Source organism: Streptomyces sp. JN8 (assembly GCF_055808075.1).
This window is the reverse complement of sequence record NZ_CM147852.1, coordinates 3588157-3700972: the sequence shown is the minus strand read 5'-3', so window position 1 is coordinate 3700972 and position 112816 is coordinate 3588157. Positions and strand designations below refer to the sequence as shown.

Genomic DNA, 112816 nt, shown 5'->3' with positions numbered 1-112816 from the left:
TCCTCGCCCGCTACGGGGAGCTGGCCGCCCGCTACCCCGGCGACACGCAGGTTCCGGTCCCGCCGGAGTGGGGAGGCATCCGGGTCGTCCCGGACGCGGTCGAGTTCTGGCAGGGGCACGAGAACCGGCTCCACGACCGGCTGCGGTACGTCCGCGAGGGAGACCACGGCGGCGGCCCGGGCGCCGAGGGGGCCCCGGACGGCGGTACGTGGCGGGTGGAGCGGCTCGCGCCCTGAGCGGTGCGCCGGCGCCCTGACCGGCGCACATGCCTCTGGCGTACCCCGCCGCGGTCTCCGTGTGCGCCCGCGTTTCCGCGGTGCAACGATTTCCGTGAAGGTGCTGTGCTCTGCGTCACGTTCCAGTTGAATGGCGGAAGTATGGGGGGTGCCGGGATGAGTGCTTTCACGGGGTCCGCGAGCGCGACCGCCTCCGTTCCCGGAGCGGGGGCCGATCTGCTGGCCGCACTGCTCGACGGGATGGACGCGGCGCTCTGCGCGTTCGACGCCGACGGGACGGTCACGCACTGGAACCGCGAGGCCGAGCGGATCCTCGGCTGGTCCGCCGCGGAGGCGGTCGGGCGGCGCGGGTTCGAGGGCTGGGCGGCGCGCAGCGCCGACGCCGAGGACATCCTGCGGCGGCTGATGGGGGTCATGAAGGGCCCCGGCCGGCAGGTCCACGAGCTGGCGCTGCTCCGCAAGGACGGCGGCCGGGTGCTCGTGCGCAGCCAGGCCGCCGGCGTCCGCGGCGCGGACGGCGGTCCCGCCGGGGTGTACTGCGCGTTCAGCGAGGTCCACGTCCAGCTCGACCTGGAGCGGTCGGTCGCCCTCAGCGAGGCGCTGTTCGAGGACGCGTCCTGGGGGGTCGTCCTGGTCGACGCCGATCTGCGCCCCGCCATGGTCAACGGCCACGCGGCCCGCGCCTTCGGCACCGGGCGCACGGCCCTGCTCGGACGGCCGCTGGGCGATGTCGTCGTGCACGGAGCGGAGGAGCTGGAGGCGGCGATCCAGCACGTCCTCGCGGAGGGCACGCCGCCCGCGCCGGCCGAGGTCTGGGTGACGCTGCGGGCCTCCGGGGAGGAGCGGCGGCGGTGCTGGCGCAGCGGCTTCCTGCTGCTGTCCTCGCCGATGGCGGAGGAGCCGGTGCCGCTGGGCGTGGCCTGGCTGTTCCAGGACGTGACGGAGGAGCGGCTCGCGGCGCGCGAGGCGGACCGGCTGCGGTTCCGGTGGAGCCAGCTGCACCGGGCGGGTGCGGCGGCCGCGGAGTGCGAGGACCCGGAGGAGGCGATCGCGGTGCTGCTCGACTTCGCGCTCGCCGGGTTCGCGGACCACGCGCTGGTCGACCGGGTCGCGGGCGAGCGGCGGCTGACCCGGGCGCTCGCGACCCCCGCGGCCGCGGCCGGTCCGTCCTCGCCGGTGGTGGGCGGCGGCATACCCCTGCGGTACGGGCCGAGGCATCCGGCGCTCCAGGCGTGGGACCGGGTGGGCACGGTCCGCGCGAGCGCCGGGCGCACGGCGGAGGTGTGGGCGGAGGCCCACCAGTGGCCGTCGGACGCGGCGCACGCGGTCTGCGTGACCCTGCGCTCCCGGGGCCGCACGCTCGGCGTGGTCACCTTCCTGCGCGCCGCGTGCCGCCGGCCGTTCGAGCGCGAGGACGCGGTCTTCGCGGAGGCCGTGGCCACGCGGGTGGCGGCCTCGCTCGACCTGCGGGAACGGGCTTAGGCAGGGCCCGGAGGGCTTGTATACGACCCGGGCCCCGCGCTCCGCGCCGTCGCCGGTCAGTGCCGGTAGAAGATCCGGTCGCCGTACTCCGTCATCACGCGGCCGTTCCACTCGTGTCCGCCGTCGACGTTCCCGGAGCGGAGCAGCGGCGGCTCGATGCCGCGGCGGACGAGCTCCTCGGCCGCGGCCGCGAGGGTGGCCTGCATGAGGGCGCTGGTGACGACGGTGGAGGCGGGCGCGAAGGGGGCCTCGATGCCCTCGTGGGTGAGCTCCGCGTCGCCGACGGCGATCCGGGAGTCGAGGACGATGTCGCAGTGGTCCTTGAGGTACGTCCCCGAGACGTGCCGGGACCTGGTCTCCGTCGCGTACGCCACCGAGGTGACGCCGATGACGGTGAGGCCGAGCGCGCGGGCGTTCATGGCCATCTCCACGGGCAGGGCGTTGCGCCCGGAGAGGGAGATGATGATCAGGACGTCCCCGGCGGTGGCGGGTGAGGAGTCCAGTACGGCCCCGGCGAGGCCGTCGACGCGTTCGAGGGCGGAGCCGAGGGTCGCCGGCATGACGTCGACGCCGACGACGCCGGGGACGACGAGCAGGTTCATCAGGGCGAGGCCGCCGGCCCGGTAGACGACGTCCTGGGCGGCGAGGGAGGAGTGGCCCGCGCCGAAGGCGAAGAGCCGGTTGCCGTTCGCGACGGCCTCGGCGATCGCGGCGCCGGCCGCGGAGATCTCGGCCGAGTCGCCGTCGCGGACCTGCTGGAGCAGGCCGATCGCGGCGTCGAAGAACTGTCCGGCCAGCTTGCTCTCGCCCGCGCTGTCGCCCATTCCAGAAGCTCCTTCTCGTCGCCGTCGTGTCGTGGTCGTGCCTTGGTCGCCGATCACGGTGCGGTCTGGACCATTGCTCTGTCAATACCGCCTGGGGCCGGTGCGGTCCGGTTGTCGGCGCGATGCGTCAGAATTGGTGCAGGGCCAGCGCACGACTCATCGAGGGGCACGTATGTCCGGACTGATCGACACAACGGAGATGTATCTCCGCACCATCCTCGAGCTTGAGGAGGAAGGTGTGGTCCCCATGCGTGCCCGGATCGCCGAGCGGCTCGACCAGAGCGGCCCCACGGTGAGCCAGACGGTGGCCCGGATGGAGCGCGACGGGCTGGTGGCCGTCGCCAGCGACCGGCACCTGGAGCTGACCGACGAGGGCCGCCGCCTCGCCACCCGCGTCATGCGCAAGCACCGCCTCGCGGAGTGTCTGCTCGTCGACGTGATCGGCCTGGAGTGGGAGCAGGTGCACGCCGAGGCCTGCCGCTGGGAGCACGTGATGAGCGAGGCCGTGGAGCGGCGCGTCCTGGAGCTGCTGCGGCACCCGACGGAGTCGCCGTACGGGAACCCGATTCCCGGTCTGGAGGAGCTCGGCGAGAAGGCCGAGGCCGAGGCCTTCCTCGACGACTCGATGGTGTCGCTCGCCGAGCTGGACGCGAGCGAGGGCAAGACGGTGATCGTCCGCCGGATCGGCGAGCCGATCCAGACCGACGCCCAGCTGATGTACACGCTGCGGCGCGCGGGCGTGCAGCCCGGCTCCGTGGTGTCGGTGACGGAGTCCGCGGGCGGCATCCTGGTCGGCAGCAGCGGCGAGGCGGCCGAGCTGGACGCCGAGGTCGCGTCCCACGTCTTCGTGGCCAAGCGCTGACGCGCTGACGCCGGCCCCGGCCGGCGGAGCCTTCCGCGGGGTGTCCCGCCGTTCGTCGTGTCCGACGTCCGGCGGGGCACCCTTCGTCGTGTCGGCCCGCCCCCGCCCGATGCCGCAAGGGGCGGGTTCCGGGCCCGACGGCCCTCGTGCGCCCCGGTTTACGCCGGAATGGCTACGCCCGCGCCCTGGTCGTGCCACGCTGGAGCGAACGTGGTGCGATACCGGGGAGGGGTGGGGGCCGTGCAGCAGACCGCCGTACGCCCGGCGCCGTCCGCCCCGGCGGCCCGCGCGACCCGGATCGGGGAGGACGCCCGGACGCCCCGGGCGGCGGCGGGCGCCCGCCCGCACCGGACAGCAGAGGGCCCCGGCGCCTCGCGGCGCCGGGGCCTGTCCTCCCCTGAGCTGACCTGGAGCCCCGAGCTCTCAAGGTCAATCCCCTCGGACCGTTTTCCCCGAGCGGTCCGCCTCCCGTTCAAGATCTCCCCTCGGCAGCGGCCGTCAATCCTTGAGCCCTGTCACTCGAACGAGGGGTGTTGCGCGGCAGGAGCGCATTTTCGAATGCGAGTTCGATAGTCTGGCGTGGTTCGACGGCAAGAAGAGGGGGTGCCAGGGATGGCGCGACGACTCGACGTCTCCGGGGCCGACGGCGTACGGCTGGCGGCCTGGGACTTCACGCCCGGGGCCGCCCCGCAGGCCGGACCCGGCGTCTTACTCCTCCACGGCCTGATGGGCCACGCGGCCCACTGGTCCCCGGCGGTCGAGCGCCTCGCCGCGGCGGCGCACTCCGACGCGGCCGCGGGCCCGCCGCACCGCCCCCGCACCGTCGCCCTCGACCAGCGGGGCCACGGGCACAGCGACAAGCCGCCCACCGCCTCCTTCACCCGCGAGGCCTACGTGGCGGACGCGGCCGCGGCGGTGGAGCAGCTCGGGCTCGGCCCGGTCACCCTCATCGGCCACTCCATGGGCGCCCTCACCGCCTGGCAGCTCGCGGCCGAGCGCCCCGACCTCGTCCACGCCCTCGTCATCTGCGACATGCGCGCCTCGGCGCTCGGCGCGGCCTCGCAGCGCGAGTGGCGGGACTGGTTCCGCCGCTGGCCGACCCCGTTCCCCTCGCTCGACGCCGTCCGCCGCTGGTTCGGCGAGGACGACCCGTGGGTCGAGCGCCCGAACCCGGCCCGGGGCGCCTTCTTCGCCGAGGTGATGGCCGAGCACCCGGACGGCTGGCGGCCGGTCTTCGACCCGGAGCAGATGCTGACCTCCCGGGAAACCTGGGTGCACGACGCCCACTGGGAGTCCCTGGCCCAGGTCCGCTGCCCCACGCTGGTCGTCCGCGGCCTCGACGGCGAGCTGGGCCGCGCCGAGGCACAGGAGATGGTCCGGGTGCTGCCCCACGGGGCGTACGCGGAGATCCCCGACGCCGGCCACCTCCTCCACTACGAGCACGCGGACGCCTGGCGCGAGGCCGTCGGCCCCTTCCTGAACGGCGTCCTGACCTCGTAGGACGGGGTCCGGGCGGGCGCGGGGGAGGGCGGTGGAACGGTCCTCCCCGGGGAGCTCGGACCAGGCCCGTACACCCGGCGGCCGGCACCCGGACACCCCCCGGACGCCCGCCGTCCGCCGGCCGGCGCCGGGACGGGACCCTCCTGTCGAGGGCGCGCGCACGGCACGGTACGTTCCCTGTCTGCGGCGCGTTCGAGGCCTTCTCCGCGCCGCCTCAGGGAGGAAACTGCATGCGCACTTCTATGCTGCGGCGCCTGGCCACGGTGGCCACGGCTCTGGGGCTCAGCTCGGCCGGGCTGCTCGGCGCCGGCGTGGCGCCCGCACAGGCCGCGATCGCCGACTGCCCGTCGGGCTACTTCTGTGCCTGGAAGACCGACAACGGCTCCGGCACGATGTACAAGACGAACACGAGCGTGGCGACGCTCGGGACCTGGGACAACACGTTCCGGTCCGTCATGAACCGCACCAGCAGGTTCGCCTGCCTCTACGACGACGCGAACCACGGCCTCGACGGCGAGGTCGGCGTCATGGACCCGAACCCCTCGGGCAGCGAGTGGGGCGGCCCCGGCAGCAACTCCGTCAGCTCGGTGAAGCTCGTCGTCACCGAGCGCGAGTGCACCATGGACGCGTACCCGGAGTGGTACGCGACCCAGGCGCCCAAGGCCGGCGGCTTCGGCGACCTGAACGGCGACCGCACCTCGGACGTCCTGGTCCGCGACAAGGCCGGCCGCCTCTGGTTCCTGGCCGGAAACGGCACCGGCACGATGGTCGGCGCCGGCGGCTGGAACGCCATGAACGCGCTGACCCGGCACGGCGACCTCACCGGCGACGGCCGCGAGGACGTCGTGGCCCGCGAGGCGTCCACCGGCAAGCTGTGGCTGTACCCCGGCACCGGCACCGGCGCGCTCGGCGCCCGGAAGCTGATCGGCGCGGGCGGCTGGAACGCCATGAACGGCATCACCGCCTTCGGCGACCTGTCCGGCGACGGCCGCTCCGACCTCCTCGCGATCGAGAAGTCCACGGGCAAGCTGTGGCTGTACCCGGGCACGTCCACGGGGACGCTCGGCGCGCGGAAGATGATCGGCGCGGGCGGCTGGAACGTCATGAACACCCTGGCCGCGCCCGGCGACCTGAACGGCGACGGCCGGGCGGACCTGCTGGCCCGCGAGGCGTCGACGGGCAAGCTGTGGCTGTACCCGGGTACGTCCACGGGCACGCTCGGCGCCCGGACGCTCGTGGGCAGCGGCTGGAACGTCATGGCGTCGTTCCTGGCCGTGGGCGACCACACCGGCGATGGCAAGGCCGACCTGGCCGCGATCACGAACAGCGGCTACGTCTCTCCGGAGATCCGCGGCGACGGCGCCCTGGTCCTCTACCCGGGCACGGGTACGGGCAAGTTCGGCGCCGGCTCCCCGGAGACCGACACCTGGTGGAACCTGAACGGCGCGTTCTGACCCACCGCGGCCCGCAGGCCGAGGGCCCCCGTCCCGGATCCCCGGGGCGGGGGCCTTCCCCGTCCCCGCCGCCGCTGAACGGTCCCCGGCGCGGCGGGAGCCGGCGCGTCTCCCCGGGGCGGGTCAGTCCCACTGCTCGTCGGCGAGCGAGGCGACCGGCTTCGGCTTGCCGATGACGGCCAGGGCGATGAAGAAGTTGATCTGGCCGATGGCGATGGTCAGGGTGGCCAGCGCCTTGTCGTCGTAGTGCTTCGCCACCTCGGCGTACAGCGCGTCCGAGACGCGCTCCCGGCCGTGCGGGGCGGGCTGGAGGGTGGCCTCCACCAGGGCGAGGGCCGCGCGCTCGGCCTCGGTGAAGTAGGGGGCGTCCTGCCAGGAGGCGACCGCGGTGATGCGCTCCTCCGACTCCCCGGCCTTGCGGAGGAAACCGGTGTTCAGGATCGTCAGATAGGTGTTGCCGACGATCTGCCCGGCCCGCAGGTGGACCAGGCTCATGGTGGCGCGCGGTACCGAGCGGTTGCCGGTGGCCCGGAAGAGGGCGGCGCTGACCTCGCCCAACTCCGGTACGAGGGAACCGGGGTCGGGCATCCGGGAGATCGGGCCGGCGGTGGCGGCGGTCGTGGTGGCGGAGTCCGGGTGCGTCATGGCTGCTCTCCTTCGCGGCGCCCGGTGCGGCGCCTTCACAGCACTGACGGAGCTGCCCGCGAAGGTGTGACAGGAATCGGCGGACGGGTTTCCGTACGGCCTTGCCCGCCAGCCGGTCCGCCGGTCCGCCGGTCCGCCGGCCCGCGCCGGGCGGGACGGCGGCGCGTCGACGGGAGCCCGCACAGTACCCCCGTCGGACCGCCGCCGGATCACTCCGCCGCGGGCCGCCACACATAGCGGACGTCCGGCTCGCGTTCCTCGTTGCGCAGCCCGTCGGTCCGCTCCGCCTCGACGAAGCCGTGCCGCTCGTAGAACCTCCGGGCCGGCGCGTTCACCTGGAACGTCCAGAGCGCCAGCCCCTCCGGGCACTGCCGCTTGGCCAGCTCCACGAAGCGGTCGCCGAGCCCCCGGCCGCGCCACGCCGGGTCGAGGTACAGCTGCTCCAGCTCCCCGCCGTCGAGGACGAGCAGCCCCACCACGCCGGCCTCCCCGGCCACCGCCACCCAGGTCTCGTACTCCGGCACGACGACGTGGGTGAACCAGCCGCGCACCGCCTCGTCGTCGTGCGCGCGGCGGACGGTGGGCAGCGCGGTCCCGAAGGACCGCAGCCACACCTCGGCCGCCGCGGTCGCGTCGGATGCGCCTGCGCGCCGTATGTCGATGTCGTCGGAGGTCACAGTGCGCGAGGATCGCAGACCGCGGGTCGCCCCGCATCCGAATTGCGCGCCGGTGGGAGGCGCCCCGCCGCCGGGCGCCCCCCGCCGGGCCGGGGTCACCGGCGGAAGACCTCGAACAGCCGGGTCAGGCTGTCGTCCTGGTGGCCCGCCTCCGCTGCCTGCCGGAAGGCGGCGAGCACGGCGGACGGCAGGGCCGGGTCCACGCCCGAGTCCCGCGTGGTGTGGACGACGTGGTCGAGGCTGGCCACGGCCATCGAGATCCGGTCGACGTCGCCGCCGTGGTCCCCGGCCTCGATCCTCGGCGTGTAGAAGTCGAGGAACTGGCCCATCCCCGTCAGCGTCGCGGTCGCGAGCGGCTTGAGCTCGGACAGGCCGATGCCGTTCGCGTGCGCCAGCGAGGCGGTGTGCAGCCAGGCGGTCAGCGTGGTCCAGAAGAGGTCCATCTGGAGCTGGTAGTACAGCGCGGCCAGGCCCGGGTCCTCGCCGCGGTAGTCGGTGTCCGTCAGTACCTTCAGTGCGTCCTCGTGCTCCTCGAAGAGGTCGCGGGGGCCGCTGTAGAAGGTGCCGAACTCGTGCGTGCCGATGCCGGACGGCGGTGTCTGGACGCCGCCGGTGAGGTGCCGCGCCCCGTGCTTCGCCGCCCAGGCGGCGCCCTGGCGGGCCTGCTCCGGGGTGTCGGAGCTGAGGTTGACCAGGACGCGGCCGTCGAGCGCCGAGGCGGCGGGTTCGAGGATCGCGTACATGGCGGCGTAGTCGGTGAGGCTCAGGACCACCAGTTCGTTGGCGCGCAGGGCCTCCTCGACGCCGGCGGCGAGGAGGGCGCCCCGGGCGACCAGCTCGTCGGCGCGGCTCGCGGTGCGGTTCCAGACGGTGACGCGGTAGCCGGCGTCGAGGTAGGCGCCGGCCATGGCGCGGCCCATGGGGCCGAGTCCGACGACGGTCACGGACAGGTCGTCGACGGCAGGGGTGGTGACGGCAGACGTGTTCACGGAATTCTCCCCGAGATGACTAGAACGAACGCTCTATCTAGAGAGGAACCTAGCACAGCTCTAGAGCGATCGCTCTAGTTCGGTACTGTGGAGGGGTGAAAACCAAGGACCCGCACGACCCCGAGACCGCCGGAACCCGCGAGCGGATCGTCCGCACGGCCTCGCGCCTCATGCAGCGACAGGGCTACGAGGGCACCGGCATCAAGCAGATCTCCGTCGAGGCCGGAGCCACCCTCGGCTCCGTCTACCACTTCTTCCCCGGCGGCAAGCAGGAGCTCGGCACGGCGGCCGTCCGGCTGGGCGACGAGGAGTTCGCCGAGATCCTCGCCGAGGCGCTCGACGCGGAACCGGACCCCGCCGAGGCCCTTCTCGCCCTCACCGCCTCCCTCGCCGACGGCCTGCGCGACTCCGACTGGCTCGACGGCTGCCCCGTCACGTCCACGGTCGTCGGCACGGCGCACAGCGCGCCCGGCGTCCAGACGGCGGCGGCCGAGGCGTTCGCCCGCTGGCGGGCGGTGGTCGCCCGCAGGCTGCTCGCGGCGGGCTACCCGGAGACGGACGCCGAGGAGCTGGCGCACACGGTGATCGCCACCCTGGAGGGCGCGGAACTGGCGGCCCAGGTCGCCCGCAGCACCACTCCCCTGGACACCGCGGGCCGCCACCTGGCCCGCCTGCTCTCCTCGTACCGCTGACGGGGGCGGGAAACGGGCGACGGCCCGCCCGGTTCGCCCGGGCGGGCCGTCGACGTGCAGGTCCGGAGTCGCCGGCGGTCAGCCCTTGCTGACCGCCGCGAGGATCTCCGGCAGCCGCCGCGCCGTCCGCGGCGCCGCGACCTTGAGACCGAGCAGGACCAGGAGCGCGCCGTAGAGCGTGCCGGCCGGGAGCAGCAGCCAGAGCAGGGACTGCTGGTCGGAGACGTGCAGGTAGATCGTCGCGCCGATCAGGGGCGCGCACAGCAGCGGGGCCGCGAGCATCCCGCCCAGGATCGACATCCACGCCAGGGCGCCCTGCCCCGGGGCGACGTTCTTGTAGCCGCTGTCCTGCGGAATCGAGTACGGGAAGACGGCCGAGACCACCGAACCCGTCGCCAGCATCGCGCCCAGCAGGCCGAGCGCCAGGCCGACGGCGTCCGGGAGCCGGTTCCACTCGCCGAGGACGGCGACCGTGAGGACCGTGACGAAGACCGCGTACGGCAGGGTGACCAGGAGCAGGGCCAGCGTCCGCGCCCGGAGCTCGGCGTACGCGTCGGCCGTCGTCGAGATGGTCTGGGCGACCATCCAGAACGCCGAGGTGTCCTGCCCGAACTGGTTGTACATCAGCATGCCGAGCATGCCGGACGCGAAGCACGCCCAGTAGATGGAGCCGGTGCCCTGGAGCGCGTTCACGAGCGGGACGATCAGGCCGAGCGCCAGCGAGGTCACGGCCCCGGCCTTGGTCTTCGGGTCGCGCCACAGGTAGCGCAGGCTGCGCTCCATGACCGCTCCGGTGCGCCCGTCGGGCAGGATGCGGGCGAGCAGCCCCCCGCCGGACCTCTCCCGGACGGCCGCGTCGGACGCCGCGCCGATCGTGGACCCGTCCGGCTCGACCATCAGCCGTACGAGGCTCCGCTGCCACCAGTACGCGAGCGCCGCGAGCGCGCCCGCGGTGAGCAGCAGCCGGGCCGCGGCCACCGCGTGGTCGCCCCGGCTCGCGGAGTCGACCGCGGCGATCGCGGCGGCCGGCGGCAGCCAGCCGACGACGGCCGTCGCCGGCTTCAGCGACTCCAGTCCGCCCGCCTCGCCCAGGCGCTGGGCGCCGAAGTTCACCACCTGGATGCCGACGGCGATGACGAGACCGCTGAGCAGGGCCAGGTCCCGGCCCTTGCGGGAGGTGAGCAGCCGGACGTTGGCGGCGGCCACGGCCCGGGACAGGGCCACGCACGTCACCGCCGTCAGCGGTACGGCGAGGACGGCGACGACGGTGCCGGCCGCGCCGTGCGCGACGGACAGCGCGGCGCCCAGGGCCAGGACGAAGGTGAGGGCGGGGCCGACGGCCACGAGCGAGGCCACGAGCAGCGCCCGGACCAGCGGCCGGGGCCGCAGCGGCAGCATGACGAGCCGCGACGGGTCGAGGGTCTCGTCGCCGCTCGGGATGAACAGCGGCATCACCGCCCAGGAGAGCGCGAGGGCCCCCGTGAGCAGGATCGCGACGGCGGCGGCGTCCGCGTTGCCCCGCAGGAGCACGAAGCCCAGCACGAGGGCCGCGGCGAAGAACGCGCCGAAGACGATGGAGACGATGTACGCCGCCGTGCGGCTGCCGGACTGCCGCAGGCTGTTGCGCAGCAGGCTCAGCTTGAGCCGGACGAAGACGGAGGTGAGGGAGGGGACGGGGCCGGCCGGGCTCGCGGTGCCGGGGGCCGTCGCGGTGGGGAGGGCGCTCATCGCCGGGCCCCGCCCGGAGCACCCGCGCCACCGGTGTCACCCGTGCCGCCGGGCGTTCCCGTCCCGCCGCCCAGCCAGTCCAGCGAGTCCCCGGCGGCCGCGCGCCCGTTGGCGCCGACCAGTTCCAGGAACGCCGCCTGCAGCGACGGCGCGTCGCCCCGTACCTCCGCGAGGGTGCCCTGGGCGCGGATCCGGCCCGCGGCCATCACGGCGACCCAGTCGCAGAGCGACTCGACGAGCTCCATGACGTGGCTGGAGAAGACGACGGTGGCGCCGGAGGCGGTGTACCGCTCCAGGACGCCGCGGATGGTCTGCGCGGAGACCGGGTCGACGCCCTCGAAGGGTTCGTCGAGGAACAGCACCTCCGGGTTGTGGAGGAGGGCCGCCGCGAGCCCGATCTTCTTCCGCATGCCGGTCGAGTAGTCGACGACCAGCTTGTTCTGCGAGCCGGTGAGGTCGAGGACGTCGAGGAGCTGGGCGGCGCGCTTGTCGACCTCGGCGCCGGGCAGCCCGCGCAGCCGGCCGCTGTACGCGAGGAGTTCACGGCCGGACAGCCGCTCGAAGAGCCGCAGGCCCTCGGGCAGGATGCCGATGCGGGCCTTGACCCGGGCGACCGACTCGGGGTCGGCCCACACGTCGTGCCCGGCGACCTGGATGCGTCCCTGGTCGGGACGGAGCAGGCCGGTGATCATCGAGAGCGTGGTGGTCTTGCCGGCGCCGTTGGGGCCCACGAGCCCGATGAACCTGCCGGCGGGCAGCACCAGGTCGATGCCGTTCACCGCGATCTGCTGGCCGAATCGTTTCCACAGGCCCTCGATGCGCACGGCGGGAGCCGCACCGTCCCCCGGTGCGGCTCCCGCCGTGTCGAACGCTCCGTCAAATGCCTGGTCAGGCATGGTCTGTCTGCCCCTCGTCCGTCCCCGTGCGTCTTACCGGCCCCACCCTACGGGCGGGACTCGCGGGGACCCAGGGTCATGACGTCCGGCTTCGCGCCTCCGCGGCCTCCCGGCCGCACGCGTAGGCGAGGGCGCTGATCAGCTCCTCGGCGTCGGGGAGCCAGCGGTTCGCCGGGGTGGGGCGCCGGGCCCACTGGACGGCGCCGCTGCCGCCGATGCGGGTGGGCGGGGCCGCGACGTAGTGGCCCTCGCCGCGGGTGGTGAGGTCGATGGAGGCCGGGACCCAGCCCAGCTTGCGGACGAGGTCCGGGACCTTGGCCGCGGCGCCGGGGAGGACGAAGAAGAACATCCGGCGGTCCGGGGTGCAGGTGACCGGGCCGAGCGTCAGCTCCATCCGCTCCATCCGGGCCAGCGCCAGGAAGCCGGCGGACTCGGGCACCTCGATCGCGTCGAACGTGCGGCCCGTCGGCAGCAGGATCGAGGCCTTCGGCTGCTTCGACCACATGCGCCGGGCCCCGACGCCGCTGCCGGTCGCGAGGGTGGACCAGTCGGGCTTGACCGCGTGGGCGCCGGGCAGGGCGCACGCCTCCGCCCCGCAGGAGCAGCGCTCCCGGCCCTCGACGGCTTCCAGCCAGGTCCCGGGAAACACGTCCCAGTGCCGCTCTTCCGCGTACCGCACGGCACTGTCCAGCAGCTGCTCGCCGCGCTGCTGGGGGATCTGTGCGGCTTCCGTGACTCCGATGGTCTCTTCCACGTGGAACACAACTTCCCCCGCCACCTGGGGTTACGGCCAGGGCGCGGAGCGGTGTGAGGCATCGATCCTGCACGCGGGGCGCATCGGTGCACGAGCGGGGGCGCGCGGAGGGCCGGGGAGCCGGGGTGGGTACGGAGAGGTGGGGGCGCCGGTGGCGAAGCCGCAACCGACGTGTCCGGTTTCGCGTGTTCACATCGGCATTGACCGGATATCCACCGGGCAGTGATCTGTTCTCCGATGATCACCGCACGGCCTCAGGGGGTACTCATGGCAGCCAGGCCACTCGTTCCGCGTCAGCTCAACGAACGGCTCCAGGCGCTCATCCAGGAGGCCGGCTGCTCCAACGCCGGTCTCGCCCGCAGGGTCAACATGGTCGGCGCGGAGCGCGGCCTCGACCTGCGGTACGACAAGACGTCGGTGGCGCGCTGGCTGCGCGGCCAGCAGCCGCGCGGGCGGGCGCCGGGGGTCATCGCCGAGGCCCTCGGGCGCAAGCTGGGCCGCACGGTGACCATCGACGAGGTCGGCATGGCCAACGGCCGCAACCTCGCGGCCGGGGTGGGCCTCCAGTTCGCGCCGACCGTGCCCGGCGCGATCGAGCAGGTCTGCGAGCTGTGGCGGAGCGACGTGGGCCGCCGGGACTTCCTCTCCGGCTCCGCGGTGGCGGCCTCCGCGCTCGTCGAGCCCAGCCGGGACTGGCTGATCACGGGCCCGGACGCGCACGTGGCCCGGATGGCGGGCGCGCGCGTCGGGGGCGCGGACGTCGCGGCCGTACGGGAGATGACGGCGGCGCTGGTCGACCTCGACCGGCGGTTCGGCAGCGGGCACGTGCGTCCGGTGGTCGTCCACTACCTCAACAGCGTGGTGTCGGGCATGCTGTCCGGCTCATACCGGGAGGCGGTCGGACGGCAGCTGTTCGCCGCGGTCGCCCGACTGACCGAACTCGCGGGGTACATGGCGGTCGACACGGGCGAACCGGGGCTGGCCCAGCGGTACTACATCCAGGCGCTGCGGCTCGCGCAGGCCGCGGGGGACCGGGGGTACGGCGGGTACGTCCTCGCCGCCTCCATGAGTCATCTCGCCGCCCAGCTCGGAAACCCGCGGGAGATCGCCCAGTTGGCGCGGGCCGCGCAGGAGGGCGCGCGGGGGAAGGTGCCGCCGCGGGCGGAGGCGATGTTCCTCGCGGCCGAGGCGCGGGGGCACGCCCTGCTCGGGGACCTCAGCGCCTTCGAGACGGCGGCGGGCCGTGCCGTACGGGCGCTGGAGCAGGCCGATCCGGAGGCGGGCGACGACCCGGTGTGGATCGCCCACTTCGACGCGGCGTACCTGGCGGACGAACTGGCGCACTGCTACCGGGACCTGGGGCAGGCGGAGGCCGCGGCGCGGGCGGCGGAGGAGTCGATCGCCGGGCATCCGGAGACGCGCGCGCGGCGCCGGGCCATCGGCCTGGCGCTGCTGGCCTCGGCCCAGGTGCAGCAGCGCGAGGTCGAGGAGGCCTGCCGCACGGGCACGCGGGCGCTCGAACTGCTGGGCACGCTGCGGTCGTCGAGGGGCGCGGAGTACCTGGACGACCTGCGGGAGCGCCTGGAGCCGTACGCGGGGGAGGCGGTGGTGCGGGAGTTCGGGGCGCGGGTGGAGCTCTACGCCGCGTAGTCCCCGGTGGGGGCGGTGCCGTCCGAGAAGGTTGTGTAACCGGGCTCACACGTGTGTGCGGAGCCCCGGGCGCACCCGGTAGCGTGAGCCGACGATTCCGTAGGTCCATCAGTAGGAGTCCCGGTGACGCAGAACGGACAGGGTCCGGAGCCGCAGTACCCGGCGGTGCCCCCGGCGCAGAACGCCCCAGGGGGAGCACAGCCGTACGGTGGCGCCTGGGGTCCCGCCGGCGCAGCGCCGGGCGGGCAGCCCCTGCCGCCCGCACAGCCCCTGCCCCCGGAGGCGGCTCCGGGCGCCGCCGCCGACATGCAGTCCACCCAGTACCTGCCGCCGGTCGCGCCGCAGCCCGGCTACGGCTACCCGGGGCCGGGCGCCCCCGGCGGCGCGGACCTGCAGGCGACCCAGCACATCGCGCCGGTCCCGGGCGGGATGCCGCCCGCGCAGGGCGGGATACCCCAGGCGCCGGGTCCGCAGCCGGGCTACGGCTACCCGCAGCAGGCGCCCGGCGCGATGCCGCAGGCCGGGCAGGGGCCCGGGTACGGCTATCCGCACCCGGCCGCCGACCTCCAGGCCACCCAGCACATCGCGCCGGTGCCGCCGCAGCAGCAGGGCGGCGGCGCCCAGACCCAGTTCCTCGGCACCGGCCCGCTCCAGGCGCAGGGCCCCGGGCCCGCGGGCGCCTCCGACGCGACCCAGTACATCGCCCCCGTGCCGGCGCAGGAGCCCGGCGAGCGGCAGCCGCCCGCCGAGTTCGACAACCTCTTCCGCACGGAGTCCCCGCGGACGCCGCAGCCCCCGCAGCAGCCGCACGCGCAGGCCTACCGGCAGCCCTCCCCGGCCCCGTACCAGCAGCAGCACCAGCAGCACCAGCAGCCGCCGGCGCCCCCGCAGCAGTACGCGTACCAGGGCGCCTACTACGACGACGGCGGCGACCCCGAGCCGCCGCGCCGCAAGTCCCCGGTCGCCCTGATCGCCGCCGTCGTCGTCGGCTGCGCGGTCGTCGGCCTCGGCGCCGGCGCGCTGCTCAGCGGCGGTGACGACGACAAGGACCCGAAGAAGGGCGCCGAGACCGTGGCGGGGAGCTCCGCCGCCCCGTCCGGCGAGGCCACGACCGCGCCGGCCGAGAAGCCGGCCGACCCGGCCGAGCCGCAGGCGCAGGAGCTGAGCAAGCTCCTCGCGACCAGCAGCAGCAGCCGGGACACGGTGATCAGCTCGGTCGAGTCCATCAAGCAGTGCAAGAACCTGGACAAGGCCGCGAGCGACCTGCGGGGCGCCGCCGAGCAGCGCCGGGGTCTGGTCACCAGGCTCCGTTCGCTGTCGGTCGACAAGATCCCGGACAACCCGGCGCTGACGTCCGCGCTCACCAAGGCCTGGGAGGCCTCGGCGGCGGCGGACGACCACTACGCGGCCTGGGGCGACCAGATGAAGGCCAAGAAGGCCTGCAAGGGCGGCAAGGCCCGCTCGACCCCGCAGCTGGCCGCGGCGAACACCAAGAGCGGCGAGGCCACCGCCGCCAAGAAGCAGGCGGCCTCGCTGTGGAACCCGACGGCCGCCAAGTACGGCCTGGAGAAGCGGGCCTACACCCAGCTGTAGCCCGCGGGGTCCCCGCCGCGCGATCCGCGGCGGGGAGGGCCTCAGGGGGCGCTCAGCACGGTGTCGCCGACGTCGACGAAGCCGGGCCGCTGCGCCACCAGCCGCCCCTCGCGCACCACCTGGAAGGTCACCTCGCGGTTGATGATCCGGGGGAAGCCCGGGGCGCCGAGCAGGTCCTCGTACTTCCAGCGGAGGGCCGGGGTCAGGCCGCCGGTGTCGATGCGCGCGCCCCGGTCGAGGGCGTACGCGATCCGGGTGGCCGTGACCTCGTCGCTGTCGAGGGACTCCACGACCTCCTTGAGCACCGTGTAGGCGATCCAGGTGGTCTGGACGCCCGCGTCGGTCGGGTCGACCCGGTTGTCGGCGAAGGCGTGCTCCTGGACGACCTTGCGCATCGGGGCCCAGCTCCCGTCGGACGCCTCCGGGTACCAGCCGGTGACGAAGGCGCCCTCGAAGGGGCTGTGGGCGCCGCCGGTGCGGTCGATCACGGGCTGGCCGACGCTGCCGAGGACGGACGAGATCCGCACGCCGTCCGTCCGCTCGCCGTCCCCGCCGCCGTCCCCGCCGCTTCCGCCGTCCTCCTGCTCCGGGAGGCGGCGGAAGGAGTCGAAGAAGGTCTGGGTGCGCTCGCCGAGGACGGCGGTGACGCAGCCGTTCTCGTCGCCGGCCTTCTCCCTGGCCCGGGAGGCGGACTCGGTGTACTCGGCGGCGTCCTCGACGGCGGGGATGTCGACGGCGCCGCGGTGGCTCGCCTTGCGGAGGCCCGAGTTCAGGAGCTCGGGGAGCTTGTCGCCGGCCAGGGTGTCGGGGCGGACGAGGGAGACCGTGCGGCAGGCCGCGGCGAGCTGCATGCCGTGCCCGGCGATGAGGGAGGCCTGGCCGCCGTTGACGGGGTAGGAGAGCGGGCTGGTGAACTCGTCCTCCGATATCCCGTAGCCGCCGATGTACGGGATGCCGGCGGCCTCCAGGGGGGCCATGAAGGCGCGGCCGTTCTGGCTGTACGAGCCGACGACGGCCACCGCCCCCTCCCGGACGGCGCGGCGCGCGCACGCGGCGGCGCCGGTGGTGGTGTTGTGCTCGTTGCAGGTGAGGACGCGCAGCTCGTGGCCGTCGATGCCGCCCTGGGAGTTGACCCAGCGGGCGAAGGTCTGGGCCATGGCGGGCATTCCGGGCATGTTGGTGGCACGGGTCTGGTCGGGAGCCCACGTCATGACGGTGATGGGCTCCCTGGAACCCCCCGTGGTTCCAGGGAGCACGCCACACCCGGTGAGCAGCGAGGCTCCGGCCGTCGCGGTCGTGACGTACGCGAGGAGTGAGGTCAGTCGCCGTCCGGTCATGGACACGCACATTTCCGCCCCACGGGTAACGCGGGAGTGAGCACGGATCAACGCGGGGTGACGTGACGGTGAATTGCGGGGGCGACGAGGGGGCGGGTCCGGCCGCCGGACAGGGGAACGTACGATCGAAAGGTGTCCAGTCCAGTCTCCGGTTCGGTGAACTCTTCCCGTCGCGGCCGTCGCTCCTCCACCATGGGCGGCATGCCGCTCAACGACATGCCGTGGTGGCGCTGGCGCAGCAACGTGCGCTCGGCGCTGCACATGCTCTCCGACCCCGGGTTCCACGAGACCACCTGGCTGGCCGGCCTCGACGGGTACGGCGACGTCACCGACGCCGTCTACCGCCTCGTCGAGGACACCTGGCTCGACAACTGGTCCGCCGAGAAGTACGTCGGCGCGATCTTCCGCGACACCGGCGAGGCCGCCCTCGTCGACGTCGCCGTCCTCCGGGTGCTGCGCATCATGCACCAGGTGGGCCCCGACGCCCCCGTCTCCGCCTACCTCGGGCACCCCGGGTGGCCGGAGGCCGTGCGGGCCGCCCGCGAGGCCCACGTACGCCTCGCGCAGGCGGACGGGGAGGACCCGGACACGCCGCCGCGCTCCCTCGACGTGCTGCACATCATGACGGGGTCCGTATGACGGGGTCCGCCTGACGGACGGCGGGTCACCGCCCGGCTCCGGATGTGGCAGGCTGACGGGATGACCGACCAGTACGTCCTCACCCTCTCGTGCCCCGACAAGCAGGGCATCGTGCACGCCGTGTCGAGCTACCTCTTCATCACCGGCTGCAACATCGAGGACAGTCAGCAGTTCGGAGACCGCGACACCGGGCTCTTCTTCATGCGGGTCCACTTCTCGGCCGAGGCCCCGGTGAACGTCGACAAGCTGCGGGCCAGCTTCGTCGCGGTCGGCGACTCCTTCGAGATGGACTGGCAGATCCACCGCGCCGACCAGCGCATGCGGGTCGTCCTCATGGTGTCGAAGTTCGGCCACTGCCTGAACGACCTGCTGTTCCGGTCGCGGCTGGGGGCGCTGCCGGTCGAGATCGTGGCCGTGGTCTCCAACCACACGGACTTCGAGGAGCTCGTCGGCTCGTACGGGCTGCCCTTCCGGCACATCCCGGTCACCAAGGACACCAAGGCGGAGGCCGAGGCCGAGCTCCTCGACCTGGTCCGCGAGGAGGACGTCGAGCTGGTCGTCCTCGCCCGCTACATGCAGGTCCTCTCCGACGACCTCTGCAAGCAGCTCTCCGGGCGGATCATCAACATCCACCACTCCTTCCTCCCGAGCTTCAAGGGTGCGAAGCCCTACCACCAGGCGCACGCGCGCGGCGTGAAGCTGATCGGCGCGACCGCCCACTACGTGACGGCCGACCTCGACGAGGGCCCGATCATCGAGCAGGAGGTCGAGCGCGTCGGCCACGAGGTGACCCCGGACCAGCTGGTGGCGATCGGCCGCGACGTGGAGTGCCAGGCCCTGGCCCGCGCGGTCAAGTGGCACGCGGAGCACCGCATCCTGCTGAACGGCCGCCGCACGGTGGTCTTCGCCTAGGAAGGCGCACCGGGCGCGTCGGCTACAGCCGGCTCAGCGACGCCGCCGCCGAGAGGACGTCCCTGATCGCCTCGCGGTCGCCGTCCTGTCCCGCCGCGGCCTCCTCCGGGGAGATGTGGCCCGCGACCAGCTGGCAGAACTCGACCCCGTCCATCGCCACCTGAGCCACCGCCTGCTCCGGCGAACCGAGCGCCGCCGGCGAGTCCAGCGCGATGTACCAGTGGCCGCCGCCCGCGCCCTCCACCTCCAGATGGAGCGAGCGGCCCGGTGCGCCCGCCGCGACCAGGTGGCGGGCCGGGGCGGCGAGCCCCGCGCGGCGCCGGTTGGCCAGGGCGCCGGGGAGCAGTCGAGCGGCCAGGTCGATCATGCCGTGCAGATGCGCACCGCTCGGCGCGGCGTACGGGTACGCCACCGCGTTCGCGATGTCGTCCGCGTGCACCCAGCACTCGAACGCCCGCTCCAGCAGGGAGTCCCGCAGCGGCAGCGCGAAGTCCTTGTACGTGACCGTCAGGTCCGCGACGCCCCGCCCGGCGAAGGCCACCGTCCGGATCAGCGTGTGGCTCTGGTCCCGCCACGGGCCGCGGATCGAGCGGTTCGGCGGCCGGTCGAGGCCGGACCAGAAGGCGTCCGTCCGCTCCGACGGCGACAGCTCCGGGGTCCCCGCGCCGAGCGGGTCGTCCAGACCGAGCGCGGCCGACACGAGCCCGTCCACCGCGAGGAGGTGGCCCATGACCCCGGCGACCGTCGCCTTCCGGCGGACGATCCGGCCCTCCTCGTACCACTTGAGCCGGACCGGCGCGTGCCACTCCGACTCCCCGATGTCCCGGAGCAGGGCGTCGAGCCGTGCCGTCTCCGCGTCGTAGGGCGTGACCCAGTCCGGGACCGGGATGCGGGCCGGCCGCCGGCCCAGGCAGTTCTCCAGCACCCGGGACCGCAGCAGCGGATCCAGGTCCAGGTCGCGGTCCTCGTGCAGCAGGGCCACCGCGTCCCGGAGCCGCAGCGCCTCGTCCGCGCACGGCGCGCAGGCCGTCAGGTGGTCCTCGACGGCCTGCGTCTCGCCGGGCGAGCACGCCGAGAGCGCCCAGGCCCCGAGCAGGGACTTGAGCACTCCGTGGGTCAGTACGGGCACCTCGGGCTCGGGCTCCGCCCCGGGCGGCTCCTCCGCCGGCGCTCCGGCCGGGTCGCCCGTCAGGTCGGCGTGGTCGTCCGCCGACCGCCGGGGTCCCGGTATCCACGGGGCGCGTGCGACGTCGTCACCGTCGTCGCCGTTCGCCCGGGTCACCGCGTGCGCCCGTAGCCGGGCGGGCCGCCGCCCTCGGCGAAGGGGCGGTTCGCGGAGGAGAGCAGCTGGAGGCCCAGGCGCAGCCGGCGGCGCGCCTCGTCCTCGGTGACGCCGAGGTCGGCCGCGGTCTGCCGGTAGTCCCGCCGCTGGAAATAAGCCAGTTCGAGAGCGGCCCGGAGCGGGGTCGGCATCGAGGTGACGATGTAGTCGGCGCGGGCCGCCACCGAGGCCCGCCGCACCTTCTGCTCCAGTTCCTCGGCCGAGCCCCGGCCCGTCTCCGCGTAGGCCGTCGTCTCCGCCTGCCGCAGCCGGTGGACGGCCTGCCGCTGCGTCAGCTTCGCCACCCAGGAGCGCAGGTTCCCCTGCTTGGGGTCGTAGGCGTCCGGGTTCTCCCAGATGTAGCCGAAGACCTCGCGGGTGATCTGGTCGGCCGCGTCGTCGTCGCCCAGGACCCGGTGGGCGAGGCTGTGCACCAGGGCGGCGAACCGGTCGTACAGCTCGCCGAGCGCGGCGGCCTCGCCGCGTGCCAACCGCTGCTGCATCCTGCGGTCCCAGCGCGGTGGTGTGTCCATCGCCATGCGACCCTCGCCCCTCCCGGCTCCGGCGGCTCTCCGTCCGTACTCCAAAGTAGTGCGCCGGGCGGACGGCGTACGCATGTTTGCCGCAACTTCGCCCTTGACGCGGACGCGGATGGTAAGGAACGCGTCATCCTCGGATTCACGGGTTTCGGGTCGCGCCCAGGGGGCAGGCGCCCGGCGTGACGACGATCGAGGTCGACGAGAACGAGTACGGCGCCTGGACGGTGCTCCGCGTGCGGGGCGAGATGGACCTGGTCACCTCGCCCCGGATACGCCGCAGCGTCCACGCCGCCGTGGCGGGCGGTCGGCACGACCTGGTGATCGACCTGTCCGGCGTGCGGTTCTGCGACTCCAGCGGCGTCGGGGTGCTGATCGCGGCCCGCCGGCTGCTCCGCTCCTGCGGGGGCAGACTGCGCCTGATCCTCCCCGAGGAGCAGGACGGCCACGTGGCCCGGGTCCTGGCCGCACTCGGCGTCCAGCGCCTCTTCGAGGTGTACGAGGACGTGCCGGACGCCCTGCCGGAGGATCCCGGGCCGTCCGCGGCGGAGCTGCCCGGACAGCGGGCCGGCGACGGACGCCGGGTCAGCGGCCGAACCGCTCCCTGAGCCGGTACTTCAGCACCTTCCGCAGGCTCTCGTTGCGGGGGAGCGCGGCCACCACCTCCAGCTGCTCGGGCAGCTTGTGCACGGACAGGCCGGCCTCCCGCAGGAAGGCGGTCACCGCCGGCAGGGTCAGCGGCCCTGCTCCCGGGGGCTGCTCGACGACGGCGCAGACGCGCTCGCCGCGCTCGTCGTCGGGGAGCCCGACGACGGCGACGTCGCCGACGTCCGGGTGGCCGTGCAGGAGGTCCTCGATCTCCTTCGCCGAGATGTTCTCGCCCTTGCGGATGATGATGTCCTTGACACGGCCGGTCAGGACGAGGTGCCCGCTCGGGGTGAGGTGTCCGACGTCGCCGGTGACGAGGAAGCCGTCCTCGTCGAAGGCCGCCGCCGTCGCCGCCGGGTCCAGGTAGCCCCGGCAGACGGCCTCCCCGCGGAGCCGCACCTCTCCCGAGGGGGTGATCCGGATCTCCATGCCGGCCGGCGGGCGGCCCTCGGTGGTGGCGAGGTTCTCGGCGGTGTCGTCGGGCGAGCCCATGGTGATCATGGGGACCTCGGTCATGCCGTATCCGTGGGTGAGCTGGCAGCCCAGCTCCCTGCGCACCGCGTGGTAGATCTCCGGCGGCTTCGGCGCGCCGCCGCCCGCGAGCAGCCGGAGGGTGGGGATGACCGGTTCGCCGGGGTTCTTGCGCTGCTCGGCGAGGAACATCGCGTAGAAGGCGGTGGAGCCGCCGGCGACGGTCACTCCGTGCCGCCGGTACTCGGCGAGGGCCTCGGGCAGCGCGAACTGCTCGAACATGACGGCCGGGAAGCCGTACAGCAGCAGCATCACCGTGTAGTCGGGCCCGGCGATGTGCGCGTACGGGAAGGCCATCGAGCCGACGTCGGAGGCGGTGAGCCGGAGCGCGTGGGCGAGGCAGGAGCCGCCCGCGAGGAGCGAGCGGTCGGTGTGCAGGACGCCCTTGGGGTCCGAGGTGGTGCCCGAGGTCCAGTAGATCCAGCGGACGTCGGTCCCGGAGGCGGGCGGCGGGGGGAGCGTCGCGGGATCGCCGTCCGGCAGGGAGTCGGGGCCGTACACCTCGAAGACACCGCGGGCGCCGAGCCGGCGGGCCATCCCGGTGTGGTCGAATCCGCGCCAGGTGCCGGGGACGGCGAAGAACTCGGCCTTGGACTCGCGCAGCGCGAAGCCGACCTCCTTGTCCCGGTAGAAGGGGATCACGGGGGTCTGCACGGCTCCGAGGCGGGCGAGCGCGAAGGAGAGCACCGCGGTCTCGATGCGGGTGGGCAGCTGCCAGGCGACGACCGTGCCCGGGCGCACCCCCAGGGCGTACAGGCCCGCGGCGCAGCGCTCGGCGCGCTCGCGCAGGCCGCCGAAGGTGAGGACCCGGTCGCCCTGGAGGAGGACGGGCCGGTCGGGGGTGAGGGCGGCGCGGCGCTCGACGAGCTCCCAGAGCGTGCGGGACCCGCCCAGGGCGTGTGCGGTCTGATCCATGACCGGACTCCTCTTGGCTGACGTTCCGTCAGATCGTGCGGTGAGCGTAGAGGCCGGGCGCTTGTCGGTCCAGGGGTGCGGGGCTAGCCTGAGGGGCAGATCTGACGGTCCATCAGAAAAGCCATGAGAGACATGGAGGGGTCATGACGGAACTGCCCCGCATCATCAGCGTCGACGACCACGTGATCGAGCCCGCCCACCTCTTCGAGACCTGGCTCCCGAAGAAGTACCGCGACCGCGGACCGCAGCCCCTGACGGCCGGCATCGGAGAGCTCGCCTACGTCGGCGGCAAGTACCGGATCACGATGGACCCGGACGGCCCGCCGGCCGACTGGTGGATCTACGAGGACCTCAGGTTCCCGTACAAGCGCAACATCGCCGCCGTCGGCTTCGACCGCGACGACATGACCCTGGAGGGGATCACCCGCGCCGAGATGCGGCGCGGCTGCTGGGACCCCCGGGCGCGCCTCGCCGACATGGACCTCAACCACGTCGAGGCCTCCCTCTGCTTCCCCACCTTCCCCCGCTTCTGCGGCCAGACCTTCGCCGAGGCGCACGACAAGGAGGTCGCCCTCGCCTGCGTCCGCGCCTACAACGACTGGATGGTCGAGGAGTGGTGCGGCGACAGCGGCGGCCGGCTCATCCCGCTCTGCATCATCCCGCTCTGGGACATCGACCTCGCCGTCGCCGAGATCCGCCGCAATGCCGCCCGCGGCGTCAGGGCCGTCACCTTCTCCGAGATCCCCACCCACCTCGGACTCCCCTCCATCCACTCCGGCTACTGGGACCCCTTCTTCGCCGTCTGCCAGGAGACCGGCACCGTCGTCAACATGCACATCGGCTCCAGCAGCCAGATGCCCGCCGCCTCGCCCGACGCCCCGCCCGCCGTCCAGGCCTCGCTCAGCTTCAACAACGCGATGGCCTCGATGATGGACTTCCTCTTCAGCGGGGTCCTGGTGAAGTTCCCGGCGCTCAAGCTCGCCTACAGCGAGGGCCAGATGGGCTGGATCCCGTACGCCCTCGAACGCGCCGACGACGTCTGGGAGGAGCACCGCGCCTGGGGCGGCGTCCGCGACCTGATCCCCGAGCCGCCGTCCACCTACTACTACCGGCAGATCTTCTGCTGCTTCTTCCGCGACAAGCACGGGATCGCCTCGCTGGACGTGGTCGGCCGCGACAACGCCACCTTCGAGACCGACTACCCGCACGTCGACTCGACCTTCCCGCACACCAAGGAGGTCGCCCTCGACCACGTCCGGGGCCTCGACGACGAGACGGTCTACAAGCTCATGCGCGGCAACGCCATCCGCATGCTCGGCCTCGACCTCGACCGGGGCACCGCCTGATGGACCTCTCCTGCACCGACGAGGAGGAGGAGTACCGCGCCCGGCTCCGGGAATGGCTCACCGCCGCCCTGCCCGGCCTCCCGCCGCGACCCGACCCGCTCGACTGGCCCGCCCGCCGGGCGTACGACTGCGGCTGGCAGCGCCGGCTGTACGACGCCGGATACGCCGACGTCCACTGGGACGCCTCCCCGACCCAGCGGCTGATCTTCCTGGAGGAGACCGAACGCGCCGGGGCGCCCTACGTCGGCGCCAACTTCGTCGGCCTCCTCCACGCGGGCCCGACCATCGCCGCCGAGGGCACGCCCGCGCAGCGCGCCCGCTGGCTGCCGCCGGTCCTGCGCGGCGACGAGGTCTGGTGCCAGGGCTTCAGCGAACCCGACGCCGGCTCCGACCTCGCCGCGCTGCGGACCCGCGCGGTCCGCGACGGCGACGCCTACGTCGTCACCGGCCAGAAGATCTGGACCTCGCACGCGGAGGTCGCCGACTGGTGCGAACTCCTGGTGCGCACGGACCCCGACGCGCCCTCCCGGCACCGGGGCATCACCTGGCTCGCCCTCCCCATGGACGCCCCCGGCGTCACCGTGCGGCCGCTGCGGACGCTCGCCGGCTCCACCGAGTTCGCCGAGGTCTTCCTCGACGAGGTCCGGGTGCCCGTACGGAACCGCGTCGGCGAGGAGAACGACGGCTGGCGCGTCACCATGGTCACCCTCTCCTTCGAACGCGGCACCGCCTTCGTCGGCGAGGTCGTCGCCTGTCGCCGCCTCCTCGGCGAACTGGCCCGCGCCGCCCGGAAGAACGGCACCTGGGACGACGCCGTCCTGCGCCGCCGCCTCGGCAGGCTCGTCGCCGAGTTCCAGGCCCTGTGGCGCCTCACCCAGGCCAACGTCAGCGAGGCCCAGGCCACGGGCGGGGTGCCCGGCGCCGGCGGCTCCGTCTTCAAACTCCACTACTCGCACGCCCGCCAGGAACTGTACGAGGCCGCCGCCGCCGTCCTCGGGCCCGACGCCCTGGACCTCGGCCGCGACTGGACCCTCGACCGGCTGTCCTCGCTCTCGTACACGATCGCGGCCGGCACCTCCCAGATCCAGCGCAACATCGTCGCCGAGCGCATCCTCGGCCTGCCGAAGGGCCGGTGAACCCCCGCCATGGACTTCCGACTCACCGAGGACCAGCGGGCCCTGCGGCGCGGTGTGCGGGAGCTGCTCGCGCGCCGCTTCGACCGCGAGGCGCTCCGGGAGGCCGTGGACGCGCCCGCGCCCGCGCTCGACCGGGGCCTGTGGCGGGAGCTCGGAGACGCCGGGTTCTTCGCCCTGCGGCTCCCGGAGGACGAGGGGGGCGTGGGCCTCGGCCTCCCCGAGGCGGTGCTCCTCTTCGAGGAGGCGGGCCGGGCGCTGCTGCCGGGGCCGCTGGTGGCCACCCACCTCGCGGCGGGGACCGTGCCGGGTGCGGCGGAGGGCACCGTCGTGGTGACGGCCGCCTCGGAGGGGCTGGTGCCGTGGCTGGACGAGGCCGACGCGGTGTCCGGGGACGTGACGGGCGCCGCGCCCCTGCGGTCGGTGGATCCGCTGACCCCGCTGCACCGGGTCGCCCGCACGGACGGGCACCCGGCGGGGGAGGCGGTGCTGCTCCACGCCGCCGAGCAGGTCGGGAGCGCCGGGCGGACCACCGAGGCGGCCGTCGCGTACGCGCGGGAGCGGGAGCAGTTCGGGCAGGTGATCGGCGGCTTCCAGGCCGTCAAGCACCTGTGCGCGGGCATGCTGGTGCGGGCGGAGCTGGCGCGGGCCGCCGTCCGGGCCGCCGCCGTCACCGCCGATCCGGTCGAGATCGCGGGGGCCAAGCTGCTGGCCGACGAGGCCGCCGTCGGGAACGCGCGGGACTGCCTCCAGGTGCACGGCGGGATGGGCTTCACCTGGGAGGCCGACGTCCATCTGCACCTGAAGCGGGCGTGGGTGCGGGCGCGGCTGGGGATGACGGCCGAGCGCGCGGAGGAGGCGGTGGCGGCGAGCCTGTAGCGCTCCGCGACATCCCGATGACGGAATGTCGATATCGGGTTGTGTCCTTCGGCGGGGCCGTCACGGCCCGGAGTCGGCCTCCGGCTCCGGTACGCTCCGTGGGATGCGAGTGCTCGTCGGCCCGGATCGTCCCGGTGTCGCCCCCGGGGCGGCCCCGTGGCCGGGAATGCCCGGCGCTCGCACCCGGCGTTCGACTACCCGCAGCGTGCGTCGCACAGTATGGACCATGCGTACTCCTTCGCGCTGGAATATGCCCGAAGCGCTTGTTGCGGTGACTGTACGTCAACCATGCTGTCCCACAAGGGAATCACGTTCCGTGAAGGTGTGTTGTCCGCCGGTTCGGATGGTGTGAGCGGTGCAGGTGCTTCAGGTGCAGTTGGAGGTCGGGCCCGACCCGGCCGAGGTGGGGCGAGCCCGGAGGTGGGCCCGGTCACGGCTCGCCGGCTCGGGCATAGGCGCAGACGACACGCTGGCCGAGACGCTGGTGCTGCTCATCTCCGAGCTCGTGACCAACGCGGTGGTGCACACCGGCTGTCCGGCCGTCCTGCGGATGCTGTTCGCGGCGGAGGGCGGCGTGCGCGTCGAGGTCGCGGACACGAGCGACCGCCCGCCGCGGCCCCGGCATGCGGAGGGCGACGACACCAACGGGCGCGGCCTGGAGCTGGTCGACGGCCTCGCCGACCGGTGGGGCTGGCAGCCCGAGGGCGTCGGCAAGAGCATCTGGTGCGAGGTGGACCCGGCGCCGGTCACGCCTCCGCAGAGCCGTGGACCCGTCCCCGGCCCGATGCACGGCCAGGGGCGCGGCCCCGGCCCCGGGGCGTCGATGACGCCCGGCCGGGTCCCCTGCTGACGGGCCGCGAGCGGGCGGGGCGCGGACGGACGCGCCGCTGACGGTCCGCCGCCGGGCGGCACCCGGCGGCGAGCGGGGTCTGCCAGGGTGCATGCCGCCGTCCGCCGTCCTTCGCCGTGCCCACCGTCCTGCGGCGCGTCTCCGTCCCGCGCCGCGTCTCAGGCCGTCGGCGCGTCTCCGGCCGTCGCCGTGGACGCGTGTGCCCTGTCCGCGTGCGCCCCTGTCCGTGTGTGCCTGTGGTCGTGTGCGCCGGGTGGGGTGACCCTCCCGGCCTGTCGCGGCTCAGAGGACGGCGACCGGTGCCACCGGCGTGCCCGTGCCGCCCACGAAGGGTTCGGGCATCGCGGCGAGCAGGAAGGCGTAGCGCCGCTCTTGTGCACAGGCTGTGGACAGGGATTCGAGATTCCAGTTCTGCCCCTGGAGCATGCCCATCTCCACCAGGTCGAGGGCGTGGACCGGCAGCCACAGGTCCTCGATCTCCGGCGGGAAGATCTCGAAGGTGAGGGTGTCGTTGGCGACGGCCGCGACGTCCCGCGCGTGGAACCACTCCGGGGTGCGGATCGAGAGGCCCGGTGACGGGAAGGCGTACCCGTGCTTGTCCCCGGCCAGGTACGACCGCATCTGACCCGTCCGTACGAGCACGATGTCGCCGGCCCGGACCGTGACGCCGCCGAACTCGGCCGCCTCGTCGAGGTCCTCCGGGGTGACCGCGTGGTCGCCCGGCAGCCGGTCCAGCCCCTTCGCCGCGGCCACGTCCAGCAGGACCCCGCGGCTCACCAGCCGGCGGACCGTGTGGATGCCGCTGAACCGCGAGCGGCCGTGCGGGGTGATGGTGTCGGCGGGGCGGCCGTTGTAGATGCGGCCCGAGTGGCTGACGTGGGTCAGGGCGTCCCAGTGGGTTCCGGCCTGGAGCCCGAGGGTCACGGCGTCGTCGCTGGTGGCGACCGTGCCGGGGCCGAAGAGCTCCTGGTTGATCTGCACCATCACATGGAGCGGGTTGACCCGGCCGGGGATCATGCCGGTCTGGACGCCGTCCTGCTCCAGGTCGACGGCGAGCGGGACGCGGTGGCCCGTGCGGACGGTGGCGACGGCCTCGCGCACGACCTCGTCCGTGACCAGGTTGAGGGTGCCGATCTCGTCGTCCTGGCCCCAACGGCCCCAGTTGTTGACGCGCTTGGCGATCTCGTGGAATGCGGCGGGCAGAGACATCGGGGCCTCCGGGGTCTTGTTCTCCGGTATCTGACGGACCGTAGAATCCTGTCGAGCAAGAATCTAACGGACCGTCAGAAACTGCGGGAGGGGCCGGACGTGGGGAACTTCTTGGCTGGCAAGGTCGTCGCCGTGACGGGCGCGGGGCGGGGCATCGGCCGCGCCGTGGCCCTCGCGTGCGCCGCCGAGGGCGCGAAGGTCGTCGTCAACGACTACGGGGTGTCGATCGAGGGCGGCGAACCGACCTCCGAGATCGCCCTGTCGGTGGTGAAGGAGATCGAGGCGGGCGGCGGCACGGCGGTCGCGGTCGCCGACGACATCTCGACGATGGCCGGCGGGCAGCGGGTCGTCGACGTCGCACTCGCCGAGTACGGCCGCCTGGACGGGGTCGCGTGCGTGGCGGGCATCCTGCGCGAACGGATGCTCTTCAACATGTCCGAGGAGGAGTGGGACCCGGTCGTCGCCACTCACCTGAAGGGCACGTTCACGGTCTTCCGGGCCGCCTCGGCGGTCATGCGGCGGCAGAAGACCGGCACCCTGATCGGCTTCACCAGCGGCAACCACCAGGGCTCGGTGGCGCAGGCCAACTACGCGGCCGCCAAGGGCGGGATCATCTCCCTCGTGCGCTCCGCGGCCCTCGGCCTCCACAAGTACGGGGTGACGGCGAACGCCGTGGCGCCCGTGGCACGGACCCGGATGTCGGCGAACGTCCCCATGGAGCTGGCCGAGATCGGTGAGCCGGAGGACGTGGCGGCCCTCGTCGTCTACCTGCTCTCCGAGCGGGCCCGCGCGGAGCGGATCACCGGACAGGTCTACACGATCGCCGGCCCGAAGATCGCGGTCTGGGCCCAGCCCAGGGAACTGCGGGCGGGCTACGCCGAGGGCGGCTGGACGCCGGAGCGGATCGCGGACTTCCTGCCGGGCACGGTCGGGGCGGACCCCATGCCGATGCTGGCGCGCCTGGAGGAGATGGCCCGGGCCGCGGCCGCCGGCGACCGCCCGAACGCGACGCCGGCCCCCGACACCGCCGCCCGTACCGCCACGAGTGGGGAGAACGGCTCATGAGGGGCGTGGTGTTCGACGGGAAGCAGGTCGCCGTCGTCGACGACCTGGAGGTGCGCGACCCCGGCCCGGGCGAGGTGCTCGTGGGGATCGCGGCGGCCGGCCTCTGCCACAGCGACCTCTCGGTCGTCGACGGCACCATCCCCTTCCCCGCGCCCGTCGTCCTCGGGCACGAGGGCGCCGGGGTCGTCGAGGCGGTCGGGCCCGGCGTCCGGCACGTCGTCCCGGGCGACCACGTGGCCCTGTCGACCCTGGCGAACTGCGGGGCCTGCGCGGACTGCGACCGGGGCCGGCCCACCATGTGCCGGAAGGCCATCGGGAGACCGGGACAGCCGTTCTCGCGGAACGGGAGCCCCCTCCACCAGTTCGCCTCGAACTCCTCGTTCGCCGAGCGGACCGTGGTCAAGGCGGTCCAGGCGGTGAAGATCCCGCAGGACATCCCGCTGACCTCCGCCGCGCTGATGGGCTGCGGCGTCCTCACCGGCGTCGGGGCCGTGCTGAACCGGGCGAAGGTCGGGCGCGGCGAGACGGTCGTCGTCATCGGCACGGGCGGGATCGGGCTCAACGTCCTGCAGGGCGCGCGGATCGCGGGCGCGCTGACGATCGTCGCCGTCGACACCAACCCGGCGAAGGAGGAGGTGGCCCGGCGGTTCGGGGCGAGCCACTTCCTCACCTCCACCGACGGCGTACGGGAGATCCTGCCCACCGGCGCCGACCACGTCTTCGAGTGCGTCGGCCGCACCGGGCTCGTCCGCACGGCGATCGACCTCCTCGACCGGCACGGCCAGGCCGTCCTGCTCGGCATGACCGCGCCCACGGCGGAGGCGGCCTTCCTGCCCGCGGCGATGTTCCTGGACAAGTCGATCCTGGGCTGCCGGTACGGCTCCTCCCGGCCGCAGCGGGACATCCCCCTCTACGCCGAGCTGTACCGCTCGGGCCACCTGCTCCTCGACGAACTCGTCACCGCCACCTACCCGGTGGAGGACTTCGCGAGGGCCGTGGAGGACGCGGAGGCCGGCAAGGTGGCCCGCGGGGTCCTCACGTTCTGACGGTGCCGCCCGGCGGCCGGCGAAAACGGGGTGAGCCCCGCGGACCCACCCCGCTACGGTCCGGGGATGTCCTACCGCGAGCTCGCCACCCGCCCCGTTCTCGCCTGGTCCGCCGTCACCGCCGCCGGCCGTCTCCCCGTCGCCATGGCCCCGCTCGCCCTGGTGTTCCTCGTCCGGGAGCGCCCCGGCGGGTACTCGCTCGGAGCCGTGCTCGCCGCCGCGTACGTCCTCGGGGAGATCGCGGCCGCGCCCGTCCTGGGCATGCGGCTGAACGCCGCGCGCGCCCGGCCTCAGCTCGCCGCCGGACTCGGCGTCGGAGCCGCCGGGTTCACCGGCCTCGGCCTGCTGCCGACGGCGCACCCCGCGGTGCTCGCCGTCCTCGCCGTGCTCGCCGGAGCCGGGCCGGCCGCCGTGCCCGGCGGGCTGCGCGCGCTCCTCACCGCCCTCGTCCCCGAGCGGGCCGTGACCCAGGCGATGAGCATGGAGTCGATGCTGACCTTCGGCATCTGGGCCGCCGCCCCGGCCCTCGTCACCGGCCTCGCGCTCGGCGTCGCCCCCGCCGCGCCCCTGCTGCTCATGGGCGGTCTGATGGCGGTGTCCGTCGCCGGGCTGCGGGCGCTCCCGCCCGGCTGGCACCAGGAGGCCGGGGAGGGCGGCGGGTCGACGCGGCGGGCGCTGCTCCGGGCGTGGCCCGTGTACGTCCTCGGCGCGGCCGGCCTGACGCTGCTCGCGCTCGCCGAGCTGATCCTGCCCGCCCTCCTCGAACAGCGCGGCATCGGCATCGGGTGGGCGGGGGCACTCCTCGCCGGGTTCTCGGTCGGCGCGGCGGTCGGCGCGTTCCTGTACGGCCTCCGGGGGCGCTGGCCGGGCCCGCTGGCGCTCCAGTCGCTCGTCCTGGTCCTCGCCGTCGCCGCGGGCGTCGCCCTGGTGGCCCTCCTGCCCTCGGTGCCGGGGATCGCGGTGGCCCTGACGGCGGCCGGACTGCTCCAGGCCCCGGCGAGCCTGGCCCGGAGCCTGGCCCTGCGGGAGCTCCTGCCGCCCTCGGCGCTGGCCGCCGGGTACTCGGTCATGTACGCGGCGGTGGGGGCCGGTTACGCGGCGAGCGGCGGCCTCGCGGGCGGTCTGCTCAAGGTCGCGGCCCCGTCGACCGCGATCCTCTGGGGCGTCGGCCTGACCGTCCTGCTGGCCCTGGTCGGCGCGGCGGGCGAACGGCGACTCGTCCGACGGCGGCGGGACGGGGACGAGGCGGAGGGCGACCGGCCGGAGCCGGGCAGGTCGGAGCCGGGCAGGTCGGAGGCCGGCGGATCGGAGGCCGCCAGGTCGGGACCCGGCACGTGCGACGGTGATCGGTCCGACGGCGATCGGTCGGGCGGCGATCGGCGGGCCGGTGGCGGGGCCCGGGGCGACGGGGCGGACGCCCGCCCGTCCCGGTCGCGGTCTCAGGGGGCCGGGTCGGAGACGGATCCCGAGGCCGCCGGTGCCGTCTCCGACCCGGACCCCGGGGCCGCGGACGCGGCCGTGCGGAACGTCCGGCGGTAGGACGTCGGCGTCACCCCGATCGCGCTCATGAGGTGCACCCGCAGCGACTGCGCCGTGCCGAAGCCGGCGTCCTGCGCGACCCGGTCGACGGGCAGGCCGGTGGACTCCAGGAGGTGCCGGGCGCGCTCGACGCGCTGCTGCGTCAGCCACTGGCCCGGGCTGACGCCCACCTCGTCGCGGAAGCGGCGGGTGAACGTCCGCACGCTCATCGCCTCCTGGCCGGCCAGGTCCCGCAGCTGGATCGGCTCGTGCAGGTGGGCCAGCGCCCACGCCCGCGCGGTCGTCGTGGTGTGGGTGCCCGCCTCCGGCAGGGGCCGCTCGATGTACTGCGCCTGACCGCCGTCCCGGTGCGGCGGCACCACGGTCCTGCGGGCCACGTCGTTGGCGACGGCCGTGCCGTGGTCGCGGCGCACGATGTGCAGGCACAGGTCGATCCCGGCGGCGACGCCCGCCGAGGTGAGGACGTCCCCGTCGTCGACGAACAGCACGTCCGCGTCGACCCGGACGCGCGGGAAGAGCCGCTGGAAGTGCTCGGCCGAGGACCAGTGGGTGGTGGCCGGGCGCCCGTCGAGGAAGCCGGCGGCGGCGAGCACGTACCCGCCGGTGCAGATGGAGACGAGCCGGGTGCCGGGTCGGATGAGCGCCAGCGCGGCGGCCAGCTCCCCGGTGAGCCGGCCCTCCTCGTAGACCGGCCCGAGTTCGTACGAGGCCGGGACGACGACGGTGTCGGCGGTGGCCAGGGCCTCCGGCCCGTGCTCGACGTGGATCGCGAAGTCCGCGTCCGTCCGCACCGGCCCGGCCGCCGTCGCGCAGGTGACGATCTCGTACAGCGGGCGGCCCGCGGCGTCCTTCGCGCGGCCGAAGATGCGGTGCGGAATGCCCAGTTCGAAGGGGAGGAGACCGGGCAGCGCGAGCACGGCGACGCGGTGCGGGGGCGGTTCGGGCGACGGCTGCACGGGCGGTGCTCCCTCCGGGATCGTTCGAAAACCAGTGGTGGTGTAGACCACGTGGTGATAGGTCTACCTCTCCGTGACGGACAACACGTACAAGTCTGAGGCCGCCGAGCGGATTCCCGCCCCGGCCGAGCCGCCCGCACTGTGGAACCGTAACTTCCGGCTCTTCTTCGTCGCCCGGGGCGTCGCCGTCTTCGGCGAGGGCATGGTCCCGGTCGCCTTCGCCGCCGGACTCCTCGGCGCCGGCCACTCCGGCGCCACCGTCGGCTACGCGCTCGGCGGCTGGACCGCCGCCTTCGCCCTCTTCGTCCTCTTCGGCGGCGTCCTCGCCGACCGCTTCACCGCCCGCCGCATGATGATCCTCGCGGATCTGCTGCGGCTGCCCGGAGCCGCCGTCCTCGCCGTCGCCTTCGCGCTCGGCGCCCCGCCCCTCTGGGCCGTCTACACGCTGTCCGTCCTCAGCGGCGTCGGCGCCGCCCTCTTCCAGCCGGGCGTCGCCTCGACCATCCCGCGCATCGCCCCTGACGTGCAGCGCGCCAACGCCGTCCTGCGGGTGATGGAGGCCCTCATGATCATGGCCGGCCCGGCGGCCGCGGGCGTGCTCGTCGCCGTGTGGAGCGCGGGCGCGTCCTTCGCCGTCAACGGCGTGACGTTCGCCGTGAGCGCCCTCTGCCTCACCCTGATGCGGATCGCCCCGATCCCCTCCGACGCGCTGCGGCGGGACTCGCTGGGCGCGGAGCTGGCCGGTGGATGGCGGGAGTTCAGGGCGCGGACCTGGCTCTGGGGCGTCATCGCCATCTGGACCGTGTACGGGCTCACCGTGGCCGGACCCATGGTGCCGCTCACCGCGAGCCTGGTCACCGGGGAGCACGGCTCCGCCGTGTACGGCGTGCTGATGGCCGTCAACGGCGCGGGCAGCGCCGCCGGCGGTCTGCTCGCCCTCCGGCTGCGCCCCCGCGCCCCGCTCGCGGCGGGCGCGGTCGCCCTCCTCGGCCTCCCCGTCAACCTCGCGCTGCTGGGTCTCGGCGCGCCCGTGGCGCTGCTCGGCACGGGCCAGTTCATCGGGGGCGCGGCCTTCGCCTTCTGGCTGGTGATGTGGTCGACGTCCGTCCAGACGCACGTGCCGCAGGAGGCGCTGAACCGGATGCACGCCTACGACGTGGCCGGATCGCTCCTGATGATGGGCGTCGGGCGCACCCTGTCGGGGCCGGTCGCGGCGGCCGTCGGCACGGAGGAGGTGCTGCTGACGGGGGCGGGGATCGCGGTCCTCGTGGTGGGCGCCCTCTTGGCGGTGCGCCCGATCAGGACCCTGCCGAGGGCGGCCTGAGCGGCGACGTGGAGCCCGGTGCTGCCTGTCCGGCGCGGCGTCCCGGCTCCGCCCCCCGTGTCCCGATCCGTTCGAAAGCTGTCGTCCGGGCCAATGGTCCGGGGCCGGGACGGACCGGGATGCTCGGTGGCATGGCCCAGACAACCGAGACGCCGTCCGCCGGCCCGCCCGACGGGCGGGCACCCCGCCTCCCGCGGCAGCCGCGCCCCCGGCGCACGCCCCGAGTCCACCGCGCCTGGTTCGTCGCGGCGGTCACCTTCGTCACGATCATCGGCGCGGCGGCGTTCGCCTCGCTCCCGGGCCTGCTGATCGAGCCGCTGCACCGGGAGTTCGACTGGTCGCGCGGCACCATCGGCTTCGCCGTCTCGGTGAACCTCGCGCTCTACGGCCTCACGGCCCCGTTCGCCGCCGCCCTCATGGACCGCTTCGGCATCCGCCGGATCGTCGCCGCGGCGCTCTCCGTCATCGCGCTGGGCTCGGTGCTCACGGTCTGGATGACGGCGGCGTGGCAGCTCGTCCTCCTCTGGGGCGTGCTCGTCGGGCTCGGCAGCGGCTCCATGGCCCTCGCGTTCGCGGCGACCGTCACCAACCGCTGGTTCACCGCCCGGCGGGGCCTGGTGACGGGCATCCTCACGGCCGCCGGCGCGTCCGGGCAGCTGGTGTTCCTGCCGCTGCTGTCCTGGCTGGTCGAGCACCACGGCTGGCGCCCGGCCGCGGTGACCGTCGGGCTCGCCGCCCTCGCGGTCGTCCCGTTCGTCTGGCTGCTGCTCCGCGACCACCCCGCCGACGTCGGGCTCGCCCCGTACGGCGGGGAGTACGCCGACAAGCCGGCGCCCGTCACGGGCGCCGCCCGCCGCGCGCTCTCGGTCCTGTCCAGGGCGGCCCGCACGGGCCCCTTCTGGCTGCTCGCGGGGACCTTCGCGATCTGCGGCGCCTCGACGAACGGCCTGGTGAAGACCCACTTCGTGCCGGCCGCCCACGACCACGGGATGCCGGTGACGGCGGCGGCGGGACTGCTCGCGGTCATCGGCGTCTTCGACGTCGTCGGCACCATCGCCTCCGGCTGGTTCACCGACCGCTTCGAGGCCCGCAGGCTCCTCGCGGTCTACTACGCGCTCCGCGGCGTCTCCCTGCTCTTCCTGCCGATGCTGCTCGCGCCGGCCGTGCACCCGCCGATGCTCTTCTTCATCGTGTTCTACGGCCTGGACTGGGTGGCGACGGTCCCGCCGACGATCGCCCTGTGCCGCGAGCACTACGGCGAGGACTCGGCGATCGTCTTCGGCTGGGTGCTCGCCTCCCACCAGGTGGGCGCGGCGGTCGTCGCGTTCGCGGGCGGTGTGGCCCGCGACGTCTTCGGCTCCTACGACGTCGTCTGGTACGCCTCGGGCGCGCTGTGCGCGGCGGCGGCCCTGATGGCCCTGGTCATCCGCCGCCCCGGGGCGCGGCCGGTGTCCCCGGCGGGGGCGTGACGAGCACCGGGGGTGATCGCACGCGGGCGGCCGGGGCGCCCGGCCTAGGAGCCGAGTCGCCCGAACCTCCCCCGGTGGAAGAGCAGGGGCGACGCGTCGCCGTCCTCCTGTGCGCCCAGGGCCTCCACCCGCCCCACCACGATCAGGTGGTCGCCCCCGGTGTGCACGGCGGCGATCGCGCAGTCGATCCAGGCGGGGGCCCCGGCGAGGCGGGGGGAGCCGGTGGCGGGGGACGGGATCCAGTCGACCCCGGCGAACTTGTCCGCCCCGCTGACCGCGAACGACCGGCACAGCGGCCCCTGCCCGGCCCCGAGGATGTTGACGCAGAAGGTGCCCGCGCCGGCGATCCTGGGCCAGGTCGTCGAGGTCCGGGCGACCATGAAGGCGACCAGGGGCGGGTCGAGGGAGAGGGAGGCGAAGGACTGGCAGGCGAAGCCGGCCGGTCCGTCCGTGTCGAGGGCGGTCACGATCGTGACCCCGCTCGCGAAGTGGCCGAGGACGCGGCGGAACTCGGCCGGGTCGACGGGTGGTCGCTCGTCCTCCCGTACCGCGCGCAGTACCGGCCGGGGCAGTGGTTCCACGGCCGTCGGCGAACCGGCCGCTCTCAGGTGTCGGACGACGGTGGCCGCCATCCCCGCGTGTCCCATCACACCGTTCATTGAACCTGACGGTTCGTCAGATGAGAAGGGCGGGGACGGTGAAGACCCGGCGGGGACGCCGGGCACGCGAGAGCCCCCGGTGCGGCGGTCCCGCCGCACCGGGGGCTCGTCACGCGGACGACCGCGGGATCAGCCGGCGACGGCCCCCGTCGCCCGGGTCCAGGCCACACCCGAGGCGTGCCCGGTGCGGTGGGCGGTCACCCGGACGGTGATCTTCGTCCCGCGCTGGGCCGTGCCGAGCGTGAACGTGGCCCGGGTGGCCCCGCTGATCGCCCGCCCGTTCGCGTACCACTGATACGCGTACGAGCTCGGCGCCGGAGTCCACGTCCCCCGGTTCAGCGTGAGCGTCCGCCCGACCCTGACCGTGCCGGTGAGGGCCGGGGCCTTGGTGGCCTTGGGCGCGTACCCGTACGCGGAGGTGTATCCGACGGTCGTGTACGCCCCGCTCAGGTGCCCGGTGCGGTGGGCCGTCACGGTCACCGAGAGCTTCTTCCCGGCGACGGCGCCGCCGATGACGTACGTCGACCCGGTCGCGCCGGAGATCGCGACGCCGTCGGCCCGCCACTGGTAGGTGTACGAGGTCGGCGCGGGCGACCAGGTGCCGACCACGGCCGTCATCCGGTTGCCCACCCGCGTGGAGCCGGAGACGTACGGCAGCTTGGTGGGCCTGGGCGCGAGACCCTTGACGACCAGGGCGCCGGTCGTGGCGGTGACCAGCGGCTGCCCGGCCCTCCGCGCGGTCACCGCCAGGGAGAGCTGCCTGCCCTGGAGGGCGGCGGGGACCGTGTACGTGGACGCGGTGGCCCCGGCGATCGCGACCCCGTCGGCCCGCCACTGGTAGGCGTACGACTCGGCGGCCGGCGTCCAGGTCCCGGCCGTCGCCGTCACCTTGCCGCCGACGACGGCGGTGCCGGTGACACCGGGGGCCGTGGTGGCGCGGATCGGGGCGACGACGGTGGCCTTGCCGCGCGCGAACGTGGCACCGTCGTGCGTGACCACGCTCAGGTTCAGCGCGGTGCGCGGTGCGCTCGTCAGATCCAGAGCGACGCTCATGCTCCGCCGGTCGGGAGCGACGGAGACCGTCGTGGACCGGGCGCGGAAGCCGCCGCCGGACACCTCGACGACGTCCTTCTCGTGCAGCGCCGCGCCGGTGACCGTCATCGTGATCTTCCCGGCGCCCACGGTGGCGGGGCCCACGGTGGTGATGGTCCGGGTCACCGTGCCGCAGGTGGACGAGCAGATCGCGGTGGCGCGCACCTCGGTGGGCGCCTGCGCGGGAACGGACGGCAGCCCGATCACGAGCGTCGTCGGCCGGGGGGCGAACGTGGAGTACTCGCCGGGCACCCGGCAGTCGTGGTACCCGCGGTGGCTTCCGTCGCAGAGATCCGCGCGGGTCCTGTCGTACAGCCGGGGCGTGGGCTGCTTGCGGAGTTCCTGCGCGGGCGTGAACGAGAGCCTCAGCACGTCGTTCGTCGCCGTCGGGAGTACCGCGCAGAGCGTGGACCGCTGCTCGGACAGGGTGTCGACGAGCGGCCCGAAGCCGTAGGTGATGTCCGGGATCGGCGCGCACTCCGGCGCGGGCCCGGTGGCCGTGCCGATGCGGACGGCGTCGAGGCGGTAGGCGGGGGTGGTGGTGCCGCCGGACGCGACCTGGACGACGGCCTGGTAGCCGGTGGAGCCGGAGACGGCACAGCCGGCGCCGAAGTCCTCACACGCCGGCCTGCCCTTCGCGTCGTAGACCCCGTGCCCGATCGCGTTCCCCGTCGCCGTGTACCGGGCGTCGAGGTACAGGGTGTCCCGCGCGTCCGCCGTGGTCACCCGGTGGCACACGAGGGTGCCGTCCGCCGCCGGGGCGCCGGAGGCCGACGGGGCGCCGACCTTCGCGGCCGCGGTCGCGACACAGCCGCGCGCGGTGGCGGTGACGTCCCGGCGGACGAGCGTGTGCTCGACGGGAGCGCCGCTCTGGCCGCCGGGGACGAGGACCGTGTGCGAGAGTCCGGGCGACAGCGCGCAGTCGTCCTGGGTCTCGCCCCATTCGTTGCCGCCGCAGACCGTCCTGCCGTTCTCGTCGAGCACCCTGAAGTCGAGGGCTTGGGGGCTCTCGACCCTGATCAGCTCGCGAGCGGAGTGGTCGTTCGCCGGGATCGTCAGGCAGTCCCCGAAGATCCCGGTGCCGGTCCGCACGGTGGCCCGTGCCGACTGCGCGGTGAAGTCGCCCGCCGGGAAGGTCCGGCAGTCGCTCGCCACGTCCGTGCGGTGGACGGTGAGACCGTAGCCGCCGGTCGCCCCGCCCCGGGATCCACGCTCCACCAGGAGGCTGTAGGGGGCGGTGCCGCTCAGGCCGCAGGTGCCCGAGGACAGCTGCTCCTCGGTCCAGCAGAGGAGGGCGCCCGTGGCGTCGATCACCGAGAGGTCGGGCGTGACACCGTCCTCGTCCTCGGAAGCCGCCAGGACGGCCACCCGGGAGCCCTGCGGCACCGGGAGGTTCAGGCAGTCGACCTCGCCGGGCGTGCCGAGCGCGGCCCGGCGGGGCTGTCCGAGTGCCACGTTCTGGCAACCCTCGGCGGCGGACCTCCGGTCGAGGATCCGCACGTCCTGGTCGGTGATCAGGGTGTACGTGACGCCCGCGACGAGTCGGCAGGAAACCGTGTCCTCGCAGATCCGGCCGCCCGGCGCGTACAGCGTGAGCGTGCCGGGAAAGCCGGACGGCTGGACGGCCCGCACGTCGTAGGCGCCGGTCACGGCCGGCGTGAACGTCTTGCACTCGGCCGGCGGCGAGACCCGCGTCGGCGCCGTGCCGTAGGCGTTCACGCCGACGGTCGCGCAGCCCACCGGGTGGGAGATCTGCCGGACCCGCAGGGTGTACGGGACGGAGGAGTCGAGGTGCGCGAGGACGCGGTAGCCGCCGGTCCCCGCGGGCAGCACGCAGTCGTAGCCGACACTGCAGAGGTGCTTGCCCGTGTCGTCGGTGATCCAGGCGCTGACGTTGGCGAAGGCGCCCTGGGGCTGGATCTTCGAGGTGACCAGCTCGCCCGGCGCCGCGGTGAAGGGGTGGCAGACGATGCCGGCGCCGTCGGCCGTGCCCGTCGTCGGGGCCGTACCGAAGCCGCTGTCGGCCGGATCCGGGCAGCCGGAGGTCCCCGCCATGAGCGGGACGACGGCGAGCCGGGTGTCCGAGAGCCGGTAGTCGGAGGTGGCGAGGCCGAGCGTGTACGTGCCGACGGCCAGCGCGCAGGGGCGCTCGTCCAGCAGGGGGCAACTGACGGGCGTCCCGCCGGAGGAGAGGGTGACGGACGGGACGCCACCGTCCAGAACGAAGCGGTGCAGTCCCGGCTTCTCCACGGTGACCGTGAAGCAGGCGGTGCTGTTCGGCTCCATCGTGACCCGCCGTGCCGCGTCACCCGGGTCGCCCAGCGGGGCGAGCGGCAGGTCGGGGCAGGGGGCGGTGGTGGGTTCCGTCGGGTTCGGCGACGGTTCGGCGGTCGGCGCCGGCGCGGGCGTCGGGTCCGCCGTCGCGGACGGCTCGGGCGCGGGCGCCGCCGGGTCCTGGGCCGGTGCCGCGCTCACCGGGGGCACCGGCGTCGGCGGCGTCGCCGCCAGCGCCGGACCCGACGGGAGCAGCGGGCTCAGGAGCGCCGTCAGCAGCGCCGGGACGAGCAGAAGCGAGCTGCGGGATCTTCTCGATCTACCGGATCCACCGGATCCACCAAGTTTCTCGGATCTGTCAGATCTACCGGATCCACCAGGTCTCTCGGATCTGTCAGATCCGCCGGATCTTCCAGATCCTTCGGATCCATCGCGCGAGCGCGCGGAGTCGGGCATTCCGTTCCCCCCGGAGCGGCAGTGTGTGGCATATGCGGCTCACACCATAGGGCCCCGGTACGACACACTCCGCTACCGCCCCTCGTACCGCGCCTCCCGCCGCTCCACGAAGCTCGTCACCCCCTCCTTCGCGTCCCTCGTCGTCATGTTGATCTCCTGCGCCGCCGCCTCCGCAGCGAAGGCGGCGGCGCGGTCCGTGTCCAGGGACGCGTTCACCAGCTGCTTCGTCAGCGCCAGGGCCCGCGTCGGGCCCTGGGCCAGGCGTTCCGCCCACACGCGGGCCGTCTTCGGCAGGTCCTCCGCGGGGACGACCCGGTTCACCAGGCCCAAACCGTGCGCCTCCGCCGCCGACACCGCGTCTCCGAAGAACATCAGCTCCTTCGCCCGCTGCGGCCCGATCAGCCGCGGAAGCAGGTACGCCCCGCCGCCGTCCGGGACCAGTCCCCGCCGGACGAACACCTCGATGAAGCGGGCCGACTCGGCCGCCAGGACCAGGTCGCACGCGAACGCGAGGTGCGCCCCGATGCCGGCCGCCGTCCCGTTCACCGCCGCGATCACCGGTTTCTCGCAGTCGAGCACGGCCCCGATGAAGCGCTGCGCGCCGCGCCGGATCGTGCGCGCCACGTCCCCCGGGACGGTCTCCGTGATCGCCGGCGCGCCCCGCAGGTCCGCCCCGGCGCAGAAGCCGCGGCCCGTCGCCGTCACCACCACGGCCCGGACGTCCGGGTCGGCGGAGGCCTCGTCGAGCAGAGCCATGATGCGTTCCCGCTGGTCCCAGGTGACCGCGTTCATCGCCTCCGGGCGGTTGAGGGTGATCCACGAGACGCCGTTCTCGACGGCGTGCAGTACCTCGGGCATGGCGTCCTTCACCTCTGGTCTCCTCAGCGGCAGACCGCGAGCGCGTCCAGGGCCACCGCGCCCTGCCCGCGCGGCAGCACCATCAGCGGGTTGATGTCGAGTTCGGCGAGGTCGCCGTCGAGTTCCAGCGCCATCCGCTGGACCCGCAGCACCACCTCGACGAGCGCGTCCACGTCGGCCGGCGGCGCGCCCCGCACCCCGTCGAGGAGGGCACGGCCGCGCAGCTCGGCGAGCATCGAGCGGGCCTCGTGCTCGCCGAACGGCGGGACCCGTACGGCCGTGTCGTCGAGGACCTCCACCAGGACCCCGCCGAGCCCCACCGTCACGGTCGGCCCGAACAGTTCGTCGCGGGTCACGCCCACCACCATCTCGACGCCCCGCCCGACCATCTGGCAGACGAGGATCCCGTCGAGGTCGATCGACTCGAAGCGGGCGATGTCGGTGAGTTCGCGGTACGCGTCCCTGACCTGGCTCGCGGAGGTCAGCCCCACCTTCACCAGGCCCAGTTCGGTCTTGTGGGCGAGCTGGGCGCCGGAGGCCTTCATCACGACCGGGTAGCCCACCAGGCCGGCGGCCCGGACGGCGGCCGCGGCGCTGGTGACGAGCTGCTCGCGGGGCACCCGTATCCCGTACGCCCGCAGGAGCTGCTTCGCCGCGTGCTCGCTGAGCCTCCGTCCGGGCCGCATGAGGGCCTGGGCCTTGCGGAACGACGGGGAGGGGGTGCGGGGGGCCTCGTCGAAGGGGGAGCGGTAGGTGCCGGTGAAGCGGTGGTGGTCGAGGTAGGCCTTCACGGCCCCGATGCAGTTGGCGAACGTGCGGAAGGTGGCGACGCGCGAGGAGCCGAGCAGGGTGGTGCGGTAGGCGTCCTCCGTACCGACCGGGGACCCCCACACCACGCAGACCAGCTTGTCGGTGGCCTCCGCCGCGTCGACGAGGTCCTGGGCGAGCCGGTCGCTCATGGGCGGGAACGGTCCGGTGATGGGACAGATCAGCACGCCGACCGACGGGTCGGCGAGGATCGCGTCGATGATCTTCCGGCCGCGCCAGTCGCCCACCGGGTGACCGCCGTTGTCGACGGGGTTGGCGACGCTCAGGTACTCCGGGATCCACTGGTGGAGTTCGTCCTGCCGGGCCTGCGGGAGGGCGGGCAGCCGCAGGCCGGCCGCGGTGGCGAGGTCGGCGAAGTGGGCTCCGGTGCCGCCGGAGATCGAGTAGACGACCACGCCGTCGGCCTGCGGCCGGCGGGCGCGGGCGAGCAGGGTCGCGGTGTCCTGGAGCTGGTCGAGCCCGTCGACCCTGATCACCCCGAACTGGCGCATGGCGGCGTCGACGACCCGGTCGGCGCCGGTGAGCTTGCCGGTGTGGGAGGCGGCGGTACGGGCCCCGGTCTCGGTCCGGCCGACCTTCACGGCGACGACGGGGACGCCGTGACGGGCGGCCCGGTCGGCGGCGAGGAGGAAGGACCGGCCGTCCTTGAGGCCCTCGACGTAGCAGGCGATGGCGCCGACCTCGGGCCGTCCGGCGAAGTACGAGAGGAAGTCGGCGGTCTCCAGGTCGGCCTCGTTGCCGGTGGGCGCCCAGTGGGAGAGGCGGACGCCGAGCTCCTGGAGGGTGAAGACGGGCCGTCCCTGGTGGCCGGACTGGGTGATGAGGGCGACGGCGGGGCCGTCGAGGTCCTCGCGGAAGCGCTCGAAGGCGTTGAGGTTGGTGTTGGGGCCCAGGAGGCGGATCCCGGAGCGGCGGACGGCGGCGGCGAGACGTTCCTGCGCGGCGGCCCCGGCCGCGCCGGTCTCGGCGAAGCCGGAGGCGAACGCGACCGCGAACCGCACCTTGGTCTCGGCGAGTTCCTCGATCACGGGCAGCGGGTCGGCGACGAGGAGCACGGCGAGGTCGACGGGTTCGGCGAGCGCGCCGACGGAGGGCACGCAGGGGATCCCGAACACGCTGGTACGGGTGGGGTGCACGGGCACCAGCCGGGCCCCGACCCGCTCGGCCCAGGCGAGCAGCTGCCGGGTGATCCCGGTGTTGGGTCGGCCCTCGGCGTCGGAGGCGCCGACCACGGCGACGGACTCGGGGCGGAAGAACCGGTCGAGGTCGGGCACGGCGGCGTACAGCGGTCGTCCGCTGACGTCCTGGTCGCCGGGGGCGGCGGTGACCCCGTGCACGGCGGCGCGGGGCGACTCCCCGCAGGCGACCACGCGGGCGCGGAGATCGGTGGTGAAGGTGCCGTGTGTCGATCCAAGCATGTGTTCCGCCCGCCCTTCACCCATCCGTATACACCTGACGATCAGTCAGATTACAGAACTGACGCGCAGTCAGGAATAGGTGCGGGGCGGCCGGTCCCCGGGCCCGCTACCGGGCGATCCTCCGGGCGATCTTCTCCGCGTCGATGGCGAGTTCGCGGAACATCCCGCTGATCGGGTTCGTGAACCCGGTGAAGTACAGTCCGGGCGCCTCGCGCGGGCAGCGGGCCCCGTGCACCACCGGGTGCCCGCGCCCGTCGAGCACGTCCAGGTGGCCGACCAGCGGCTCCAGGGCGCGCCGGTAGCCGGTCGCCGCGATCACCGCGTCCGGGGCGATCCGGGAGCCGTCCGCGAGGATCACCTCGCCGCCCTCGAAGGCCTCCACGGCCGCGACGACCTCGACCTTCCCCGCCCGCACCGCGGCGATCAGGCCCACGTCCTGGACCGGGATCGCCCCCTCGCGCTGGCGCGTGGCGATGCCCTTGTCGGGGCGGGGGAGTCCGTACGCCGAGAGGTCGGGCGTCCCGACCCGGGCCGCCAGGGCGCCCAGCCGGTCGACGAGCCCCCTCGGCAGGCGGCGGACGAGGATGCCGGAGCGCTGGGCGGGCCAGCCGGCCGTGGTGCGCTTGACGATGTGCGGGACGGTCCGCACGGCCAGCCGCACCCGGGCGGCGCCGCCGTCGGCGAGGTCGGCGGCGATCTCGGCGCCGGTGTTGCCGATGCCGACGACGAGGACGTCCTGCCCGGTGTAGGGCTCGGGGTTGCGGTAGGCGCGGGCGTGGTCGAGCCGGCCCTCGTACCCCTCCCGGCCGGGCCACTCGGGCAGTCGCGGGGTGTGGTTGTAGCCGGTGGCCACGACGACCGCCCGGCCGGTCAGCCGGCGGCCGCCGGTCGCGTGCAGGACCCAGTCGGCGCCCGCCCGCTCGACGCGGAAGACCTCGACGCCCGTCACGATCTCCAGTTCGTGCCTCTCGGCGTACTTCTCCAGGTAGCGCACCACGTCCGCGCGGGCGACCCAGCGTCCGAAGGAGCGGGGGATCCGCAGCCCGGGGAGGGCGGAGAGCCGCCGGGTGGTGTGCAGCCGCAGCCGGTCGTAGTGGGCGCGCCAGGAGGCGCCGACGGCGTCGGACTTCTCCAGGACGACGGCCCGGACGCCCCGCGCGCGCAGGGCGGCGGCGACGGCGAGACCGCCGGGGCCCGCGCCGATGACGTACACGGGGTGGTCAGCCTGTGGAGGGAGTGCAAGGGGGGTGGTGGCCATGAATGCTGAGCGTAATGACGTGTACACGCTGTGGGTCTCGGTCAAGAGGGATTTCGGTTGCGAATCGGTCACGCCGGACGCCCGCCGCGACCGCCGGACACCCGCCCCTTGCGCCCGGGGCCCGGCTGCGCTGAACTGACGTACCGTCAGGTCCAGTGGTTTCCCACGAGGGGGAGCGCGCATGCAGACCGTCTGGCTCACCGGCGCCGAATGGCTCGCCGTCCTCCGCATCGGCCTCGGCCTGTGGTGGCTGGAGAGCTGGCGCCACAAGGACAGGAAGGGCTGGTTCGAGCGCGGCACCGGCATCGCCTGGGCCGCCGACGTCGCGGGCCGGCACCGGTGGCCGCCGGTCAGGAAGGGGTTCGACGCGGTCGTCGCCCCCCGCCCCCAGCTCATGGCGTACGTCGTCGTCTACGCCGAACTCGCCCTCGGGCTCGGACTGGTGACCGGATTCCTCACCCCGGTCGCCCTGGTCGGCGGCCTGCTGCTCAACCTGCTCTACCTCGTCCTGATGATCCACGACTGGGCCGAGCAGGGGCAGAACGCCATGATGGCCCTCATCTCGCTCGTCGCCCTCTTCGCCGTGTCCTGGCAGACCTGGTCCCTCGACCACGCGATCGGACTCTTCCTGTGACGGCCGCCGACCCCGAGACCGACGCCTTCACCCGCCCGTACTGGGACGCCGCCGCCGGGGGCCACCTCCTGCTGCGCCGCTGCGCCGCCTGCGGCCGGGCCCACCACTATCCGCGCGAGTTCTGCCCGCACTGCTGGAGCGAGGACGTCGTGTGGGAGCGCGCGAGCGGCCGCGCCACCCTCTACACCTGGTCGGTCGTCCACCGGAACGACCTCCCGCCCTTCGGCGAGCGCGTCCCGTACGTGGCGGCGGTCGTCGACCTCGCCGAGGGGCCGCGCATGATGACGGAGGTGGTGGACGTCCCGGAGGCGGAGCTCCGGATCGGCATGGCACTCCGGGTCGCCTTCCGGCCCGAGGGGGAGGCGACCGTCCCCGTCTTCACGGCGGGCGACCTCCCGGCGCCGGACGCACGGCGGACGCCGGACGCGCGGACGGCGGGATGCGGCGGGGGAGCCGACGGCTGACCGGCGGCGGGCCTGTGGCCGATGGGCGGGACCTGCGCGGGGCCTGCGGCCCACCGGTCGGCGAGCACGCAGCGGACCTGGGGCCGACGCGCGGCCGACCGCCGGCCGACCGGCGGCCGACCTGCGGGGAGAGCGCCCCCGCCGGAGCCCGTGGGCTCACACCCCGACGGCCCCGTCGATCCGTTCGCGGAGCAGGTCGGCGTGGCCGTTGTGGCGGGCGTACTCCTCGATCATGTGCACCAGCACCCAGCGCAGGGAGACCGTGCCCCGCCACCCGTCGTCGCCCGCCACGTCGAGGTGCGGGGCGTCGGCCACGAAGGCCCGGGCGAAGGCGACTTCGGAGTTCCAGGCCGCCCACGACTCCGCGACGACCCCGGGCTCGGGGCCGGCGCCGTCGAAGTCCCCCTCGGGGACCTCCGGCGAGGAGAAGCGCAGCTCGACGTCCTCCCCGGCCAGCACGGAACGGAACCAGCGGCGCTCCACGTCGGCGAGGTGCCGCACGAGACCGAGCAGGGACAGCGAGGAGGGCGGCACGGACCGGGTGGCCGACTCCGGTCCGAGACCGGCGCACTTCAGCCGCAGCGTGGCGCGCTGGGCCTCCAGCACGCCCACGAGCACCGCCTTCTCGTCGCCGGTCGCGGGCCCGCCGAAGCGGTCCTCGGCGTCGGCCGCGGTGAACAGTTCGATCCGTCGCTCGGGAATCCTCATACCCGCATCATGGGTCAGCGCGGCGCCGCCGCGCGCGCGATGTGGGGAGCCGCGTCCGCCAGGGACCGGAAGTGCCGGTGGGCCCCGGAGTGCGGCACCTCCGTGTTCACCGTCCAGACCGTCATCCCGGCCGCCAGGCCGGAACGCACCCCGGACGGGGCGTCCTCGATCACGAGGCAGTCGTCCGGGTCCGCCCCCAGCCGCTCGGCCGCCAGCAGGTACGGCACCGGGGACGGCTTCCCCTCGGACACCGACGCCGCGTCCACCACCAGCTCCGGCACCGGGAGCCCGGTGCGCTCGAACCGGCCCCGCACCCGGTGCCCGTAGTTCGACGTCACCAGGGCCCACCGGCCGGCCGGCAGGGCCTCCAGCAGCGCGGCCGCCCCCTCGAAGGCCCCGTAGGAGCCCGTACGGACGTCCTCGTCCTCCAGGGCGTGCAGCAGGGCGAGGCAGGCGTCCGGATCCTGGTCCGGGACCACCGAGGCGAAGGTCTCGACCGGCCGCGTCCGGAGCGCGACGGCGTACACCTCGTCCCCGTCGAGCCCGTACCGCGCGGCCCACTCGTGCCAGACGCGGCGCTGATTGGCGACGGCGTCCACGAGCGTGCCGTCGACGTCGAAGAGGATGAACTTTCCGCTGGTCACGGGCGCGATGGTACGGGGCGGACCCGCCCGGCCGCCCCGACCGTCAGACGATCGGGTGGCGGGGCGTCGGCGTCGCCGGGTCGGCCGGTGGTCTACCGGCGCTCCACCACGCCCCGCACGAACGCCGCCTGCCCCGCGTGCTGGAGGTCCTCCGCGACCACCGACACCAGGCGCACGCCGAGGGTGACCGGGGGGTCCCAGGCGGCGTCGACGACCCGGTCCAGGTCCGCGTTCGTCACCGTGCGCACCAGGTCGAGGGTCCGCGCGTGCACCGCGTCGTAATGGGCGAGCAGCAGGTCCGCGGGCGCGCGCACCCGGCCCACCTGGGCGCTCGTCTGGCCGTAGCCGGTCGCGCCCTTGCCGAAGGGAAGCCCGAAACGGTCGCGCCAGCCGTCCGTGTCCCACAGCTGCTCCGTGTCGAAGGCGCCCGCGAGGTGGTCGTCCTGGACGCGGGTGAGGTGCCAGACGAGCCAGGCGATCGAGTTGGCGTCCGGATCGATCCGGGCGGCGAGCTGTTCCTCGGTGAGGCCCTCGACGGCCTCGTGGACGGCCTCCTGGATCCGGCCGAACGAGTCGACCAGCAGACCGGCGCTGTTCAGGTGGGACATGAGGGACTCCTCTCGACGCGGGGCCCGGCGGGCAGGGACGCTACGCGCTCCGCTGCGCCCGCCACCGCTCGACCGCCGCCTCGACGTCGAAGGGCTTGAGGTTGAGCGGCGGACCGGCCGGCGGCCGGAGCAGCGCCTCGTCGATCCGGGTGTTGATCTCCCCGAGGATCCGGCGGACCTGGCTCTCCGAGACGGCGGCGGCCACCTCCGCCTCCGCGTCCTCCGCGGCCTTGCGCAGCGCCAGCGAGGGCGGGAGGACGGACGCGCCCTCGCGGTGCATCTTCCCCTTGATCCACCACAGCTCGTCGTAGGGCGCCGAGTCGTCGGGGAGGGGCTTGCCGAAGCCCGACAGACTGCTGAACTCACCTCGCTCCGACGCCTCGCGGATCTGCTTGTCCACGAACGACTCGAAGCTGACTCCGGGCGGTTTGCGTTCGGTCATGTGTCCAGACTACGTAAGCCCCGCGGCGAGGGTGCGGTCGTCGCCTTCCCCTGCGGGACGCGACCTTCCGGAACGCCGTGGTCCGCTCCCCGGAAAGGGCAGGAGCCCCGCTCGTGCCGAGGCACGGAGCGGGGCTCCTTGGGTACTGCTCTAGTCGTGCGTGTTCGCCGACCCAGGCACCTTAGGCCGGGGAGACGTTCTCCGCCTGCGGGCCCTTCGGGCCCTGCGTGACGTCGAAGGTCACGAGCTGGTTCTCCTCGAGCGAACGGAAGCCGTTCGCGTTGATCGCGGAGTAGTGGACGAAGACATCCGGGCCGCCGCCGTCCTGGGCGATGAAGCCGAAGCCCTTTTCAGCGTTGAACCACTTCACGGTTCCGGTAGCCATGAGCCCTCCTATGGGCCAAAGGGTCGCCCTGCTCCAGAACCTGCAAACAAGTCTGAAAACTACAAAAGCCTGCGGGTCACATGCTCCGCAGGCTCTGTACTGCAAGGGAAACCAAACTGCAACTTGCGTTGAGCGTAGCACGCAGGCCGCCCGGGACGGTAGAGGGAAAGATCACTTCACTCGCATGTTTGATCTCGCTCCGTGTGCTGACGCGCGTGCCCCGACGATGCCCACGGTACGAGACGGGTCTAGCCTCACGTTGTGGACAATGCAACCGACGACCAGCAGCGCAGCCGGCCCCGCGTCGGGCACATCCAGTTCCTGAACTGCCTCCCTCTCTACTGGGGCCTCGCCAGGACCGGGACGCTCCTCGACCTCGAGCTGACCAAGGACACCCCCGAGAAGCTCAGTGAGCGGCTCGTCCGGGGCGACCTGGACATCGGCCCCATCACCCTCGTCGAGTACCTCCGCAACGCGTCGGACCTGGTCGCGCTCCCCGACATCGCCGTCGGCTGCGACGGGCCGGTGATGTCCTGCGTGATCGTCTCGCAGCGGCCGCTGGAGGAGCTGGACGGCGCCCGCGTCGCGCTCGGCTCCACCTCGCGCACCTCCGTACGCCTCGCCCAGCTGCTCCTCGCCGAGCGGTACGGGGTGGCGCCGGACTACTACACCTGCCCCCCTGACCTGGGCCTGATGATGCAGGAGGCCGAGGCGGCCGTCCTCATCGGCGACGCCGCGCTCCGGGCCTCGCTGCACGACGCGCCCCGGCTCGGCCTCCAGGTCCACGACCTCGGCCTCATGTGGAAGGACTGGACGGGGCTCCCGTTCGTCTTCGCCGTGTGGGCGGCGCGCAAGGACTACCTGGCCCGCGAGCCGGAGACCGTCCACGAGGTGCACCAGGCGTTCCTCGCCTCCCGGGACCTCTCCCTGGAGGAGGTCGCCAAGGTCGCCGAGCAGGCCGCCCGCTGGGAGACCTTCGACGCCGAACTCCTGGAGCGGTACTTCCGGACGCTCGACTTCCGCTTCGGCCCCGAGCAGCTCGCCGGAGTCCGCGAGTTCGCCCGCCGCACCGGCCCCACGACCGGTTTCCCGGCGGACGTCACCGTCGAACTGCTGCCGCCGGAGCGGGATTAGCGGGGCGCGCGTTCCGGGTTCCCGTTCGGCTTCCCCGACACTCCCCGGGCACTCCCCGGACACCTCCTCCGCCGGAGTTCTCCGGGGCCTTCCGCCGGCTTCCCGGAATTCGCCGTCGCGTCTCCGTTCGGCAATTCACCCCGATATCCCCGTCCGAACCCTCCGTAATGCCGCCGCATTGCCTCCGCGTGCCCGCACACCACCCGACGGAGGCGGTGAGGAGCGCTGGCGTACGCTGGTTCGGTCGACAGAACCCCTCCGAAAGGGACACACCCGGTGACCGAGAAGGCCGAACTCCAGTCTGTTCTCGACCGCGCCGCCGCGGGTGGCCGGATCACCCCCGAGGAGGCGCTCGACCTCTACCGCTCGGCGCCCCTGCACGCCCTCGGCTCCGCCGCCGACGCCGTGCGCCGCCGCCGGTACGCGGGGACCGAGCACATCGCGACGTACATCATCGAGCGCAACATCAACTACACGAACGTCTGCGTCACGGCCTGCAAGTTCTGCGCCTTCTACGCCGCCCCCAAGGACACGAAGAAGGGCTGGAGCCGCGACCTCGACGACATCCTGCGCCGCTGCGCGGAGACCGTGGAGCTCGGCGGCACCCAGATCATGTTCCAGGGCGGCCACCACCCGGACTACGGCGTCGAGTACTACGAGAAGCACTTCGCCGCGATCAAGGCCGAGTTCCCGCAGCTGGTCATCCACTCCCTCGGCGCGTCCGAGGTCGAGCACATGGCCCGGATCAGCGGGGTCTCCGTCGAGGAGGCCATCACCCGCATCCACGCCGCCGGCCTCGACTCCTTCGCGGGCGCCGGCGCCGAGCTGCTGCCGGAGCGGCCGCGCAAGGCCATCGCCCCGCTCAAGGAGAGCGGCGAGCGCTGGCTGGAGATCATGGAGATCGCGCACGGCCTCGGGGTCGAGTCGACGTCCACCATGCTGATGGGCACCGGCGAGACCAACGCCGAGCGGATCGAGCACCTGCGGATGATCCGCGACGTGCAGGACCGGACGGGCGGCTTCCGGGCCTTCATCCCGTACACGTACCAGCCCGAGAACAACCACCTCAAGGGCCGGACGCAGGCGACGCTCCTCGAGTACCTGCGCATGATCGCCATCGGCCGGCTGTTCCTGGACAACGTCGCCCACATCCAGGGCTCGTGGCTCACCACCGGCAAGGAGATCGGCCAGCTCACCCTGCACTACGGCGCGGACGACCTCGGCTCGATCATGCTGGAGGAGAACGTCGTCTCCTCCGCCGGCGCCAAGCACCGCTCCAACCTGCGCGAGATGATCGACATGATCCGCACCGCGGACCGCGTCCCGGCGCAGCGCACCACCACGTACGAGCACATCGTCGTCCACGACGACCCGGCGAACGACCCGGTCGACGACCGCGTCGCCTCCCACATCTCGTCCGTCGCGATCGAGGGCGGCACGGCGCACCCCGAGCTGAAGCTCCTCGACGCCCGCTGACGCGCCCGTGCTGACCATCCACGTCGCCGAGGCGACGCCCGAGACGGCGGTCCTGGTCGACGGCGACCGGATCGCCGCCGTCGGCCCGTTCGACGACCTGGTCGCCGTCCGGCCCGAGGCCCGGGTGCGCCGGTGGCCCGGCATCCTCACCCCGGGGCTGCTCAACCCCTTCGCGCCCGAACTCCTCGAAAGCATGTACCACCCGGACCCCCGGGAGGCGGAGGGCTTCGGCACCGAGCCGATCACCGGTGAGCGGGCGCAGCGGATCTTCCGCATGGACGCCTCGCGCCGGGGCGCGTCGGCGCGCCGCGGCGTGCAGCGGCTCCTCGCCCACGGCACGGTCGCCGTCGCGGGCGACCTCCGCGACCGGGCGGCGGCGGACGCCGTGCGCCGGGCGGGCCTGGCGGTGGGCCGCCGCCCGGAGAAGCTCCCGGGCGCCCCGTCCTTCTCGCCGGCGCCGCTGATCCTGCTGCCCGGCCCGGAACCGGGCGGTCCGGCCCGCTTCGCCGTCTTCGACGTGCCGGACCGGGCCGCCCTGGTCCGCCTCGGCCCGTCGACCTGCGTCGCGACCGTGATCGGCGGACGGCTGGTCTACCGGGCCCGCTGAGGCGGTCCGGGCCCGTTCAGAGCCAGGGGAACGGGTCCAGCGGGTCCTCCACCGGGTCCAGCGGCGCCGGGGTCTCCATCGGATCCGCGTCCGCGGCCTTCACCAGCTCCAGGAAGCGCGGGTCGTCGGTCACGACGAACAGGTCGCGCACCGTCACCGGCACAGGAAACGCACTTCCCGGTCCCGCGTAGACGGAGAGCTGGACCCGGCTCTTGCGGTACTGGTACACGACGGTCGACACCTTGGTCGACTCATGGATGGGGCCGGTCCTCAGCCGCGTGTCCTCCTCGCAGGAGGGCAGGTCTGCCGCCCGGGTCTCGCAGTGCCGGAGGTCGGCGGGTGCGGCCGGCCGCACCGAGAAGAGGAGGGTGTACCTCTCGCCGTTCACCGTGATCAGGTAGTCGGCCGCCTTGCTGCTCGACCGCGGGCGGACGTCGGTGACCTTCGCGGGCAGCAGCTCGTCCAGGAGCGCCGCCGCCTTCCGCTGGTGGTCCGCGATGCGCTCCCGGAGCGTCTCGGCGGCGGTGCGCGGCGGCACCCCGGCCACGTCCGCCGCCGGGCGGGGCAGCAGCGCGGTGAGACCGAGGGCTCCCGCCATGAGCACGCCGCACACCGCCCCGATCGCGAACCGGGCCCGGGCACGCCGCCTGCGGCCCTCGCGCACCGCGAGCGGGCCGAGGTCGGGCAGCGGGGGCAGACCGTCCGCCGCGCGTTCCATGGCGTCGCGCAGCAGCACCCTGTCGTCGTTGTCTTCCACGGCGGACCTCAGCTTTCCGTGAGCGACGGCCCGGCGTCCGCCAGGCGTACGCGGAGTCGGGCGAGCGAACGGGAGCACTGGCTCTTGACGGTGGCCTCGCTGCACCGCAGCTGGGCCGCCACGGAGGCCACGCTCTGGTCCTCCCAGTAGCGCAGCACGACCATCGCCCGTGCCCGGGGCGGGAGTTCGGCGAGGGCGGCGAGCAGCGTCACTCGCAGGTCGGTGTGGTCGGCGACCGGCGCCGGGTCCGTCCCCCCGGTCCGGGTGAGGGCGAGCAGATCGCGCAGCCGGCGCCGCCGCTCGGACAGGAAGGTCCGGGTCAGGACCGTCTTGGCGTAGGCGTGCGGATGGTCGGCGGCCCCCGCGCGCCGCCAGTGCTGGTACACCTTGGCGAGCGTGGTCTGGGTCAGGTCGCGGGCGGTCTCGGGCTCCCCGCAGAGCAGGTACGCCGTGCGGTACAGCCGCTGCTGGGCGGCCCGGGCGAACGCCTCGAACCCGACGTCCGTCCCCACGTCCGTGCTGGCCTCCGTCCCGGCGTCCGGCCCCACTTCCGGTTCGGCTCCCGGTCCCACGTTCACCCCCACATCCGCTCCCACGGGTCTCATCTCGGTCGACACTGCCATCCCACCCCTGCTCCCCTCGGTCCCGGACAGCGCTGACGCAGCGCGCTTCCGACCTTCCCTGAGCACTCCCGGGCCCGAAAGGTTGAAGCGGTACGGGAGGAGATTCGGGCGGCTGCTTGAATGGGTCCCGTGACCCGAGCCAACCTGGACAAAAAGCCGCACGAAGTCGCCTCGATGTTCGACGACGTGGCGGCGAACTACGACCTCACGAACGACGTGCTCTCGCTGGGCCAGGACCGTCGCTGGCGCAAGGAGGTCGCGAAGGCGGTCGACGCGCGCCCCGCGCAGAAGGTCCTGGACCTGGCCGCCGGGACGGCCACGTCCTCGCAGCCCTTCGCCCGGGCGGGGGCGTACGTCGTCCCCTGCGACTTCTCGCTGGGGATGCTGCGGGTCGGCAAGAAGAACCACCCGTGGATGCCGTTCACGGCGGGTGACGGGACGAAGCTGCCGTTCCGCGACGACGTGTTCGACGCGGTCACGATCTCCTTCGGGCTGCGGAACATCCAGGACACCGAACAGGCGCTGCGCGAGATGTACCGGGTGACGAAGCCCGGCGGCCGGGTCGTCATCAGCGAGTTCTCGCACGCCACCTGGGCCCCGTTCCGCACGGTGTACGAGGAGTACCTGATGCGCGCGCTGCCGCCGGTGGCCCGCGCGGTCTCCTCGAACCCGGACGCGTACGTGTACCTGGCCGAGTCGATCCGCTCCTGGCCCGACCAGCCGACCCTGGCGGGCATGCTCCAGAAGGCCGGCTGGTCGCGGGTGGCCTGGCGGAACCTGACCGGCGGGATCGTGGCGCTCCACCGGGGCTTCAAGCCCGCCTGACCCGCCGCCGCGCGCCGGGGCCGGTACGGGGGTGACCCTCCGGCCCCGCCGCGGCCGACCCGCCTAGACTTCGGTACGTTCCCATCGCCGAATCACCGGGAGATCTCGCCGTGACCGAGCAGCCCCTCTCCGAGCACAGCGCGGACGTCATCGTCGTCGGGGCAGGCCCGGCCGGATCGACCACCGCGTACTACCTCGCCAAGGCCGGACTGGACGTCCTCCTCCTGGAGAAGACCGCCTTCCCCCGCGAGAAGGTCTGCGGCGACGGGCTCACGCCCCGCGCGACCAAGCAGCTCGTCTCCATGGGCATCGACATCTCCGAGGAGGCCGGCTGGCTGCGCAACAAGGGCCTGCGGATCATCGGCGGCGGCGTGCGCCTGGAGCTCGACTGGCCGGACCTCGCCTCCTACCCGGACTACGGACTCGTCCGCAAGCGCGACGACTTCGACGAGCAGCTCGCCCGCCAGGCCCAGAAGGCGGGCGCGCGCCTCCACGAGCGCTGCAACGTCGGCGCCCCGATCATCGACGACCGCACGGGCCGGATCACCGGCGTCCACGCCAAGCTCGGCGAGGAGAAGCGCGAGGTCACCTTCCACGCCCCGCTCGTCGTCGCCGCCGACGGCAACTCCACCCGGATCTCCCTGGCGATGGGCCTGCACCGGCGCGAGGACCGCCCGATGGGCGTCGCCGTCCGCACGTACTTCACCTCGCCCCGCCACGACGACGACTACCTGGAGTCGTGGCTGGAGCTGTGGGACCGGCGCGGCCCGCAGGACCGGCTGCTGCCCGGCTACGGCTGGATCTTCGGAATGGGCGACGGCACGTCCAACGTCGGCCTCGGCATCCTCAACTCCTCCAAGGCCTTCCGCGAGCTCGACTGGCGCGAGGTCCTCAAGGCCTGGTGCGCCTCGATGCCGGAGGACTGGGGCTTCACCCCGGACAACATGACGATGCCGATCCGCGGCGCCGCCCTCCCGATGGCCTTCAACCGCCAGCCGCACTACACCAAGGGCCTGCTGCTCGTCGGCGACGCCGGCGGCCTGGTCAACCCGTTCAACGGCGAGGGCATCGCGTACGCCATGGAGTCCGGCCAGATCGCGGCCGACGTCATCGTCCAGGCGCACGCCCGGTCCACCCCGGCCCAGCGCGAGCTCGCGCTGCGGAACTACCCGCAGGTCCTCAAGGACACCTACGGCGGCTACTACACGCTCGGCCGCGCCTTCGTGAAGCTCATCGGCAACCCCAAGGTCATGAAGATCGCGACCCAGCGCGGTCTGACCCACCCGATGCTGATGAAGTTCACGCTGAAGATGCTGGCGAACCTGACCGACCCCTCGGGCGGCGACGCCATGGACCGCATCATCAACGGTCTCTCGAAGGTGGCCCCGAAGGCCTGAACGCCCGGCGGTACCCGGACGGGGACACTCCGACGGCACGGGTGAAGTGCCGGCGCAGATTGGCCGCGGAGCCCAGCCCGCTGTGGTCGCCCACCAGCTCCACGGGCAGGTCGGTGGACTCCAGCAGGGTCTGGGCCCGGGCCACCCGCTGCTGGAGCAGCCACTGCAGCGGGGTGGTCCCGTACTCCTCGCGCACCCTCCGGTGGAAGGTGCGCGGGCTCATCCGGGCCCGCCGGGCCAGCTCCTCCACGGTCAGCGGCTCGGACAGGTGCTCGGTCGCCCACTGCAGGACGGGCCCCAGGCTGTCGTCGTCGCTCGGCGGGAGCGGCGCCTCGATGAACTGGGCCTGACCGCCGGGGCGGTGGGCCGGGACGACGAGACGGCGGGCGAGCTGGCCGGCGACGGTCGCACCGAGGTCGGTGCGCACCAGGTGCAGGCAGAGGTCGAGCGCGGCGGTGGCCCCGGCGCTGGTCAGCACGGATCCCTCGTCCGTGTAGAGGACCGAGTCGTCCACGGTCACCTCGGGGTGGCGGGCGGCCAGTTGCGCGGTGTGCTGCCAGTGGGCGGTGGCCCGGCGCCCGTCGAGGATCCCGGCGGCGGCGAGCGCGAAGGCGCCGGTGCACAGGGACACCATCCGGGCGCCGGAGGCGGCGGCCGCGCGCAGCGCCTCGACCAGCTCGGCCGGCACCTCGCCGCCGTCCTCGACGACGGCGTCGGGCACGGAGGGCACGATGACGGTGTCCGCGCCCACGAGTCCGTCGAGGCCGTGGTCGGTGCGCACGGAGAAGATCCCGGCCCCGCCGGAGTCCCCGCAGAGCCGCAGCTCGTACCAGGGGTCGGCGAGATCCGGGTGGGGGATGCCGAAGACCCCGCAGGCCAGGGAGAGTTCGTACATCTCCCAGAGGGAGGTCCCGATGCGCCGGTCCGGCAGGACGGCGATGGCGACGACTCCCGGCCCCCGGCCGGCGGCCTGCCCGCCCGTGTCCCGGTCGCCCGCGTGTCCGCCCCGGGAGGTCCCGCCGTCCGTGATCATGACGCCGACCGTACGGCAGGAATCGTGCGGACGGCGTCGGTCCTGCCGCTGTCGTCCGGATTCCGCCGCTGCGAGCGTGGATCCCATGAACGCACAGAGCATCACGGTCATCGGCCTCGGCCAGATGGGCACCGCCCTCGCCGACGCCTTCCTCGCCGCCGGCCACCGCACCACCGTCTGGAACCGCACCCCCGGGAAGGCCGACGCGCTCGTCGCCCGGGGAGCCGTCCGCGCCGCGTCCGTCGAGGACGCCGTCGCCGCGGGCGAGCTCGTCGTGGTCTGCGTCCTCGACTACCCGGCGGTCCGCGGACTCCTCGCCCCCGTGGCCGGGTCGTTGCGCGGCCGGGTCCTGGTCAACCTCACCTCGGGCTCCCCCGAGCAGGCGCGCGCGGAGGCGGCCTGGGCGGCCGAGCACGGCATCGGCTACCTCGACGGCGCCGTCATGACGACCCCGCCGGGGGTAGGCGACAGCGCCAACATGTTCCTCTACGCGGGTTCACCCGGACTGCTCGCCGCCCACCGCGCGACGCTCGCCGTCCTGGGCGACCCGGTGGACCTCGGTCCGGACGCCGGCCTCGCCTCGCTCTACGACGCGGGCCTGCTCGGTCTCATGTGGTCCGTCTTCGGCGGCTGGCTGCACGCCACCGCCCTGGCCGGCGCGGACGGCGTGCCCGCGCGGGAGTTCACGGCGGTGGCCACCCGCTGGCTGAGGACGGTCTCCTGGTTCATGACGGGGTACGCCGAGCAGATCGACGCCGGGGAGTACCCGGGCGCGGACGCCACGATCGACGTCCAGGTGGCGGCGATCGGCCACCTGCTGCACGCGGGGGAGGCGCGGGGCGTGGACGGCCGGCTGCCCGAGCTGCACCTGGACCTGATGCGGGCCGCGGTCGAGGCGGGCCACGGCGGGGACAGCTACGCCCGGATCATCGAGGCGTTCCGGAAGTAGCGCGATCCGGCCGCTTCCCGCCCGGAACGGGCCAGGGGCGGCGGTCGGCCGCACGGGAGGAAGCCGTCACTCCCCCGAGGAGTGACGGCTTCCCGTGCGCCGTGGGAGCGGGTCCGGTCAGAGGAGACGGACCGCGCCGGAGGGGGTGTCCCAGTCCAGGGAGCGCTCGACGACACCGGTCGACGAGTTCTGCGCGCCGACGTAGTTGCCGCCGCCCACGTAGATCGCGACGTGGTACGAGCCGCTGCGGCTGCCCCAGTACAGGATGTCGCCCGGCTGGAGGTTGCTCAGGGAGACGGAGGTGCCCATGCTCGACTGCTCGTACGAGATGCGGGGCAGGTCGATGCCGGCCTGGCGGTAGGCGGCCTGGACGAGGCCGGAGCAGTCCCAGGAGTTGGGGCCGGTGCCGCCGGTGACGTACGAGTCGCCGACCTGGGCGCGCGCGAAGGCCACGATCGCGGCGGCGGAGCCGGAGGGGGCCTGCGTGTCGCTCTCGCCGGAGCCGGTCGAGGAGCCGCCGTCGTCGCCCGCGGACGTGGAGGTGAGCCGGGTGCGCTCGCTGGTCCGGGAGGCGCGCTCCTGGGCCTCCTTGCGCTCCCGCTCGGCCTTCGCCTCGGCCTCGGCCTGGAGGCGGGCCTTCTCGGCCTTCTCGGCGGCCGCCTTGCGGTCGGCCTCGGACTTGGCCTTCTTGGCCTCCTTGGCGGCCTTCTGCAGCGCCAGGTTCTCCTGCGACTGGAGGCTCTGGTCGAGCGCCTCCTGCTGGGAGGCCTCGGCGGAGGCGGCGACGGCGGAGGCGAGACCGGCGCCGTTCTCGAGCGAGCCCAGGGTGGGCATTTCGATGGTCCCGGTCACCGGCTCGGCGTTCGCCGGCCCGGCAGCACCGGCCACCGCGATGGTGCCGAGGACGCCACCGGCAACTCCGGCCCGCAGCGCGAGCTTCGAGGCGCTGCGGCGGGGCTTCCGGTGGCTGGGTATGTGAGCGGTGTGGGACATGAGGACAACCGCTATCAGGGCTTCACGGTTCCCTTCAAGAAACGTGGGTTGCGCCACAGTTACGTTCGGAATCTCCTAATCCGCTTCCGTGGCGCCCTTATTGACGCCGTAACGGGCAAATCGGGCACGGGTCATCTGGGCCTTGATCATGGGTTTTCAATGAAAGGTCCGAATTGCCCGACGCTTACCACCTCTTGACGCGCATGGCCAAGCCCCACGTTTTTCGGCGCCGACCGATGTGGCGCAGGTCACATTTTCATCTCACGAACGCTCGTGAACGGATGCACGCGTCCACCGCCGTACGCGGGACCCCTCGACCGGGCGACGGCCGGTTCCTTTATCACCCGGTCGCGTCCATCGCCAATTTGCCTGTAGTGACCATCACTTGATAGTGCGACACCCCCTCCGAGCAGCGATTTCCGGTCCGGATGTCACATCTGGTGATCACCTGGGCGCTTCGCGCAACAAGATCACCGCTCATCCGACTTCATGATCCTTCGTCAGGTGGTGGAGATCACAAAGTCCTTGGCGTACCCCGTGTCGCAGATCACAGAGGGGCGGGCATAGGATGCGGGGCAGCCGGGCTTGTGAACTGCCTCACATGGGGGCGATCTTTCACGGTCCGGCCGTGCGGTCCAACGGTCAAGGACGACTGGAAGGAGCGAGGAGCGTGAATGCGTACGCGCCCGTCCTCGTGCTCGGTGCCCTGGGTGCGGGGTTTGCGATCTTCTCCGTGGTCATGGCCACGCTTATCGGGCCAAAGCGGTACAACAGGGCAAAGCTTGAGGCGTACGAGTGCGGCATCGAGCCGACACCCACGCCCGCCGGAGGCGGCCGCTTCCCGATCAAGTACTACCTGACGGCGATGCTCTTCATCGTCTTCGACATCGAGATCGTCTTCCTCTACCCCTGGGCGGTCACCTTCGACGCCCTGGGGCTTTTCGGGCTCGTGGAGATGCTGCTCTTCGTGCTCACCGTCTTCGTCGCCTACGCGTATGTGTGGCGTCGCGGCGGCCTGGAATGGGACTGAGGGGCTGAGGGGCACCTATGGGACTCGAAGAGAAACTCCCGAGCGGCTTTCTGCTGACGACGGTCGAACAGGCCGCGGGCTGGGTGCGCAAGGCGTCCGTGTTCCCCGCGACCTTCGGCCTCGCCTGCTGCGCCATCGAGATGATGACCACCGGAGCAGGCCGGTACGACCTGGCCCGCTTCGGCATGGAGGTCTTCCGCGGCTCACCGCGCCAGGCCGACCTGATGATCGTGGCCGGCCGGGTCAGCCAGAAGATGGCGCCCGTCCTGAGGCAGGTCTACGACCAGATGCCCAACCCCAAGTGGGTCATCTCCATGGGCGTCTGCGCCTCCTCGGGCGGCATGTTCAACAATTACGCGATCGTCCAGGGCGTCGACCACATCGTGCCGGTCGACATCTACCTGCCCGGCTGCCCGCCGCGCCCGGAGATGCTGCTCGACGCGATCCTCAAGCTCCACCAGAAGATCCAGGGCTCCAAGCTCGGCGTGAACGCCGAGGAGGCGGCCCGGGAGGCGGAGGAGGCGGCGCTGAAGGCGCTGCCGACGATTGAACTGAAGGGTCTGCTGAGGTGACCGACGCACGCGCGGCCACCGGGCCGCAGAACGCGACGAAGCCGGCACCTCTGCTCCCCCTGCCTTCGTCGGGTGGTACCCCCAGCGCGGGCGGAGAAGGGAACGGTTCGGCACAGTGAGCGACGAGACACCCAATCCCGAGAAGGACCTCAGCGAGCAGAACCTGCCGGGGCAGCGCGGGGAGCACGGTGAGGAGGTCCGCGTCCAACGCGGGATGTTCGGCGCGAACAACGGCGGCGACACCTCCGGCTACGGCGGACTCGTCCGCTCGATCCGGCTCCCCGGACCGGCCTCCCGCCCCTACGGCGGCTGGTTCGACGAGGTGGCCGACGAACTCGAGGGCGCGCTGGAGGAGCAGGGCCTGCTCCCCGGGAACGCCATCGAGCGGACGGTCGTCGACCGCGGCGAGCTCACCTTCCACATCGAGCGCGAGCACCTCGTCCGCGTCGCCCGGACCCTCCGCGACGACCCGGCGCTCCGCTTCGAGCTCTGCACCGGCGTCTCCGGCGTCCACTACCCCGGCGACAAGGGCCGTGAGCTGCACGCCGTCTACCACCTGCGCTCGCTCACCCACGGCCGGCTGATCCGCCTGGAGACGTCCGCCCCGGACACCGACCCGCACCTGCCGTCGCTCGTCGCGGTCTACCCGACGAACGACTGGCACGAGCGGGAGGCGTACGACTTCTTCGGCATCGTCTTCGACGGCCATCCCGCCCTCACCCGGATCATGATGCCGGACGACTGGCAGGGCCACCCGCAGCGCAAGGACTACCCCCTCGGTGGCATCGCCATCGAGTACAAGGGCGCCCAGATCCCGGCTCCGGACCAGCGGAGGTCGTACTCGTGAGCACTTCCCACGCGTCTCCCCGCGAGACGACAGAAGGCGCCGTCTACACGGTGACCGGCGGCGACTGGGAGGAGGTCGTCCAGTCGGCGGCCAAGGCCGACGACGAGCGCATCATCGTCAACATGGGCCCCCAGCACCCGTCCACCCACGGCGTGCTCCGCCTCATCCTGGAGATCGACGGCGAGACCGTCACCGAGGCCCGCTGCGGCATCGGCTACCTCCACACCGGCATCGAGAAGAACCTCGAATACCGGACCTGGACGCAGGGCACCACCTTCGTCACGCGCATGGACTACCTCACCTCGTTCTACAACGAGACGGCGTACTGCCTCGGCGTGGAGAAGCTGCTCGGCATCACCGAGCAGGTCCCGGACCGGGCGAGCGTCATCCGCGTCCTGCTGATGGAGCTCAACCGGCTCTCCTCCCACCTGGTGTGCATCGCCACCGGCGGCATGGAGCTCGGCGCCACCACGATCATGATCTACGGCTTCCGGGACCGCGAGATGATCCTGGACCTCTACGAGCTGATCACCGGCCTGCGCATGAACCACGCGTTCATCCGCCCCGGCGGCCTCGCCCAGGACCTGCCGCCGGGCGCCGTCGACGCGGTGCGCGAGTTCGTGAAGACCATGAAGAAGAACCTGCCGGAGTACGACAAGCTCGCCACCGGCAACCCCATCTTCAAGGCCCGCATGCAGGACGTCGGCTACCTCGACCTCACCGGCTGCATGGCCCTCGGCGCCACCGGACCGATCCTGCGCTCGGCGGGCCTCCCGCACGACCTGCGCAAGACCGACCCGTACTGCGGCTACGAGGACTACGACTTCGAGGTCCCGACCGCCGACACCTGCGACTCCTACGGACGCTTCCTCGTCCGCCTGGAGGAGATGCGGCAGTCCCTCCGGATCGTGGAGCAGTGCCTCGACCGCCTGGAGCCGGGTCCCGTCATGGTCGGCGACAAGAAGATCGCCTGGCCGGCGCAGCTGGCCCTCGGCACCGACGGCCTCGGCAACTCCATGGACCACATCGCGAAGATCATGGGCACCTCCATGGAGGCCCTGATCCACCACTTCAAGCTGGTCACCGAGGGCTTCCGGGTCCCGGCCGGACAGGCCTACGCGGCCGTCGAGTCGCCCAAGGGCGAGCTCGGCGTGCACGTCGTCTCCGACGGCGGCACCCGCCCCTTCCGGGTCCACTTCCGCGACCCGTCCTTCACCAACCTCCAGGCCATGGCCGCGATGTGCGAGGGCGGCCAGGTCGCCGACGTCATCGTCGCCGTCGCCTCCATCGACCCCGTGATGGGAGGCGTCGACCGATGACCGACCAGATCAGTCTGGGCATGCCCCAGCTCCCCGCCCCCGCGTACCCGGCCGAGGTCCACGCCCGCCTGACGGAGGACGCGCGGGCGATCGTCGACCGCTACCCGGACTCCCGCTCGGCGCTGCTGCCGATGCTGCACCTCGTGCAGGCGGAGGAGGGCCACGTCACCCGTACCGGCATGGCGTTCTGCGCCGAGACCCTCGGTCTGACCACCGCCGAGGTCACCGCCGTCGCCACCTTCTACACGATGTACCGGCGCAAGCCCTCCGGCGACTACCAGGTCGGCGTGTGCACGAACACGCTCTGCGCGGTCATGGGCGGCGACGCCATCTTCGAGGAGCTCAAGGAGCACCTCGGCGTCGGCAACAACGAGACGACCGAGGACGGCAAGGTCACCCTCGAACACATCGAGTGCAACGCGGCCTGCGACTTCGCCCCCGTGGTGATGGTCAACTGGGAGTTCTTCGACAACCAGACCCCCGAGTCGGCCAAGCGGATGGTCGACGACCTGCGGGCCGGCCGGACCGTCGAGCCCACCCGGGGCGCCCCGATCTGCACCTTCAAGGAGACGGCCCGCATCCTCGCCGGCTTCCCCGACGAGCGTCCCGGCGCCGTCGAGGCCACCGGCGGCGCGGGCCCCGCCTCGCTCGTGGGACTCCGACTCGCCAAGGGCGAGCAGCCGCACCACCGAATCGTCCACCCGCGCGGTGAGACCTCCGGTCAGGAGGGGGAGTGATGACCTTGGCCGCCGAGATCAACAACAGCAGCCCCGAGAAGCTCCTCGCGCCCGTCCTCTCCGCCTTCTGGGACGAGCCCGAGTCCTGGACCCTGGAGACGTACGAGCGGCACGAGGGCTACCGGGGGCTCCGCAAGGCCCTCGCGATGAGCCCCGACGCCCTCATCGCGTACGTCAAGGAGTCCGGCCTCCGCGGCCGCGGCGGCGCCGGCTTCCCCACCGGCATGAAGTGGCAGTTCATCCCGCAGGGCGACGGCAAGCCCCACTACCTCGTCGTCAACGCCGACGAGTCCGAGCCCGGCACCTGCAAGGACATCCCGCTCCTCTTCGCCAACCCGCACTCCCTCATCGAGGGAATGATCATCGCCTGCTACGCGATCCGCTCCGAGCACGCGTTCATCTACCTGCGCGGCGAGGTCGTCCCCGTCCTGCGCCGCCTGCACGAGGCGGTCCGCGAGGCGTACGCCGCCGGCTACCTCGGCCGCGACATCCTCGGCAGCGGCCTGAACCTGGACATCACCGTGCACGCCGGCGCCGGCGCGTACATCTGCGGCGAGGAGACCGCGCTCCTCGACTCGCTCGAAGGGCGCCGCGGCCAGCCCCGGCTCCGTCCGCCCTTCCCCGCGGTCGCCGGCCTCTACGCCTGCCCCACCGTGGTGAACAACGTCGAGTCCATCGCGTCCGTTCCCGCGATCCTCAACCGGGGCAAGGAGTGGTTCACCTCGATGGGCAGCGAGAAGTCCCCGGGCTTCACGCTGTACTCCCTGTCCGGGCACGTCTCCTCGCCCGGCCAGTACGAGGCCCCGCTCGGGATCACGCTCCGCCAGCTCCTCGACATGAGCGGCGGCATGCGCCCCGGCCACCGGCTCAAGTTCTGGACGCCCGGCGGCTCCTCCACCCCGATGTTCACCGACGAGCACCTCGACGTGCCCCTCGACTACGAGGGCGTCGGCGCCGCCGGATCCATGCTGGGCACCAAGGCGCTCCAGTGCTTCGACGAGACCACCTGCGTCGTCCGGGCCGTCACCCGGTGGACCGAGTTCTACGCCCACGAGTCCTGCGGCAAGTGCACGCCCTGCCGCGAAGGAACCTACTGGCTGGTCCAGTTGCTCCGGTCCATCGAGAACGGAGCGGGCACCCTCGCCGACCTCGACAAGCTCAACGACATCGCCGACAACATCAACGGCAAGTCGTTCTGCGCCCTCGGCGACGGCGCCGCCTCGCCGATCTTCTCCTCGCTGAAGTACTTCCGCGAGGAGTACGAGCAGCACATCACCGGCCGCGGCTGCCCCTTCGACCCGGCCAAGTCGACCGCCTGGGCGGACAACCACAAGGAGGTCACGGCATGACGGTCACCACGGCCGGCCCGGCCGGCGGCGGTTCGGCTGCCGTACCGCCCGAGGATCTCGTCACGCTGACCATCGACGGCATCGAGATCTCCGTCCCCAAGGGGACCCTGGTCATCCGCGCCGCCGAACAGCTCGGCATCGAGATCCCGCGGTTCTGCGACCACCCGCTCCTCGACCCCGCCGGCGCCTGCCGCCAGTGCATCGTCGAGGTCGAGGGCCAGCGCAAGCCGATGGCGTCCTGCACCATCACCTGCACCGACGGCATGGTGGTGAAGTCCCAGCTGACCAGCCCCGTCGCCGAGAAGGCCCAGCACGGCGTGATGGAGCTGCTGCTCGTCAACCACCCGCTGGACTGCCCCGTCTGCGACAAGGGCGGCGAGTGCCCCCTGCAGAACCAGGCCATGTCCCACGGACAGGCCGAGTCACGCTTCGAAGGCGTCAAGCGGACCTACGAGAAGCCCGTACCGATCTCCACCCAGGTGCTCCTCGACCGCGAGCGCTGCGTGCTGTGCGCCCGCTGCACCCGCTTCTCCAACCAGGTCGCGGGCGACCCGATGATCGAGCTGATCGAGCGCGGCGCGCTCCAGCAGGTCGGCACCGGCGAGGGCGACCCCTTCGAGTCGTACTTCTCCGGCAACACCATCCAGATCTGCCCGGTCGGCGCCCTCACCTCGGCCGCCTACCGCTTCCGCTCCCGCCCCTTCGACCTCGTCTCCTCGCCGTCCGTGTGCGAGCAGTGCGCCGGCGGCTGCGCCACCCGCACCGACCACCGGCGCGGCAAGGTCATGCGGCGGCTCGCCGCCGAGGACCCGGAGGTCAACGAGGAGTGGATCTGCGACAAGGGCCGCTTCGGATTCCGGTACGCCCAGCAGCGCGACCGGCTCACCACCCCGCTCGTCCGCAACGCCGACACCGGTGAACTGGAGGCCGCGTCCTGGCCCGAGGCCCTGGAGGCGGCCGCCCGCGGACTCGTCCGCGGCCGCACCGGCGTCCTGGCCGGCGGGCGGCTGACCGTCGAGGACTCCTACGCGTACGCCAAGTTCGCCCGGGTCGCCCTCGACACCAACGACATCGACTTCCGCGCCCGGATCCACTCCGGCGAGGAGGCCGACTTCCTGGCCTCCGCCGTCGCGGGCCGCGGCCGGGACCTGGACGGCACGGGCGTCACGTACACCTCGCTCGAAGCCGCCCCGGCCGTCCTGCTCGTCGGCCTGGAGGCCGAGGAGGAGGCCCCCGGCGTCTTCCTGCGACTGCGCAAGGCCTGGCGCAAGCACGGCCAGCGGACCTACGCGGTCGCCCCGTTCGCCACCCGCGGCCTGGAGAAGGCGGGCGGCACCCTGCTGCCCGCCGCTCCCGGCACCGAGACCGAGTGGCTGGACGCGCTGACCTCCCGGGTCGGCCTGGAGGGCGAGGGACCCGCCGCCGCCGAGGCCCTGCGCGAACCGGGCGCCGTCCTGGTCGTCGGCGAGCGCCTCGCCGGCGTTCCCGGAGCCCTGACCGCGGCCCTGCGCGCCGCCGCCGCCACCGGCGCCCGGCTCGTGTGGATCCCGCGCCGCTCCGGCGAACGCGGAGCGGTCGAGGCCGGAGCGCTCCCCGCGCTGCTGCCCGGCGGCCGGCCGGCGACCAGCCCCCGCGCGCGCGAGGAGGTCGCCGCAGCCTGGGGCGTCCGCGAACTCCCGCACGGCTACGGCCGCGACACCGGCCAGATCGTCGAGGCCGCCGCCACCGGGGAGCTCGCCGCCCTGCTCGTCGGCGCCGTCGAGGTCGCCGACCTCCCGGACCCGGCCCGCGCGCGCGAGGCCCTCGAAGCGGCCTTCGTCGTCTCCCTGGAACTGCGGCCCAGCGAGGTGACCGCCCGGGCCGACGTCGTCCTCCCGGTCGCCGCCGTCGCCGAGAAGCCCGGCACCTTCCTCAACTGGGAGGGCAGGGCGCGGATGTTCGAGGCCGCGCTCAAGCCCGAGCAGATGACCCGGCCCCTGGCACCGACGGACACCCGCGTGCTCCACATGCTCGCCGACGCCCTCGACGCCCACCTGGCACTGCCCGACCTCAGGGCCGTCCGCCGGGAACTCGACCGGCTCGGCGGCTGGACGGAGGAGCGGGCCTCCGAGCCCGTCGAACCCGGCCAGGCGGCACCCCGGCCGGGCGACGGCGAGGCCGTCCTCGCCGGACACCGGCTGCTGCTCGACCTCGGCCGGCTCCAGGAGGGCGACACCGCCCTCGCGGGCACCCGGCACGCGGCGGTCGCCCGGCTCTCCGCCGCCACCGCCGCCGACACCGGCGTCAAGGACGGCGACCTCCTCGGCGTCACCGGCCCCGCGGGATCCGTCGCCTTCCCGCTCCAGGTCACCGAGATGCCCGACCGCGTCGTCTGGCTCCCGCTGAACTCGGCCGGCCGCGGCGTCCTCTCCGACACCGGCGCCCACCCGGGCGACCTGGTCCGCATCGGCCCGGCGACCCCGAGCCCCGTCGAGGTCACGGAGGTGCAGGCATGACCACGCCGCTCGCCGCCGAAGACCTGTCCATGTTCGGGACGGACCCCTGGTGGCTCGTCCTGATCAAGGCCGTCTTCTGCTTCGCCTTCCTGATGGTGACCGTGCTGTTCTCCATCGTCTGGGAGCGCAAGGTCGTCGCCTGGATGCAGCTGCGCATCGGCCCCAACCGGCACGGCCCCTGGGGCCTCCTCCAGTCCCTCGCGGACGGCATCAAGCTGATGCTCAAGGAGGACGTGATCGTCAAGAAGGCCGACAAGGTCGTCTACGTCCTCGCCCCGATCGTCGCGGCCATCCCGGCGTTCATGGCGATCGCCGTGATCCCCTTCGGCCCGGCCGGCAACGAGGTGTCGATCTTCGGTCACCGGACCGCGATGCAGCTCACCGACCTGCCGATCGCGATGCTGTACGTCCTCGCGGTCGCCTCCGTCGGCATCTACGGCATCGTCCTGGCCGGCTGGTCGTCCGGCTCCACGTACCCGCTGCTCGGCGGACTGCGCTCCTGCGCGCAGATGATCTCGTACGAGATCGCCATGGGCGCGGCCTTCGCCTCCGTCTTCCTCTACTCCGGGTCGATGTCGACCTCGGCGATCGTCGAGGCGCAGGCGGACCGCTGGTTCGTGATCCTGCTGCCGGTCTCGTTCATCATCTACATCGTCACGATGGTCGGTGAGACGAACCGCGCCCCGTTCGACATGCCGGAGTCCGAGGGCGACCTCGTCGGCGGCTTCAACACCGAGTACTCGTCCATCAAGTTCGCGATGTTCATGCTCGCCGAGTACGTGAACATGGTGACGGTCTCGGCCGTCTCCGTGACGCTCTTCCTGGGCGGCTGGCGGGCCCCTTACCCGGTCTCCACCTTCTGGGAGGGCGCGAACCACGGCTGGTGGCCGATGCTCTGGTTCGTCATCAAGGTGCAGCTGCTGCTGTTCTTCTTCATCTGGCTCCGCGGCACCCTGCCCCGGGTCCGCTACGACCAGCTGATGAAGCTCGGCTGGAAGGTCCTCATCCCCGTCTCGGTGGTCTGGCTGATGCTGGTCGCCACCGTCCGTGCGCTGCGGAACGAGAACATCGCCTTCGGCAACATCGTGCTGTACGTCGCCGGGGCCGTCCTCGGACTGCTGCTGCTCTCCTTCGTGGTCGACGTCTTCCGCGACCGGAAGGCGAAGGCCGCGGCGCCCCCGGCCGCGGACTCCCGCTCCTTCGACCCGATGGCCGGAGGCTTCCCCGTACCGCCCAAGCCCGGGCAGTCCCTGCCCGCCGTGCCCCGGCGCAGGCCCCGGCACGGGCGGGACCTCGTCGTCAGCGGCGCCCCCGATTCTGCCTCTGCGAGTGATGGAAAGGAGACGGACGGTGTCTGACTTCCAGAATCCGGTGGCCGGCTTCGGCGTGACCTTCAAGGCCATGTTCAAGAAGCGGCTGACCGAGCAGTACCCGGAGCAGCAGAAGACGACGGCGCCCCGCTTCCACGGCCGGCACCAGCTCAACCGACACCCCGACGGCCTGGAGAAGTGCGTCGGCTGCGAGCTGTGCGCCTGGGCCTGTCCCGCCGACGCGATCTACGTCGAGGGCGCGGACAACACGGAGGAGGAGCGCTACTCCCCGGGCGAGCGGTACGGCCGCGTCTACCAGATCAACTACGCCCGCTGCATCCTCTGCGGGCTCTGCATCGAGGCCTGCCCCACCCGGGCGCTGACGATGACCAACGAGTTCGAACTGGCCGACTCGTCCCGCGAGAACCTGATCTACACCAAGGAGCAGCTTCTCGCGGGCCTCGAGGACACCATGGTCGACTCGCCGCACGCGATCCACCCCGGCATGACCGAGCAGGACTACTACCTGGGCCTCGTCGAAGGGGCCGCGCCCGGCACCGTCCGCCAGGTCGCCGTGTCCAAGGGGGAGAAGGGCGAGCAGGAGGGGGCGGAGGCATGAGCGCACACCTCGAAACCCTCGCGGCGTACACGACCTCCTCGGGCGAGGCCTTCCAGTTCTGGGTCCTCGGCACCGTCGCCGTCGTCGGCGCCCTCTGCACGATCCTCATGAGGCGGGCCGTGCACTCGGCGCTCTGCCTCGCCGGCACCATGATCATCCTGGCGGTCTTCTACCTGGCCAACGGGGCGTACTTCCTCGGCATCGTCCAGATCGTCGTCTACACCGGCGCGATCATGATGCTCTTCCTCTTCGTCGTCATGCTGGTCGGTGTCACGGCCGCGGACTCGCTGAAGGAGACCATCAAGGGCCAGCGCTGGTGGGCCGTGGTCTGCGGCCTCGGCTTCGGCGTCCTGCTCGCGGCCGGCATCGGCAACGCCTCGCTGAAGGAGTTCGCCGGACTCGGCGCCGCCAACAGCGCCCGCGGCGGGAACGTCGAGGGCCTCGCCGCCCTCATCTTCACCAAGTACGTCTTCGCCTTCGAGATCACCGGCGCGCTCCTCATCACCGCCGCCGTCGGCGCGATGGTGCTCACGCACCGCGAGCGCACCGAGCGGGCCGCGACCCAGCGGGAGCTCTCCGAGCAGCGCGTCCGCGAGGGCACGCACGTGCCGCCGCTGCCCGCGCCCGGCGTCTACGCCCGGCACAACGCCGTGGACATCGCCGGTCTGCTGCCCGACGGCACCCCGGCGGAGCTCACCGTCATGCAGACCCTGCGCAAGCGGGGCCAGATCCGTGACGTGTCCACCGAGGCCCTCGCCGACCTCAAGGCCCTGGAGCAGCGCTCCGAGGAGCGCCTCGGCCGGGACCGGGACGAAGAGGAGGCCACCCGGTGAATCCCGTCAACTACCTGTACCTCGCTGCCCTGCTGTTCACCATCGGTGCGGTCGGGGTCCTGATCCGGCGCAACGCGATCGTGGTCTTCATGTGCGTCGAGCTGATGCTCAACGCCTGCAACCTCGCGTTCGTCGCCTTCTCCCGCATGCACGGAAACCTCGACGGCCAGATCATCGCGTTCTTCACGATGGTCGTCGCCGCCGCGGAGGTCGTCGTCGGGCTCGCGATCATCGTGTCCGTCTTCCGTGCCCGCCACTCGGCCTCGGTCGACGACGCCAGCCTGATGAAGCTGTAAGGGGCCGGAAACTGTGGACAACCTGATTGCGCTGCTCATCGCGGCGCCCCTGCTGGGGGCAGTCGTCCTGCTCTGCGGCGGGCGGCGGCTCGACAAGGCCGGGCACTGGATCGGCACGCTCCTCGCGGCCGCCTCCTTCGCCGTCGGCCTGGCGCTCTTCGCCGACATGCTCGGCAGGAGCGCCGACGACCGGGCCCTGCACCAGCGGCTCTTCACCTGGATCCCCGTCGAGGGCTTCCAGGCGGACTTCGCCTTCCAGCTCGACCAGCTGTCGATGACCTTCGTCCTGCTGATCAGCGGGGTCGGCACGCTCATCCACGTCTACTCCATCGGATACATGGAGCACGACGAGCGCCGTCGCCGCTTCTTCGGCTACCTCAACCTGTTCGTCGCGGCGATGCTCCTGCTCGTCCTCGCCGACAACTACCTGCTGCTGTACTTCGGCTGGGAGGGCGTGGGCCTCGCCTCGTACCTGCTGATCGGCTTCTGGCAGCACAAGCCGAGCGCGGCCACCGCCGCGAAGAAGGCGTTCCTGGTCAACCGGGTCGGCGACATCGGGCTCTCGATCGCCATCATGATCATGTTCACCACCTTCGGCACCTTCGCCTTCGGGCCGGTGCTGGAGTCGACCGGGGAGGCGAGCCAGGGCACGCTGACCGCGATCGGTCTGATGCTGCTCCTCGCCGCCTGCGGCAAGTCGGCCCAGGTGCCGCTGCAGTCCTGGCTCGGGGACGCGATGGAGGGCCCGACCCCGGTCTCGGCCCTCATCCACGCGGCCACCATGGTGACCGCCGGCGTCTACCTGATCGTCCGCTCCGCCGACATCTTCAACGCCGCCCCCGACGCGCAGCTCGTCGTCACCATCGTCGGCGCGGTCACGCTCCTCTTCGGTGCGATCGTCGGTTGCGCCAAGGACGACATCAAGAAGGCCCTCGCCGGCTCGACGATGTCGCAGATCGGCTACATGATCCTGGCGGCCGGCCTCGGCCCCATCGGCTACGTCTTCGCGATCATGCACCTGGTGACGCACGGCTTCTTCAAGGCCGGGCTGTTCCTCGGGGCCGGTTCGGTCATGCACGGCATGAACGACGAGGTCGACATGCGGAAGTACGGCGGCCTGCGGAAGTACATGCCGGTCACCTTCGTGACCTTCGGCCTGGGCTACCTCGCGATCATCGGCTTCCCCGGCCTGTCCGGCTTCTTCTCCAAGGACAAGATCATCGAGGCGGCCTTCGCGAAGGGCGGCACCGAGGGCTGGATCCTCGGCGCGGTCACCCTGCTCGGCGCGGCCATCACCGCGTACTACATGACCCGCGTGATGCTGATGACCTTCTTCGGCGAGAAGCGCTGGCAGAACGACGAGAACGGCAACCCGCCGCACCCGCACGAGTCGCCCAGGTCCATGGTCGTCCCCATGGTGCTGCTCGCCGTCGGCTCCGTCGCCGCGGGCGCGTTCTTCGAGTTCGCCGGGTTCGTCGAGTGGCTGGAGCCGGTCACCGGCTTCGAGCACGGCCACTCGCCGCTCAGCGCCGCGGCCGTCACCGGCGCCACCGTGGCCGTCATGGTGATCGGCGTCGGCCTCGCGTACGTCCAGTACGGACGCAAGCCCGTCCCGGTCGCCGCCCCGCGCGGCTCCCTGCTCACCCGGGCCGCCCGCCGCGACCTGCTCCAGGACGACCTCAACCACGCCGTCTTCGTCCGCGGCGGCACCCATCTGACCCGCTCGCTCGTCTACGTCGACCACTCCCTGGTCGACGGCGTGGTCAACGGCACCGCGGCCTCCGTCGGCGGACTCTCCGGCCGGCTGCGCAAGCTCCAGAACGGCTACGCCCGCTCGTACGCGGTCTCCATGTTCGGAGGTACGGCGGTGCTGATCGCCGCGACCCTGCTGATGAGGGCGGTGTAACTCCCATGTCCTTCCCGCTCCTTACGGTGACGGCAGCGGTTCCGGCGGTCGGTGCGATCCTCACCGCCGCCGTCCCCGCCGCCCGCCGCACCGCCGCCAAGTGGCTGGCGCTGCTCGTCTCGCTCGCCACGCTCGTGCTCGCCGGCCTCGTCTTCGTCCGGTTCGAGCCCGGCGGCGACCGGTACCAGCTCACCGAGTCGTACGCCTGGATCAAGGACTTCGGCGTCCGCTACGAGCTGGGGGTCGACGGCATCGGGGTCGCGCTCATCGCGCTGACCGCGCTCCTCATCCCCTTCGTGATCCTGGCCGGCTGGCACGACGCCGACCCTCTGGAGACCTCCTCCAAGCGGTGGCGCCCGACCCAGGGCTTCTTCGCCCTGATCCTCATGGTCGAGGCGATGGTGATCCTCTCCTTCGAGGCCACCGACGTCTTCCTCTTCTACATCCTGTTCGAAGCCATGCTCATCCCGATGTACTTCCTCATCGGCGGCTTCGGCGACCGCGCCCACGCGGGCTCGGACGAGAACGCGGCGGCCCAGCGCTCGTACGCGGCCGTCAAGTTCCTCCTCTACAACCTGGTCGGCGGCCTCATCATGCTGGCCGCCGTCATCGGGCTGTACGTGGTCGCGGGGAACTTCTCGCTCACCGAGATCGCCGAGGCCCGCGCCAACGGCTCGCTGGAGATGGCGACCAGCACCGAGCGCTGGCTGTTCCTCGGCTTCTTCTTCGCCTTCGCGGTGAAGGCGCCGCTCTGGCCGCTGCACACCTGGCTGCCGAACGCGATGGGGGAGGCGACCGCCCCGGTCGCCGTCCTCATCACCGCCGTCGTCGACAAGGTCGGCACCTTCGCGATGCTCCGCTTCTGCCTCGGCCTCTTCCCCGAGGCCAGCAAGTGGGCCACCCCGGCGATCGTCGTCCTGGCCCTCATCAGCATCGTGTACGGGGCGCTGCTGGCCGTCGGCCAGCGGGACATCAAGCGCCTGGTCGCCTACGCGTCGATCTCGCACTTCGGCTTCATCATCCTGGGCATCTTCGCGATGACCACCCAGGGCCAGTCCGGTGCCACGCTCTACATGGTCAACCACGGCATCTCGACGGCCGCCCTGATGCTCGTCGCCGGCTTCCTGATCTCCCGGCGCGGCTCCCGGCTCATCGCCGACTACGGCGGGGTCCAGAAGGTCGCCCCGGTGCTCGCCGGCACCTTCCTCATCGGCGGCCTCGCGACCCTGTCGCTGCCCGGACTCGCCCCGTTCGTCAGCGAGTTCCTCGTCCTGGTCGGCACCTACGCCCGCTACCCGGTGGCCGGCGTCATCGCCACCACCGGCATCGTCCTCGCCGCGCTCTACACCCTCGTCCTCTACCAGCGGACGATGACCGGGCCGGTGAAGGAGGAGGTCCGGGAGCTGCCCGACCTGCGGGTGCGCGAACTGGCCGTCGTCGTCCCGCTGATCGCGCTCCTGATCTTCCTCGGCGTCTTCCCGAAGCCGCTGACGGACGTCGTCAACCCGGCCGTGCAGCACACCATGTCCGACGTACAGCAGAAGGACCCCCAGCCAGAAGTGGAGGCGGCCAAGTGACTGCATCCGCCGTCGCACCCTCCGTCCACAGCCTGTGGACGACCGCTGCCGAACCGCTGGAGAAGATCCCGGCGCCCCACATCGAGTACCTCCAGCTCTCACCCGTACTCATCGTGCTCGGCGCCGCGGTCCTCAGCGTCCTCGTCGAGGCCTTCGTGCCCCGCAGGGGCCGCTACCACAGCCAGCTCTTCCTCAGCGTGGTGGCGCTCGTCGCCTCCTTCGCCGCCATCGTCGGCCTCGCGGCCGGCGGATACGGCTCCACCAAGGCCCACATCGCGGCCATGGGCGCCATCGCCGTCGACGGGCCCGCCCTCTTCCTGCAGGGCACCATCCTCCTCGCCTCCGTCGTCGCGATCTTCACCTTCGCCGAGCGCAGGCTCGACCCGGCCGACCACGGCCACCGGGTCGACTCCTTCGCCGCCGAGGCCGCCGCCGTCCCCGGCAGCGACCACGAGAAGGCGGCCGTCAAGGCCGGGTTCACCACCACCGAGGTCTTCCCGCTCGCCCTCTTCGCGATCGCCGGCATGCTGGTCTTCCCGGCGGCCAACGACCTCCTGACGCTGTTCATCGCCCTGGAGGTCTTCTCCCTCCCGCTGTACCTCCTCTGCGCCGTCGCCCGCCGCAAGCGGCTGATGTCGCAGGAGGCCGCCGTCAAGTACTTCCTCCTCGGCGCCTTCTCCTCGGCCTTCCTGCTCTTCGGGATCGCCCTCCTCTACGGCTACGCGGGCTCCGTCTCGTACGCCACCATCGCCCAGGTCGTCGACGGCTCGATCGCCACCGTGAACCCGGCGCTCGCCGACACCATGGGCAACGACGCGCTGCTCCTCATCGGCTTCGCCATGGTCCTCACCGGGCTCCTCTTCAAGGTCGGCGCCGTGCCGTTCCACATGTGGACCCCGGACGTCTACCAGGGCGCCCCGACCCCCGTCACCGGCTTCATGGCGGCCGCGACGAAGGTCGCCGCGTTCGGCGCGCTGCTGCGCCTGCTGTACGTGGTGCTGCCGGGCCTCACCTGGGACTGGCGGCCGGTCATGTGGGGCGTCGCCATCGTCACGATGCTGGGCGGCGCGATCGTCGCCATCACCCAGACCGACATCAAGCGGCTCCTCGCCTACTCGTCGATCGCGCACGCGGGCTTCCTGCTCGCGGGTGTCATCGCGGCCACCCCCAGCGGCATCTCGTCCGTGCTCTTCTACCTGGGCGCGTACTCCTTCGTGACCATCGGCGCGTTCGCCGTCGTCACCCTGGTCAGGGACGCCGGCGGCGAGGCCACCCACCTCTCCAAGTGGGCCGGTCTCGGGCGTCGTTCGCCGCTCGTCGCGGCGGTCTTCGCGGTCTTCCTGCTGGCCTTCGCGGGCATCCCGCTGACCTCCGGCTTCTCCGGGAAGTTCGCGGTCTTCAAGGCCGCGGCGGAGGGCGGCGCGGGCGCGCTCGTCGTGGTCGGCGTGATCTCCTCGGCGATCGCCGCGTTCTTCTACATCCGGGTCATCGTGCTCATGTTCTTCAGCGAGCCGAAGGCGGACGGCCCCACGGTCGCCGTGCCCTCGGCCCTGACCACGGTCACGATCGCCGCCGGTGTGGCGGTCACGCTGGTGCTCGGCCTCGCGCCGCAGTACTTCCTGGACCTGGCGAACCAGGCGAGCGTGTTCGTCCGGTAGCTCCGGCCGTACGCGTGAGGGGCCCGGCTCGGGGGCGAGCCGGGCCCCTCGCCGTGCGCGGGGGTGACCGGCCGCCGGTCTCGTGCCATCGTGGGGGCGCCCGCAGTGGTCTGTACCAGTAGAGGAGAGGGGAGCCGCACCATGAGCGGCACGACCGCCTTACCCGGGACCCCCTGCACCGCCCCCCGGGCCGGCGACCCGCCCATGCACCGCCTGGAGGTCCGGCTCCCCGACCGGGTGCCCTTCGCCGCCGGATCCTTCGACGCCGTCGGCCCCATGTCCCGGGCCGCCTTCCCGCACCGCCACACCTTCTACGAGATCGTCCACGTCACCTCCGGCACCGGCACCCACGTCGTGGACCTCGCCCGCTGGGACCTCCGCCCGCCGCACCTGGGACTCATCCTGCCCGGGCAGCTGCACCACTGGGAGGACGCCCGCGGCCTGGACGGCACCGTCGTCCTCTTCACCGAGGACTTCCTCCTCGACCACCCCGGCGACCGGGACCTCCTGCGCCGCCTCGGCGAACGGCCCTGGCTCACCCTCGACGGGCCCGCGCACGCGCGCACCGGCCGGCTGATGGGCGAACTCGTCGAGGAGTACCGGCACGGCGCCGACGGCTTCGCGACCGTCCTGCGCTCCCTGCTGCACGTCCTCCTGGTCCGTACGGCGAGACTGCCCGGCCCCGGCACGCCCGCGCCCCCGCCGGGCAGGCCCGCGGCCGTCGCCGAGGAGTTCGCCCGCCTGCTCGCCCGCACCGGGACGGAGAGCCGGACCGTACGGGAGGCCGCCGAGCTGATCGGCGTCAGCCCGGGCTACCTCGCCGAGGCCGTCAGGGCCGCCACGGGCCGCACCCCCGGCGCCCTGCTCCGCGAGACGCGCTCCCGGGAGGCCCAACGGCTGCTGGTCGGCACGGAGCTGTCGATACGCCAGGTGGCGGCCCGGGTCGGCTTCGACGATCCCGCCTACTTCTGCCGCTTCTTCCGCCGCGAGACCGGCCTCAGCCCCGGGGACTTCCGCAGGTCCCACGAGACCGGGCGCGACGGGCGGGGGCGGGCCGGACGGAAACACCACGACCGCCGTGATCCGTCCATCGAAGCCGGGGCCCGCCCGGCCTAGGTTCGATGCCGACCCCCCTCAGCCCCCACGCGAGGAGCAGGCAGGCATGGACCACGAGACCTCCACCGGGCACGTCACCCGCAAGGCGGTGCTGCGGGCCGCCCTGGCGGCCGGCATCGCCGCCCCCACCGTCCTCACGGGCGTACCGGCGCTCGCCCGGACCCTCACGGCGGGAGGCGCGGCACCCGCGCTCACCCCGGAGTGCGACGACGGCGACGACCCCACCCCGGCGCAGACCGAGGGCCCGTACTTCAAGCCCAACTCGCCGCTGCGGACCAGTCTGCTGGAGGCGGGCACGGCCGGCGTCCGGCTCACCGTGAGCGGCTACGTCTTCGGACTCGCCTGCCGGCCGATAGCCGGGGCCCTGCTCGACTTCTGGCAGGCCGACACCAACGGCGCCTACGACAACACCGGATTCCGGTTCCGCGGGCACCAGTTCACCGACGCGCAGGGCGCGTTCCGGCTGACCACGATCGTGCCCGGCCTCTACCCCGGCCGCACCCGGCACCTCCACGTCAAGGTGCAGGCCCCCGGGCGGCCGGTGCTCACCTCGCAGCTGTACTTCCCGGGCGAGCCCCGCAACAACACCGACAGCATCTTCGACCCCCGGCTCCTGATGACCGTGCGGGACGCCGGCGGAGCGAGGGAGGCGGCCTTCGACTTCGTCCTCAACGTGCCGCAGAACCCCGGCCCGAGCCCGACCGCCACCGCTACCACCCAGCCCCCGGGGGGGAGTTGGGCGGCGGGGACCGCCTACCGGGCGGGCGACCGGGTCACGTACGGCGGCCCGGCCTATGTGTGCCTGCAGGCGCACACGGGCCAGGCCGGGTGGGAGCCGCCGAACGTGCCCGCGCTCTGGCGGGCCGTGTAGCGGTCCGGTCAGGCCGCGGGGGCGATCCTGCCCCGGACCTCGCCCAGGCCCACCCGGGTGCCGTCCGGGCCCGGTGCCCAGGCCGTCAGCACGACCTCGTCGCCGTCCTCCAGGAACGTCCGCTTGCCGCCCGCGAGTTCGATCGCGTCACGGCCGTTCCAGGTCAGTTCCAGCAGCGAACCGCGCTGGTTCACCTCGGGCCCGGACACCGTCCCCGAGCCGTACAGGTCGCCCGTGCGCAGCGAGGCGCCGTTCACCGTCATGTGGGCGAGCTGCTGCGCGGCCGTCCAGTACATGGTGGAGAACGGCGGCTCGGCCACGACCTCGCCGTTGATCTCCACCGTGATCCGCACGTCGAAGCCGCCCTGCTCCTCCTCGCCCGCGTCGTCCAGGTAGGGGAGGAGCGGGAGGTCGCGGGCGGGCGGGGCGGTCCGGGCGGCGTCCAGCGCCTCCAGGGGCGTCACCCAGGCCGCCACCGAGGTCTGGAACGACTTGCCCAGGAACGGGCCCAGTGGCACGTACTCCCAGGCCTGTACGTCCCGCGCCGACCAGTCGTTGAGCAGCGTCAGACCGAAGACGTGCTCCCGGAAGTCCGCGAGCGGGACCGGCCGGCCCAGCTCCGACGGGGTGCCGACGAGGAAGCCGACCTCCGCCTCGATGTCCAGCTTCACCGAGGGCCCGAAGACCGGGGCCGGGTCCGTCGGCGCCTTGCGCTGCCCCGAGGGGCGCACCACGTCGGTGCCGGAGACGACGACCGTGCCCGCGCGACCGTGGTAACCGATCGGCAGGTGCTTCCAGTTGGGGGTGAGCGCGTCGCCGTCGGGGCGGAAGATCCGGCCCACGTTCGTCGCGTGGTGCTCGCTGGCGTAGAAGTCGACGTAGTCCGCGACCTCGTAGGGCAGGTGCAGCGTCACCGCGTCGAGCGGGTGCAGCAGCGGCTCGATGTCCGCCCGGTGCGCGGGCACCGTCACCCAGGCGGTGAGCGCCCTGCGGACGTCGCGCCAGGCGGTCCGCCCCGCCGCGAGGAGGGGGTTGAGGCTCGGCCGGTCGAGGAGCGCCGCGTACGGGGAGCCGAGCGCGTGCGCCGCGGCACCCGCGTCCAGCACGTGCCCGCCGATCCGGACGCCGAGCCGGCGCCGGCCGGGCTCGTCGGCGGTGGAGAAGACCCCGTACGGGAGGTTGTGCGGGCCGAAGGGGTCGCCCTCGGCCAGGTCGAGCGGGCTGTGCTCGGGCATCGGTGCGTGCCTCGCTTTCCACGTGTGTGGGGGACACGTTACGGGTCGCGCCGTCCGGCGTGGATGACATGGATCACACAGAAAGTGCGGCCTCCGTGGGCAACTGTCCGCCTTTGTGGACATTCGGTGTCGGGGGCTCGTCGACGGCCGTTCCGAGCTGCGAAAACGGGCCTCCCGTACGGGCGTTCCGGGCCATACGATCACGGTGGTAAGCGCCGCGTGAGGTTGCCGCAGGCGCGCGCCCCGCTTTCTCTCATCCTTCCCTGACCAGGAAAAAGGTCTCGCACTGTGAAGATTCGCCGCATCCTCGCGACCGCCGTGGCCGCCGCTGTGACCACCCCGGTCGTGTTCCTCTCGGCCGCGCCCGCCTTCGCCGACACGAAGCCGACGCCCGCGTCGACGCAGAAGCCCGCCGCGGGTGACGAAGACCCCGACTTCGACGAGTACGAGAAGCTCATCGCCGCCGTCACCAAGGCGGAGGAGAAGCTGGAGGCCCTCAAGGCCGAGCGCCTGGCGCTCCTCGAGGACCTGCGTGACAAGAAGGTCTCCGAGGCGGTGCAGAAGGAGCTCGACGCCGCGCAGAAGGCCGTCGAGGACGCCAAGACCGCCCAGACCGCCGCCGAGACCGCCCTCACCGCGGCCAAGGACGCCCTCGCCAAGGTGGAGGCCGACCCGGCCGCCACCCCCGAGCAGAAGACCGCCGCGGCCGAGGCCGTCACGGCGGCCGAGGCGAAGGCGGCCGAGGCCGTCACGGCCAAGGCCGCCGCCGACGCGCGCCTCGCGAAGGCCGCCACCGCGCGCGACGACGAGCTCGTCGCGATGTCCACGCGGACCGGGGTCCTCAAGGAGCAGATCGCGGTGGCCGAGAAGGAGCTCGCCGCCGCCGAGAAGGCCCTGGAGGACTTCGAGACCGGTGGCTTCGGCGACTGCGAGGAGGACGGTGCCGTCACCGTCGCGCTCAGCGGCCCGAAGACCGTCACCGCAGGCACGAGCGCCGTCTTCTCGCTGCGCATCACCAACACCACGGACCGGACGCTGGACCAGGTCCAGGCCTACGCCGACGCCGCCGCACTCCCGGACGGCGAGGAGCCGATCGACGAGGACGGCTTCTTCAAGCGGTACATCAGCGTCGAGTGGACCGGCGCCGGCAACCCGCACTGGTCCCCGATCGGCGAGGACTTCGACGCCATCGAGGTCGGCGAGCTCGTCAAGGGCGGTCACGCCGACGTGAAGCTGCGCCTCACGGTCGACGCGAAGACGCCCGTGGGTCCCGGCGTCGCCTTCGCCGTCGGCGCGTACGAGAACAACGACGAGACCTGCGGCATCGGCGAGGACTACGCGCACGCGGAGTTCGACATCCTCGCGGCCAAGACCGACAAGCCGAAGCCCGAGCCGAAGCCGACCCCGTCGGAGACCACCGCGACGCCCACCCCGGCGCCCAGCACCGGTGGCAACAACAACACCACCCAGCAGGGCGGCTCCTCGAACACCCCGGTCAACGGCAGCCTCGCCGCCACCGGTGCGAACGAGAACCTGACCCGGCTCGGCTTCGCGGCCGCCGCGACCGTCGCCCTCGGCGCCGGCGCGATGGTGATCGCCCGCCGCCGCAAGGCCGGCACGCAGGCGTAAGCCGTCGGTACGGGCCCGCACTCCGGCATCCCGGGGTGCGGGCCCGTCCGTGTGCGGCCGGCGGCTCCCGGCCGGGGCTCACCCGGCCGTTCTGGGGATGGTCTTCTCCCACGTCCGGTGGAAGACGACCTCCCCTCCCTCCTTGCACACCACCTCGTTCACCGTGAAGAACGCGTCCGCGTCGCAGGTGATCTCCGAGCGGGTGTCGACCGTGACGTCCCAGGCCAGCTCCGGGCGGTGCAGCCGGATCGTCCACTCCGAGTTCGTGCGGGCGGACAGCGGACCGCTCTCGTCGATCGTGTACGTCTCCACGGCGTCCTCGGTGAACTCCAGGCCGTCCGGGTACACGCGCGTGCCGCCGTACTTCGGGTCGACCGCCAGGGTCCACTCGCCCTTCGCCACGTCCCTGACCACCATCCGCTCGGGGCGCGGTTCCTCCAGGGTGCGCGGGTAGACCACGCCGAGGGGCTCCGACTGCTCCGGCTCCTCCCACGTCACGTGGTCCCGGGTGGCGGCGCGGACCGGCAGGGTCAGCGAGGAGCCCGCCGGGTCGAGCGTGAAGCCCGCCGCGTCCGGCTGCGGCCAGATCCACGGCCAGTACGTGGAGGAGACCGCGAGGCGCACCCGGTGGCCGGGAGCGAAGGCGTGGCCGATGCCGTTCAGCTCGAAGTCGAAGCTCTCCGTCTCGCCGATCTGCGCCTCCACGGCCCGGTCGCGGCCGTAGCGGGCGGAGAAGTTCAGCACGCCCCGGGTGATCAGCGTGGAGGAGCCGTCGGGGGCGATGTCGCAGAGCCGGGCGACGACCTGTCCGGTCGGGGCGGCCGAGCGCAGGGCGAGGCTCACCGACGGCCGGCCGAGGATCTCGACGGGGCCGCCGTCCTCCGGGACGGGGAAGTCGAAGCAGGCCGAGTGGGCGTCCTCGTCGCGCTGGTCGGGCGGCAGGTCGGCGTCGTTGCCGAAGGGGAAGAACCGGCCCGCGTCGAGCCCGGTCTGCTGCGGCGAGTCGACGACGACCGGCACGCCCTGGAAGGCGTACGTCACGGGGGTGACGTGCGGGGAGGGCCAGGCGGGGTCGGTGACCCAGCGCCCGGGCAGCTCGTCGTAGACCGTCGCCGGCAGGTGGGAGTCGCTGATCCAGGAGCGGAGCAGCGGCTCGGCCATCACGTCGTTGTCCGCGTCCTTGAGGTGGTGGTCCCACCAGCGCAGGGTCTCCTGGAGGAAGCCGATCGCGGGGCCGGGCGGCAGGCCCCGGTCCGGGTACTGGTGCGACCAGGGGCCGATGATGCCGCGCACCCGGTCCTGGGGGAGGTGGTGGGCGAGCCGCAGGACGGTGTCCCGGTACGGGTCGTGCCAGCCGCCGACGGCGAGCACGGCGGCCCGGATCGCGCCGTAGTCCTCGCAGACGCTGCCGTGCCGCCAGTACGCGTCCCGGGTCTGGTGGGAGAGCCAGGTGTGCAGGAACGGCTCCACGGCCTCCAGGCGCTTCAGCCACATCGCGCGCCACTCCTCGCCGACGTACCGCGGGTCGGGCGGCCGGCAGACGAAGGCGAGCATGGTGGCGGCCCAGGCGTGCATGTCGACGGCGAGGACGGAGCCGCCCATGTAGTGGACGTCGTTGTCGTAGCGGTCGTCGGTGGAGCAGACGGTGACGACCGCCTTGAGCGGTTCGGGGGCGAGGGCGGCGATCTGGAGCGAGTTGAAGCCGCCCCACGAGATGCCGAACATGCCGACCTTCCCGGTGCACCACGGCTGTTCGGCGAGCCAGTTCACCACGGCGACGCCGTCGGCGAGTTCGACCGGGTCGTACTCGTCGCCGGGCAGGCCCTCGCTGTTGCCGTGGCCGCGGACGTCGACCCGCACGGAGGCGTAGCCGTGGCCCGCGTACCAGGGGTGGCGCTGCCAGTCCCGGGGCGCGGTCCAGTCGGTGAGCCGGTACGGCAGGTACTCCAGGAGCGCCGGTACGGGCTCGTCGGTCAGCGGCCGCCACACGCGCGCGTAGAGCCGGGTTCCGTCCGGCAGCGGGATGCGGAGGTCCTCGTGGCGGGTCTCGTACGGGAACTCGGTACGGATCTTCGGCATCAGGTCACCTCGGGGCGGGCGTGCGGGTCCTCAGTGGACGGGGTGCATGGTGCGGCGCAGCCAGGGCGCCAGGGCGATCACGACGAGGCCGACGACCACGGCCACGGCGCCGTTCACGCCGAAGTAGACGGGTTTGGAGACGTCGTCGTAGAGCTTCACGGTCTGCGCCTGGATGCCGTTGGCGAGGGCGAGCGAGAGGAACCAGAGCGACATGGTCTGGCTGGAGAAGGCCTTGGGGGCGAGCTTGCTGGTGGCGGACATCCCGGAGGTCTCCAGGAGGACGTCGCCGAGGCCCAGCAGCAGGTACGAGCCCACGATCCACCAGGCGGCCATCCGGTAGGTGTCGTCGGCGTGCCCGGAGGTCGGCAGGACCATGAGGAGGAACGACAGGCCGCCGAGGATCACGCCGAAGGCGATCTTGTTGGAGGCGTGCGGCTGCCGGGGGCCCATCCGGGCCCAGACGGCGGCCACCACGGGGGCCAGGGCGACCTCGAAGGCGCCGAGGGCGGAGGCGTACCAGCTGGCCGGGAAGTCGAAGCCGAGGATGGTCGTGCGGGCGTTCGTGGACGCCAGCAGGATCATCGTCGAGTACGCCTGGAAGAGGATGAAGTTGAAGACGACCGACGCCAGGAAGAGCACGACGTACGGCCTGAGGCGGCCGCGCTCCTCCGCGGTGACGCGGGGGCTCGTGAACATCACCCAGAAGTAGACGACGGGCGCGATCACCGAGATCACGGTCAGCACGTCCACGAACCGGTCCATGGTGAGCCAGCCCGTGAGGGCGAGGACGGTGGCGGCGGCGGCCACGACCACGGCCCCGGCGATCATGAGCTTGACCGCCCGGCGCATGGCCTCGGGGGCCAGGGCGAACTCGGCGGAGTGCTTGCGCCCGGCCAGGTGACGGCGGCCCGCCACGTACTGGATCAGGCCCAGCGTCATGCCGAGGGCGGCGGCCGAGAAGCCCCAGTGGTAGCCCTGGTGGTCGGCGAGCCAGCCGGTGATCAGCGGGCCGGCGAAGGCGCCGATGTTGATCGCCATGTAGTAGAGCGCGAAACCGGCGTCCCGGCGGTCGTCGTCCGTCCGGTACAGCTTGCCGACCATGGTGGCCACGTTCGGTTTGAGCAGTCCGGTGCCCGCGCTGATCAGGCCGAGGCCCACCCAGGTCATGGCGGCCGTGGGCACGGCCATCGCGTAGTGGCCGCAGGCGATCAGGATGCCGCCCCAGAGGACGGCGCGGTACGAGCCGAGGATCCGGTCCGCGAGCCAGCCGCCGGCCACGGAGACCAGGTACACGAGGGTGCCGTAGGCCGCGGCGACCGAGGCCGCGGTCCCCGACGCCATGCCGAGACCGCCTTCGGAGACGGCCGCGGCGAAGTAGAGGACGAGGATCGCCTGCATGCCGAGGAAGGAGAACCGCTCCCAGACCTCCAGGCCGGACAGGGTCAGCAGACCCCGCGGCTGCCCGAAGAAGGCGCGGTCGTCCTCCGGCGGCGGCTGCTCGCCGTTCGGATCGGTGTCGATCGTTGTTCGGGACAAAGGGCATACTCCTGGTCGTATGAGCTGTTCACGAACATACCGGGGGTGACGGGAAGGCGCCCACGGTGATCGAAAGGTGACCGGATACGCTGGCTTGAGTGAATCGAGCGACACATCGACAATCCCTGTGATCGTCAGCGTGATCGCCGGCAATCCGTGGGAACGACATCAGCAGGCGTCAGCAGACAGGAGACCCCCTCGTGACCGTCGTCGGGCCGTTCGGTCTTAGCGTGCGGGACCAGGCTCTCGAGGCCGATGTGCAGACCGGGTTGGCGGCTGTGGAGGCGGGCCTCCTCGATGCCACCAAGAGCGATGTCCCCTTCATCACGGAGGCCGCCCAGCACCTCGTCCTGGCCGGCGGCAAGCGGTTCCGCCCCCTGCTCGTGATGCTCTCCGCCCAGTTCGGCGACCCCTACGCGCCCGGTGTCGTGCCCTCCGCCGTCGTCGTCGAACTCACCCACCTGGCGACGCTCTACCACGACGACGTCATGGACGAGGCCGACGTCCGGCGCGGGGTCGACAGCGCGAACACCCGCTGGGGCAACTCCATCGCCGTCCTCACGGGTGACTTCCTCTTCGCCCGCGCCTCGCACACGCTCGCGGACCTCGGCCCCGAGGCCGTACGCATCCAGTCCGAGGCGTTCGAAAGGCTCGTCACCGGCCAGATCCTGGAGACCGCGGGGCCACAGGAGGGCCGCGACCCCGTCGACCACTACCTCGACGTGCTGGCCGGCAAGACCGGCTCCCTCGTCGCCGTCTCCTGCCGCTTCGGCGCCATGATGTCCGGCGCCGACGAGAGCGTCGTCGACATCCTCACCCAGTACGGCGAGCGGCTCGGCGTCGCCTTCCAGCTCGCCGACGACGTCCTCGACATCGCCTCCGACTCCCACGAGTCCGGCAAGACCCCCGGCACGGACCTCCGCGAGGGCATCCCGACCCTCCCCGTGCTGCGCCTGCGGGCCGCGGCCGCCGCCCACGGACGCCCCGAGGACCTGGAGCTCGTCGAGCTCGTCGACGGCGACCTGACGGACGACGCCCGGCACGCCGAGGTCCTGCGCCGGCTGCGCGCCCACCCGGCCCTGGAGCAGGCCCGCCGGGACACCGTGCGGTACGCGGAGGAGGCCCGCGCCATGCTGGCCCCGCTGCCGGACGGATACGCCAAGGCGGCGCTCGCCGAGATGTGCGACGCCGTGGTGCACCGGGCGGGCTGACGGGCCCGGGAGCGCTCCGCGCGCGGCCGGCCGGCCCCCGGGGCCGCGGGGCGGCGGTCTGGTGCGGTCCGCCGTGCGGCGGGCCGTCTCAGGGTCGGGTCATCCCGAAGCAGTACGCCGGGTTGATCCCCCGGGCTGACGTTTCGGCCCCTTCCTTTTGGTGAGATGGAGACATCGACCACGAGGGCCCGCGAGGGCACGGAGGCAGGGGAGACCATGGCAGAGACCCGTAAGGCGAGCCGCTACATCGTCCCGGTCGCGGTGGCAGGGGTCGCCGCGGCGACCATCGGCCTCGTCCCGGCGCTGGCGGCGTCCGGTGACCCCGATCTGCCGGAGATCACCGCCCAGCAGCTCATCGAGAAGATCGCCGCCTCGGACACCCAGACCCTGTCCGGCACCTTCCGGATCTCCACCGACCTGGGCCTGCCCCTGGAGGGCCTCACGTCCGGCCTCGGCGGCCTCGCCGGGGGCGCGGGCGGCGGCTCCGGCAGCGCGTCGGCCGACCCCTCGGAGCGGCTGACCCAGCTGATCTCCGGCAGCCACACCCTGCGGGTGGCGGCGGACGGCCCCGACCGCCAGCGGCTCACGCTGCTCGACGGCTCCGACGAGTACAGCCTGATCCACAACGGCGACGACGTCTGGGCCTACGACAGCGCGTCGAAGGAGGTCTTCCACGAGAAGGCCCCCGCGGACGCCCCGGGCGGTCACGACGGCCCGAAGGACGAAGAGCTCCCCGGCACGCCGAAGCAGTTCGCGGACGAGGTCCTCAAGGCCGCGGGCGACACCACGTCGATCACCGTCGACGGTACGGCGAAGGTGGCCGGCCGCGACGCGTACCAGCTGGTGGTCAAGCCGAAGCAGTCCGGTTCGACGGTCGAGTCGATCAAGATCGCGGTGGACGCCGCGAGCGGCACCCCGCTGAAGTTCACCCTCGCCTCGGTGGAGGGCGGCAAGCCCGTGGTCGACGCGGGCTTCACGAAGATCGACTTCTCGAAGCCGGCCGCCTCCGAGTTCACCTTCAAGGCGCCGGCCGGCGCCAAGGTGACCGAGGGCGGGGCGGAGAAGGAGGCAGGCGGGAAGGACGACCCGTTCGGCGGGTCGCTGCCCGGCGGCCTGGAGGACGCGTTCGGCGGCCTCGGGCCCGGCCTCGGCTCCGGCAAGGGCGGGGTGAACGTCATCGGCGAGGGCTGGACGACGATCGCCAGGATCGACAGCGGTGCGCCGGTGCCCGGGAACGACGAGGCGCCGAAGGAGTTCCAGGGGCTCCTGGACTCCCTCGGCGACAAGGTCACCGGTCCGTTCGGCTCCGGCACCGTCTTCAAGACGAAGATCGTGAACGCGCTCCTCACCGACGACGGCAAGGTCTACGTCGGCGCGGTGACGAAGGACGCGCTGGTGGACGCGGCGAACGCCGGCAAGTAGGCCCTTCGGGGCCCGGGTTGGGACCCCGGGCGGGTCGGGGGCGATGTTCACCGACCCGCCCGGGCGTTCGTGTTCCGCCGGTGCGCGGAGGGGTCACCGCCCCGCCGCGCACCGCTGCGGGGCTACGGGAACGTCAGCTTGAAGCTGTTGATGTAGCCGGTGTCGGCCGCGGCCTTGTCCTGGACGCGGAGCTTCCAGGCCCCGTTGGCGACCTCGGAGGAGGCGTTCACGGTGAAGGTCTGGACGATGTTGTCGGCGCTGCCGCCGGAGCGGTTGGAGAGGCTGTAGGCCGATCCGTCCGGGGCGACGAGGTCGACGACGAGGTCGCCGCGGTAGGTGTGGACGATGTTGACGTCCACCTTGAGGGCGGAGGGGGCGTTGCCCGTGATGCCCGTGACGTTGACCGTGGAGGTCACCGCGGCGCCGTTGTCCGGGATGGACACGTCGGCCGTGTTCTCGAAGACCGTGCCGGGCGGCGTGGTCGTACCGCCGGACAGCGTCCAGATCGCGTGCGCGATCGCGTCGCTGTTGCGGTCGAGCGCGGTGTCGTTGATGTTCGACGTCGTGTCGCAGGACGAGTGGTAGCAGCGGTCGAAGGCCGTGGCCGTGCCGCCCCACTTCTGCACCTGGGCACTGGACTTGACGCGGCTGGCACCCGTGAAGAGGCCGCCGACGGGGACGCCGACGTTCTTGAAGGAGGCGTGGTCGGAGCGGCCGTCGCCCTCCGTCTCGATCTCCGTCGGGACGCCGAGGCCGGCGAAGTAGTTCTTGAAGGTCGTCTCGATCGTCGGGTCGTCGTCGTAGACGAAGTAGCCCGGGTTCGGCGAGCCGATCATGTCGAAGTTGAGGTAGCCGGAGAGCTTGGCGCGCTCCGTGGTCGGCAGCTGCGACACGTAGTACTTCGAGCCGACGAGGCCGAGCTCCTCGGCGCCCCACCAGCCGAAGCGCAGGTGCTTGGTGGGCTGGTAGCCCGAGCGGGCGACGGCGAGGGCGGTCTCCAGCACGGCCGCGGAGCCGGAGCCGTTGTCGTTGATGCCGGGACCCGAGGTCACGGAGTCCAGGTGCGAACCGGCCATCAGGACCTGGTTCGGGTCGCCGCCCGGCCAGTCGGCTATCAGGTTGTAGCCGGTGGATCCGCCGGAGGTGAACTGCTGGACGGTGGTGGTGTATCCGGCGGCGTCCAGCTTGGCCTTCACGAAGTCGATCGACGCCTTGTAGCCGGTGCGGCCGTGGGCGCGGTTGCCGCCGTTGGCGGTGGCGATCGACTGGAGGTCCGTCAAGTGCTGCTTGACGTTGGCCAGCGGGATGTCGGGTGCGGCGGCCGCCGCGGCCGGGTTGGCCGAGGCGGTGGTTCCGGTGAGTCCGGCGAGCGCGAGCGCCGCGACGGCGGCGACCGCGGTGGCCTTGGTGACACGTCTGGGCACGGAGATGTTCATCGTGTGGGGGCTCCGGATTCCGAACGGGGATGGGACGGAACGTGCGAGACGCCTCGGGCTCGGGGGCCACGAGGCGTTGGAGCTGTGCGTGTTCATGTACGCGTGCGAAAGCGTGTGCCGTGTTCAGTTGTGTGAGCACCCGGTTGTCCGGGTGATCGGTTGGTCTGATGTTCTGTTGTGCGTGCTGAATGTTCAGTGAGATGTTGACTCTGGGTCAAGAGCGGAAACCGGTCAGGTGCGTTCGCTCACCGGACACCCCAGTCGGCGACGGTCTGCCGCACCCGGGGATCGGGGTCGTGCTCCAACTCCCCGAGCAGGGAGTCGACTCCGGGAGTCGTCCAGGAGGCCACGGCCTCGACGAGGGCGATCCGCACGGCCGGGTCGGCGTGCCGGGCGAGACGCGCGAGGCGGGCCAGCGGCCCGCGCCGCCGCATCCCGTACCAGTGGAGCGCCTCGCGCAGCGCCGCCGTGTCGCCCCGGGCCTCGGCCGCCTCGACCCGCGCCAGCAGCACCCGGGGAGCGGGCGGCGGTCCGTCGAGCGGATGCGGCCGGCGCTCGCCGAGCCTGCGGGCGCCGTAGCCGCCGCGCTCGCGGCAGCCGAAGCAGAGGCAGGGCGGGGTGCCGTGGGCGCCGGGCCGGTAGCGCCAGCCGTTGACCTGGCGCACCGGGCGGATGTGCCGGACCTCGCCGCGGTCGACGGAGCGCGGCAGGAAGACCTCCCAGCCCCGGGGGTCGGCGGCCCGGGAGACCCGCCGCACGGCTTCGGCGGCCGTCACCCGCGGGGGCTCCCGGTCGCTGTACCGCCCGACGGTCACCGCCTCGTCGTCGGGCAGCCGCACGTGGACGGCGACGAGCCCGCGCGGCCCGGGGCGGCGGGACAGCTCGCGCAGCCACTGGTGGGTCAGGGTGTACGAGGGGAGCACGGGGAAGAGGAACACCCCGCGCCACTCGGCGTGCCCGGCGGCCTTGAGCCCGGCACGGCGGATGCGGGCGGAGTGGGCGGCGGGGGTGAGGTGCACGAAGGTCGCCATGGGCATGATCGTAGGAGGGCCGGTGGGCGGCCCACGACCGACTTTCCTCCCGGTGGGCGCGGTGGGCGCGGTGGGTACGGCGGATGCGGTGGGCGCGGCGGCCCGGGCCGCCGGGACGGGGGTTCGAGGGCCCGCCCCGCCCGTCGGCCGCCGCGGTCCGTGTACGGCCCCGTCGCCCGTCGGCCGCCGCGGTCCGTGTACGGCCCCGTCGCCCGTCAGACGACCCGGGCGCCGCACCGACCGCCCGCCCGCCCGCCGTCCCGGGGCCGCGCACCGCTCTGCCCTGCCCGTCGACCGCCCGGCGGTCCGGCGCCGCCCCGCCCGTCGACCAAGATCATCCGGCGTGCAGAATGACCCGTATGCCTCACTCGAACCTTCCGAAGACGGCCGTGACCGACGACGCCCCGATGATCGGCGGCGTCCTGGCGAGGGCCTTCGGCGACGATCCGATGATGCGCTGGTTCTTCCCCGACGAGGCCTCGCGCGAGGCCGGGCTCGCGCGGTACTTCACCACCCTCTTCACCCGCCAGTACGGTCCGCACGGAGTCTGCGAGCGCACCGACTCCGCAGCCGCGTTCTGGGTGTCGCCCGAGGGACAGGACAAGGCCGTCCCCGACGCCGACACCGTGCGGGAGCTCCAGGAGATCCTCGGCGACCGTGCCGGCCTCTTCCGCGAGGCCGTCGAGGCCGCGGCCGCGCACACCCCTCCGGAGCCCCACTGGTACCTCGCCGTCATCGGCGCCGACCCGGCCGCCCGCGGCCGGGGGCACGGCTCCGCGCTGCTGCGTTCCGGTCTCGCCCGGGCCGACGCGGCCGGCCTGCCCGTCTACCTGGAGTCCTCCAAGCCGGACAACCTCCCCGTCTACGAGCACTTCGGCTTCGTCGTCCTCGGCGAGGCCTCCCTCCCCGGCGGCGGCCCCACCCTCTGGCCCATGCGGCGCGCACCCCGCGACCCGTCCGGGGGCTGACAGCTCCCGGGGAGGCGCGAACGGGCGGCGGCCGCGGGCCGCTCAGGCGCGCAGGTGGTCCAGCAGGCCCGCGGGCTCCGGGTACGGCGGCTCGTGCGGGAGCAGGTTCCGGGCCGCCGGCAGGTCGCCGGCGCGGACCAGGTCACGGACCCGGTGCGCGAGCGGGGTCACGTCCCGTACGGACACCGTCCACTCGTCCGCGTACCGGCGGGACGCCTCGCCCGACAGGCCGAGCTGGAGCGAGCGGTGGGGGAGCGCCCGGAGGTGCGGATCGCGCTCCGGGTCCCACTGGACGCGCGCCGGCGCCTGCCTCAACCGGCTCCGCCACGCCTCGTGGTCGGGGTGGAGCCCCCGCTCGTAGTGGGACAGACAGGCGTTCCGCAGGGCCCATTCGAAGCCCTCGCGGGTGATCTCCACGGCGAGGACGGTCTCCTGGCCCTCCTTGGCGCCCCAGCCCGAGCGGTACATCATCCACAGGAACGAGGGCTTGATCCAGGTCATCCGGTCCCGTTTCCAGGCGGCCGGAAATCGCCCCTCGCGGGCCGTGGGCAGGCCGATCGCGGGCGGGTACGCCTGGTAGACGGTGACGGTGCGGTCGGTGTGGAGGGCGCGGACGCGGTGCATCGGCTCGTCGGTGGCCGACCTCGGTTCTTCCATGGGCCCAGGATGGGACACGGGCCGGGGGAGGGCCACCGGTTTCCCGGCGGCCCGTCGTGCCCGTGCCGTTCAGGCCACCGGCGCCGCCTCCCGCGCGTCGTACTCCTCCCGCGCCGCCGCGATCTCGTTCTGGTGCTGCTCGGTCCAGGTGACGAGGGAGCGGATGGTGGTGTGCAAGGTGCCGCCCAGGGGCGTCAGTTCGTACTCGACCCGGGGCGGGACGACCGGGTGGACCGTGCGCTTGACCAGGCCGTCCCGCTCCAGCTGACGCAGGGTCACGGTCAGCATGCGCTGGCTGACTCCGTCGATCTCGCGCTTGAGCTCCGTGAAGCGCAGCACCCGCCGGTCGAGCAGGGCGATGACGAGGAGGGACCACTTGTCGGCCACCCGGTCGAGGATCTGCCGTACCTCGCAGTCCTCCCGGGTGTCCCACTGGAACGGGTCCGGGTCCCCGTCGTCTCCATAGGTTCCCGCGCAGTGACTCGGTGACTTCGAAGTGCCTTCTTCCATGGCACCAGATGGTCCCGCAGGATGCAGGTGGTTACAAGAGGGAACCGACCCCCACGTCGGTAACCGGCCGGATCCACGTGCCTGTCGAGCCCTTCCCGCGTCCCCGATCCCTGCCCTGGAGGCAGCCGTGTCCATCCGTGCCTGGAGTCTGCTCCTCGTCCTCTGCGGGACGATCTTCCTCGAAGGCATCGACGTCGCCATGCTGGCCGTCGCCGTCCCCACCATCCGTGCCGACCTGGGTCTCGGCACCGGCACCGCCGCCTGGGTCATGTCCGCCTACGTCCTCGGCTACGCCGGCTTCACCCTGCTCGGCGGGCGCGCCGCCGACCTCCTCGGACGGCGCCGGATGTTCCTCGGCTGGCTCGCCGTCTTCCTGGTCTTCTCCGGCCTCGGCGGCCTCGCCGAGGAGGGCTGGACCCTGATCGTCGCCCGCTTCGTGACCGGCGTCGCCGCCGCGTTCATGACCCCGGCGGCCCTGTCGATCATCACCACCTCGTACGCGGAGGGCCCGCAGCGCAACCAGGCCCTGCTGGTCTTCGCCGGCACCGCCGCGGGCGGCTTCTCCCTCGGGCTCGTGATCGGCGGACTGCTCACCCAGCTCGGCTGGCGCTGGGTGTTCTTCGCCCCGGTCCTGCTGGCCGCCGCCATCCTGGCGGCCGCGCTCCGGCTCGTCCCGAAGGAGCCCCGCCCCGCCCCGGCGAAGGGCGGCTTCGACCTCGGCGGCGCGCTCACCGCCGCCGGGGCCATGCTCCTCCTCGCGTACGGCGTCGTCCGCCTGGAGCACGGCTTCGAGGGGTGGCAGGTCACCGCCGCCGCGGTCGCCGCCGGACTCGTCCTCGCCGGAGCCTTCGTCGCCGTCGAGCGCCGGACCGCCCGCCCGCTCGTCCGGCTCGGGATCCTCCGCAAGGCCTCGCTGATCCGCGCGGACCTCGGCGCCCTGCTCTTCGTCGGCTCCTTCTTCGGCTTCCAGTTCATGGCCACGCTCTACCTCCAGGAGCTGCGCGGCTGGTCGTCCCTCCAGACGGCGCTCGCCCTCCTGGTGATGGGGATCGACGCGGTCCTCGCGCCGACGCTGACCCCGCGCCTGGTGGCCCGGTTCGGCAACGCGAAGGTGATCCTCGGCGGCTTCGTCCTCGCCGTCGGTTCGTACGCGCTGTTCCTGCCGGTCGGCCCGGACTGGTCGTACGCGGCGATGTTCCCGACGCTCCTCCTGACCGGGCTCGCCTTCGCCCTCGCCTATGGTCCGCTCACCATCGCCGGCACGGAGGGGATCGCGGAGGAGGAGCAGGGGCTCGCGAGCGGGCTCCTCACCACGGCGACGCAGTTCGGCTCGGCGGTCGGCATCGCGGCGGTGACGGCGGTGTACGGGATCTCCGGCGGCGGTCTCGACGGCTTCCGGGCGGCGCTGGTCGTCCCGCTGGCGATGGTGGCGCTCGGCGCGGTGGTCACCGCGACGGGGCTGCGCGCCCGCCCGGCCGGCCCGGTGGAGCCGGCCGCGGACCGGCCGGATCCCGCCACCAGGGTCACGGTCTGAGGGCTCCCGGCGGGCCCTCCTCCGCCCGGCCGACGCCCGGCCCCCGCCTCCCGGAGACGTCCTCCGGGAGACCGGGGCCCTCGGTCGCCCGGAGGCCCTGTACCGCCGTGCGACCCGCCGTCACGGAGCCTGGCGGGCCGGTGCGGAGGCCGTGCCCCCGGCCGCCGTGCCCCCGGCGCGCGCGTTCCCGGCGGTCGTGTCCCCGGCGGGCGCGCCCCCGACGGACGCGTCCCCGGCGGGCGCGCCCGCGGTCTCCCCCGCGGCCTCGGCGGCCGCCGCCTCCGCGATCGCCCTCGCGGCCTCCATCGCCGCCCTGCTCCGGCGGGCCGTGCGCAGGGCGTCCCAGGTGAGGAGGGTCAGTGCCAGCCACACCAGGGAGAAGCCCGCCCAGCGCTCCGGCGGCATCTCCTCGTGGAAGTAGAGGACCCCGAGCAGGAACTGGAGGGTCGGCGCCAGGTACTGGAGGAGGCCGAGCGTGGAGAGCGGTACGCGGATGGCGGCCGCCCCGAAGCAGACGAGCGGCACCGCGGTGACGATGCCGGTGGCGGCGAGCAGGGCGGTGTGGCCCGCGCCGTGCGAGCCGAAGGCGAGGGTGCCCTGGGTGCCGAGCCAGACGAGGTAGCCGAAGGCCGGCAGGAACTGGACGGCGGTCTCCGCGGCGAGCGACTCCAGGCCGCCGAGGTTGACCTTCTTCTTCACCAGGCCGTACACGGCGAAGGAGAAGGCGAGGATCAGGGAGATCCAGGGCGGCTGCCCGTATCCGATCGCCAGGACCAGGACGGCCGCGAAGCCGATGCCGACCGCCGCCCACTGCGCGGGGCGCAGCCGCTCCTGGAGGACCAGGACGCCGAGGGCGATGGTGACGAGCGGGTTGATGAAGTAGCCGAGGGAGGCCTCGACGACGTGGCCCGTGTTGACCGACCAGATGTAGAGGGCCCAGTTCACGGTGATCACGGCGGCGGCGACCGTGATCAGGCCGAGCCTGCGCGGGCTGCGGACGAGTTCGCCGATCCAGCCCCAGCGGCGCACCGCGAGGAGCGCGACGCCGATGAAGACCAGGGACCAGACCATCCGGTGGGCGAGGATCTCGACCGATCCGGCGGGCTTGAGGAGCGGCCAGAAGAGCGGGACCAGCCCCCACATGCCGTAGGCGCCGATCCCGTAGAGCAGTCCTGCTCTTTCCTCGTTCTCCGTCTTCACCGGACCTCCCGCCCTGTGCCGCGCTGTCCTGTCGAAGGTAGCGCCGCACGGGGCGGGTTGTCATGCCCGTACCGCAATACGGTCATGACGGGGTGGAGGCGGGGTTCAGGAGGCGTCCAGGGCCGCGGCGATCGTCACGGCGATCGGGGTGGTCGGGCGGCCGATCAGGCGGGCCAGGTCCCCGGTGCGCAGGGCGAGCGCGCCGTGCTCGGCCGCCCGGTCGACGTCGACCAGGATCTCGGCGAAGGGGGCCGGGACGCCCGCTCCGGTGAGGATCGCGAGGTGCGCCTCGGCGGGCACGGCGCGGTAGACGATCTCGCGGCCGGTCCGGGCGGAGACCTCGGCCGCGTACTCCGCGAGGGACCAGGCGGTGTCGCCGCTCAGCTCGTACGCCCGGCCCAGGTGCTCCTCGGCGGGGCCGGTGAGGACCGCGGCAGCGGCGGCGGCGTAGTCGGCGCGGGCGGCGGAGGCGATCCGGCCCTCGCCGGCGTTGGCGACGACGGCGCCGTGGGCGAGGACGGGGGCGAGGTTCTCGGTGTAGTTCTCGGTGTACCAGCCGTTGCGGAGGAAGGTGTACGGCACTCCGGAGTCGCGGATCAGCCGCTCGGTGGCCTTGTGCTCGGCGGCCAGGTCGAAGTCGGCCCCGTCGCCGCCGAGGACGCCGGTGTACGCGAGCTGGGCCACGCCCGCCGCCTTGGCGGCGTCGACCACGGCGGTGTGCTGGGCGACGCGCTGCCCGACCTCGCTGCCCGAGATCAGCAGCACCCGGTCGCCGGCCGCGAAGGCCCCGGCGAGGGTCTCCGGCCTGCTGTAGTCGGCGATGCGCAGCTCGACGCCGCGCTCGGCGAGGTCGGCGGCCTTCTCCTTGTCGCGGACGACGGCGGCGACGGAGCCGGCGGCGACGGCGGGGTCGGCGAGGAGGGCGTCGATGACGAGGCGGCCGAGCCGGCCGGTGGCTCCGGTGACGACGATGCTCATGGCGGGTCCTTCTTCGGTGGGGTGCGGTGGGCGATGCACTCACCGTACGTCCGGCGCTAACCTTTCGAAAGTACCCACTTTGAAGTAAGGTACTGGCATGGGAGTAAGTGAAGCACCGGAGATCCGCAGTCTGCCGGCCGACGCCGACGGCGCCATGTGCCCCTCGCGGCTCGTCCTGGAACACGTCACCAGCCGCTGGGGGGTCCTGATCCTCATCGCGCTGGGCGAGCGCTCGTACCGCTTCAGCGAGCTGCGCCGCAGGGTCGGCGGGGTCAGCGAGAAGATGCTCACGCAGACCCTCCAGACCCTGGAGCGGGACGGCTTCGTCCACCGCGACGCCAAGCCCGTCATCCCGCCCCGCGTCGACTACAGCCTCACCGCCCTCGGCGAGGAGGCCGCCGGCCGGGTCCGGGAGCTGGCCCGCTGGACCGAGCGCCGGGTCCCGGAGGTCGAGGCGGCCCGCCTCCGCTACGACGCGGCTCGTCGCGAGAGCGCCACAAACAGGTCCCAATGATGTTGTAGACAGCGCGAGTTGTCGGTCCCGGGCCGTACGATCTGCTCACCGTTCGTGGGGGAATCCGTGAGGGACCGTGGGGGATCTGTGTCGTACGGAGACCGAAGACTGTGGCGTGCCTGCTGTGTCGTACTGGTGGGCGGACTGATGGCGGCCGGCTGTAGCAGCGGCGGGAAACCCGACGGCAAGCGAGGCGGGGCCGGCACGGCGGCGGCCCCGACCAAGGCCCCGACCACCGCACCCACCCCCTCGCCCACCCCGACCGCACTCGACTTCACCCCCGACCCGAAGCGGGCGCCGAAGACCGAGGCGGAGGCCCGGCGCCTCGCCCTGGCCGTCGTCGCCGGGCCCGACGCGTGGGCCCCGGGCTATGTCGAGCGCACCCCGCACCTCAGCGACCCGGACTACTGGCCCGTCCTCGGCGCCACCTGCTCCTGGGAGACCGGCCCCCGGCCCGCCGACGTCCTCGCCAGCGTCACGGCCTACAGCGAACTGCCCGCCGTCGACGGCAAGGGCGTCCTGCGGGTCGCCGCCACCGTCACCGTCCACCGCACCGCGTCCGACGCCGACTGGGAGATGGCCTCGACTCTCGAAGAGGCGCTGCGCTGCCCCGACCAGAAGCTGCGCGACGGCGAACGGATCACCGGACTCATGTCCCTCGGCAACCCCTTCGGAGTCGGGGGCAACGCCACCGCCGACGACTCCCTCCGCGAAGGCGGCTCCTACCTCGACGACGCGGTGAACGGGGAGCAGTTCTACAGCTGGTACCAGTCCCGGATCGGACAGGTCACCGTCGCCACCGCCGTCAAGGGCGCCCCCGGATACAGCGAGTTGAACGACGGAGGGACCACCGGCACGAGCCAGGCACAGGTCCGCGCACTCGTCACGATGCTCGATCGCGTCAAGGACGAACTGGAGGTCCAGTCGTGAGCCCCACCGCCCCGCGGCCCCGGCCCGAGCCCGGCGCCCTCCAGCCGCTGCTGCCCTCCGACCCGTCCGCCCTCGCCGGCTACCGGCTCCTCGGCCGCCTCGGCGCCGGCGGCATGGGCGTCGTCTACCTCGGCCGCACCGCCGCGGGCGAGCTCGCCGCCGTCAAGGTCACCCACGCCGACCAGGCCGACCAGCCCGACTTCCGGGCCCGCTTCCGCCGCGAGGTCGAGGCCGCCCGCCGGGTCTCCAGCCCCTGGGCCGTGCCCGTCACCGGCGCCGACCCCGACGCCCCCGAACCGTGGATGGCCACCGCCTTCGTCGCCGGACCCTCCCTCGGCGAGGCCGTCACCGCACACGGCCCGCTGCCCGAGCACAGCGTCCGCCACCTCGGCTGGGCCGTCGCCCGCGCCCTCGCCGCCGTGCACGCGGCCGGACTCGTCCACCGCGACGTCAAGCCGGGCAACGTCCTGCTCGCCGTCGACGGACCCCGGCTCATCGACTTCGGCATCGCCCGCGCCACCGGCGAGACCGCCCTCACCGCCACCGACATGGTCGTCGGCACCCCCGGCTTCCTCGCACCCGAGCAGGCCGAGGCCCGCGTCGACGCCATCGGACCGCCCGCCGACGTCTTCGCCCTCGGCTGCCTCCTCGCGTACGCGGCGACCGCCCGCCCGCCCTTCGGCACCGGCGCCGTGGACGCCCTCATGTACCGGACCGTCCACGACGAACCCGACCTCGCCGGCGTCCCCGACGGGCTGCTCGACCTCGTCCGGGCCTGTCTGGCCAAGGACCCGGCGGACCGCCCCACCGCCGCCGCGATCGGCGTCCGGCTCGTCGAGGACAGCCCCGGTGACGGCGCCGCCTGGCTGCCCGCCCCGGTCGTCCGGACCATCGCCGAACGCTCCGCGCGGATGCTCGCCCTGCCCGAGATCGACGTCACCGAGACGGGCGGCGGCACCGCCCCGGCCACCCCCGGGAAGAGCCGGCGCGGCTTCCTGCTGCTCGCCTCGGGCGCCGCGGTCCTGGCCGTCGGCGGCGGCGCGGCCGCCGTCTGGGCGGGGCGCGGCGAGGACGGCACCGACGGCAAGGGTGCCGGCGGGAAGACCGTCCCGCCCCGCCCGGCCTGGAGCATCGGCGTCCTCGCCGACCTGTCCGGCGCGGCCGAGGACATCGGCCGCGCCCAGGAGCGCGGCGCGCGCCTGGCCGTGGAGCAGTTCAACGCCCGCAAGGACAAGCCCTTCACGCTCGGCCTGAAGGTCGTCGACGACCGGGGCGACGCGGGCCGCGCCCTGGAGAGCGCCAAGGCGCTCACCACCGACCCGGGCGTCCTCGCCGTCCTCGGTCCCACCACCGACGCCGTCGCCCAGGCCGTCATCCCCGCGTTCGAGGAGGCCGGGATCCCGCTGATCACGGTCTCGGCCGGCTACAACCTGCTCACCCTGCGGGCGGGCGGCGCCCGGAACGAGACGGTGCTGCGGGCCATCCCGAACCACATCAGCGCGGGCACCTACCTCTCCTTCGCGGTCACGCAGCTGCCCGGCATCCGGCGCCCCGGAGTCCTGGAGGACCGCACGGAGGACCAGTACAGCTGGCAGTACACCGGCGGCGCGCGCTTCGGCTTCGGGCAGGCCGGCATCGTCCCGCACTTCCGCGTCGTCCCGGCCCGCGCCGACGCCGCCGCGTACCGCAGGGTGCTCGGCGAGATGGTCGACGCCGGCATCGACGCCTACGTCCACTGCGGGATCACCGAGACCGCCGTCCACGCCGCCCGCGCGCTCGCCGAACTCGGTTTCACCGGTCCGCGGTTCACCGGCCAGGCCGTCTTCGGCCAGGAGTTCCTCCGCCGGGCCGGGACCGCCGCCGACGGCTGGTTCGTGTGCGCGCCGGTCGTCGACCCCACCGCGGAGAAGACGGCCGCGCCCTTCGTCGCCGCCCACCGCAAGCGGTTCGGGACGCCCCCCGCGTACTACGCGGGCGAGTCGTACGACGTCGTCACCATGACGGTCAAGGAGCTCGCGGCCCGGGCGAAGGCGTCCGGCAAGCCGGCCCGCAAGGGCCTGTGGGCGGCGCTGCGCAAGCAGAAGTACACCGGGGTGATGGGCGGTTACCACTTCAACGAGTTCGGCGACCTGGGGATCGGCGGCACCTTCGTCTACGGGGTGCAGAACGGCGCCTACAAGCCGATCGGCGCCGCGCCCCTGCTGCCCGCGAAGCCGAAGAACGACACGAAGGCCTGACCCGTGCAGCCGCTCCGCAAGGCCGACCCGTCGACGCTCGCCGGCTACCGCCTCCTCGGGCGGCTCGGCGCCGGCGGCATGGGCGTGGTCTACCTCGCCCGTACCGCCGGCGGGGCGCTCGCCGCGCTCAAGCTCATCCGCGCCGAGCACGCCGCCGATCCCGGCTTCCGCGAGCGGTTCCGCCGCGAGGCGCGGGCCGCCGAGCGGATCACCGGCCGGTGGGTCGTCCGGGTCCTCGGGGCCGACCCGGAGGCCCGGGAGCCGTGGCTGGCCACCGAGTACGTGCCCGGACCCTCGCTCGCCGAGGCGGTCGCGCTGCACGGCGCCCTGCCCGAGGCGACGGTACGCGCCCTGGGGGCCCGGCTGGCGTCCGCGCTCGCCGACATGCACGGGGCCGGACTCGTCCACCGGGACGTCAAGCCGGGCAACGTCCTGCTCGCCCTCGACGGGCCCCGGCTCATCGACTTCGGCATCGCCCGGTCCGCCGGGGCGACCGCCCTGACGGCCACCGACGCGATGATCGGCACCCCCGGCTTCCTCGCCCCGGAGCAGGCGAGGGCCGCGGGCGCCGCCGAGGTCGGCCCCGCCAGTGACGTCTTCTCGCTGGGCTGCGTCCTCGCGTACACGCTGACCGGGGAACGGCCCTTCGGCACGGGCGGGGTGGCGGCCGTGGTCTACCGCACCGTCCACGAGGCGCCCGCGCTCGACGGGGTGCCCGCCGCACTGCTTCCGCTGGTCGCCGCCTGCCTCGCCAAGGACCCGGCGGACCGGCCCGCGGCGGCCGAGGTGCGGGCCGCGCTGGGCGGGGCGGACGGTCCGGCCGGCGACTGGCTGCCGCCCGGCCTGCCCGCGCTCATCGCCCAGCGCTCCGCACAGGTCCTCGACCTGCCCGTCGCCGAGCCGACCGTGGCGGCGGCCCCGGAGCCCCGGGGGCCGTCGCGCCGCCGTGTCCTGGTGGCGGGCTCGGCCGCCGCCGTGGCGGGGGCCGGCGGGCTGACCGCCTGGCTGCTGAGCCGCGGACCGGGCGGGACGGGGGCGGGTACGGGCGGCACGGGCGGCGCCCCGCTCGACACGTACACGATCGGCGTCCTCACGGATCTCAGCGGCCCCAGCAGGACGGACGGACGGGGGCAGGAGCGCGGGATCCGGCTGGCCGTGGAGGAGTTCAACGCCCGCCCCGACCGGCCCTTCGACGTGCGCCTGCGGGTCGAGGACGACGGCGGCGAGCCGGACCGGGCCAGGGCCGCGGCGCTCGCCCTGGCGCAGGTCCCCGGTCTCGTCGGGGTCCTGGGGCCGACGCTCACGCCGACCGCCGTCGCGGCGGGCGACGAACTGACCGCGCGCGGGGTCCCGCTGGCGAGCGTGGTCGCCGACGTCCCGGCGGGTCAGATGAAGGGCCAGGAGACCCGGACCACCTACTTCCAGCCGCGCAGCGTCCACGACCTGATGACGGTGCCCTTCAGCCGCTACCTGACCGAGCACGGCGCGATGCGGACCGCCGTGGTCGAGGACCGGGACGCGGGCGAGTACAGCTGGTTCGCCGCCAGGAACCTGAGGCAGTACCCGCCGTCGGGGGACCAGGGCGGGACCGTGACCGTGCACGGGGTCGAGGCGGACGACGAGGACTTCGGCCCCGCCGTGCGCGCCGCGCTCGCGACCGACCCGCAGGGCGTGACGTACGTGGGGTCGTCGCCGCGCCGGGCCGCGCTGTGCGCCAGGGCGCTGCGCGACCAGGGGTACCGGGGGCCCCGCGGCAGCGTCGAGCACGTGCTCCGGCCGGAGTTCCTCACCACCGCCGGAGCGGCCGCCGAGGGCTGGTACTTCGGTACGGGCTACGCCGATCCCGACGGGCTCCCGAAGGCGAAGCGGTTCGCCGCCGCGTACCGGAAGCGCTGGGGACTCGCGGGGACGGCCCCCGTCGACCGGTTCGCCACGGAGGCCTACGACCTCGCTCACTGGGTGTTCCAGGCGACGCGCGCGGCGGCCGCCAACAACGCCGGGTCGGTGACCTCGGGCGTCCGGAACGGTCTGGCGCAGACGCCGTACCGGGGACTCGTGAAGACGTACTCGGCCCAGGCGAACAAGGACACGCCGACCGCGCTCCTCGGGCTCTTCCTGTGGCAGGTGAAGGGCGGGGTGCCCCGCTTCCTCGGCTCGTTCGACGAGGCGGCGCGCAAGGGCACGTGAGAGGGGCCCGGTCCGTGAGCACGGACCGGGCCCCTCGACCTCGCGCGGGTGCGCTAGCCGACGACTGTCCACGTGTCGTTGCCCGCCAGCAGCTGGCTCAGGTCGCCCTTGCCGTGCCGTTCCAGGGCCGTCTCCAGCTGGTCCGCCATCAGGGTGTCGTACACCGGCCGCTCCACCGACCGGAACACCCCGATGGGGGTCTGGTGGAGGGTGTCCGGGTCGGCGAGGCGGGACAGCGCGAAGGCCGTGGTGGGGGTGGTCGCGCGGGCGTCGTGGACCAGGATCCGCGACTCGTTCTCCGGGGTGACCGCGACGACCTGGAGGTCGCCGGTGGCCGGGTCGCGGACGACGCCCTTGCCGCCGTCGGCGCCGAAGCGGATCGGCTGCCCGTGTTCGAGGCGGATGACCGCCTCCTGGGCCAGGTCCTTGTCCTTGAGGACCTCGAAGGCGCCGTCGTTGAAGATGTTGCAGTTCTGGTAGATCTCCACGAGCGCCGTGCCGTTGTGGTCGGCGGCCTGCCGCAGGACCTCGGTGAGGTGCTTGCGGTCGGAGTCGACGGTGCGGGCCACGAAGGAGGCCTCCGCGCCGAGCGCGAGGGACACCGGGTTGAAGGGGGAGTCGAGGGAGCCCATCGGGGTCGACTTGGTGATCTTGCCGACCTCGGAGGTGGGGCTGTACTGGCCCTTGGTCAGCCCGTAGATCCGGTTGTTGAAGAGCAGGATCTTGAGGTTGACGTTCCGCCGGAGGGCGTGGATGAGGTGGTTGCCGCCGATGGAGAGCGCGTCGCCGTCGCCCGTGACGACCCAGACGGAGAGGTCGCGGCGGGAGGTGGCGAGTCCGGTGGCGATGGCCGGGGCGCGGCCGTGGATCGAGTGCATCCCGTAGGTGTTCATGTAGTACGGGAAGCGGGAGGAGCAGCCGATGCCGGAGACGAAGACGATGTTCTCCTTCGCCAGGCCCAGCTCGGGCATGAAGCCCTGGACGGCGGCCAGGACCGCGTAATCACCGCAGCCGGGGCACCACCGCACCTCCTGGTCGGACTTGAAGTCCTTCATGGACTGCTGCGCCTCGGCCTTGGGGACCAGGTTCAGCAGCGTCTCCGTGGGCTCACTCATCGATGGCCTCCTTGAGAGCGGCGGCGAGCTGCTCGGCCTTGAACGGCATGCCGTTGACCTGGGTGTGGCTGCGGGCGTCGACGAGGTACCTCGCCCGGACGAGGGTGGCGAGCTGCCCGAGGTTCATCTCGGGCACGACGACCTTGTCGTACCGCTTCAGGACCTCGCCGAGGTTCTTCGGGAAGGGGTTGAGGTGCCGCAGGTGGGCCTGGGCGATGTGCCCGTCCTCGCGGCGGATGCGGCGGACCGCGGCCGTGATCGGCCCGTAGGTGGAGCCCCAGCCGAGGACCAGGGTCCGTGCGCCGTCCGGGTCGTCGACCTCGATGTCGGGGACGTCGATGCCGTCGACCTTGGCCTGCCGGGTGCGGACCATGAACTCGTGGTTGGCGGGGTCGTACGAGATGTTCCCGGTGCCGGCCTGCTTCTCGATGCCGCCGATGCGGTGTTCGAGGCCGGGGGTGCCGGGCACGGCCCAGGGGCGGGCCAGGGTCTCGGGGTCGCGCTTGTACGGCCAGAAGACCTCGGTGCCGTCGGCCAGCTCGTGGTTGGGCCCGGTGGCGAACTGCGTCCGGAGGTCGGGGAGTTCGTCGACGTCCGGGATCCGCCAGGGCTCCGAGCCGTTGGCGAGGTAGCCGTCGGAGAGCAGGAAGACCGGGGTGCGGTACGCGAGGGCGATCCGGGCCGCCTCGATCGCCGCGTCGAAGCAGTCGGCGGGCGTCTTCGGGGCGACGATCGGGACCGGTGCCTCGCCGTTGCGGCCGTACATCGCCTGGAGCAGGTCGGCCTGCTCGGTCTTGGTGGGCAGACCGGTCGACGGGCCGCCCCGCTGGATGTCGACGATCAGCAGCGGCAGCTCCAGGGAGACCGCGAGGCCGATCGTCTCGGACTTGAGCGCCACTCCGGGCCCCGACGTGGTCGTGACGCCGAGCGCGCCGCCGAACGCGGCCCCCAGGGCCGCGCCGATGCCGGCGATCTCGTCCTCGGCCTGGAAGGTGCGGACGCCGAAGTTCTTGTGCCTGCTGAGCTCGTGGAGGATGTCCGAGGCGGGCGTGATGGGGTACGAGCCCAGGTAGAGCGGCAGGTCCGCCTGGCGCGCGGCGGCGACCAGGCCGTACGAGAGGGCCAGGTTCCCCGAGATGTTCCGGTAGGTGCCGGTGGGGAAGGCCCGGGTCGCGGGGGCGATCTCGTAGGAGACGGCGAAGTCCTCGGTGGTCTCGCCGAAGTTCCAGCCGGCCCGGAAGGCGGCGACGTTCGCCTCGGCGATCTGCGGCTTCTTCGCGAACTTCTGCCGCAGGAAGGCCTCGGTGCCCTCGGTCGGCCGGTGGTACATCCAGGACAGCAGCCCGAGCGCGAACATGTTCTTGGAGCGCTCGGCCTCCTTCCGGGACAGGCCGAAGTCCTTGAGCGCCTCGACGGTCAGCGTGGTCAGCGGTACCGGGTGGACCCGGTAGCCGTCCAGCGAGCCGTCCTCCAGGGGCGAGGTCGTGTAGCCGACCTTGGCCATGGCGCGCTTCGCGAACTCGTCGGTGTTGACGATGATCTCGCCCCCGCGCGGCACGTCCCCGATGTTGGCCCTGAGGGCGGCGGGGTTCATCGCGACCAGCACGTTCGGGGCGTCGCCCGGCGTCAGGATGTCGTGGTCGGCGAAGTGCAGCTGGAAGGACGAGACGCCCGGCAGGGTTCCGGCGGGTGCCCGGATCTCGGCCGGGAAGTTCGGCAGCGTGGAGAGGTCGTTCCCGAAGGACGCCGTCTCCGAGGTGAAGCGGTCACCCGTCAGCTGCATGCCGTCCCCGGAGTCACCCGCGAAGCGGATGATCACCCGGTCGAGACGGCGCACTTCCTTCTCGGTGCCGTGGTGCGGCTTCGCCGGGGCGCTGCGCTGCTCCCCGAGCAGGGCCTCACCGGCCTCGCTACTGACCTGGCTGGTCACTGAACTGGACCTCCCTCGCGGCAAGGGGACTCTCCGCCGGAGGCGGGAGAGGGCTCGGGGCGCGGTCGGCCGATCACCGTCCGTCCCCAGGGCCCACCCTACGACGGCAGGGAGGGCCCTCCCGGGACTTCTCGCATCTCGGACCTCTTTTTGAGACGCCCACTTGCCCTGAATCGTCACGTTCTGTCGCCACCCGGAGTGTTCCGGAAAGCCGGATTCCGCCTCATTCTCTGGTTCCGGGCCCCCTGGGGGGCCGTCGCCGGCCGTCCTCCGGTGCGCGGAGTCCGGCCGGCCGTCCGTCCGATACCTGACAGAGTGTCAGATGATCAGGATTTCAGATACGTCAACACCGCCAGTACCCGCCGGTGATCGCCGTCACTCGGCGAGAGGCCCAGCTTCAGGAAGATGTTGCTGATGTGCTTCTCCACCGCGCCGTCGCTCACCACCAGCGCCTTCGCGATCGCCGAGTTGGTCCGCCCCTCCGCCATCAGGCCGAGGACCTCCCGCTCGCGCGGCGTCAGGTTCGCGAGCACGTCCTGCTGCCGGCTCCGGCCGAGCAGCTGCTGCACGACCTCCGGGTCGAGCGCGGTGCCGCCGCCGGCGACCCGCACCACGGCGTCCACGAACTCCCTGACCTCGGCGACCCGGTCCTTCAGCAGATAGCCGACGCCCCGGCTGGAACCGGCCAGGAGTTCGGTGGCGTACTGCTCCTCCACGTACTGCGACAGCACGAGCACGCCGAGTCGCGGGTGCTCCTTCCGCAGCCGCACGGCCGCCCGGACCCCCTCGTCCGTGTGTGTCGGCGGCATCCGCACGTCGGCCACGACCACGTCGGGCAGCGCGCCCTGCGCGGCGAGCCCGGCCACGGTCTCGACCAGCGCCTCACCGTCCCCCACACCAGCGACCACCTCGTGCCCGAGGTCGGTGAGCAGCCGGGTCAGCCCCTCCCGCAGCAGCACCGAATCCTCCGCGATGACCACCCGCACGCGCCCGACCCCTTGATCCACACCCACGCCCAACAGCCCCCACGTCTCGCCGACCGAATACTTCCTGTGACTCGGCCAGCATCGCAGGGTCGCCTCGCCTCGTGCCCGTTCCCGGCACGAGGCCCGTCACCTCGGGCACCGCGCCCTCCACGTCCCGCGCGCACCCGACCGGGCCCCGGGATCCGAGGACCCCGGGACGCCGGCCCCCGCCCGCGCCGCTCACGCCCGCCAGGGCAGCTCCACCGTCACCGTCGTCGGCCCGCCCTCCGGCGAGTCCACCGCGAGCACGCCGTCGACCGCGCCCACCCGGTCCGAGAGCGAGGCCAGGCTCCGCCCGGTCACCACGTGCGCCCCGCCGACACCGTCGTCCCGCACCTGCAGCATCAGCCGACCGCCCGTCCGCCACACGTCCACCCAGGCCCGCCGCGCCCGTGCGTGCGCCGTGACGTTCCGCAGCAGCTCGGAGACGGTGAAGTACGCGATGCCCTCGATCGCCGCCACCGGCCGCGCCGGCAGGTCCACGTCCACCGAGACCGGGACCGCGCACCGCGAGGCCACCGCCGACAGCGCCGCGTCCAGACCCCGGTCGGTGAGGACCGCGGGATGGATGCCCCGCGCGAGGTCCCGCAGCTCCTGGAGCGCGAGCTTCACCTCGCCGTGCGCCTCGTCGACGAGCACCGCCGCCGCCTGCGGATCCCGGGCCAGCGTCTCCTTCGCGAGGCCGAGGTCCATGGCGAGCGCGGCGAGCCGGGCCTGCGCCCCGTCGTGCAGCTCGCGCTCGATCCGCCGCAGGTCCGCCGATGCGGTGTCGACGACCACGCCCCGGTCCGACTCCAGCTCGGTGACGCGCGAGGCCAGCCGGGAGGGCCCGAGGAGCGCGGTGACCAGCAGCCGGTCGACCGTGACGAACCCACGCAGCAGCCAGGGGCCCGCCATCACGAAGAGCAGCCCGGCCAGGCACGTGACCGCGACCTCGAAGGGCGAGTCGAGGTACAGGTGGTGGGTCCCGTCGCCGTACAGCTGGATGCCGTCCTGCCCGAGGTACGCGGGGAAGGTCCACCTCCACAGCGGGTACGTGAAGAGGCCCCAGCCCCAGCCCCAGAAGGCCACGGTCACGGAGAAGGAGACGATCGCCCACGGCATGTGCACGATCGCGTAGAGCAGGTGCCGCCAGGACGATCCGCTCTTGAGCACGGCCCCCATCCAGGAGAACGCGCCGCCGGACCGGGGCCGCACCGGTTCGGGCGCGCCCACCTCGACCCCCAGCAGGGCCCGCGTCCGGGCCCGCTCGACGACGCCGAAGCCCCGGCACATGGCGAGGGCCCCGGCCAGGATCGGCACGCCGAGGAAGGTGACGAGCAGCCCGGCTCCGGCCGAGACGAACGCGACCGAGAGCGCGAACCAGCAGACGCTCAGCGGCAGCCCGACCAGCACGTGGAGCAGCGCACGCCACGTGCGGCCCTCGAACGGCGCGCGGATCGCGGCGGGGAGGTGGGAGGCCATCGCGAGGGTCCTTCTCTGCTGGGGGAGGGGGCGGTCGGTACGCGTCCCAGCCTTCCGCGCCGGGCCCGCCGGGACCATGAGGAGGGTGGGCGTCTGGGGGCGGGGGTTTTCCCTACCTCGGGAGCGGTGAGAGGGACGGTGGCGGTCGGCGGGAGGGGGGGAGCGGCGGGGAGGGCGCGAGACGGGGCGCCCGGCGGCGGAGACGCGAAGGGGCCGGCGGGGAGCGGACACACACCGTGTCGCTCTTCACCGGCCCTCAGGCACCCCGGGCGCCGCCCCTATGACCCCCGGGCGTCCTCGCGGCGGCTCACGGCTTCGGCCGTGACCGCCACGGCAGTTCCGCCGTCACCGTCGTCGGGCCGCCCTCCGGCGAGTCCAGGACGAGCAGGCCGTCCACCGCGCCCAGCCGCTCCGCGAGGCCCGCCAGGCCCGTGCCGCCGTCGAAGCGGGCACCGCCCGCCCCGTCGTCGCGCACCTGGAGCAGCAGCCGGTCCGCCGCCCGCCACACCTCCACGGACGCGGACCGCGCCCGCGCGTGCTTCGAGACGTTCTGGAGCAGCTCCGACACCGTGAAGTAGGCGATGCCCTCGATCGCCTCGGCCGGCCGCTCCGACAGGTCCACCGTCACCTTCACCGGCACCGTGCAGCGCGCCGACACCGAGGACAGCGCGGCGCTCAGCCCGCGGTCGGTGAGGACGGCCGGATGGATGCCCCGGGCGAGGTCCCGCAGTTCCTGGAGGGCGAGCTTCACCTCGCCGTGCGCCTCGTCGACCATCGCCGCCGCGGCCTCCGGGTCGTCGAGGAGCTTCTCCTTGGCCAGGCCGAGCCCCATCGCGAGCGCGACGAGCCGGGCCTGCGCCCCGTCGTGCAGGTCCCGTTCGATGCGGCGCAGGTCCGCCGCAGCGGTGTCGACGACGACCCCGCGGTCCGACTCCAGTTCGGCGATCCGCCGCTCCAGCTCGTCCGAGGGGGAGAGCAGGCCGCGGACCATGCCCCGGTCGGCGCCGGCCATGCCCCGCGCGAGGAACGGCAGCACCGGCCACAGCACGAGGAGGGAGACGAGCGCGACCGTGAACGTCACGATCCCCCAGGGCAGCCGGATCAGCCCGTACAACTGCGTCCGCCAGGCCACCGGGTCCTTCAGCCTGCTCCACAGCCAGCCGAAGAAGCCGCCGCGCGACGGCAGCGGGGACGGTTCGGCGATCGCGACCCCGAGGAGCGCGCGGGCCCGGGCCCGCTCCGACCGGCCGAGGAGACGCGCGCCGCCGAGCCCGAGGGCGAGCAGCGGGAGCCCGACGACGGTGACGGACAGCCCGACGCCGAGGACCACGCTCACGACCGCGTAGACGAAACCGGCCAGCGCGGTGAAGAGGTTGGAGAGGAGGAAGGCGATCTCCTTCCACGTCTCCTTGCCGTAGGCGGTGCGGCGGGGCGGACGGGGGCGCGGCGGCGCGGCGGCGGCCCCGGAGGGCTCGGCGGGATCGAGAACGGCGGTCATGGGCCCCAGCCTGCCGGTCGCGGACCCGGCGACGCCATGGGGGAGGTCGGTGGGCGGCCGGGGGGATATCCCCACCCGGAGCGGTACGGGGACGGCGCCGCGCCCTCGCGAGGACCGGGCCGAGCCCCGCGAGGACGGTGCAGACGCGACTGCTTACGGTCTCTTTAGCAGGGCCTAGACTCGCGTCCGTACAGAAGTGACTCATGAGACACCGAGACCGAGGGGCGGACGGACGTGCGGGAACCGACCGTTGTCGCGGCCGGCGTGACGGGCGCGGCGGACTACTTCGAGACGTACTCAGTCGTCGGCATCCTCGCCGTCGTCGGCGTGCTCTTCGTCGCCGTGGCGTTCGGCGCGGGCCGACTGCTGAGGCCTGTCGTGCCGACGCCCGAGAAACTCCTCACCTACGAGTGCGGGGTCGACCCCGTCGGGGAGGGCTGGGCGCACACCCAGGTCCGCTACTACGTGTACGCCTTCCTCTACGTCATCTTCGCCGTCGACTCGATCTTCCTCTTCCCCTGGGCGACGGTCTTCGCCGCGCCCGGCTACGGCGCCACGACCCTGGTCGAGATGTTCGTCTTCCTCGGCTTCCTGGCCGTGGGCCTGCTCTACGCGTACAAGAAGGGCGTCCTGGCATGGACGTAACACCCCTGCCCACACCCCTGCCCGCTCCGAAGCTGGGGCCGCTCGCCCGCCTCGCCCCCGAGCCGATGAAGGTGGTCCTGAACTGGGGCCGCCGCTACAGCCTGTGGGTCTTCAACTTCGGGCTCGCGTGCTGCGCGATCGAGTTCATCGCCGCGTCGATGGCCCGGCACGACTTCATCCGGCTCGGCGTGATCCCCTTCGCGCCCGGCCCCCGCCAGGCCGACCTCATGATCGTCTCGGGCACCGTGACGGACAAGATGGCGCCGGCGGTGAAGCGGCTGTACGAGCAGATGCCCGAGCCCAAGTACGTCATCTCCTTCGGCGCCTGCTCCAACTGCGGCGGCCCCTACTGGGACTCGTACTCGGTCACCAAGGGCGTCGACCAGATCATCCCGGTCGACGTGTACGTGCCGGGCTGCCCGCCGCGCCCCGAGGCGCTGCTCCAAGGGATCCTCAAGCTCCAGGAGAAGATCGCGCGGGAGAGCCTGGCCGAGCGGTACGCGGCCACCGGCGGCGCGTCGGTCGCGCAGCTGACGAGCCCGCTCGTGGAGCGCCCGGGAGCCGGGGAATGACGGCCTACGACTCCCTCCCCGACGCCGTGACGGAGGTCTTCGGCGAGGCGGCGACGGCGGAGCGGGCCTACGACCTGCTGACCGTCGACGTCCCGCCGGCGTCCTGGACCACGGCGCTCGAAACGGCCCGGGACGTGCTCGGGTGCACCTACTTCGACTGGCTGAGCGCCGTCGACGAGCCCGGCACCGGCTTCCGGGTCTGCGCGCACGTCGCCGCGGTGGGGGAGGGGCGCCCGCGGCGCCTCCTGCTCCGCACGACGGTCCCGCACTCCGCCCCCGTCCTGCCCACCGCGATCGGCGTGTACGCGGGCGCGGGCTGGCACGAGCGCGAGACCCACGAGATGTTCGGCGTGGACTTCACGGGCCACCCGCACCTGGTGCCGCTGCTGCTCCCGGAGAACTTCGAGGGCCACCCGCTGCGCAAGGACTTCGTCCTCGCGGCCCGGGTCGCGAAGGCGTGGCCGGGCGCGAAGGAGCCGGGCGAGTCGCACGAGGGCGGCCCGAAGCGCCGTCAGATGCTTCCCCCGGGCGTTCCGGACCCGAACGAGTGGGGCCCGCTGAAGGGCCAGCTCCCGCCGGCCCCGGCGCGCCCCGCCCGGGCGGCGGCGGGCGACCGCCCGGTCCGCCGGGCCCGCTCGGTGACGGAGGGCTCGGCGACCCAGGCGGAACCCGGGACGACACCCGAGGCCGCACCGGACACCACCCGTCCGCCGCGCCGGAGCCGTTCGGTGTCGGAGGGGTCGGCGAGCCAGGCGGCGTCGGCGGAGGAGGCCCCGGCGGCCCGTCCGCCGCGCCGCAACCGTTCGGTGTCGGAGGGGTCGGCGAGCCAGGCGGCGTCGGCGGGTCCGGAGGCGTCGGCGGAGGAGGCCCCGGCGGCCCGTCCGCCGCGCCGCAACCGTTCGGTGTCCGAGGGCTCGGCGAGCCAGACGGCTCCGGCAGGGGAGCCGGACGCGGCCGGACCGGGAGCCGACGCCCCGCCCCCGGCGGCCCGCCCGCCGCGCCGTAACCGCTCGGCCGCCGACGGGTCGGCGAGCCAGTCGACCCCAGACGGCCCCGCGCCGCGCGCGGAGGCCGCACCGCCGCGCACCCGCAGCTCGGACGCCCCCTGGCACCACGCCCGCCCGGCCTTCGACGAGAAGACCCCGCCGGACCCCGCACCCGAGGGCAAGCCGGCGGCGGCCCCCGCTCCCGAGCCGGCGGCGGCGCCCGAGCCCGCGCCTCCGGCGGAGCCCCCGGCGAAGGCCGCCCCCGCACCCGAGGGGAAGCCCGAGCCGGAGGCGAAGCCCGCTCCCGAGCCCGAGCCCGCCCCCGAGCCCGCCCCCGAGCCGGAGGCGAAGCCCGCACCCGAGCCGGGTCCCGAGCCCGAGCCGCAGGCAAAGCCCTCGAAGCCCGCTCCCGAGTCCACCGACCCAGCCGACCCCACCACCCCCGCCGGAGGCGATCCCGCGTGAACGACGTACTCGACGTCGCCCTCCGGCTGCTCGTCGTCTTCGCCGTCTTCCTCGTCCTGCCCCTCGTCGTCGGCCAGACCGAGCACAAGGTCATGGCCCACATGCAGGGCCGCCTCGGCCCCATGTACGCCGGCGGTTTCCACGGCTGGGCACAGCTCGTCGCCGACGGGGTGAAGTTCGCGCAGAAGGAGGACATCGTCCCCAGGGACGCCGACCGGCGGGTCTTCCAGCTCGCGCCGGCCGTCGCCCTCCTCCCGTACCTCCTCGTCCTCGTCGCCATCCCCATCGGCCCGGGCGAGGGCGCGGTCGGGCAGGTCGTCGACGCCGGCATCTTCTTCGTGCTGGCCGTGATGGGCGTCGGCGTCCTCGGCAGCCTGATGGCCGGCTGGGCGTCCGCGAACAAGTTCTCGCTGCTCGGCGGGCTCCGTACCGCCGCCCAGCTCCTCGCGTACGAGCTGCCCATGCTGCTCGCCGCCGCCTCCGTCGCGATGGCCGCCGGCACCGTCTCCCTCCCCGGGATCCTCGACGCCTTCGAGTGGTGGTGGCTGCCCTGGCAGATCGTCGGCGCCCTCGTGTTCTTCGTGGCGGGCCTCGCCGAGCTGCAGCGGCCCCCGTTCGACATGCCCGTCGCCGACTCGGAGATCATCTTCGGCGCGTACACCGAGTACACCGGGCTCCGCTTCGCGCTGTTCCTGCTCGCCGAGTACGCCGGCATCGTCGTCCTGTGCGGCCTCACCACCGTCCTGTTCCTCGGCGGCTGGCACGGCCCCTTCGGCGGTGACGGGCTCGGCTGGGTGTGGACCCTCCTCAAGACCGCGGTCCTCGCGTTCGTCGTGATCTGGCTGCGGGTCAGCTACCCGCGGCTGCGGGAGGACCAGCTCCAGAAGCTCGCCTGGACGACCCTCGTCCCGCTCGCGCTCGCGCAGATCGCGCTCACCGGCATCGTGAAGGTGGCGATCCAGTAATGGCCATTCCCGGCTCCGGCCTCGCCAAGGGCCTCGCCGTCACCCTCCGCACGATGACGAGGAAGACCGTCACCGCGCAGTACCCGGACGTCCAGCCCGAGCTGCCGCCCCGCACCCGCGGGGTCATCGGGCTGTTCGAGGAGAACTGCACGGTCTGCATGCTCTGCGCCCGCGAGTGCCCCGACTGGTGCATCTACATCGACTCCCACAAGGAGACGGTGCCGGCGGCGGCCCCCGGCGGCCGCGAGCGCAGCCGGAACGTCCTCGACCGCTTCGCCATCGACTTCTCCCTCTGCATGTACTGCGGTATCTGCATCGAGGTGTGCCCGTTCGACGCGCTGTTCTGGTCGCCCGAGTTCGAGTACGCGGAGACCGACATCCACGAGCTGACCCACGAGCGAGACAAGCTCCGCGAGTGGATGTGGACGGTTCCCGAACCGCCCGCCCTCGACCCGCGCGCGGAGGAGCCGAAGGAGATCGCGGCCGCCCGCAAGGCCGCGGAGAAGGCCGCGGCCGCCGCGGCCCAGGCCCGGGCCGAGGAGGAGCAGTCGTGATCCTCGCCGCCCACCAGGCCCTCCAGCAGGCCGCCGGCCAGGTGACGCTGAACCAGCAGACGCACGGCTTCCTCTCGCCCACGGGCGTCGAGATCGCCTTCGTCCTCGTCGGGCTCGTCACGCTGGGCGCCGCCCTCGTGACCGTCACCACCCGCCAGCTCGTCCACGCCGCGCTCTGGCTGGTCGTGGCGCTCGGCGGCCTCGCCGTCGAGTACCTGCTCCTGACGGCCGAGTTCATCGCCTGGGTCCAGGTCCTGATCTACGTCGGCTCCGTCGTCGTCCTCCTCCTCTTCGGGCTCATGCTCACCAAGGCCCCCATCGGACACTCCCCGGACGCCGACTCGCGCAACAAGCCGGTCGCCGCGGCCGTCGCGCTCGCCGCCGCGGCCGCGCTCGTCTGGGTGGTCGTCGACGCCTTCCGCACGACCTGGATCGACCTCGACGGAGCCGTACAGGGGTCCACCGAGGTCTCCGGCCAGATCCTCTTCCGGCACTGGGTGCTGCCGTTCGAGGCGCTGTCCGTCCTCCTCCTGGCCGCCCTGGTGGGCGCCATCGTGCTCTCCCGCAGGAAGAACAAGGAGGAGGAGCGCTGATGCACCTCGCCTACCCGGCGGTCCTCGCCGCCCTCCTCTTCGCCGTCGGCGTCTACGGCGTCCTCGCCCGACGCAACGCGATCCTGGTCCTGATGTCCGTCGAGCTGATGCTCAACGCCGTCAACCTCAACCTGGTCGCCTTCGACGTCTGGCTCCGCGACACCCTCCACGCCGGCCAGGCCCTCACCCTCTTCACCATCGCCGTCGCCGCCGCCGAGATCGGCATCGGCCTCGCGATCGTCCTGATGGTCCACCGCACCAGGGGCACCGCGGACATCGACCGGCTCCGCGACACCGCCGAACCGCCGCAGCCCTGGGACACCGCCGCCGAGGACGACACACCCCCCGACGGCCTGCCCGCCGACGGCACACCGACCGACGACACGCCCCCCGGCGAGAAGGCCGAGGCCACCGCGTGACCACCACGACCCTCGCCGTCCTCGTCCCCGTCCTCCCCTTCCTCGGCGCCGTCGCCGGACTCCTGCTCGGCCGCACCGCCCCCGGCTTCGTGCGCCCGCTCGCCGTGCTGCCCGTGCTCGCGGCCACCGCGCTGGCCGTCGCCGTCGCCGTCCGGCAGGGCGGCGGGAAGACGATCGACGCCGCCACCCAGCTCACCCCCACCGGCTCGGTCCCCATCGACCTGGCCCTGTACATCGACGGCTTCGCGGCCCTCGTCGCCGTCCTCGTCGGCGTCGTCGCCACCTGCGTGCAGGTCTACTCGACCGGCTACCTCCGCGAGGACCCGCGCTACCCCTCGTACGCCGCGCTCGTCTCCCTCTTCACCTCCGCGATGCTGCTCGTCGTCTACTCGGGCGACCTGATGGTCCTGCTGGTCGGCTGGGAGATCATGGGCATCTGCTCGTACTTCCTCGTCGGCCACTACTGGGAGACCCCCGAGGCGCGGGCCGCCTCCCTCAAGGCCTTCCTCGTCACCAAGCTCGGCGACGTCCCCTTCCTCATCGGCCTGTTCGCGCTCGCCGCCGACGCGGGCACCTTCCGGATCACCGGAGTCCTCG

Annotated in this window: 102 protein-coding genes (2 of these 102 running past the window's edge); 61 read left to right on the top strand and 41 right to left on the bottom strand. The window is 73.2% G+C overall.

The window, feature by feature from the left end:
* Positions 1-236, top strand: partial view of a pyridoxamine 5'-phosphate oxidase gene (gene pdxH, locus ACY0MR_RS16080; protein WP_388794039.1) — the 3' end only. It extends 433 nt beyond the left edge of the window; the window shows 236 of its 669 coding nt (coding positions 434-669); its start codon lies beyond the left edge, outside the window; the stop codon is at positions 234-236.
* A 156-nt stretch (positions 237-392) separates the two neighbouring features.
* Positions 393-1718 (top strand): PAS domain-containing protein, encoded by a 1326-nt coding sequence (locus ACY0MR_RS16075; RefSeq protein ID WP_473561303.1) that lies wholly within the window; start codon positions 393-395, stop codon positions 1716-1718.
* Positions 1719-1774: 56 nt separating this feature from the next.
* Here the strand turns inward: ACY0MR_RS16075 and ACY0MR_RS16070 are convergent, their stop codons facing one another.
* Positions 1775-2542 carry an SIS domain-containing protein gene (locus ACY0MR_RS16070; protein WP_388792526.1) on the bottom strand — a complete coding sequence of 256 codons (768 nt, stop codon included), beginning with the start codon at positions 2540-2542 and terminating at the stop codon, positions 1775-1777.
* Between the two features lie 172 nt (positions 2543-2714).
* On the opposite strand from ACY0MR_RS16070, the gene ACY0MR_RS16065 reads away from it, so the two are divergent.
* From ACY0MR_RS16065 to ACY0MR_RS16055, 3 genes are all read left to right on the top strand, one after another.
* Entirely contained in the window at positions 2715-3404 is a 690-nt protein-coding gene (locus ACY0MR_RS16065; RefSeq protein WP_388792528.1) for an iron-dependent transcriptional repressor DtxR, read from the top strand.
* A 612-nt stretch (positions 3405-4016) separates the two neighbouring features.
* Positions 4017-4904 (top strand): alpha/beta fold hydrolase, encoded by an 888-nt coding sequence (locus tag ACY0MR_RS16060; RefSeq protein ID WP_473561300.1) that lies wholly within the window; start codon positions 4017-4019, stop codon positions 4902-4904.
* A gap of 230 nt (positions 4905-5134) precedes the next feature.
* The gene (locus tag ACY0MR_RS16055; protein ID WP_473561298.1) at positions 5135-6358 is read left to right on the top strand and encodes an FG-GAP-like repeat-containing protein; all 1224 of its coding nucleotides are present in this window, start codon (positions 5135-5137) and stop codon (positions 6356-6358) included.
* A 123-nt stretch (positions 6359-6481) separates the two neighbouring features.
* Here the strand turns inward: ACY0MR_RS16055 and ACY0MR_RS16050 are convergent, their stop codons facing one another.
* The 3 genes from ACY0MR_RS16050 to ACY0MR_RS16040 form a co-directional block, all read right to left on the bottom strand.
* Positions 6482-7003, bottom strand: a complete 522-nt coding sequence (locus tag ACY0MR_RS16050) for a carboxymuconolactone decarboxylase family protein (protein ID WP_388792534.1) — start codon at positions 7001-7003, stop codon at positions 6482-6484.
* 209 nt (positions 7004-7212) lie between these two features.
* Positions 7213-7680 carry a GNAT family N-acetyltransferase gene (locus tag ACY0MR_RS16045; RefSeq protein WP_473561296.1) on the bottom strand — a complete coding sequence of 156 codons (468 nt, stop codon included), beginning with the start codon at positions 7678-7680 and terminating at the stop codon, positions 7213-7215.
* Positions 7681-7775: 95 nt separating this feature from the next.
* Entirely contained in the window at positions 7776-8600 is an 825-nt protein-coding gene (locus ACY0MR_RS16040; protein WP_473561802.1) for an NAD(P)-dependent oxidoreductase, read from the bottom strand.
* A gap of 164 nt (positions 8601-8764) precedes the next feature.
* On the opposite strand from ACY0MR_RS16040, the gene ACY0MR_RS16035 reads away from it, so the two are divergent.
* Positions 8765-9361 (top strand): TetR/AcrR family transcriptional regulator, encoded by a 597-nt coding sequence (locus tag ACY0MR_RS16035; protein ID WP_388792538.1) that lies wholly within the window; start codon positions 8765-8767, stop codon positions 9359-9361.
* Between the two features lie 78 nt (positions 9362-9439).
* On the opposite strand, the gene ACY0MR_RS16030 is transcribed toward ACY0MR_RS16035, so the two are convergent.
* From ACY0MR_RS16030 to ACY0MR_RS16020, 3 genes are all read right to left on the bottom strand, one after another.
* The gene (locus ACY0MR_RS16030; protein WP_392861754.1) at positions 9440-11089 is read right to left on the bottom strand and encodes a transporter; all 1650 of its coding nucleotides are present in this window, start codon (positions 11087-11089) and stop codon (positions 9440-9442) included.
* Complete coding sequence (locus ACY0MR_RS16025; protein ID WP_388792542.1) at positions 11086-11985, bottom strand: ABC transporter ATP-binding protein; 900 nt, start codon at positions 11983-11985, stop codon at positions 11086-11088. The genes ACY0MR_RS16030 and ACY0MR_RS16025 overlap by 4 nt, the downstream gene beginning before the upstream one ends.
* 76 nt (positions 11986-12061) lie before the next feature.
* Positions 12062-12748, bottom strand: a complete 687-nt coding sequence (locus ACY0MR_RS16020; RefSeq protein ID WP_388792544.1) for a bifunctional DNA primase/polymerase — start codon at positions 12746-12748, stop codon at positions 12062-12064.
* A gap of 258 nt (positions 12749-13006) precedes the next feature.
* On the opposite strand from ACY0MR_RS16020, the gene ACY0MR_RS16015 reads away from it, so the two are divergent.
* Both ACY0MR_RS16015 and ACY0MR_RS16010 read left to right on the top strand, forming a co-directional pair.
* Complete coding sequence (locus ACY0MR_RS16015; protein ID WP_473561292.1) at positions 13007-14389, top strand: transcriptional regulator; 1383 nt, start codon at positions 13007-13009, stop codon at positions 14387-14389.
* 123 nt (positions 14390-14512) lie between these two features.
* Positions 14513-15982, top strand: coding sequence for a hypothetical protein (locus tag ACY0MR_RS16010; RefSeq protein ID WP_473561290.1), 1470 nt, complete (start codon positions 14513-14515; stop codon positions 15980-15982).
* Between the two features lie 41 nt (positions 15983-16023).
* Here ACY0MR_RS16010 and ACY0MR_RS16005 read toward each other — a convergent pair whose 3' ends face one another.
* Positions 16024-17319, bottom strand: coding sequence for an ABC transporter substrate-binding protein (locus ACY0MR_RS16005; protein WP_388792548.1), 1296 nt, complete (start codon positions 17317-17319; stop codon positions 16024-16026).
* Between the two features lie 192 nt (positions 17320-17511).
* On the opposite strand from ACY0MR_RS16005, the gene ACY0MR_RS16000 reads away from it, so the two are divergent.
* Together ACY0MR_RS16000 and purU are read left to right on the top strand one after the other, a co-directional pair.
* Complete coding sequence (locus ACY0MR_RS16000) at positions 17512-17958, top strand: SCO4402 family protein (RefSeq protein ID WP_361853802.1); 447 nt, start codon at positions 17512-17514, stop codon at positions 17956-17958.
* Positions 17959-18018: 60 nt separating this feature from the next.
* The gene (gene purU, locus ACY0MR_RS15995) at positions 18019-18870 is read left to right on the top strand and encodes a formyltetrahydrofolate deformylase (RefSeq protein ID WP_361853776.1); all 852 of its coding nucleotides are present in this window, start codon (positions 18019-18021) and stop codon (positions 18868-18870) included.
* Positions 18871-18892: 22 nt separating this feature from the next.
* Here purU and ACY0MR_RS15990 read toward each other — a convergent pair whose 3' ends face one another.
* Positions 18893-20152: a maleylpyruvate isomerase N-terminal domain-containing protein gene (locus ACY0MR_RS15990; protein WP_388792550.1), complete on the bottom strand. Its 1260-nt coding sequence runs from the start codon at positions 20150-20152 to the stop codon at positions 18893-18895.
* Positions 20149-20730 (bottom strand): sigma-70 family RNA polymerase sigma factor, encoded by a 582-nt coding sequence (locus tag ACY0MR_RS15985; protein WP_361853782.1) that lies wholly within the window; start codon positions 20728-20730, stop codon positions 20149-20151. Before ACY0MR_RS15985 ends, ACY0MR_RS15990 begins: the two co-directional genes overlap by 4 nt.
* 179 nt (positions 20731-20909) lie before the next feature.
* Here ACY0MR_RS15985 and ACY0MR_RS15980 point away from each other — a divergent pair, with 179 nt between their 5' ends.
* Positions 20910-21335, top strand: a complete 426-nt coding sequence (locus ACY0MR_RS15980) for an STAS domain-containing protein (protein WP_361853785.1) — start codon at positions 20910-20912, stop codon at positions 21333-21335.
* Here ACY0MR_RS15980 and ACY0MR_RS15975 read toward each other — a convergent pair.
* On the bottom strand, positions 21313-22821 hold the full coding sequence (locus ACY0MR_RS15975) for a class I adenylate-forming enzyme family protein (RefSeq protein ID WP_361853788.1): 1509 nt from the start codon (positions 22819-22821) through the stop codon (positions 21313-21315). The two genes, ACY0MR_RS15980 and ACY0MR_RS15975, sit on opposite strands and share 23 nt — an antisense overlap.
* Positions 22822-22964: 143 nt before the next feature.
* Between ACY0MR_RS15975 and ACY0MR_RS15970 the strand changes: the two genes are divergently transcribed.
* The 4 genes from ACY0MR_RS15970 (at position 22965) to ACY0MR_RS15955 (ending at position 27029) form a co-directional block, all read left to right on the top strand.
* Positions 22965-24167 carry an amidohydrolase family protein gene (locus ACY0MR_RS15970; protein ID WP_473561287.1) on the top strand — a complete coding sequence of 401 codons (1203 nt, stop codon included), beginning with the start codon at positions 22965-22967 and terminating at the stop codon, positions 24165-24167.
* A complete protein-coding gene (locus tag ACY0MR_RS15965; protein ID WP_473561285.1) occupies positions 24167-25303 on the top strand; it encodes an acyl-CoA dehydrogenase family protein in 1137 nt (378 codons plus the stop codon). The genes ACY0MR_RS15970 and ACY0MR_RS15965 overlap by 1 nt, the downstream gene beginning before the upstream one ends.
* 9 nt (positions 25304-25312) lie before the next feature.
* Positions 25313-26179, top strand: coding sequence for an acyl-CoA dehydrogenase family protein (locus tag ACY0MR_RS15960; protein ID WP_404079526.1), 867 nt, complete (start codon positions 25313-25315; stop codon positions 26177-26179).
* A gap of 355 nt (positions 26180-26534) precedes the next feature.
* The gene (locus tag ACY0MR_RS15955; RefSeq protein WP_388792558.1) at positions 26535-27029 is read left to right on the top strand and encodes an ATP-binding protein; all 495 of its coding nucleotides are present in this window, start codon (positions 26535-26537) and stop codon (positions 27027-27029) included.
* A 282-nt stretch (positions 27030-27311) separates the two neighbouring features.
* Here the strand turns inward: ACY0MR_RS15955 and ACY0MR_RS15950 are convergent, their stop codons facing one another.
* The gene (locus tag ACY0MR_RS15950; RefSeq protein ID WP_392041635.1) at positions 27312-28238 is read right to left on the bottom strand and encodes a cyclase family protein; all 927 of its coding nucleotides are present in this window, start codon (positions 28236-28238) and stop codon (positions 27312-27314) included.
* Between the two features lie 99 nt (positions 28239-28337).
* Between ACY0MR_RS15950 and ACY0MR_RS15945 the strand changes: the two genes are divergently transcribed.
* The 3 genes from ACY0MR_RS15945 (at position 28338) to ACY0MR_RS15935 (ending at position 31888) form a co-directional block, all read left to right on the top strand.
* A complete protein-coding gene (locus tag ACY0MR_RS15945) occupies positions 28338-29303 on the top strand; it encodes an SDR family NAD(P)-dependent oxidoreductase (protein ID WP_473561282.1) in 966 nt (321 codons plus the stop codon).
* A complete protein-coding gene (locus tag ACY0MR_RS15940) occupies positions 29300-30349 on the top strand; it encodes a Zn-dependent alcohol dehydrogenase (RefSeq protein ID WP_392861769.1) in 1050 nt (349 codons plus the stop codon). The genes ACY0MR_RS15945 and ACY0MR_RS15940 overlap by 4 nt, the downstream gene beginning before the upstream one ends.
* 66 nt (positions 30350-30415) lie before the next feature.
* Positions 30416-31888: an MFS transporter gene (locus tag ACY0MR_RS15935; protein WP_473561280.1), complete on the top strand. Its 1473-nt coding sequence runs from the start codon at positions 30416-30418 to the stop codon at positions 31886-31888.
* Here ACY0MR_RS15935 and ACY0MR_RS15930 read toward each other — a convergent pair.
* Complete coding sequence (locus ACY0MR_RS15930; RefSeq protein WP_388792568.1) at positions 31789-32844, bottom strand: GlxA family transcriptional regulator; 1056 nt, start codon at positions 32842-32844, stop codon at positions 31789-31791. The two genes, ACY0MR_RS15935 and ACY0MR_RS15930, sit on opposite strands and share 100 nt — an antisense overlap.
* A 73-nt stretch (positions 32845-32917) precedes the next feature.
* On the opposite strand from ACY0MR_RS15930, the gene ACY0MR_RS15925 reads away from it, so the two are divergent.
* On the top strand, positions 32918-34168 hold the full coding sequence (locus ACY0MR_RS15925; protein WP_388792570.1) for an MFS transporter: 1251 nt from the start codon (positions 32918-32920) through the stop codon (positions 34166-34168).
* Between the two features lie 131 nt (positions 34169-34299).
* Positions 34300-35637 (top strand): MFS transporter, encoded by a 1338-nt coding sequence (locus ACY0MR_RS15920; RefSeq protein ID WP_388792572.1) that lies wholly within the window; start codon positions 34300-34302, stop codon positions 35635-35637.
* A 44-nt stretch (positions 35638-35681) separates the two neighbouring features.
* On the opposite strand, the gene ACY0MR_RS15915 is transcribed toward ACY0MR_RS15920, so the two are convergent.
* From ACY0MR_RS15915 to ACY0MR_RS15895, 5 genes are all read right to left on the bottom strand, one after another.
* Positions 35682-36296 carry a flavin reductase family protein gene (locus ACY0MR_RS15915; RefSeq protein ID WP_398473150.1) on the bottom strand — a complete coding sequence of 205 codons (615 nt, stop codon included), beginning with the start codon at positions 36294-36296 and terminating at the stop codon, positions 35682-35684.
* A 129-nt stretch (positions 36297-36425) separates the two neighbouring features.
* Positions 36426-39863, bottom strand: coding sequence for a hypothetical protein (locus ACY0MR_RS15910; RefSeq protein WP_473561277.1), 3438 nt, complete (start codon positions 39861-39863; stop codon positions 36426-36428).
* A gap of 327 nt (positions 39864-40190) precedes the next feature.
* Positions 40191-40976 (bottom strand): enoyl-CoA hydratase/isomerase family protein, encoded by a 786-nt coding sequence (locus tag ACY0MR_RS15905; RefSeq protein ID WP_473561275.1) that lies wholly within the window; start codon positions 40974-40976, stop codon positions 40191-40193.
* Between the two features lie 23 nt (positions 40977-40999).
* Complete coding sequence (locus ACY0MR_RS15900; RefSeq protein ID WP_473561273.1) at positions 41000-43222, bottom strand: acetate--CoA ligase family protein; 2223 nt, start codon at positions 43220-43222, stop codon at positions 41000-41002.
* Between the two features lie 106 nt (positions 43223-43328).
* Positions 43329-44480, bottom strand: coding sequence for a flavin-containing monooxygenase (locus ACY0MR_RS15895; protein WP_473561271.1), 1152 nt, complete (start codon positions 44478-44480; stop codon positions 43329-43331).
* A gap of 181 nt (positions 44481-44661) precedes the next feature.
* Here ACY0MR_RS15895 and ACY0MR_RS15890 point away from each other — a divergent pair, with 181 nt between their 5' ends.
* Together ACY0MR_RS15890 and ACY0MR_RS15885 are read left to right on the top strand one after the other, a co-directional pair.
* Positions 44662-45114, top strand: a complete 453-nt coding sequence (locus ACY0MR_RS15890) for a DoxX family protein (RefSeq protein WP_473561269.1) — start codon at positions 44662-44664, stop codon at positions 45112-45114.
* Positions 45111-45578, top strand: a complete 468-nt coding sequence (locus ACY0MR_RS15885) for a Zn-ribbon domain-containing OB-fold protein (RefSeq protein ID WP_404079510.1) — start codon at positions 45111-45113, stop codon at positions 45576-45578. Before ACY0MR_RS15890 ends, ACY0MR_RS15885 begins: the two co-directional genes overlap by 4 nt.
* A gap of 156 nt (positions 45579-45734) precedes the next feature.
* On the opposite strand, the gene ACY0MR_RS15880 is transcribed toward ACY0MR_RS15885, so the two are convergent.
* The 5 genes from ACY0MR_RS15880 to ACY0MR_RS15860 all read right to left on the bottom strand — a co-directional run bounded on the left by ACY0MR_RS15880 (position 45735) and on the right by ACY0MR_RS15860 (position 48365).
* Positions 45735-46286 carry a DinB family protein gene (locus tag ACY0MR_RS15880; protein ID WP_388792586.1) on the bottom strand — a complete coding sequence of 184 codons (552 nt, stop codon included), beginning with the start codon at positions 46284-46286 and terminating at the stop codon, positions 45735-45737.
* A 14-nt stretch (positions 46287-46300) separates the two neighbouring features.
* Entirely contained in the window at positions 46301-46930 is a 630-nt protein-coding gene (locus tag ACY0MR_RS15875; protein ID WP_388792588.1) for an HAD-IA family hydrolase, read from the bottom strand.
* A gap of 92 nt (positions 46931-47022) precedes the next feature.
* Positions 47023-47529 carry a mycothiol transferase gene (locus ACY0MR_RS15870; RefSeq protein WP_473561800.1) on the bottom strand — a complete coding sequence of 169 codons (507 nt, stop codon included), beginning with the start codon at positions 47527-47529 and terminating at the stop codon, positions 47023-47025.
* A 49-nt stretch (positions 47530-47578) separates the two neighbouring features.
* Positions 47579-47980 carry a DnaJ family domain-containing protein gene (locus tag ACY0MR_RS15865; protein ID WP_473561266.1) on the bottom strand — a complete coding sequence of 134 codons (402 nt, stop codon included), beginning with the start codon at positions 47978-47980 and terminating at the stop codon, positions 47579-47581.
* Between the two features lie 181 nt (positions 47981-48161).
* On the bottom strand, positions 48162-48365 hold the full coding sequence (locus tag ACY0MR_RS15860; RefSeq protein WP_015035453.1) for a cold-shock protein: 204 nt from the start codon (positions 48363-48365) through the stop codon (positions 48162-48164).
* Between the two features lie 261 nt (positions 48366-48626).
* Between ACY0MR_RS15860 and ACY0MR_RS15855 the strand changes: the two genes are divergently transcribed.
* The 3 genes from ACY0MR_RS15855 (at position 48627) to ACY0MR_RS15845 (ending at position 51582) form a co-directional block, all read left to right on the top strand.
* Positions 48627-49499, top strand: coding sequence for a menaquinone biosynthetic enzyme MqnA/MqnD family protein (locus tag ACY0MR_RS15855; RefSeq protein ID WP_473561264.1), 873 nt, complete (start codon positions 48627-48629; stop codon positions 49497-49499).
* A 276-nt stretch (positions 49500-49775) separates the two neighbouring features.
* Entirely contained in the window at positions 49776-50975 is a 1200-nt protein-coding gene (gene mqnC, locus ACY0MR_RS15850) for a cyclic dehypoxanthinyl futalosine synthase (protein WP_361854112.1), read from the top strand.
* A gap of 7 nt (positions 50976-50982) precedes the next feature.
* The gene (locus tag ACY0MR_RS15845; RefSeq protein ID WP_473561262.1) at positions 50983-51582 is read left to right on the top strand and encodes an imidazolonepropionase-like domain-containing protein; all 600 of its coding nucleotides are present in this window, start codon (positions 50983-50985) and stop codon (positions 51580-51582) included.
* A gap of 16 nt (positions 51583-51598) precedes the next feature.
* Here ACY0MR_RS15845 and ACY0MR_RS15840 read toward each other — a convergent pair whose 3' ends face one another.
* Positions 51599-52339, bottom strand: coding sequence for a hypothetical protein (locus ACY0MR_RS15840; RefSeq protein WP_388792595.1), 741 nt, complete (start codon positions 52337-52339; stop codon positions 51599-51601).
* An 8-nt stretch (positions 52340-52347) separates the two neighbouring features.
* Complete coding sequence (locus ACY0MR_RS15835) at positions 52348-52851, bottom strand: SigE family RNA polymerase sigma factor (RefSeq protein WP_376468534.1); 504 nt, start codon at positions 52849-52851, stop codon at positions 52348-52350.
* 240 nt (positions 52852-53091) lie between these two features.
* On the opposite strand from ACY0MR_RS15835, the gene ACY0MR_RS15830 reads away from it, so the two are divergent.
* A complete protein-coding gene (locus tag ACY0MR_RS15830; protein ID WP_392861785.1) occupies positions 53092-53787 on the top strand; it encodes a demethylmenaquinone methyltransferase in 696 nt (231 codons plus the stop codon).
* Between the two features lie 110 nt (positions 53788-53897).
* Positions 53898-55184, top strand: a complete 1287-nt coding sequence (locus ACY0MR_RS15825) for a geranylgeranyl reductase family protein (RefSeq protein WP_388792599.1) — start codon at positions 53898-53900, stop codon at positions 55182-55184.
* Here the strand turns inward: ACY0MR_RS15825 and ACY0MR_RS15820 are convergent.
* A complete protein-coding gene (locus ACY0MR_RS15820) occupies positions 55150-56079 on the bottom strand; it encodes a GlxA family transcriptional regulator (protein ID WP_404079495.1) in 930 nt (309 codons plus the stop codon). The genes ACY0MR_RS15825 and ACY0MR_RS15820 overlap by 35 nt on opposite strands.
* Here ACY0MR_RS15820 and ACY0MR_RS15815 point away from each other — a divergent pair.
* Positions 56042-57166 (top strand): NAD(P)-dependent oxidoreductase, encoded by a 1125-nt coding sequence (locus ACY0MR_RS15815; RefSeq protein WP_473561259.1) that lies wholly within the window; start codon positions 56042-56044, stop codon positions 57164-57166. The genes ACY0MR_RS15820 and ACY0MR_RS15815 overlap by 38 nt on opposite strands.
* 117 nt (positions 57167-57283) lie before the next feature.
* Here ACY0MR_RS15815 and ACY0MR_RS15810 read toward each other — a convergent pair whose 3' ends face one another.
* Positions 57284-58159, bottom strand: coding sequence for a C40 family peptidase (locus ACY0MR_RS15810; protein WP_473561257.1), 876 nt, complete (start codon positions 58157-58159; stop codon positions 57284-57286).
* 670 nt (positions 58160-58829) lie between these two features.
* Here ACY0MR_RS15810 and ACY0MR_RS15805 point away from each other — a divergent pair.
* The 16 genes from ACY0MR_RS15805 (at position 58830) to ACY0MR_RS15730 (ending at position 76694) form a co-directional block, all read left to right on the top strand.
* Entirely contained in the window at positions 58830-59189 is a 360-nt protein-coding gene (locus ACY0MR_RS15805) for an NADH-quinone oxidoreductase subunit A (protein WP_019888619.1), read from the top strand.
* 17 nt (positions 59190-59206) lie between these two features.
* Positions 59207-59761 carry a NuoB/complex I 20 kDa subunit family protein gene (locus ACY0MR_RS15800; RefSeq protein ID WP_319310819.1) on the top strand — a complete coding sequence of 185 codons (555 nt, stop codon included), beginning with the start codon at positions 59207-59209 and terminating at the stop codon, positions 59759-59761.
* Between the two features lie 115 nt (positions 59762-59876).
* Positions 59877-60608 carry an NADH-quinone oxidoreductase subunit C gene (locus ACY0MR_RS15795; RefSeq protein WP_361854134.1) on the top strand — a complete coding sequence of 244 codons (732 nt, stop codon included), beginning with the start codon at positions 59877-59879 and terminating at the stop codon, positions 60606-60608.
* The gene (locus ACY0MR_RS15790; RefSeq protein ID WP_361854137.1) at positions 60605-61927 is read left to right on the top strand and encodes an NADH-quinone oxidoreductase subunit D; all 1323 of its coding nucleotides are present in this window, start codon (positions 60605-60607) and stop codon (positions 61925-61927) included. Before ACY0MR_RS15795 ends, ACY0MR_RS15790 begins: the two co-directional genes overlap by 4 nt.
* A complete protein-coding gene (gene nuoE / locus ACY0MR_RS15785; RefSeq protein WP_388792606.1) occupies positions 61924-62664 on the top strand; it encodes an NADH-quinone oxidoreductase subunit NuoE in 741 nt (246 codons plus the stop codon). Before ACY0MR_RS15790 ends, nuoE begins: the two co-directional genes overlap by 4 nt.
* Positions 62661-64013: an NADH-quinone oxidoreductase subunit NuoF gene (nuoF, locus tag ACY0MR_RS15780; RefSeq protein WP_473561253.1), complete on the top strand. Its 1353-nt coding sequence runs from the start codon at positions 62661-62663 to the stop codon at positions 64011-64013. The genes nuoE and nuoF overlap by 4 nt, the downstream gene beginning before the upstream one ends.
* On the top strand, positions 64010-66508 hold the full coding sequence (locus ACY0MR_RS15775; protein WP_473561251.1) for an NADH-quinone oxidoreductase subunit G: 2499 nt from the start codon (positions 64010-64012) through the stop codon (positions 66506-66508). Before nuoF ends, ACY0MR_RS15775 begins: the two co-directional genes overlap by 4 nt.
* Positions 66505-67866: an NADH-quinone oxidoreductase subunit NuoH gene (nuoH, locus tag ACY0MR_RS15770; RefSeq protein WP_392041594.1), complete on the top strand. Its 1362-nt coding sequence runs from the start codon at positions 66505-66507 to the stop codon at positions 67864-67866. Before ACY0MR_RS15775 ends, nuoH begins: the two co-directional genes overlap by 4 nt.
* Positions 67841-68437: an NADH-quinone oxidoreductase subunit NuoI gene (nuoI, locus tag ACY0MR_RS15765; protein ID WP_388792612.1), complete on the top strand. Its 597-nt coding sequence runs from the start codon at positions 67841-67843 to the stop codon at positions 68435-68437. Before nuoH ends, nuoI begins: the two co-directional genes overlap by 26 nt.
* Entirely contained in the window at positions 68434-69270 is an 837-nt protein-coding gene (locus ACY0MR_RS15760; protein ID WP_361855162.1) for an NADH-quinone oxidoreductase subunit J, read from the top strand. Before nuoI ends, ACY0MR_RS15760 begins: the two co-directional genes overlap by 4 nt.
* Complete coding sequence (gene nuoK / locus ACY0MR_RS15755; protein WP_148005711.1) at positions 69267-69566, top strand: NADH-quinone oxidoreductase subunit NuoK; 300 nt, start codon at positions 69267-69269, stop codon at positions 69564-69566. Before ACY0MR_RS15760 ends, nuoK (ACY0MR_RS15755) begins: the two co-directional genes overlap by 4 nt.
* 13 nt (positions 69567-69579) lie before the next feature.
* Entirely contained in the window at positions 69580-71472 is a 1893-nt protein-coding gene (nuoL, locus tag ACY0MR_RS15750; RefSeq protein WP_473561248.1) for an NADH-quinone oxidoreductase subunit L, read from the top strand.
* 5 nt (positions 71473-71477) lie between these two features.
* On the top strand, positions 71478-73049 hold the full coding sequence (locus tag ACY0MR_RS15745; RefSeq protein WP_361855155.1) for an NADH-quinone oxidoreductase subunit M: 1572 nt from the start codon (positions 71478-71480) through the stop codon (positions 73047-73049).
* Positions 73046-74707, top strand: coding sequence for an NADH-quinone oxidoreductase subunit NuoN (gene nuoN, locus ACY0MR_RS15740; protein ID WP_473561246.1), 1662 nt, complete (start codon positions 73046-73048; stop codon positions 74705-74707). The genes ACY0MR_RS15745 and nuoN overlap by 4 nt, the downstream gene beginning before the upstream one ends.
* A 141-nt stretch (positions 74708-74848) precedes the next feature.
* Positions 74849-75823, top strand: a complete 975-nt coding sequence (locus ACY0MR_RS15735; RefSeq protein ID WP_404079485.1) for a helix-turn-helix transcriptional regulator — start codon at positions 74849-74851, stop codon at positions 75821-75823.
* Between the two features lie 46 nt (positions 75824-75869).
* Positions 75870-76694: a dioxygenase family protein gene (locus ACY0MR_RS15730; protein WP_473561243.1), complete on the top strand. Its 825-nt coding sequence runs from the start codon at positions 75870-75872 to the stop codon at positions 76692-76694.
* Between the two features lie 8 nt (positions 76695-76702).
* On the opposite strand, the gene fahA is transcribed toward ACY0MR_RS15730, so the two are convergent.
* Positions 76703-77929, bottom strand: a complete 1227-nt coding sequence (gene fahA, locus ACY0MR_RS15725; RefSeq protein WP_361855144.1) for a fumarylacetoacetase — start codon at positions 77927-77929, stop codon at positions 76703-76705.
* Positions 77930-78217: 288 nt separating this feature from the next.
* On the opposite strand from fahA, the gene ACY0MR_RS15720 reads away from it, so the two are divergent.
* Complete coding sequence (locus tag ACY0MR_RS15720) at positions 78218-79558, top strand: peptidase (protein WP_361855141.1); 1341 nt, start codon at positions 78218-78220, stop codon at positions 79556-79558.
* 78 nt (positions 79559-79636) lie between these two features.
* Here ACY0MR_RS15720 and ACY0MR_RS15715 read toward each other — a convergent pair whose 3' ends face one another.
* On the bottom strand, positions 79637-81637 hold the full coding sequence (locus ACY0MR_RS15715) for a CocE/NonD family hydrolase (protein ID WP_361855138.1): 2001 nt from the start codon (positions 81635-81637) through the stop codon (positions 79637-79639).
* A gap of 30 nt (positions 81638-81667) precedes the next feature.
* On the bottom strand, positions 81668-83173 hold the full coding sequence (locus ACY0MR_RS15710) for a peptide MFS transporter (protein ID WP_361855135.1): 1506 nt from the start codon (positions 83171-83173) through the stop codon (positions 81668-81670).
* 200 nt (positions 83174-83373) lie between these two features.
* Between ACY0MR_RS15710 and ACY0MR_RS15705 the strand changes: the two genes are divergently transcribed.
* A complete protein-coding gene (locus ACY0MR_RS15705) occupies positions 83374-84384 on the top strand; it encodes a polyprenyl synthetase family protein (protein ID WP_388792624.1) in 1011 nt (336 codons plus the stop codon).
* Positions 84385-84600: 216 nt separating this feature from the next.
* A complete protein-coding gene (locus tag ACY0MR_RS15700) occupies positions 84601-85806 on the top strand; it encodes a LolA family protein (protein ID WP_473561240.1) in 1206 nt (401 codons plus the stop codon).
* Positions 85807-85928: 122 nt separating this feature from the next.
* Here the strand turns inward: ACY0MR_RS15700 and ACY0MR_RS15695 are convergent, their stop codons facing one another.
* Positions 85929-87242, bottom strand: a complete 1314-nt coding sequence (locus ACY0MR_RS15695) for a M28 family metallopeptidase (protein WP_361862970.1) — start codon at positions 87240-87242, stop codon at positions 85929-85931.
* A 245-nt stretch (positions 87243-87487) separates the two neighbouring features.
* A complete protein-coding gene (locus ACY0MR_RS15690; protein WP_404079477.1) occupies positions 87488-88273 on the bottom strand; it encodes a HEAT repeat domain-containing protein in 786 nt (261 codons plus the stop codon).
* Between the two features lie 350 nt (positions 88274-88623).
* On the opposite strand from ACY0MR_RS15690, the gene ACY0MR_RS15685 reads away from it, so the two are divergent.
* The gene (locus ACY0MR_RS15685; RefSeq protein WP_388792630.1) at positions 88624-89241 is read left to right on the top strand and encodes a GNAT family N-acetyltransferase; all 618 of its coding nucleotides are present in this window, start codon (positions 88624-88626) and stop codon (positions 89239-89241) included.
* Between the two features lie 42 nt (positions 89242-89283).
* On the opposite strand, the gene ACY0MR_RS15680 is transcribed toward ACY0MR_RS15685, so the two are convergent.
* Both ACY0MR_RS15680 and ACY0MR_RS15675 read right to left on the bottom strand, forming a co-directional pair.
* Positions 89284-89898 carry a DUF4291 domain-containing protein gene (locus ACY0MR_RS15680; RefSeq protein ID WP_388792632.1) on the bottom strand — a complete coding sequence of 205 codons (615 nt, stop codon included), beginning with the start codon at positions 89896-89898 and terminating at the stop codon, positions 89284-89286.
* Between the two features lie 69 nt (positions 89899-89967).
* Complete coding sequence (locus ACY0MR_RS15675; protein ID WP_388792634.1) at positions 89968-90408, bottom strand: winged helix-turn-helix transcriptional regulator; 441 nt, start codon at positions 90406-90408, stop codon at positions 89968-89970.
* Between the two features lie 127 nt (positions 90409-90535).
* Between ACY0MR_RS15675 and ACY0MR_RS15670 the strand changes: the two genes are divergently transcribed.
* Positions 90536-91942, top strand: coding sequence for an MFS transporter (locus tag ACY0MR_RS15670; RefSeq protein ID WP_473561237.1), 1407 nt, complete (start codon positions 90536-90538; stop codon positions 91940-91942).
* A 120-nt stretch (positions 91943-92062) separates the two neighbouring features.
* On the opposite strand, the gene rarD is transcribed toward ACY0MR_RS15670, so the two are convergent.
* Together rarD and ACY0MR_RS15660 are read right to left on the bottom strand one after the other, a co-directional pair.
* Positions 92063-93142, bottom strand: coding sequence for an EamA family transporter RarD (gene rarD, locus ACY0MR_RS15665; RefSeq protein ID WP_473561235.1), 1080 nt, complete (start codon positions 93140-93142; stop codon positions 92063-92065).
* Positions 93143-93247: 105 nt separating this feature from the next.
* The gene (locus ACY0MR_RS15660; RefSeq protein ID WP_388792640.1) at positions 93248-94120 is read right to left on the bottom strand and encodes an SDR family oxidoreductase; all 873 of its coding nucleotides are present in this window, start codon (positions 94118-94120) and stop codon (positions 93248-93250) included.
* 97 nt (positions 94121-94217) lie between these two features.
* Here ACY0MR_RS15660 and ACY0MR_RS15655 point away from each other — a divergent pair, with 97 nt between their 5' ends.
* The 4 genes from ACY0MR_RS15655 to ACY0MR_RS15640 all read left to right on the top strand — a co-directional run bounded on the left by ACY0MR_RS15655 (position 94218) and on the right by ACY0MR_RS15640 (position 99988).
* On the top strand, positions 94218-94634 hold the full coding sequence (locus ACY0MR_RS15655) for a winged helix-turn-helix transcriptional regulator (protein WP_388792642.1): 417 nt from the start codon (positions 94218-94220) through the stop codon (positions 94632-94634).
* Between the two features lie 147 nt (positions 94635-94781).
* Positions 94782-95564 carry a hypothetical protein gene (locus ACY0MR_RS15650; protein ID WP_473561232.1) on the top strand — a complete coding sequence of 261 codons (783 nt, stop codon included), beginning with the start codon at positions 94782-94784 and terminating at the stop codon, positions 95562-95564.
* Entirely contained in the window at positions 95561-97801 is a 2241-nt protein-coding gene (locus tag ACY0MR_RS15645; RefSeq protein ID WP_392861809.1) for a bifunctional serine/threonine-protein kinase/ABC transporter substrate-binding protein, read from the top strand. Before ACY0MR_RS15650 ends, ACY0MR_RS15645 begins: the two co-directional genes overlap by 4 nt.
* A gap of 3 nt (positions 97802-97804) precedes the next feature.
* Positions 97805-99988, top strand: a complete 2184-nt coding sequence (locus ACY0MR_RS15640) for a bifunctional serine/threonine-protein kinase/ABC transporter substrate-binding protein (RefSeq protein ID WP_473561230.1) — start codon at positions 97805-97807, stop codon at positions 99986-99988.
* A 53-nt stretch (positions 99989-100041) separates the two neighbouring features.
* Here the strand turns inward: ACY0MR_RS15640 and ACY0MR_RS15635 are convergent, their stop codons facing one another.
* From ACY0MR_RS15635 to ACY0MR_RS15615, 5 genes are all read right to left on the bottom strand, one after another.
* Complete coding sequence (locus ACY0MR_RS15635) at positions 100042-101103, bottom strand: 2-oxoacid:ferredoxin oxidoreductase subunit beta (protein ID WP_361858981.1); 1062 nt, start codon at positions 101101-101103, stop codon at positions 100042-100044.
* Positions 101096-103033, bottom strand: a complete 1938-nt coding sequence (locus ACY0MR_RS15630; protein ID WP_388792650.1) for a 2-oxoacid:acceptor oxidoreductase subunit alpha — start codon at positions 103031-103033, stop codon at positions 101096-101098. Before ACY0MR_RS15630 ends, ACY0MR_RS15635 begins: the two co-directional genes overlap by 8 nt.
* Positions 103034-103359: 326 nt before the next feature.
* The gene (locus ACY0MR_RS15625; protein WP_361858975.1) at positions 103360-104019 is read right to left on the bottom strand and encodes a response regulator transcription factor; all 660 of its coding nucleotides are present in this window, start codon (positions 104017-104019) and stop codon (positions 103360-103362) included.
* Between the two features lie 219 nt (positions 104020-104238).
* On the bottom strand, positions 104239-105522 hold the full coding sequence (locus tag ACY0MR_RS15620; protein WP_388792652.1) for a sensor histidine kinase: 1284 nt from the start codon (positions 105520-105522) through the stop codon (positions 104239-104241).
* 307 nt (positions 105523-105829) lie between these two features.
* A complete protein-coding gene (locus ACY0MR_RS15615; protein ID WP_388792654.1) occupies positions 105830-107020 on the bottom strand; it encodes a sensor histidine kinase in 1191 nt (396 codons plus the stop codon).
* Between the two features lie 234 nt (positions 107021-107254).
* Between ACY0MR_RS15615 and ACY0MR_RS15610 the strand changes: the two genes are divergently transcribed.
* The 8 genes in view from ACY0MR_RS15610 to ACY0MR_RS15575 are tightly spaced (at most 41 nt apart) and all read left to right on the top strand, a layout consistent with a single transcriptional unit that may run on beyond the window.
* Positions 107255-107665: an NADH-quinone oxidoreductase subunit A gene (locus ACY0MR_RS15610; RefSeq protein WP_361858966.1), complete on the top strand. Its 411-nt coding sequence runs from the start codon at positions 107255-107257 to the stop codon at positions 107663-107665.
* Positions 107656-108237, top strand: coding sequence for an NADH-quinone oxidoreductase subunit B (locus ACY0MR_RS15605; RefSeq protein ID WP_392206702.1), 582 nt, complete (start codon positions 107656-107658; stop codon positions 108235-108237). Before ACY0MR_RS15610 ends, ACY0MR_RS15605 begins: the two co-directional genes overlap by 10 nt.
* A complete protein-coding gene (locus ACY0MR_RS15600; protein WP_473561226.1) occupies positions 108234-109688 on the top strand; it encodes an NADH-quinone oxidoreductase subunit C in 1455 nt (484 codons plus the stop codon). The genes ACY0MR_RS15605 and ACY0MR_RS15600 overlap by 4 nt, the downstream gene beginning before the upstream one ends.
* Positions 109685-110653, top strand: a complete 969-nt coding sequence (locus ACY0MR_RS15595; RefSeq protein ID WP_473561224.1) for a complex I subunit 1/NuoH family protein — start codon at positions 109685-109687, stop codon at positions 110651-110653. The genes ACY0MR_RS15600 and ACY0MR_RS15595 overlap by 4 nt, the downstream gene beginning before the upstream one ends.
* Positions 110653-111207 carry a NuoI/complex I 23 kDa subunit family protein gene (locus ACY0MR_RS15590; RefSeq protein WP_388792662.1) on the top strand — a complete coding sequence of 185 codons (555 nt, stop codon included), beginning with the start codon at positions 110653-110655 and terminating at the stop codon, positions 111205-111207. The genes ACY0MR_RS15595 and ACY0MR_RS15590 overlap by 1 nt, the downstream gene beginning before the upstream one ends.
* 41 nt (positions 111208-111248) lie before the next feature.
* On the top strand, positions 111249-111800 hold the full coding sequence (locus tag ACY0MR_RS15585) for an NADH-quinone oxidoreductase subunit J family protein (RefSeq protein ID WP_388794054.1): 552 nt from the start codon (positions 111249-111251) through the stop codon (positions 111798-111800).
* The gene (gene nuoK, locus ACY0MR_RS15580) at positions 111800-112219 is read left to right on the top strand and encodes an NADH-quinone oxidoreductase subunit NuoK (RefSeq protein ID WP_473561222.1); all 420 of its coding nucleotides are present in this window, start codon (positions 111800-111802) and stop codon (positions 112217-112219) included. The genes ACY0MR_RS15585 and nuoK (ACY0MR_RS15580) overlap by 1 nt, the downstream gene beginning before the upstream one ends.
* Positions 112216-112816 carry the 5' end (the start) of an NADH-quinone oxidoreductase subunit 5 family protein gene (locus tag ACY0MR_RS15575; protein ID WP_473561220.1) on the top strand. 1391 nt of this gene lie beyond the right edge of the window, so only the first 601 of its 1992 coding nucleotides appear in the window; its start codon is at positions 112216-112218; its stop codon lies off the right edge, out of view. Before nuoK (ACY0MR_RS15580) ends, ACY0MR_RS15575 begins: the two co-directional genes overlap by 4 nt.

Excerpts from the sequence above, each read along its gene's own strand:
- ACY0MR_RS15695 (WP_361862970.1), bottom strand. The coding sequence starts at position 87,242 with ATGAACATCTCCGTGCCCAGACGTGTCACCAAGGCCACCGCGGTCGCC.
- purU (WP_361853776.1), top strand. The coding sequence starts at position 18,019 with ATGACCGACCAGTACGTCCTCACCCTCTCGTGCCCCGACAAGCAGGGC.
- nuoH (WP_392041594.1), top strand. The coding sequence starts at position 66,505 with ATGACCACGCCGCTCGCCGCCGAAGACCTGTCCATGTTCGGGACGGAC.
- ACY0MR_RS15660 (WP_388792640.1), bottom strand. The coding sequence starts at position 94,120 with ATGAGCATCGTCGTCACCGGAGCCACCGGCCGGCTCGGCCGCCTCGTC.
- ACY0MR_RS15730 (WP_473561243.1), top strand. The coding sequence starts at position 75,870 with ATGGACCACGAGACCTCCACCGGGCACGTCACCCGCAAGGCGGTGCTG.
- ACY0MR_RS15935 (WP_473561280.1), top strand. The coding sequence starts at position 30,416 with ATGTCCTACCGCGAGCTCGCCACCCGCCCCGTTCTCGCCTGGTCCGCC.
- ACY0MR_RS15950 (WP_392041635.1), bottom strand. The coding sequence starts at position 28,238 with ATGTCTCTGCCCGCCGCATTCCACGAGATCGCCAAGCGCGTCAACAAC.
- ACY0MR_RS15715 (WP_361855138.1), bottom strand. The coding sequence starts at position 81,637 with ATGCCGAAGATCCGTACCGAGTTCCCGTACGAGACCCGCCACGAGGAC.
- ACY0MR_RS15895 (WP_473561271.1), bottom strand. The coding sequence starts at position 44,480 with ATGGCCACCACCCCCCTTGCACTCCCTCCACAGGCTGACCACCCCGTG.
- ACY0MR_RS16075 (WP_473561303.1), top strand. The coding sequence starts at position 393 with ATGAGTGCTTTCACGGGGTCCGCGAGCGCGACCGCCTCCGTTCCCGGA.
- nuoE (WP_388792606.1), top strand. The coding sequence starts at position 61,924 with ATGACCGACCAGATCAGTCTGGGCATGCCCCAGCTCCCCGCCCCCGCG.
- ACY0MR_RS15735 (WP_404079485.1), top strand. The coding sequence starts at position 74,849 with ATGAGCGGCACGACCGCCTTACCCGGGACCCCCTGCACCGCCCCCCGG.
- ACY0MR_RS15905 (WP_473561275.1), bottom strand. The coding sequence starts at position 40,976 with ATGCCCGAGGTACTGCACGCCGTCGAGAACGGCGTCTCGTGGATCACC.
- ACY0MR_RS16015 (WP_473561292.1), top strand. The coding sequence starts at position 13,007 with ATGGCAGCCAGGCCACTCGTTCCGCGTCAGCTCAACGAACGGCTCCAG.
- ACY0MR_RS16055 (WP_473561298.1), top strand. The coding sequence starts at position 5,135 with ATGCGCACTTCTATGCTGCGGCGCCTGGCCACGGTGGCCACGGCTCTG.
- ACY0MR_RS15860 (WP_015035453.1), bottom strand. The coding sequence starts at position 48,365 with ATGGCTACCGGAACCGTGAAGTGGTTCAACGCTGAAAAGGGCTTCGGC.
- ACY0MR_RS15635 (WP_361858981.1), bottom strand. The coding sequence starts at position 101,103 with ATGAGTGAGCCCACGGAGACGCTGCTGAACCTGGTCCCCAAGGCCGAG.
- ACY0MR_RS15655 (WP_388792642.1), top strand. The coding sequence starts at position 94,218 with ATGGGAGTAAGTGAAGCACCGGAGATCCGCAGTCTGCCGGCCGACGCC.
- ACY0MR_RS15900 (WP_473561273.1), bottom strand. The coding sequence starts at position 43,222 with ATGCTTGGATCGACACACGGCACCTTCACCACCGATCTCCGCGCCCGC.
- ACY0MR_RS16040 (WP_473561802.1), bottom strand. The coding sequence starts at position 8,600 with ATGGGCCGCGCCATGGCCGGCGCCTACCTCGACGCCGGCTACCGCGTC.
- ACY0MR_RS15940 (WP_392861769.1), top strand. The coding sequence starts at position 29,300 with ATGAGGGGCGTGGTGTTCGACGGGAAGCAGGTCGCCGTCGTCGACGAC.
- ACY0MR_RS15600 (WP_473561226.1), top strand. The coding sequence starts at position 108,234 with ATGACGGCCTACGACTCCCTCCCCGACGCCGTGACGGAGGTCTTCGGC.
- ACY0MR_RS15690 (WP_404079477.1), bottom strand. The coding sequence starts at position 88,273 with ATGGCGACCTTCGTGCACCTCACCCCCGCCGCCCACTCCGCCCGCATC.
- ACY0MR_RS15680 (WP_388792632.1), bottom strand. The coding sequence starts at position 89,898 with ATGGAAGAACCGAGGTCGGCCACCGACGAGCCGATGCACCGCGTCCGC.
- ACY0MR_RS15960 (WP_404079526.1), top strand. The coding sequence starts at position 25,313 with ATGGACTTCCGACTCACCGAGGACCAGCGGGCCCTGCGGCGCGGTGTG.
- ACY0MR_RS15880 (WP_388792586.1), bottom strand. The coding sequence starts at position 46,286 with ATGAGGATTCCCGAGCGACGGATCGAACTGTTCACCGCGGCCGACGCC.
- ACY0MR_RS15890 (WP_473561269.1), top strand. The coding sequence starts at position 44,662 with ATGCAGACCGTCTGGCTCACCGGCGCCGAATGGCTCGCCGTCCTCCGC.
- ACY0MR_RS15675 (WP_388792634.1), bottom strand. The coding sequence starts at position 90,408 with ATGGAAGAAGGCACTTCGAAGTCACCGAGTCACTGCGCGGGAACCTAT.
- ACY0MR_RS15800 (WP_319310819.1), top strand. The coding sequence starts at position 59,207 with ATGGGACTCGAAGAGAAACTCCCGAGCGGCTTTCTGCTGACGACGGTC.
- ACY0MR_RS15975 (WP_361853788.1), bottom strand. The coding sequence starts at position 22,821 with ATGGATCAGACCGCACACGCCCTGGGCGGGTCCCGCACGCTCTGGGAG.
- ACY0MR_RS15985 (WP_361853782.1), bottom strand. The coding sequence starts at position 20,730 with ATGGCGATGGACACACCACCGCGCTGGGACCGCAGGATGCAGCAGCGG.
- ACY0MR_RS15775 (WP_473561251.1), top strand. The coding sequence starts at position 64,010 with ATGACGGTCACCACGGCCGGCCCGGCCGGCGGCGGTTCGGCTGCCGTA.
- fahA (WP_361855144.1), bottom strand. The coding sequence starts at position 77,929 with ATGCCCGAGCACAGCCCGCTCGACCTGGCCGAGGGCGACCCCTTCGGC.
- nuoK (WP_473561222.1), top strand. The coding sequence starts at position 111,800 with ATGCACCTCGCCTACCCGGCGGTCCTCGCCGCCCTCCTCTTCGCCGTC.
- ACY0MR_RS15685 (WP_388792630.1), top strand. The coding sequence starts at position 88,624 with ATGACCCGTATGCCTCACTCGAACCTTCCGAAGACGGCCGTGACCGAC.
- ACY0MR_RS16030 (WP_392861754.1), bottom strand. The coding sequence starts at position 11,089 with ATGAGCGCCCTCCCCACCGCGACGGCCCCCGGCACCGCGAGCCCGGCC.
- ACY0MR_RS16000 (WP_361853802.1), top strand. The coding sequence starts at position 17,512 with ATGGGCGGCATGCCGCTCAACGACATGCCGTGGTGGCGCTGGCGCAGC.
- ACY0MR_RS15965 (WP_473561285.1), top strand. The coding sequence starts at position 24,167 with ATGGACCTCTCCTGCACCGACGAGGAGGAGGAGTACCGCGCCCGGCTC.
- ACY0MR_RS15810 (WP_473561257.1), bottom strand. The coding sequence starts at position 58,159 with ATGTCCCACACCGCTCACATACCCAGCCACCGGAAGCCCCGCCGCAGC.
- ACY0MR_RS16065 (WP_388792528.1), top strand. The coding sequence starts at position 2,715 with ATGTCCGGACTGATCGACACAACGGAGATGTATCTCCGCACCATCCTC.
- ACY0MR_RS15605 (WP_392206702.1), top strand. The coding sequence starts at position 107,656 with ATGGACGTAACACCCCTGCCCACACCCCTGCCCGCTCCGAAGCTGGGG.
- ACY0MR_RS15700 (WP_473561240.1), top strand. The coding sequence starts at position 84,601 with ATGGCAGAGACCCGTAAGGCGAGCCGCTACATCGTCCCGGTCGCGGTG.
- ACY0MR_RS15865 (WP_473561266.1), bottom strand. The coding sequence starts at position 47,980 with ATGACCGAACGCAAACCGCCCGGAGTCAGCTTCGAGTCGTTCGTGGAC.
- ACY0MR_RS15970 (WP_473561287.1), top strand. The coding sequence starts at position 22,965 with ATGACGGAACTGCCCCGCATCATCAGCGTCGACGACCACGTGATCGAG.
- ACY0MR_RS16070 (WP_388792526.1), bottom strand. The coding sequence starts at position 2,542 with ATGGGCGACAGCGCGGGCGAGAGCAAGCTGGCCGGACAGTTCTTCGAC.
- ACY0MR_RS15650 (WP_473561232.1), top strand. The coding sequence starts at position 94,782 with ATGGCGGCCGGCTGTAGCAGCGGCGGGAAACCCGACGGCAAGCGAGGC.
- ACY0MR_RS16005 (WP_388792548.1), bottom strand. The coding sequence starts at position 17,319 with ATGACCGGACGGCGACTGACCTCACTCCTCGCGTACGTCACGACCGCG.
- ACY0MR_RS16050 (WP_388792534.1), bottom strand. The coding sequence starts at position 7,003 with ATGACGCACCCGGACTCCGCCACCACGACCGCCGCCACCGCCGGCCCG.
- nuoI (WP_388792612.1), top strand. The coding sequence starts at position 67,841 with ATGGAAAGGAGACGGACGGTGTCTGACTTCCAGAATCCGGTGGCCGGC.
- ACY0MR_RS15590 (WP_388792662.1), top strand. The coding sequence starts at position 110,653 with ATGGCCATTCCCGGCTCCGGCCTCGCCAAGGGCCTCGCCGTCACCCTC.
- ACY0MR_RS15760 (WP_361855162.1), top strand. The coding sequence starts at position 68,434 with ATGAGCGCACACCTCGAAACCCTCGCGGCGTACACGACCTCCTCGGGC.
- ACY0MR_RS16025 (WP_388792542.1), bottom strand. The coding sequence starts at position 11,985 with ATGCCTGACCAGGCATTTGACGGAGCGTTCGACACGGCGGGAGCCGCA.
- ACY0MR_RS15620 (WP_388792652.1), bottom strand. The coding sequence starts at position 105,522 with ATGGCCTCCCACCTCCCCGCCGCGATCCGCGCGCCGTTCGAGGGCCGC.
- ACY0MR_RS15745 (WP_361855155.1), top strand. The coding sequence starts at position 71,478 with ATGTCCTTCCCGCTCCTTACGGTGACGGCAGCGGTTCCGGCGGTCGGT.
- ACY0MR_RS16060 (WP_473561300.1), top strand. The coding sequence starts at position 4,017 with ATGGCGCGACGACTCGACGTCTCCGGGGCCGACGGCGTACGGCTGGCG.
- ACY0MR_RS15820 (WP_404079495.1), bottom strand. The coding sequence starts at position 56,079 with ATGTACGAACTCTCCCTGGCCTGCGGGGTCTTCGGCATCCCCCACCCG.
- ACY0MR_RS15815 (WP_473561259.1), top strand. The coding sequence starts at position 56,042 with ATGCCGAAGACCCCGCAGGCCAGGGAGAGTTCGTACATCTCCCAGAGG.
- ACY0MR_RS15915 (WP_398473150.1), bottom strand. The coding sequence starts at position 36,296 with ATGAACGGTGTGATGGGACACGCGGGGATGGCGGCCACCGTCGTCCGA.
- ACY0MR_RS15615 (WP_388792654.1), bottom strand. The coding sequence starts at position 107,020 with ATGACCGCCGTTCTCGATCCCGCCGAGCCCTCCGGGGCCGCCGCCGCG.
- ACY0MR_RS15920 (WP_388792572.1), top strand. The coding sequence starts at position 34,300 with ATGGCCCAGACAACCGAGACGCCGTCCGCCGGCCCGCCCGACGGGCGG.